The organism is Pseudomonas sp. LBUM1646 (assembly GCF_059716165.1).
On the sequence record NZ_CP166810.1, the window covers coordinates 4,389,199 to 4,504,541 of the forward strand.

98 protein-coding genes and 2 pseudogenes (2 of these 100 only partly in view) are annotated in these 115,343 nt (G+C 60.2%); 63 read left to right on the forward strand and 37 right to left on the reverse strand.

The features are described from left to right. The 6 genes from cysG to ftsK form a co-directional block, all read right to left on the reverse strand. Positions 1-1,339 carry the 5' portion of a siroheme synthase CysG gene (cysG, locus tag ACA071_RS20115; protein WP_497640775.1) on the reverse strand. The gene continues 56 nt to the left of window position 1, outside the view, so the window shows 1,339 of its 1,395 coding nt (coding positions 1-1,339); it begins with the start codon at positions 1,337-1,339; its stop codon lies beyond the left edge, outside the window. Next, the gene (gene serS / locus ACA071_RS20120) at positions 1,340-2,620 is read right to left on the reverse strand and encodes a serine--tRNA ligase (protein WP_497640776.1); all 1,281 of its coding nucleotides are present in this window, start codon (positions 2,618-2,620) and stop codon (positions 1,340-1,342) included. It lies immediately after the preceding gene. Positions 2,621-2,635: 15 nt separating this feature from the next. Further along, positions 2,636-3,010: a fluoride efflux transporter CrcB gene (crcB, locus tag ACA071_RS20125; RefSeq protein ID WP_054053639.1), complete on the reverse strand. Its 375-nt coding sequence runs from the start codon at positions 3,008-3,010 to the stop codon at positions 2,636-2,638. Further along, positions 3,010-4,332 carry a replication-associated recombination protein A gene (locus tag ACA071_RS20130; protein WP_497645359.1) on the reverse strand — a complete coding sequence of 441 codons (1,323 nt, stop codon included), beginning with the start codon at positions 4,330-4,332 and terminating at the stop codon, positions 3,010-3,012. The genes crcB and ACA071_RS20130 overlap by 1 nt, the downstream gene beginning before the upstream one ends. Positions 4,333-4,351: 19 nt before the next feature. Further along, positions 4,352-4,975 carry an outer membrane lipoprotein periplasmic chaperone LolA gene (gene lolA, locus ACA071_RS20135; RefSeq protein ID WP_213940380.1) on the reverse strand — a complete coding sequence of 208 codons (624 nt, stop codon included), beginning with the start codon at positions 4,973-4,975 and terminating at the stop codon, positions 4,352-4,354. 66 nt (positions 4,976-5,041) lie between these two features. Beyond that, the gene (ftsK, locus tag ACA071_RS20140) at positions 5,042-7,450 is read right to left on the reverse strand and encodes a DNA translocase FtsK (RefSeq protein WP_497640777.1); all 2,409 of its coding nucleotides are present in this window, start codon (positions 7,448-7,450) and stop codon (positions 5,042-5,044) included. Between the two features lie 306 nt (positions 7,451-7,756). Here ftsK and trxB point away from each other — a divergent pair, with 306 nt between their 5' ends. The 4 genes from trxB to infA all read left to right on the forward strand — a co-directional run bounded on the left by trxB (position 7,757) and on the right by infA (position 10,555). Next, complete coding sequence (gene trxB / locus ACA071_RS20145; RefSeq protein WP_497640778.1) at positions 7,757-8,716, forward strand: thioredoxin-disulfide reductase; 960 nt, start codon at positions 7,757-7,759, stop codon at positions 8,714-8,716. Positions 8,717-8,780: 64 nt separating this feature from the next. Then, on the forward strand, positions 8,781-9,461 hold the full coding sequence (aat, locus tag ACA071_RS20150) for a leucyl/phenylalanyl-tRNA--protein transferase (RefSeq protein WP_497640779.1): 681 nt from the start codon (positions 8,781-8,783) through the stop codon (positions 9,459-9,461). Between the two features lie 56 nt (positions 9,462-9,517). Then, complete coding sequence (locus ACA071_RS20155; protein ID WP_497640780.1) at positions 9,518-10,225, forward strand: arginyltransferase; 708 nt, start codon at positions 9,518-9,520, stop codon at positions 10,223-10,225. 111 nt (positions 10,226-10,336) lie between these two features. Next, positions 10,337-10,555 (forward strand): translation initiation factor IF-1, encoded by a 219-nt coding sequence (infA, locus tag ACA071_RS20160; protein WP_002553999.1) that lies wholly within the window; start codon positions 10,337-10,339, stop codon positions 10,553-10,555. A 243-nt stretch (positions 10,556-10,798) separates the two neighbouring features. Here the strand turns inward: infA and clpA are convergent, their stop codons facing one another. Both clpA and clpS read right to left on the reverse strand, forming a co-directional pair. Further along, positions 10,799-13,069, reverse strand: a complete 2,271-nt coding sequence (gene clpA / locus ACA071_RS20165) for an ATP-dependent Clp protease ATP-binding subunit ClpA (RefSeq protein ID WP_497640781.1) — start codon at positions 13,067-13,069, stop codon at positions 10,799-10,801. Positions 13,070-13,099: 30 nt separating this feature from the next. Continuing rightward, positions 13,100-13,483, reverse strand: a complete 384-nt coding sequence (clpS, locus tag ACA071_RS20170; RefSeq protein ID WP_034146919.1) for an ATP-dependent Clp protease adapter ClpS — start codon at positions 13,481-13,483, stop codon at positions 13,100-13,102. Positions 13,484-13,708: 225 nt separating this feature from the next. On the opposite strand from clpS, the gene ACA071_RS20175 reads away from it, so the two are divergent. After that, the gene (locus tag ACA071_RS20175; RefSeq protein ID WP_497640782.1) at positions 13,709-13,990 is read left to right on the forward strand and encodes a cold shock domain-containing protein; all 282 of its coding nucleotides are present in this window, start codon (positions 13,709-13,711) and stop codon (positions 13,988-13,990) included. Positions 13,991-14,064: 74 nt separating this feature from the next. Here the strand turns inward: ACA071_RS20175 and icd are convergent, their stop codons facing one another. Beyond that, positions 14,065-15,321: an NADP-dependent isocitrate dehydrogenase gene (icd, locus tag ACA071_RS20180; protein ID WP_010458895.1), complete on the reverse strand. Its 1,257-nt coding sequence runs from the start codon at positions 15,319-15,321 to the stop codon at positions 14,065-14,067. Positions 15,322-15,814: 493 nt separating this feature from the next. On the opposite strand from icd, the gene ACA071_RS20185 reads away from it, so the two are divergent. From ACA071_RS20185 to ACA071_RS20300, 24 genes are all read left to right on the forward strand, one after another. Further along, a complete protein-coding gene (locus ACA071_RS20185) occupies positions 15,815-18,040 on the forward strand; it encodes an NADP-dependent isocitrate dehydrogenase (protein ID WP_497640783.1) in 2,226 nt (741 codons plus the stop codon). Between the two features lie 233 nt (positions 18,041-18,273). Continuing rightward, positions 18,274-18,720, forward strand: a complete 447-nt coding sequence (locus ACA071_RS20190; protein WP_497640784.1) for an NUDIX hydrolase — start codon at positions 18,274-18,276, stop codon at positions 18,718-18,720. Positions 18,721-18,779: 59 nt separating this feature from the next. Next, positions 18,780-19,925 carry a tRNA 2-thiouridine(34) synthase MnmA gene (gene mnmA, locus ACA071_RS20195; RefSeq protein ID WP_497640785.1) on the forward strand — a complete coding sequence of 382 codons (1,146 nt, stop codon included), beginning with the start codon at positions 18,780-18,782 and terminating at the stop codon, positions 19,923-19,925. After that, positions 19,922-20,545 (forward strand): high frequency lysogenization protein HflD, encoded by a 624-nt coding sequence (hflD, locus tag ACA071_RS20200; RefSeq protein ID WP_131062367.1) that lies wholly within the window; start codon positions 19,922-19,924, stop codon positions 20,543-20,545. The genes mnmA and hflD overlap by 4 nt, the downstream gene beginning before the upstream one ends. A 127-nt stretch (positions 20,546-20,672) precedes the next feature. Then, on the forward strand, positions 20,673-22,043 hold the full coding sequence (gene purB, locus ACA071_RS20205) for an adenylosuccinate lyase (protein ID WP_497640786.1): 1,371 nt from the start codon (positions 20,673-20,675) through the stop codon (positions 22,041-22,043). Between the two features lie 86 nt (positions 22,044-22,129). Further along, positions 22,130-23,299 (forward strand): ribosomal protein uL16 3-hydroxylase, encoded by a 1,170-nt coding sequence (locus ACA071_RS20210; RefSeq protein ID WP_497640787.1) that lies wholly within the window; start codon positions 22,130-22,132, stop codon positions 23,297-23,299. Beyond that, the gene (locus tag ACA071_RS20215; RefSeq protein WP_497640788.1) at positions 23,292-23,720 is read left to right on the forward strand and encodes a GNAT family N-acetyltransferase; all 429 of its coding nucleotides are present in this window, start codon (positions 23,292-23,294) and stop codon (positions 23,718-23,720) included. The genes ACA071_RS20210 and ACA071_RS20215 overlap by 8 nt, the downstream gene beginning before the upstream one ends. A gap of 226 nt (positions 23,721-23,946) precedes the next feature. Further along, the gene (locus ACA071_RS20220) at positions 23,947-24,708 is read left to right on the forward strand and encodes a secretin N-terminal domain-containing protein (RefSeq protein ID WP_497640789.1); all 762 of its coding nucleotides are present in this window, start codon (positions 23,947-23,949) and stop codon (positions 24,706-24,708) included. Between the two features lie 495 nt (positions 24,709-25,203). Then, positions 25,204-26,529: an isocitrate lyase gene (aceA, locus tag ACA071_RS20225; RefSeq protein ID WP_045062291.1), complete on the forward strand. Its 1,326-nt coding sequence runs from the start codon at positions 25,204-25,206 to the stop codon at positions 26,527-26,529. Between the two features lie 536 nt (positions 26,530-27,065). Then, on the forward strand, positions 27,066-27,479 hold the full coding sequence (locus ACA071_RS20230) for an NADH-quinone oxidoreductase subunit A (protein ID WP_003223812.1): 414 nt from the start codon (positions 27,066-27,068) through the stop codon (positions 27,477-27,479). Between the two features lie 10 nt (positions 27,480-27,489). Then, entirely contained in the window at positions 27,490-28,164 is a 675-nt protein-coding gene (locus ACA071_RS20235) for a NuoB/complex I 20 kDa subunit family protein (protein WP_008146035.1), read from the forward strand. A gap of 72 nt (positions 28,165-28,236) precedes the next feature. Then, complete coding sequence (nuoC, locus tag ACA071_RS20240) at positions 28,237-30,021, forward strand: NADH-quinone oxidoreductase subunit C/D (RefSeq protein WP_497640790.1); 1,785 nt, start codon at positions 28,237-28,239, stop codon at positions 30,019-30,021. A gap of 2 nt (positions 30,022-30,023) precedes the next feature. Continuing rightward, entirely contained in the window at positions 30,024-30,521 is a 498-nt protein-coding gene (nuoE, locus tag ACA071_RS20245) for an NADH-quinone oxidoreductase subunit NuoE (protein ID WP_457363340.1), read from the forward strand. Next, the gene (gene nuoF, locus ACA071_RS20250) at positions 30,518-31,873 is read left to right on the forward strand and encodes an NADH-quinone oxidoreductase subunit NuoF (protein ID WP_497640791.1); all 1,356 of its coding nucleotides are present in this window, start codon (positions 30,518-30,520) and stop codon (positions 31,871-31,873) included. The genes nuoE and nuoF overlap by 4 nt, the downstream gene beginning before the upstream one ends. A 138-nt stretch (positions 31,874-32,011) precedes the next feature. Further along, complete coding sequence (gene nuoG / locus ACA071_RS20255; RefSeq protein ID WP_497640792.1) at positions 32,012-34,726, forward strand: NADH-quinone oxidoreductase subunit NuoG; 2,715 nt, start codon at positions 32,012-32,014, stop codon at positions 34,724-34,726. After that, complete coding sequence (gene nuoH, locus ACA071_RS20260; protein WP_497640793.1) at positions 34,723-35,730, forward strand: NADH-quinone oxidoreductase subunit NuoH; 1,008 nt, start codon at positions 34,723-34,725, stop codon at positions 35,728-35,730. The genes nuoG and nuoH overlap by 4 nt, the downstream gene beginning before the upstream one ends. A 12-nt stretch (positions 35,731-35,742) precedes the next feature. After that, positions 35,743-36,288 (forward strand): NADH-quinone oxidoreductase subunit NuoI, encoded by a 546-nt coding sequence (gene nuoI / locus ACA071_RS20265; protein ID WP_177331423.1) that lies wholly within the window; start codon positions 35,743-35,745, stop codon positions 36,286-36,288. A 9-nt stretch (positions 36,289-36,297) separates the two neighbouring features. Next, positions 36,298-36,798 carry an NADH-quinone oxidoreductase subunit J gene (gene nuoJ / locus ACA071_RS20270; RefSeq protein ID WP_169374027.1) on the forward strand — a complete coding sequence of 167 codons (501 nt, stop codon included), beginning with the start codon at positions 36,298-36,300 and terminating at the stop codon, positions 36,796-36,798. Between the two features lie 3 nt (positions 36,799-36,801). Next, complete coding sequence (gene nuoK / locus ACA071_RS20275) at positions 36,802-37,110, forward strand: NADH-quinone oxidoreductase subunit NuoK (RefSeq protein ID WP_133838688.1); 309 nt, start codon at positions 36,802-36,804, stop codon at positions 37,108-37,110. Next, a complete protein-coding gene (gene nuoL / locus ACA071_RS20280) occupies positions 37,107-38,960 on the forward strand; it encodes an NADH-quinone oxidoreductase subunit L (RefSeq protein WP_497640794.1) in 1,854 nt (617 codons plus the stop codon). Before nuoK ends, nuoL begins: the two co-directional genes overlap by 4 nt. 40 nt (positions 38,961-39,000) lie before the next feature. Next, complete coding sequence (nuoM, locus tag ACA071_RS20285; RefSeq protein ID WP_123403083.1) at positions 39,001-40,533, forward strand: NADH-quinone oxidoreductase subunit M; 1,533 nt, start codon at positions 39,001-39,003, stop codon at positions 40,531-40,533. Between the two features lie 7 nt (positions 40,534-40,540). Next, the gene (gene nuoN, locus ACA071_RS20290) at positions 40,541-42,004 is read left to right on the forward strand and encodes an NADH-quinone oxidoreductase subunit NuoN (RefSeq protein WP_123403085.1); all 1,464 of its coding nucleotides are present in this window, start codon (positions 40,541-40,543) and stop codon (positions 42,002-42,004) included. Positions 42,005-42,330: 326 nt separating this feature from the next. Further along, a complete protein-coding gene (locus tag ACA071_RS20295; RefSeq protein ID WP_497645360.1) occupies positions 42,331-42,681 on the forward strand; it encodes a toxin in 351 nt (116 codons plus the stop codon). Next, positions 42,671-42,985 (forward strand): helix-turn-helix domain-containing protein, encoded by a 315-nt coding sequence (locus ACA071_RS20300; protein ID WP_497640795.1) that lies wholly within the window; start codon positions 42,671-42,673, stop codon positions 42,983-42,985. The genes ACA071_RS20295 and ACA071_RS20300 overlap by 11 nt, the downstream gene beginning before the upstream one ends. Positions 42,986-43,167: 182 nt before the next feature. Here ACA071_RS20300 and ACA071_RS20305 read toward each other — a convergent pair whose 3' ends face one another. The 6 genes from ACA071_RS20305 to ACA071_RS20330 are packed head-to-tail and all read right to left on the reverse strand — an operon-like array spanning position 43,168 to position 49,104. Further along, entirely contained in the window at positions 43,168-44,910 is a 1,743-nt protein-coding gene (locus ACA071_RS20305) for an ABC transporter substrate-binding protein (protein ID WP_497640796.1), read from the reverse strand. Positions 44,911-44,957: 47 nt separating this feature from the next. After that, a complete protein-coding gene (locus ACA071_RS20310; protein ID WP_054053694.1) occupies positions 44,958-45,230 on the reverse strand; it encodes a DUF2160 domain-containing protein in 273 nt (90 codons plus the stop codon). A gap of 10 nt (positions 45,231-45,240) precedes the next feature. Next, positions 45,241-46,041, reverse strand: a complete 801-nt coding sequence (locus ACA071_RS20315) for a carbohydrate ABC transporter permease (protein ID WP_497640797.1) — start codon at positions 46,039-46,041, stop codon at positions 45,241-45,243. A gap of 8 nt (positions 46,042-46,049) precedes the next feature. Next, positions 46,050-46,916 carry a carbohydrate ABC transporter permease gene (locus tag ACA071_RS20320; protein WP_475269218.1) on the reverse strand — a complete coding sequence of 289 codons (867 nt, stop codon included), beginning with the start codon at positions 46,914-46,916 and terminating at the stop codon, positions 46,050-46,052. Next, positions 46,913-48,010, reverse strand: a complete 1,098-nt coding sequence (locus tag ACA071_RS20325) for an ABC transporter ATP-binding protein (protein ID WP_497640798.1) — start codon at positions 48,008-48,010, stop codon at positions 46,913-46,915. The genes ACA071_RS20320 and ACA071_RS20325 overlap by 4 nt, the downstream gene beginning before the upstream one ends. Beyond that, the gene (locus ACA071_RS20330) at positions 48,010-49,104 is read right to left on the reverse strand and encodes an ABC transporter ATP-binding protein (protein WP_123508906.1); all 1,095 of its coding nucleotides are present in this window, start codon (positions 49,102-49,104) and stop codon (positions 48,010-48,012) included. Before ACA071_RS20330 ends, ACA071_RS20325 begins: the two co-directional genes overlap by 1 nt. A 468-nt stretch (positions 49,105-49,572) precedes the next feature. Here ACA071_RS20330 and ACA071_RS20335 point away from each other — a divergent pair, with 468 nt between their 5' ends. Continuing rightward, on the forward strand, positions 49,573-51,399 hold the full coding sequence (locus tag ACA071_RS20335) for a sigma-54-dependent Fis family transcriptional regulator (RefSeq protein WP_497640799.1): 1,827 nt from the start codon (positions 49,573-49,575) through the stop codon (positions 51,397-51,399). Positions 51,400-51,549: 150 nt separating this feature from the next. Beyond that, the gene (locus ACA071_RS20340) at positions 51,550-51,606 is read left to right on the forward strand and encodes a helix-turn-helix domain-containing protein (RefSeq protein ID WP_497645361.1); all 57 of its coding nucleotides are present in this window, start codon (positions 51,550-51,552) and stop codon (positions 51,604-51,606) included. Positions 51,607-51,780: 174 nt separating this feature from the next. Here the strand turns inward: ACA071_RS20340 and cysS are convergent, their stop codons facing one another. Next, complete coding sequence (cysS, locus tag ACA071_RS20345) at positions 51,781-53,163, reverse strand: cysteine--tRNA ligase (RefSeq protein WP_497640800.1); 1,383 nt, start codon at positions 53,161-53,163, stop codon at positions 51,781-51,783. An 18-nt stretch (positions 53,164-53,181) separates the two neighbouring features. Beyond that, on the reverse strand, positions 53,182-54,882 hold the full coding sequence (locus ACA071_RS20350; RefSeq protein ID WP_497640801.1) for a glutamine--tRNA ligase/YqeY domain fusion protein: 1,701 nt from the start codon (positions 54,880-54,882) through the stop codon (positions 53,182-53,184). A 251-nt stretch (positions 54,883-55,133) separates the two neighbouring features. Here ACA071_RS20350 and ACA071_RS20355 point away from each other — a divergent pair, with 251 nt between their 5' ends. The 4 genes and pseudogenes from ACA071_RS20355 to ACA071_RS20370 all read left to right on the forward strand — a co-directional run. Then, entirely contained in the window at positions 55,134-55,640 is a 507-nt protein-coding gene (locus ACA071_RS20355; RefSeq protein ID WP_497640802.1) for a peptidylprolyl isomerase, read from the forward strand. Next, positions 55,637-56,389 (forward strand): UDP-2,3-diacylglucosamine diphosphatase, encoded by a 753-nt coding sequence (gene lpxH, locus ACA071_RS20360; RefSeq protein ID WP_497640803.1) that lies wholly within the window; start codon positions 55,637-55,639, stop codon positions 56,387-56,389. The genes ACA071_RS20355 and lpxH overlap by 4 nt, the downstream gene beginning before the upstream one ends. A gap of 355 nt (positions 56,390-56,744) precedes the next feature. Beyond that, positions 56,745-56,840: pseudogene (locus tag ACA071_RS20365) on the forward strand (UDP-2,3-diacylglucosamine diphosphatase); the annotation flags it as partial. A 139-nt stretch (positions 56,841-56,979) separates the two neighbouring features. Beyond that, positions 56,980-57,066, forward strand: a pseudogene (locus ACA071_RS20370) (UDP-2,3-diacylglucosamine diphosphatase); the annotation flags it as partial. Positions 57,067-57,207: 141 nt separating this feature from the next. On the opposite strand, the gene ACA071_RS20375 reads toward ACA071_RS20370, so the two are convergent. The 7 genes from ACA071_RS20375 to ACA071_RS20405 form a co-directional block, all read right to left on the reverse strand. Further along, on the reverse strand, positions 57,208-58,737 hold the full coding sequence (locus ACA071_RS20375; protein WP_169374017.1) for a DHA2 family efflux MFS transporter permease subunit: 1,530 nt from the start codon (positions 58,735-58,737) through the stop codon (positions 57,208-57,210). A gap of 65 nt (positions 58,738-58,802) precedes the next feature. Beyond that, positions 58,803-60,005, reverse strand: a complete 1,203-nt coding sequence (locus ACA071_RS20380) for an HlyD family secretion protein (RefSeq protein ID WP_497640804.1) — start codon at positions 60,003-60,005, stop codon at positions 58,803-58,805. Between the two features lie 15 nt (positions 60,006-60,020). Continuing rightward, the gene (locus ACA071_RS20385) at positions 60,021-61,490 is read right to left on the reverse strand and encodes an efflux transporter outer membrane subunit (protein WP_497640805.1); all 1,470 of its coding nucleotides are present in this window, start codon (positions 61,488-61,490) and stop codon (positions 60,021-60,023) included. Next, on the reverse strand, positions 61,487-61,960 hold the full coding sequence (locus tag ACA071_RS20390; RefSeq protein WP_497640806.1) for a MarR family winged helix-turn-helix transcriptional regulator: 474 nt from the start codon (positions 61,958-61,960) through the stop codon (positions 61,487-61,489). Before ACA071_RS20390 ends, ACA071_RS20385 begins: the two co-directional genes overlap by 4 nt. Positions 61,961-62,740: 780 nt before the next feature. Beyond that, a complete protein-coding gene (locus ACA071_RS20395) occupies positions 62,741-66,409 on the reverse strand; it encodes a translocation/assembly module TamB domain-containing protein (protein WP_497640807.1) in 3,669 nt (1,222 codons plus the stop codon). Beyond that, positions 66,406-68,133 carry an autotransporter assembly complex protein TamA gene (locus ACA071_RS20400; protein WP_497640808.1) on the reverse strand — a complete coding sequence of 576 codons (1,728 nt, stop codon included), beginning with the start codon at positions 68,131-68,133 and terminating at the stop codon, positions 66,406-66,408. Before ACA071_RS20400 ends, ACA071_RS20395 begins: the two co-directional genes overlap by 4 nt. Before the next feature lie 65 nt (positions 68,134-68,198). After that, the gene (locus ACA071_RS20405; RefSeq protein ID WP_497640809.1) at positions 68,199-68,849 is read right to left on the reverse strand and encodes a GNAT family N-acetyltransferase; all 651 of its coding nucleotides are present in this window, start codon (positions 68,847-68,849) and stop codon (positions 68,199-68,201) included. A gap of 230 nt (positions 68,850-69,079) precedes the next feature. On the opposite strand from ACA071_RS20405, the gene xthA reads away from it, so the two are divergent. Together xthA and ACA071_RS20415 are read left to right on the forward strand one after the other, a co-directional pair. Further along, complete coding sequence (xthA, locus tag ACA071_RS20410; protein WP_497640810.1) at positions 69,080-69,892, forward strand: exodeoxyribonuclease III; 813 nt, start codon at positions 69,080-69,082, stop codon at positions 69,890-69,892. Positions 69,893-70,091: 199 nt separating this feature from the next. Further along, the gene (locus ACA071_RS20415; protein ID WP_497640811.1) at positions 70,092-71,432 is read left to right on the forward strand and encodes a substrate-binding domain-containing protein; all 1,341 of its coding nucleotides are present in this window, start codon (positions 70,092-70,094) and stop codon (positions 71,430-71,432) included. A 125-nt stretch (positions 71,433-71,557) separates the two neighbouring features. Here ACA071_RS20415 and ACA071_RS20420 read toward each other — a convergent pair whose 3' ends face one another. Next, positions 71,558-72,787, reverse strand: a complete 1,230-nt coding sequence (locus ACA071_RS20420; RefSeq protein WP_497640812.1) for an acyl-CoA dehydrogenase — start codon at positions 72,785-72,787, stop codon at positions 71,558-71,560. A 153-nt stretch (positions 72,788-72,940) separates the two neighbouring features. On the opposite strand from ACA071_RS20420, the gene ACA071_RS20425 reads away from it, so the two are divergent. From ACA071_RS20425 to ACA071_RS20435, 3 genes are all read left to right on the forward strand, one after another. Continuing rightward, positions 72,941-73,876: a LysR family transcriptional regulator gene (locus tag ACA071_RS20425; RefSeq protein WP_497640813.1), complete on the forward strand. Its 936-nt coding sequence runs from the start codon at positions 72,941-72,943 to the stop codon at positions 73,874-73,876. A gap of 149 nt (positions 73,877-74,025) precedes the next feature. Further along, positions 74,026-74,427 (forward strand): MerR family transcriptional regulator, encoded by a 402-nt coding sequence (locus ACA071_RS20430; protein ID WP_497640814.1) that lies wholly within the window; start codon positions 74,026-74,028, stop codon positions 74,425-74,427. A 136-nt stretch (positions 74,428-74,563) separates the two neighbouring features. Next, complete coding sequence (locus ACA071_RS20435) at positions 74,564-75,463, forward strand: hydroxymethylglutaryl-CoA lyase (RefSeq protein WP_497640815.1); 900 nt, start codon at positions 74,564-74,566, stop codon at positions 75,461-75,463. A 658-nt stretch (positions 75,464-76,121) separates the two neighbouring features. Here ACA071_RS20435 and ACA071_RS20440 read toward each other — a convergent pair. After that, complete coding sequence (locus tag ACA071_RS20440) at positions 76,122-77,816, reverse strand: AMP-binding protein (protein ID WP_497640816.1); 1,695 nt, start codon at positions 77,814-77,816, stop codon at positions 76,122-76,124. Positions 77,817-77,993: 177 nt separating this feature from the next. On the opposite strand from ACA071_RS20440, the gene ACA071_RS20445 reads away from it, so the two are divergent. The 4 genes from ACA071_RS20445 to ACA071_RS20460 all read left to right on the forward strand — a co-directional run bounded on the left by ACA071_RS20445 (position 77,994) and on the right by ACA071_RS20460 (position 83,641). After that, on the forward strand, positions 77,994-79,157 hold the full coding sequence (locus ACA071_RS20445) for an isovaleryl-CoA dehydrogenase (protein WP_497640817.1): 1,164 nt from the start codon (positions 77,994-77,996) through the stop codon (positions 79,155-79,157). A gap of 104 nt (positions 79,158-79,261) precedes the next feature. Then, positions 79,262-80,866 (forward strand): carboxyl transferase domain-containing protein, encoded by a 1,605-nt coding sequence (locus ACA071_RS20450; protein ID WP_497640818.1) that lies wholly within the window; start codon positions 79,262-79,264, stop codon positions 80,864-80,866. A gap of 13 nt (positions 80,867-80,879) precedes the next feature. Continuing rightward, complete coding sequence (locus tag ACA071_RS20455; RefSeq protein ID WP_497640819.1) at positions 80,880-81,692, forward strand: gamma-carboxygeranoyl-CoA hydratase; 813 nt, start codon at positions 80,880-80,882, stop codon at positions 81,690-81,692. Next, positions 81,692-83,641, forward strand: a complete 1,950-nt coding sequence (locus ACA071_RS20460; RefSeq protein WP_497640820.1) for an acetyl/propionyl/methylcrotonyl-CoA carboxylase subunit alpha — start codon at positions 81,692-81,694, stop codon at positions 83,639-83,641. Before ACA071_RS20455 ends, ACA071_RS20460 begins: the two co-directional genes overlap by 1 nt. A 39-nt stretch (positions 83,642-83,680) precedes the next feature. Here the strand turns inward: ACA071_RS20460 and ACA071_RS20465 are convergent, their stop codons facing one another. Then, positions 83,681-84,331, reverse strand: a complete 651-nt coding sequence (locus ACA071_RS20465) for a LexA family protein (protein WP_497640821.1) — start codon at positions 84,329-84,331, stop codon at positions 83,681-83,683. A 129-nt stretch (positions 84,332-84,460) separates the two neighbouring features. On the opposite strand from ACA071_RS20465, the gene ACA071_RS20470 reads away from it, so the two are divergent. Then, positions 84,461-84,802, forward strand: a complete 342-nt coding sequence (locus ACA071_RS20470) for a DUF6124 family protein (protein ID WP_497640822.1) — start codon at positions 84,461-84,463, stop codon at positions 84,800-84,802. Positions 84,803-85,284: 482 nt separating this feature from the next. Then, positions 85,285-86,436 (forward strand): M14 family metallopeptidase, encoded by a 1,152-nt coding sequence (locus tag ACA071_RS20475; protein WP_497640823.1) that lies wholly within the window; start codon positions 85,285-85,287, stop codon positions 86,434-86,436. 55 nt (positions 86,437-86,491) lie between these two features. Here the strand turns inward: ACA071_RS20475 and ACA071_RS20480 are convergent, their stop codons facing one another. Continuing rightward, positions 86,492-86,938: a winged helix-turn-helix transcriptional regulator gene (locus ACA071_RS20480; RefSeq protein WP_497640824.1), complete on the reverse strand. Its 447-nt coding sequence runs from the start codon at positions 86,936-86,938 to the stop codon at positions 86,492-86,494. 92 nt (positions 86,939-87,030) lie between these two features. Here ACA071_RS20480 and ACA071_RS20485 point away from each other — a divergent pair, with 92 nt between their 5' ends. Then, entirely contained in the window at positions 87,031-88,227 is a 1,197-nt protein-coding gene (locus ACA071_RS20485) for an MFS transporter (protein ID WP_497640825.1), read from the forward strand. Positions 88,228-88,390: 163 nt separating this feature from the next. Here the strand turns inward: ACA071_RS20485 and ACA071_RS20490 are convergent, their stop codons facing one another. Both ACA071_RS20490 and ACA071_RS20495 read right to left on the reverse strand, forming a co-directional pair. Next, positions 88,391-88,936: a cytochrome b gene (locus ACA071_RS20490; RefSeq protein WP_497640826.1), complete on the reverse strand. Its 546-nt coding sequence runs from the start codon at positions 88,934-88,936 to the stop codon at positions 88,391-88,393. After that, complete coding sequence (locus ACA071_RS20495; RefSeq protein ID WP_497640827.1) at positions 88,933-90,018, reverse strand: catalase family peroxidase; 1,086 nt, start codon at positions 90,016-90,018, stop codon at positions 88,933-88,935. Before ACA071_RS20495 ends, ACA071_RS20490 begins: the two co-directional genes overlap by 4 nt. A 158-nt stretch (positions 90,019-90,176) precedes the next feature. Between ACA071_RS20495 and ACA071_RS20500 the strand changes: the two genes are divergently transcribed. Both ACA071_RS20500 and ACA071_RS20505 read left to right on the forward strand, forming a co-directional pair. Next, positions 90,177-90,683 carry a sigma-70 family RNA polymerase sigma factor gene (locus ACA071_RS20500; RefSeq protein WP_123410032.1) on the forward strand — a complete coding sequence of 169 codons (507 nt, stop codon included), beginning with the start codon at positions 90,177-90,179 and terminating at the stop codon, positions 90,681-90,683. Further along, on the forward strand, positions 90,680-91,432 hold the full coding sequence (locus tag ACA071_RS20505; RefSeq protein ID WP_497640828.1) for an anti-sigma factor family protein: 753 nt from the start codon (positions 90,680-90,682) through the stop codon (positions 91,430-91,432). The genes ACA071_RS20500 and ACA071_RS20505 overlap by 4 nt, the downstream gene beginning before the upstream one ends. Positions 91,433-91,586: 154 nt before the next feature. Here ACA071_RS20505 and ACA071_RS20510 read toward each other — a convergent pair whose 3' ends face one another. Then, a complete protein-coding gene (locus ACA071_RS20510) occupies positions 91,587-92,423 on the reverse strand; it encodes an IclR family transcriptional regulator (RefSeq protein WP_497640829.1) in 837 nt (278 codons plus the stop codon). A 245-nt stretch (positions 92,424-92,668) separates the two neighbouring features. On the opposite strand from ACA071_RS20510, the gene ACA071_RS20515 reads away from it, so the two are divergent. From ACA071_RS20515 to ACA071_RS20555, 9 genes are all read left to right on the forward strand, one after another. Beyond that, entirely contained in the window at positions 92,669-93,688 is a 1,020-nt protein-coding gene (locus tag ACA071_RS20515) for an ABC transporter ATP-binding protein (protein WP_497640830.1), read from the forward strand. Next, positions 93,685-94,554: an ABC transporter permease gene (locus tag ACA071_RS20520; RefSeq protein ID WP_497640831.1), complete on the forward strand. Its 870-nt coding sequence runs from the start codon at positions 93,685-93,687 to the stop codon at positions 94,552-94,554. Before ACA071_RS20515 ends, ACA071_RS20520 begins: the two co-directional genes overlap by 4 nt. 6 nt (positions 94,555-94,560) lie before the next feature. Then, on the forward strand, positions 94,561-95,355 hold the full coding sequence (locus tag ACA071_RS20525; RefSeq protein WP_054053788.1) for an ABC transporter permease: 795 nt from the start codon (positions 94,561-94,563) through the stop codon (positions 95,353-95,355). A 7-nt stretch (positions 95,356-95,362) separates the two neighbouring features. Continuing rightward, entirely contained in the window at positions 95,363-95,653 is a 291-nt protein-coding gene (locus ACA071_RS20530) for a (2Fe-2S)-binding protein (protein ID WP_497640832.1), read from the forward strand. Further along, a complete protein-coding gene (locus ACA071_RS20535; RefSeq protein WP_497640833.1) occupies positions 95,650-97,005 on the forward strand; it encodes an FAD/NAD(P)-dependent oxidoreductase in 1,356 nt (451 codons plus the stop codon). Before ACA071_RS20530 ends, ACA071_RS20535 begins: the two co-directional genes overlap by 4 nt. Next, a complete protein-coding gene (locus ACA071_RS20540) occupies positions 97,002-98,117 on the forward strand; it encodes an NAD(P)/FAD-dependent oxidoreductase (protein WP_497640834.1) in 1,116 nt (371 codons plus the stop codon). Before ACA071_RS20535 ends, ACA071_RS20540 begins: the two co-directional genes overlap by 4 nt. A gap of 18 nt (positions 98,118-98,135) precedes the next feature. Further along, positions 98,136-99,182, forward strand: coding sequence for an ABC transporter substrate-binding protein (locus ACA071_RS20545; RefSeq protein ID WP_497640835.1), 1,047 nt, complete (start codon positions 98,136-98,138; stop codon positions 99,180-99,182). A gap of 278 nt (positions 99,183-99,460) precedes the next feature. Continuing rightward, positions 99,461-100,573, forward strand: a complete 1,113-nt coding sequence (zapE, locus tag ACA071_RS20550) for a cell division protein ZapE (protein WP_497640836.1) — start codon at positions 99,461-99,463, stop codon at positions 100,571-100,573. 133 nt (positions 100,574-100,706) lie between these two features. Further along, positions 100,707-102,032 carry a leucine-rich repeat-containing protein kinase family protein gene (locus ACA071_RS20555; RefSeq protein ID WP_497640837.1) on the forward strand — a complete coding sequence of 442 codons (1,326 nt, stop codon included), beginning with the start codon at positions 100,707-100,709 and terminating at the stop codon, positions 102,030-102,032. Positions 102,033-102,128: 96 nt separating this feature from the next. On the opposite strand, the gene ACA071_RS20560 is transcribed toward ACA071_RS20555, so the two are convergent. Then, complete coding sequence (locus ACA071_RS20560) at positions 102,129-102,836, reverse strand: YebC/PmpR family DNA-binding transcriptional regulator (protein ID WP_497640838.1); 708 nt, start codon at positions 102,834-102,836, stop codon at positions 102,129-102,131. A gap of 233 nt (positions 102,837-103,069) precedes the next feature. Here ACA071_RS20560 and ACA071_RS20565 point away from each other — a divergent pair, with 233 nt between their 5' ends. Further along, positions 103,070-104,464, forward strand: coding sequence for a type VI secretion system Vgr family protein (locus ACA071_RS20565; RefSeq protein ID WP_497640839.1), 1,395 nt, complete (start codon positions 103,070-103,072; stop codon positions 104,462-104,464). A 65-nt stretch (positions 104,465-104,529) separates the two neighbouring features. On the opposite strand, the gene ACA071_RS20570 is transcribed toward ACA071_RS20565, so the two are convergent. Next, complete coding sequence (locus tag ACA071_RS20570; protein WP_497640840.1) at positions 104,530-105,921, reverse strand: FAD-dependent oxidoreductase; 1,392 nt, start codon at positions 105,919-105,921, stop codon at positions 104,530-104,532. A 10-nt stretch (positions 105,922-105,931) separates the two neighbouring features. Further along, a complete protein-coding gene (locus ACA071_RS20575; protein WP_497640841.1) occupies positions 105,932-107,257 on the reverse strand; it encodes an MFS transporter in 1,326 nt (441 codons plus the stop codon). A gap of 268 nt (positions 107,258-107,525) precedes the next feature. On the opposite strand from ACA071_RS20575, the gene ACA071_RS20580 reads away from it, so the two are divergent. Next, on the forward strand, positions 107,526-108,401 hold the full coding sequence (locus ACA071_RS20580; RefSeq protein ID WP_497640842.1) for a LysR family transcriptional regulator: 876 nt from the start codon (positions 107,526-107,528) through the stop codon (positions 108,399-108,401). 108 nt (positions 108,402-108,509) lie between these two features. Here the strand turns inward: ACA071_RS20580 and ACA071_RS20585 are convergent, their stop codons facing one another. Beyond that, positions 108,510-109,373 (reverse strand): LysR substrate-binding domain-containing protein, encoded by an 864-nt coding sequence (locus tag ACA071_RS20585; RefSeq protein ID WP_497640843.1) that lies wholly within the window; start codon positions 109,371-109,373, stop codon positions 108,510-108,512. Between the two features lie 109 nt (positions 109,374-109,482). Here ACA071_RS20585 and ACA071_RS20590 point away from each other — a divergent pair, with 109 nt between their 5' ends. The 3 genes from ACA071_RS20590 (at position 109,483) to ACA071_RS20600 (ending at position 112,401) form a co-directional block, all read left to right on the forward strand. Next, on the forward strand, positions 109,483-110,592 hold the full coding sequence (locus ACA071_RS20590; protein ID WP_497640844.1) for a 2-aminoethylphosphonate--pyruvate transaminase: 1,110 nt from the start codon (positions 109,483-109,485) through the stop codon (positions 110,590-110,592). A 197-nt stretch (positions 110,593-110,789) separates the two neighbouring features. Further along, on the forward strand, positions 110,790-111,617 hold the full coding sequence (gene phnX, locus ACA071_RS20595) for a phosphonoacetaldehyde hydrolase (protein ID WP_497640845.1): 828 nt from the start codon (positions 110,790-110,792) through the stop codon (positions 111,615-111,617). A gap of 223 nt (positions 111,618-111,840) precedes the next feature. Then, complete coding sequence (locus ACA071_RS20600; RefSeq protein ID WP_497640846.1) at positions 111,841-112,401, forward strand: cytochrome b; 561 nt, start codon at positions 111,841-111,843, stop codon at positions 112,399-112,401. Between the two features lie 120 nt (positions 112,402-112,521). Here ACA071_RS20600 and ACA071_RS20605 read toward each other — a convergent pair whose 3' ends face one another. Then, complete coding sequence (locus ACA071_RS20605) at positions 112,522-113,445, reverse strand: 1-aminocyclopropane-1-carboxylate deaminase/D-cysteine desulfhydrase (RefSeq protein ID WP_497640847.1); 924 nt, start codon at positions 113,443-113,445, stop codon at positions 112,522-112,524. Between the two features lie 215 nt (positions 113,446-113,660). Then, on the reverse strand, positions 113,661-115,343 hold the 3' portion of the coding sequence (locus ACA071_RS20610; RefSeq protein ID WP_497640848.1) for an oxidoreductase. The gene runs 357 nt beyond the window's last position; the window shows 1,683 of its 2,040 coding nt (coding positions 358-2,040); the start codon falls outside the window, past its right edge; its stop codon occupies positions 113,661-113,663.

The window sequence follows — 115,343 nt, forward strand, 5'->3', positions numbered from 1 at the left end:
CTTCCCCAACAATCACCAGCGTCGGCGCATGCACTTCATGCTCCGCCACCAGCCGTGGAAGATCGGCCAAGGTGCCGGTAAACACCCGCTGATTGACCGTGGTGCCCTGCTGAATCAACGCTGCCGGGGTATCTGCGCCGCGACCATACTTGATCAACTGCTCGCAGATGATCGGCAAGCCCACCAGCCCCATGTAAAACACCAGGGTTTGCGCTGGCGCGACGAGGTCGGCCCACGGTAGATCGGTGGAACCGTCCTTCAGGTGCCCGGTGACAAACCGCACCGACTGCGCATAGTCACGGTGAGTCAGCGGAATCCCGGCATACGCCGCACAACCACTGGCCGCGGTGATGCCCGGCACGACCTGGAACGGGATGCCATGGGCCGCCAGTTCTTCGATCTCTTCGCCGCCACGGCCGAAGATGAACGGATCACCGCCCTTCAACCGCACCACGCGTTTGCCAGCCTTGGCCAGATCCACCAATTGCTTGTTGATCTGGTCCTGCGGTACGGCGTGATCGGCGCGACGTTTACCGACATAAACACGCCCGGCATCACGACGACACAGATCCAGAATCGCTGGCGCCACCAAGCGGTCGTACAACACCACATCGGCTTGCTGCATCAGGCGCAAGGCGCGGAAAGTCAGCAGGTCCGGATCACCGGGGCCTGCGCCGACCAAATACACCTCGCCAGTTTTTGTCGGCGGCTCACCCGCGATTTTCGCCAGCAGCAAGCGCTCGGCTTCAGCGCCCTGCCCGGCCAGTTGCCGGTCGGCAATCGGGCCCTGGAACACATCTTCCCAGAACGCCCGACGCTGCTGCACATCCGGCAGCATGTTTTTGACCTGCGTGCGAAAACGCGCCGCCAGACCGGCCAGTTGCCCGTAGGTGGAAGGAATCCAGGTTTCGATTTTGGCCCGGATCAGCCGCGCCAGCACCGGCGCATCGCCGCCGCTGGAGATGGCAACGATCAGCGGGGAACGGTCGACAATCGCCGGGAAGATCACGCTGCACAGGGCCGGCGCATCCACCACGTTGACCGGCACGCAGCGCCGATGGGCATCGGCGGACACTTGCGCGTTCAGCGGTTGATCGTCGGTGGCGGCAATGATCAGCCCGCAACCGTCCAGATCCGCCTCGACGTAGCCACGCAATAGGCACTCGCCACCGCTACCGACCACCAATTCACGCAGTTGCGCTTCGATTTCAGGTGCGACCACCCGCAGCAGCGCACCGGCTTCGGCCAGCAGGCGGGACTTGCGCAAGGCAATCTCCCCGCCGCCGACGACCAACACACGACTGCCGCGAAGGTTATGAAACAGCGGCAGATAATCCATTTAGCCGATGACCTCGAGGCCACCCATGTACGGCTTCAGTACCGCAGGCACACGGATCGAACCGTCGGCCTGCTGGTAGTTTTCCAGCACGGCGACCAAAGTACGACCTACGGCCAGGCCGGAACCGTTCAGGGTGTGAACCAGTTCAGGCTTGCCGGTTTCCGGGTTACGGAAACGCGCTTGCATCCGACGGGCCTGGAAATCGCCGCAGTTGGAGCACGACGAAATCTCGCGGTACTTGTCCTGGCTCGGGATCCACACTTCCAGGTCGTAAGTCTTCACGGCGCTGAAGCCCATGTCGCCGGTGCAGAGCGCCAGGGTGCGATACGGCAATTCCAGCAATTGCAGGACTTTTTCAGCGTTGGCGGTCAGGCCTTCCAGCGCGTCCATCGACGTCGACGGCTCAACGATCTGCACCATTTCAACTTTGTCGAACTGGTGCTGGCGAATCATGCCGCGAGTGTCACGGCCCGACGCGCCGGCCTCGCTACGGAAGCACGGCGTGTGAGCAACGAACTTGATCGGCAGCAGTTTCGAATCGACGATTTCGCCAGCGACGATGTTGGTCAGCGACACTTCGGCGGTCGGGATCAGGTACAGATCGGCTTCGCCTTCGCGGGTGATCTTGAACAGGTCTTCTTCGAACTTTGGCAACTGGCCAGTGCCTTGCAGGGCCGGCGCTTGAACCAGATAAGGCGTGTAGGCCTCTTCATAGCCGTGTTCGGTGGTGTGCAGGTTGATCATGAACTGCGCAAGGGCGCGGTGCAGGCGAGCGATCGGGCCACGCAGCAGGGCGAAACGGGCGCCGGACAGCTTGGCGGCGGTTTCGAAGTCCAGCCAGCCGAACTTCTCGCCCAGGGCCACGTGGTCCTGGATCGGGAAATCAAACGCGGTCGGGGTGCCCCAGCGGCGCACTTCGACGTTGCCGTCTTCATCCGCTCCGATCGGCACGGACTCGTGTGGCAGGTTCGGGATGCCGAGCAGGATCGAGTCCAGGTCGGTCTGGATCTGGTCCAGTTCTACCTTGCCGGCACTCAATTCATTCGCCATGCGCTCGACATCAGCCATCAGCGGTGCGATGTCTTCGCCGCGCTGCTTGGCCTGGCCGATGGATTTGGAGCGCGCATTACGTTCAGCCTGCAGTGCTTCGGTGCGGGTCTGGACGGTCTTGCGCTGTTCTTCCAGCGCTTCGATGCGCGCAACATCCAGCACAAAGCCACGGGATGCCAGGCGGTCCGCTACGTCCTGAAGGTTGCTACGTAACAGTTTGGAATCGAGCATGTCGGTCTCTCGTTATCAAAGTTTGGTCAAAGACAGGCCGGCCCAGGTGGCGAGCAGCCCGCCGAATACGCTGATGGCAGCATAGCCCAGGGCCAGCGGCACCTGCCCGCTTTCCAGCAGGCGCACCGTATCCAGTGAAAAGGAAGAAAAAGTCGTCAGCCCCCCGAGGAAGCCGACCATCAACCCGGCGCGCACCTCGATCGGCACCTCCGGGCGTATCAAAAACAGACCGTATAAAACGCCGATCAGCAAACAGCCGACGATATTAACGGCCAGCGTCGCGGTATAGAAGTGCCGCGGCCAATTAGCGTTGATCCAGTTGCCCGTGGCAAAGCGCAACAGCGTGCCGGCGATCCCGCCGACGGAAACCGCAACGATCAATGGAAGCACTATTTTCTCCGCTGCCGAGGGCTGAGTCGGTCAAGTTGGGCCAGGTGGTTGAGCTTCTCGCCGATCTTCAGCTCCAGGCCACGGGGCACCGGCTGATAGAAGGGTTGTGGCTCGAGCTCTTCCGGGAAGTAGTCTTCGCCAGCGGCGTACGCGTCCGGTTCGTCATGGGCATAGCGATATTCATCGCCATAACCCAATTGCTTCATCAGCTTGGTCGGCGCATTGCGCAGGTGCAGCGGCACTTCCAGCGAACCGTGTTCAGTGGCGCTGCGCATCGCCGCTTTGAAGCCCATGTACACCGCGTTGCTTTTCGGCGCGCAGGCCAAGTAGGTGATGGCCTGGGCCACCGCCAATTCGCCTTCGGGGCTGCCGAGGCGTTCCTGCACTTCCCACGCCGCCAGGCACAGGCTCAGGGCGCGCGGGTCGGCGTTGCCGATGTCTTCGCTGGCCATGCGCACCACGCGCCGGGCCAGGTACAGCGGATCGCAACCGCCGTCGATCATGCGCGCGAACCAGTACAGCGCGCCGTCGGGGTTGGAGCCGCGCACGGATTTATGCAGCGCGGAAATCTGGTCGTAGAACGCTTCGCCGCCCTTGTCGAAACGCCGACGGGTATCGCCGAGCAGACTTTGCAGCAGATCGATGCCGATCTCGCTGTTGTCTTCGGCGAGGTCCGAGGCATTTTCCAGCAGGTTGAGCAAACGCCGGCCATCGCCATCGGCGGCGGACAGCAGCATCTGGAAGCTTTCGTCGCTGAGGGTCAGTTGCCGCTTGCCCAGGCCACGCTCCTCGGTCAGCGCGCGATGCACCAGTTTGCGCAGGGCCGCTTCGTCGAGGCTTTTAAGCACGTAGACGCGCGCCCGGGAGAGCAAGGCGTTGTTGAGTTCAAACGATGGATTTTCGGTGGTCGCGCCGATGAAAATCAGCGTGCCGTCTTCAACGTAGGGCAGAAACGCATCCTGCTGGGATTTGTTGAAACGGTGCACTTCGTCAACAAACAGGATGGTCCGGCGGCCGTACTGCCCGGCCTGTTGCTTGGCGATTTCCACCGCCTGACGGATTTCCTTCACCCCGGCCAGCACCGCCGACACCGTTTCGAAATGCGCATCCGAGACTTCCGCCAGCAGCCGCGCCAGGGTGGTCTTACCCACGCCCGGCGGCCCCCAGAAAATCATCGAATGCAGGGCACCCTGCTCCAGGGCTTCGCGCAAAGGCTTGCCGCGAGCGAGCAGGTGTTCCTGACCGACGTACTCATCCAGATTGGCCGCACGCAAGCGGGCGGCCAAGGGCTGAGCGATCGGGGCACTGCGAAACAGGTCCATCACGTACGGTTAAAACCTCTTATTCCTGGATCACATCGGCACCCTTCGGGATGTCGAACTTGAACTTGGACGCCGGGATCGGCTCGTTGGCTTTCACACCGGTGAACAGGAGGTTGGTGCGCTGACCCACGCTGTCGATCATTTGCATGTCATTAAGCAAGCCGTTGCGGAACGACAGGCGCAGGCTATCGAACAGGGTGTCCTTGGTTTTCGGCTTCAGGGTGAAGTCGATCACGCCACCCGCTTCCTTGGCGCTGATGTCGAAGCTCTCTTTGATCTTGGACACGTCACCGGACAGCAACAGGGCCGGGGTTTGGGTCAGGCGCTCATCGAGCTTCTTGATCGTGACCTGCTCCAGATCCGGGTCCCACAGGGTCACTTTCTTGCCGTCGGAAACCATGGTTTGTTCGGCCGGCGCGTCGGTGTGCCAGTAAAACAGGCCCGGGCGCTGCAACGACATTTCACCGGCGGTTTCCTGCAACTGGGTGCCGCCGCCATCGAGGGTCAGCTGCGAGAAACGCGCAGTCAGGGTTTTGGATGTTTCCAGCAATTGGGTCAGGCGCGCCACGTCCTTGTCGTCGGCGTGGGCGGAAAGTGTGGTCAAAGCCAGTACCGGCAGCAACAGCATGCGGATAAGACGCATGGGAGTCCTCTTGAATATTCGTGGGGTTCGGGTGGCGCGTCACTGCACCACCCTTTTTACTTCAACTCAGTCGCGTACCGGGCCTGGGGCCAGGACTTCACGCGAACCGTTGGTGTTCATGGACGTCACGACCCCGGCCATTTCCATGGCTTCGATCATGCGTGCGGCACGGTTGTAGCCGATTTTCAGCTTGCGCTGCACCGCTGAAATGGACGCGCGACGGCTTTCCAGTACGAACTGCACGGCTTCGTCGTAAAGCGCGTCGGACTCGCTGTCTTCATCGCCACCAGCACTGCCGCCGTCGAAACCGCTACCGGCCTCTTCAACACCGGCGAGGATGTCGTCGTTGTATTCCGGCGCGCCGCGCAGTTTCCAGGCTTCAACCACCCGGTGAACTTCGTCATCGGACACGAACGCACCGTGAACCCGGATCGGCAGGCTGGTCCCCGGCGGCATGTAGAGCATGTCACCGTGGCCCAGCAGTTGTTCAGCGCCGCCCTGGTCGATGATGGTCCGGGAGTCGATCTTGCTCGACACCTGGAACGCCATGCGGGTCGGAATGTTGGCCTTGATCAGGCCGGTGATCACGTCAACCGACGGACGCTGGGTCGCGAGGATCAAGTGGATACCGGCGGCACGAGCCTTCTGGGCGATACGGGCGATCAGTTCTTCAACCTTCTTGCCGACGATCATCATCATGTCGGCGAATTCGTCGACGACCACGACGATGGTCGGCAGCTTGGTCAACAGCGGTGCTTCGTCGTGGATGCTTTCGCGCTTGTACAACGGATCGGTCAACGGCGTACCGGCGTCCTGGGCTTCCTTGACCTTGGCATTGAAGCCCGACAGGTTACGCACGCCCATCTTCGCCATCAGTTTGTAGCGACGCTCCATCTCCGCCACGCTCCAGCGCAGGGCGTTGGCAGCGTCCTTCATGTCGGTGACCACTGGGCACAGCAAATGCGGAATGCCTTCGTAGATCGACAGTTCAAGCATTTTCGGGTCGATCATGATCAGCTTGGCGTCTTCCGGGCCAGACTTGAACAGGATCGACAGGATCATCGCGTTCACACCCACCGACTTACCGGAACCGGTCGTACCGGCCACCAGCAAGTGCGGCATTTTCGCCAGGTCGGTGATGACCGGTTTGCCGCCGATGTCGTGGCCCAGGGCCAGGGTCACCGGGGACTTGAAGTTATCGTATTCCGGGGTCGACAGCACTTCGGAGAAGCGCACGATCTGGCGGTCTTCGTTAGGAATCTCGATACCGACGGTGGTCTTGCCCGGAATCACTTCCACCACCCGCACGCTGGTCACGGCCAGGGAACGTGCGAGGTCTTTGGCCAAGTTGGAGATGCGGCTGACCTTGACGCCTGCGGCCGGCTGGATTTCGTAACGGGTAATTACCGGACCCGGGTGAATCGAATCCACCGAGACTTCGACGCCGAATTCCTTCAGCTTGATTTCCAGCAAATGGCCGACGGCTGCCAGTGACTCCGGGGAATAGTTGAGTTGCTTCTTCTCGGCCGGGTCGAGAATCGAGATCGGCGGCAAGGTGCCTTCGACGGCGCTGTCGACGAACAATGGCGCCTGTTTTTCTTTTTCCACGCGCTTGCTTGGCGCTGCCGGTTTCGGCGGCGCTGGCGCTATCACTGGCGGCACCTGCTTCTCGCGGTCCGACATGTGCTTGCTCAGGGCCTGCTCGCGCTCGATCAGGCGTTCCTTGACCTTCGCCTGCTCACGTTTGTCGGTGACCGTCGGGGCGACCACGTCATGCACGCGGTCGTCGACTTCACGCAACTGCGCAACCAGCTGCTTGCGCTCAACCCGTGCCGCCCACCAGCGATTGGCGGCGCCCTGGATCAGTTCGAACAGGTCGAGGGTGATCTTGCCGGTGACGTCCATCACCTTGAACCACGACAGGTCGGTGAACACCGTCAGGCCGAACAGGAACAAGGCGATGAACAACAGGGTGCTGCCCTGGATGTTCAGGGCATTGCGGGCCAGGTCGCCCAGGCTTTCGCCCAACGCGCCGCCAGCACCGGCCGGCAGACCGGTCGCCGCATGGAAATGGATGTGGGCCAGCGCCGCGCCCGACAACACCAGAAACACCAGACCGATCAGACGCCAGGAAAACAGCCAGCCGCTCCACTGCCACTGTTCGTGGCGTTGACGGAAGATCTGGTAGGCCTTGATCGCCAGCAATAACGGGAAGATGTAGGCAAAGTAACCCAGTACCATGAACAGGATATCGGCGCTGTAGGAGCCGGCCGGCCCGCCGAAGTTCTGCACATCGTCGATCTTGCTGTTGTGGCTCCAGCCCGGATCGTCCTTGCCATAGGTCAGCAAGGCCATCATCAGGAACAGGCACAAGGCGCCGATGGCGATCAGCGCACCTTCCTTGAGTCGGTAGTGCAATTGCTGGCGCCAGAGCGGAACGACGGCTGGTTTAGGTGCTGCGGTGGATTTCTTCAAAACGCTACTTTTCCTGCGCCTATGGCGCGTCCATCTGTTGAATGACTATAAAAACTGCCTAATCCAGGCAGGTAAAAAAGTTAACCGGTACAACTGGGACTACTTTTAACACTGCACCCCGGTGTTTCAAAACAGGGCGGGCACTGCTTTTTTAATACAAGCGCTGTTACAAGCAGGCATTGTACGGGTTTGTTCGCCCGATGCCATGCTTGCGGCCCTTGGGTGTAGCATAGCCAAAAGCCCATGACACACGGTTCAATTTGAGCACGCATTCTCTTTTGTGACAAAGGCTTATGAGGTGTTTTTATGAGCGAAGCTAAGCATTCACGCCTGATCATTCTGGGTTCCGGCCCTGCCGGTTACAGCGCCGCCGTTTATGCCGCCCGCGCCAACCTCAAACCCGTGGTCATTACCGGGATACAGGCAGGTGGCCAGCTCACCACCACCGTCGAAGTCGACAACTGGCCCGGCGATGTCGAAGGCCTCACTGGTCCGGTGCTGATGGAACGCATGCAAAAACACGCCGAGCGCTTTGACACAGAGATCGTTTACGACCACATCCACACCGCCAAGTTGCAGCAGCGCCCTTTCGAACTCATCGGTGACAGCGGCACCTACACCTGCGACGCCCTGATAATCGCTACTGGTGCCTCGGCGCAATACCTGGGGCTGCCCTCGGAAGAAGCCTTTGCCGGCAAAGGGGTTTCGGCCTGCGCGACGTGCGACGGCTTCTTCTACCGCAATCAAGTTGTCGCGGTGGTTGGTGGCGGCAACACAGCGGTTGAGGAAGCGCTGTACCTGTCGAACATCGCCAAGGAAGTTCACTTGGTACACCGGCGCGACAAGCTGCGCTCGGAGAAGATCCTTCAGGACAAGTTGTTCGAAAAAGCCGCCAACGGCAATATTCGCCTGCATTGGAACCAGAATCTCGACGAGGTGCTGGGCGATGCCAGCGGCGTCACCGGCGCCCGCCTGCGCGACAGCCTTACCGGCGAAACCAGCAAATTGCCGCTGGCCGGTGTGTTCATTGCCATCGGTCACAAGCCCAACACCGACCTGTTCCAGGGCCAACTGGCCATGCGGGACGGTTATCTGCTGGTCAAGGGCGGCAACGAAGGCGACGCCACCGCCACCGAGATTGAAGGCGTATTCGCCGCCGGCGATGTGGCCGATCATGTTTACCGCCAGGCAGTAACATCCGCCGGGGCCGGCTGCATGGCCGCGCTGGACGCCGAGAAATACCTCGACGATATTCCTGTGGTTTGACGCTCCATTTCACGGCGGGACCAGTTGCCCGCCACCGCCCTCCCCCACTGCAAGCCCGGATACCATGCTGACTTGGTTACAACGCAACACCCTGACTTTTCCGCCCCTGGAAAAAGCCATGCGCGATCCCAACGGGTTGTTGGCGGCGGGCGGTGATCTGTCCGCCGACCGGCTGGTCCAGGCCTATCGCCACGGCTGTTTTCCGTGGTTTTCCGAAGGGCAGCCGATTCTTTGGTGGTCGCCGGACCCGCGCACGGTTTTGTTTCCCGACGAACTGCACGTGTCCCGCAGCCTGAACAAGTTGCTGCGCCAACAACGTTATCAAGTGACCTTCGATCAGGATTTTGCCGCAGTCATTGGCGCCTGCGCCGCACCGCGGGATTACGCTGACGGCACCTGGATCACCGAAGCCATGCAGGACGCGTATCTGGAGCTGCATCGGCGCGGTTACGCCCATTCGGTCGAGGTCTGGGACCAGGGCGAGCTGGTCGGCGGACTGTACGGCCTGGCCATGGGTCAGCTGTTTTTCGGCGAATCGATGTTCAGCCGTGCCGACAACGCCTCCAAATATGGCTTTGCCACATTGGTGCGACATCTGAAAGACTCAGGCTTTGTGCTGATCGACTGCCAGATGCCCACCGACCATTTGCACAGTCTTGGCGCCCGGGCAATTCCCCGTAGCGAATTCGCTACTTACCTTGCGCAGCATCTGGACCAATCCAGCCGTGCCACCTGGGTTTGCTGAGCGACTTTTGCGCGCGTGGCTTACACTTATTCAAAAGCTTATCCCGAGGGTTGATCATGACCGAGTTGGCGCGCTTGAAGTTTTATGCCACTCAGCCCCACTCTTGCAGTTATCTGCCCGAGGAGCAGGCCACTACCCTGTTTCTCGATCCTAGTCAGCCCATGGATGTGCATGTCTACGCAGACCTGTCGGAAATGGGTTTTCGTCGCAGCGGCGATCATCTCTACCGGCCCCATTGCCAGAATTGCAATGCGTGCGTACCGGCGCGCATCCCCGTGGCGCAGTTTTCGCCCAACCGTCAGCAAAAACGCATTTTCAAGCGCAATGCTGACTTGCAGGTGCGCCCGGCCAGGCCCAAGTTCAGCGAAGAGTATTTCGACCTCTATCAGCGCTACATCGAACAGCGTCACGCCGACGGCGACATGTACCCGCCAAGTCGTGATCAGTTCTCGACGTTCCTGGTGCGTGACCTGCCGTTTTCCCGGTTCTACGAATTTCGTCTCGACGGCCGGCTGGTGGCCGTGGCCGTAACCGACTTGCTGCCCAACGGCCTGTCGGCGGTCTACACCTTCTATGAGCCCGCCGAGGACCATCGCAGCCTTGGACGCTACGCCATCCTCTGGCAAATCGCCGAAGCCCAGCGGCTGGGACTGGAAGCGGTCTACCTTGGCTACTGGATCAAAAACTGCAAAAAGATGAACTACAAAACCCAGTATCGCCCCATCGAACTGCTGATTAATCAGCGCTGGGTCATCCTGAACTAAGGCAATCCGTAAACCGCTTGGCGTAAACCCCATTTTTCGGGCACAATGCACGCCGCTTTTGCCTGGCGCAGTTGCACCGGGCCATTCATTGGATACCGAGGGCTTTACTGCATGTCGAAAGAAGACAGCTTCGAAATGGAAGGCACTGTCGTCGACACCCTGCCCAACACCATGTTTCGTGTGGAGTTGGAAAATGGGCACGTCGTAACCGCGCATATTTCCGGCAAGATGCGCAAGAACTACATTCGTATTCTTACCGGTGACAAAGTGCGCGTCGAGCTGACGCCCTATGACTTGAGCAAAGGGCGCATCACTTACCGCGCTCGTTAATCAAGTCAATACAAAACGCCCGGTTATGCCGGGCGTTTTTGTGTGCGGATCGTTCCCACGCTCTGCGTGGGAATGCCTCTACTGACGCTACGCGTTTGACGCTACGCGTTCGGCCTTTGGGACGCCGAGCGTCCCGGGCTGCATTCCCACGGGGAGCGTGGGAACGATCACCGGGAGTGCACGGCGTATAGGCAGACAGCAAAAAGGCGCCTTTCGGCGCCTTTTGCTTTGTTGCGGTTAACGTCAGGCCATTTCTGCCGTGGTCTCGAACTCGAAGGTCAGCTCGCCGTCCTTCAGGTCGATGTGAACCACACCACCATGGTCGGCCAGTTCGCCAAAGAGGATCTCTTCGGCCAGTGGACGCTTGATCTTGTCCTGGATCAAACGTGCCATTGGTCGAGCGCCCATGGCCGAGTCGTAGCCACCCGCTGCCAGCCAGCTGCGCGCAGCGTCGGTCACTTCCAGCTGCACGCGCTTGTCTTCCAGCTGCGCCTGAAGCTCGGTAAGGAACTTGTCCACCACGCTTTTGATGACCTCATGACTGAGGCGACCAAACTGGATAATGGTGTCCAGACGGTTGCGGAACTCTGGCGTGAAGCTCTTCTTGATCACTTCCATCGCATCGGACGAGTGGTCCTGATGGGTGAAACCGATCGAAGCGCGAGCTGCGGTTTCGGCGCCGGCGTTGGTCGTCATGATGACGATCACGTTACGGAAATCCGCCTTGCGCCCGTTGTTATCGGTGAGCGTACCGTGGTCCATGACCTGCAACAGCAGGTTGAAGACTTCCGGATGCGCCTTCTCGATTTCATCGAGCAACAGCACGCAGTGAGGCTGCTTGGTGATGGCTTCGGTCAGCAGACCGCCCTGATCGAACCCGACATAGCCTGGAGGTGCACCGATCAGACGCGATACGGTGTGGCGCTCCATGTACTCGGACATGTCGAAGCGAACCAGTTCGATGCCCAACGCCTTGGCCAACTGACGTGCCGCTTCGGTTTTACCGACACCGGTAGGCCCGGCGAACAGGAACGAACCGACTGGCTTGTCAGGCGACTTGAGGCCGGCACGGGACAGTTTGATTGCGGTCGACAGTGAGTCAATCGCGGCATCCTGGCCAAATACCGTCAGCTTCAGGTCACGCTCAAGGTTACGCAGCAACTCTCTATCAGAGCTGTTGACGTGCTTAGGCGGAATCCGCGCGATTTTCGCCACGATGTCCTCGACCTGAGGCACTTCGATGCGTTTCACGCGTTTCTCGATTGGCTGCAGGCGCTGGTAGGCACCCGCTTCGTCGATGACGTCGATGGCCTTGTCCGGCATATGCCGGTCATTGATGTAGCGCGAGGCCAGTTCAGCTGCCGCACGCAGGGCTTCATCGCTGTACTCAATGCCGTGGTGCGCTTCGAAACGCCCTTTCAGGCCGCGCAGGATGCTGATGGTGTCTTCTACCGACGGCTCCGACACATCGACCTTCTGGAAGCGGCGCGCCAAGGCACGGTCCTTCTCGAAGATCCCGCGGAACTCCTGGAACGTGGTCGAGCCTATGCAGCGGATATCGCCGGACGACAGCAACGGCTTGAGCAGGTTCGAGGCATCCATGACGCCACCGGACGCGGCACCCGCACCAATGATGGTGTGGATTTCGTCGATGAACAGGATCGCCTGCGGACGTTTTTTCAGTTCATTGAGTAACGCTTTGAAGCGCTTCTCGAAATCACCGCGGTATTTGGTCCCGGCCAGCAAGGCGCCCAAGTCGAGGGAATACACCACGCTGTTGGCCAGCAGATCCGGCACCTGGTTGTCGACAATGCGCTTGGCCAGGCCTTCGGCAATCGCGGTTTTACCCACGCCTGCCTCGCCCACCAGCAGCGGATTGTTTTTGCGACGCCGCGCGAGGATCTGCGCGACACGCTCGACTTCCAGCTCACGGCCTACCAATGGATCGATTCGACCCTGGCGCGCGAGTTCGTTGAGGTTGCTGGCATAAGCATCCAGGGGATTGCCTGAAGAAGAAGACTCACCGCCCTCGTCGTCCTGCATATCTTGCTCACCTTCAGAGTGATCGCCGTGCCCCGGTACTTTGGAAATGCCATGGGCGATGTAGTTGACGACATCAATGCGTGCAACGCTCTGCTGTTTCAGCAGGAACACTGCCTGGCTTTCTTGCTCACTGAAGATGGCGACCAGCACGTTGGCGCCAGTCACTTCGCGTTTGCCCGAGCTCTGTACGTGAAAGACAGCACGCTGCAGAACACGCTGGAAGCCCAGGGTGGGTTGGGTCTCGCGATCCTCGTCATGGACGGGGATCAACGGCGTGGTGGAGTCGATGAACTCCTGCAGGTCATGCTTGAGTTTGTCGAGGTTTGCGCCGCAGGCACGCAAAACGGTGGCGGCAGCCTCATTGTCCAATAGGGCCAACAGGAGATGTTCGACGGTCATGAATTCATGACGTTTCGAACGAGCCTCCTTGAAGGCTAAATTGAGGGTGACTTCGAGCTCGCGGTTTAACATAGCTTCACCTCATACCCAAGTGGTCGGCGATTAACCGTCCTTCTCGATTTCACAGAGTAGCGGATGCTGGCTTTCCCTGGCGTACTGGTTGACCTGCATGGCCTTAGTCTCGGCGATGTCGCGGGTAAACACTCCACATACTGCCCGTCCTTCTGTGTGGACGGCCAGCATGACCTTGGTCGCCAGCTCGCGATTCAGGTTAAAAAACACCTCGAGCACTTCGACGACGAAATCCATCGGTGTGTAGTCATCATTAAACAAAACCACCTTGTACATCGGCGGCGCCTGTAAAGCAGGCTTAGCCTCCTGAACAGCAATGCCTGCGGAATCGTCGTCGTGTTCCTCCGGGTGATCTTTCTGGAGAGTCGGGCGATCCTGATTGAATGTTAGTCGAATCTGGCTGATTGCATGCATGGAAAGAAAGGTTCGTCAGTTGTGCAAATACAGTGGTGGGGGCGGCTATCAACGATTTCAACTCCGACTGCCCGGTCACCTTGACTATCGGGAAAACGGTGTTACAACCAATAGAGCCCACAGTGGGTAAAAAAGGTCCGCGGAGTCAATCTTATTTGTGAGATTCGACTGCGGATGTACTGGATGATACTCCAGTGATGGAGTCTGTTGCAGAGGGATATGAGCATGGCAGTCGGCAAGGTCAAGTGGTTCAACAATGCCAAGGGGTTCGGCTTCATCAACACCGAAGCCAGAGAAGGCAAGGACGAGGATGGTAAAGACATCGACTTCTTTGCCCACTTTTCGGCCATCGATATGGACGGATACAAGACCCTCAAGGCCGGTCAAGCGGTAAACTTCGAGATCGTCCAGGGCCCCAAAGGCCTGCACGCCGTGAAGATTACGTTTGCAACTGTTGAGAATGCACAGGCCGCGCCCGCCACTCAATCAGACACGGTGCCGAGCTGACGAAACCGGTCATCCAGTCATGAAAAAACCGCCCGAAGGCGGTTTTTTTATGCCGGCTCGCTTACATAAGCGACTTACATATGCGAGATAAGCGCATCACCAAACGCCGAAGAAGACAGCAGTTTCGCGCCTTCCATCAAACGGTGGAAGTCATAGGTCACGGTCTTGGCGGAAATCGCGCCGTTGGTGCCCTTGATAATCAGATCAGCCGCTTCGGTCCAGCCCATGTGACGCAGCATCATCTCGGCGGACAGGATCAAGGAACCCGGATTGACCTGGTCCTTGCCGGCGTACTTCGGTGCAGTACCGTGGGTCGCTTCGAACATCGCGATGGTGTCGGACAGGTTGGCGCCCGGTGCAATACCGATACCGCCCACTTCCGCCGCCAGGGCGTCGGAGAGGTAGTCGCCGTTCAGGTTCAGGGTCGCGATCACATCGTACTCGGCCGGGCGCAGCAGGATCTGCTGGAGCATGGCGTCGGCGATGGCATCTTTGACGATAACGTTCTTGCCGGTTTTCGGGTTCTTGAACTGCATCCACGGACCGCCGTCGAGCAGGGTCGCGCCGAACTCTTCAGCCGCCACTTCGTAGGCCCACTCCTTGAAGGCACCTTCGGTGAACTTCATGATGTTGCCTTTGTGCACGATGGTCAGCGAATCGCGATCGTTATCGACCACATATTGCAGTGCCTTGCGCGCCAGACGCTTGGTGCCTTGCAGCGAAACCGGCTTGATGCCGATACCGCAGTTTTCGTCGAAACGGATCTTGGTAACGCCCATTTCATCTTTAAGGAACTTGATGACCTTGGTCGCTTCTGGCGAACCGGCTTTCCACTCGATACCGGCGTAGATGTCTTCCGAGTTCTCACGGAAGATCGTCATGTCGACGTCGCCGGGCTTCTTGACCGGGCTAGGCACGCCTTCGAACCAGCGCACAGGGCGCAGGCAGACATAAAGGTCGAGTTGTTGACGCAGGGCCACGTTCAGCGAACGGATGCCGCCGCCGACCGGAGTGGTCAGAGGGCCCTTGATGGAAACCACGTAATCCTTGACTGCGTCCAGGGTTTCCTGAGGTAGCCAGGTGTCCTGATCGTAAACCTGAGTCGCTTTTTCCCCGGCGTAGACTTCCATCCAGGAAATTTTGCGCTCGCCGCCGTAAGCCTTCTTAACAGCAGCATCGACAACCTTGATCATGACCGGGCTGATATCAACGCCAATACCATCGCCTTCAATGAAGGGGATGATCGGGTTGTTAGGAACATTGAGAGAATGGTCCGCGTTGACGGTGATTTTGTCGCCGACTGCTGGAACCTGAATCTTCTTGTATCCCATGCTGAACTCCATTGTTTGGATTGAACATCTGGCTTCGTTCGAGCGTACCCCAGTTAAATCGGCGCGCAAACCCTATGTTCCACCCATCTGCCGCAAAGCTGTGCAGTTCGCGATCTACAAGCCTGAAAGCAAAGGGAAAAGCGCCAAACTCAAGCACGGTGCAAGACTCTACGCCGCCCACTGCCCTGCGACCTTTAGACCAATGGACGAGAATCGTTGCATATGAACCATCGGCAGATTGCCAGCTACCTATGTATAATGCCGCCGCTGACCGAAGGGTCACAAAGGCCAAGCTCTCTATTACGAGACTTTCAGCCAGATTGAAGCCGGGTTGTTACCGCAACCCACCCGCTTGACGCTCGACTGATGCACCCAACATCACCGCGAAGAAACCTCGACATTCGGCTCATGGATGACTTTGAACGAACGCGCTTACCCGGCGCCCCTCGAGTTTTCTGCGCATGCTTTAGCAAAGAAGAGAGTTAATCCGAATATGCCCACCCGCTCGAAGATCATCTATACCTTCACCGACGAAGCCCCAGCCCTCGCCACCTATTCACTGTTGCCTATCGTAGAGGCCTTCACCGCCTCCGCTGATATCGCCGTGGAAACCCGCGATATCTCTCTTGCAGGGCGCATCCTGGCCAGCTTCCCCGAGCAATTGGGTGACAAAGCCGTAGCCGACCACCTCGCCGAACTGGGCGACCTGGCCGTTACGCCTGAAGCCAACATCATCAAGTTGCCGAACATCAGCGCCTCGGTTCCGCAACTGCAAGCAGCCATCAAAGAGCTGCAAGCCCAGGGCTTCGCCCTGCCGGACTACCCGGAAACCGTGACCACTGACGCCGACAAAGAAGCCAAGTCGCGTTACGACAAGATCAAGGGCAGCGCCGTAAACCCGGTCCTGCGCGAAGGCAACTCCGATCGTCGTGCCCCGCTGTCGGTCAAGAACTATGCGCGCAAGCACCCGCACAAAATGGGCGCCTGGGCTGCGGACTCCAAGTCCCACGTCGCGCACATGAGCACCGGCGATTTCTACGGCAGCGAAAAAGCCGCCCTGATCGACGCCGCTGACGCCGTTAAAATCGAACTGATCGCTCAAGACGGCACCACCACCGTCCTGAAAGCAAAAACCACCGTGCAAGCCGGTGAGATCCTCGATTGCGCGGTACTGAGCAAAAACGCCCTGCGCAGCTTCATTGCGGCCGAGATCGAAGACGCCAAGCAAAAAGGCGTGCTGCTGTCGGTTCACTTGAAAGCCACCATGATGAAGGTCTCCGACCCGATCATGTTCGGCCAGATCGTTGCCGAGTTCTATAAAGACGCACTGGCCAAGCACGCTGACGTGCTGGCGCAGATCGGCTTCAACCTGAACAACGGCATCGGCGACCTGTACGCTCGCATCAAAGCCCTGCCGGCTGAACAGCAAGCACAGATCGAAGCGGACATTCAGGCGGTCTACGCCGTTCGTCCGTCGTTGGCCATGGTCAACTCCGACAAAGGCATCACCAACCTGCACGTGCCGAGCGACGTTATCGTCGACGCCTCGATGCCGGCGATGATCCGTGACTCCGGCAAGATGTGGGGCACTGACGGTCAGCTGCACGACACCAAGGCTGTGATCCCGGATCGCTGCTACGCCACCATCTACCAGGCGGTCATCGAAGACTGCAAGGTCAACGGCGCTTTCGATCCAACCACCATGGGCAGCGTGCCAAACGTTGGCCTGATGGCGAAAAAAGCCGAAGAGTACGGCTCCCACGACAAGACTTTCCAAATCAAGAGCAACGGCGTGGTTCGGGTTTCCGACGGCGCTGGCCGCACTCTGCTGGAACAGTCGGTTGAAGCCGGCGACATCTTCCGCATGTGCCAGACCAAAGACGCGCCGATCCAGGACTGGGTCAAACTGGCCGTCAACCGTGCTCGTGCAAGCGCCACACCAGCGATCTTCTGGCTGGACCCAATGCGCGCCCACGACGGCGTGGTGATCGAGAAAGTTCAGGCTTACCTGAAGGATCACGACACTTCCGGCCTGGACATCCGCATCATGTCCCCGGTTGACGCCATGGCGTTCACCCTGGGCCGCACCCGCGAAGGCAAGGACACCATTTCGGTGACCGGCAACGTATTGCGCGACTACCTGACTGACCTGTTCCCGATCATGGAACTGGGCACCAGCGCCAAGATGCTGTCGATCGTACCGCTGATGAATGGCGGCGGCCTGTTCGAAACCGGCGCTGGCGGTTCGGCACCGAAGCACGTGCAACAGCTGCTGGAAGAAAACTTCCTGCGCTGGGATTCCCTGGGTGAGTTCCTGGCCCTGGCCGCTTCCCTTGAGCATTTGGGTGTGACTTACAACAACCCTAAAGCCCTGGTGCTGGCCAAGACCCTGGACCAGGCCACCGGCCAGTTCCTGGACAACAACAAGTCGCCATCGCGCAAAGTCGGCAACATCGACAACCGCGGCAGCCACTTCTACCTGGCGCTGTACTGGGCTCAAGCCCTGGCTGCCCAGTCCGAAGACACGGCACTGCAAGCGCAGTTTGGCCAACTGGCAAAAACCCTGGCCGAGAACGAAGCGACCATCGTCGCCGAGCTCAACGCCGTCCAGGGCAAGCCAGTGGACATCGGCGGTTACTACCACGCCAATGCCGAACTGATCAGCAAGGCCATGCGCCCGAGCAACACCTTCAACGCCGCGATCGCCGCGCTGGTTTAAGGTTGTAAGGGAACATCACAAACCCCGGCCCCGTGCCGGGGTTTGTGTTTCTGTCATGCGCAACACTTGTAGCAGCTGCCGAGCCTGCGAGGCTGTGTTCGGCGACGAAGCCGTCGTAGAATCAGGCCCTGCGGTGTTTCAGACTGACCGCGGGCACAGGGTTTACGACTGCTGCGCAGCCGAACGCAGCCTCGCAGGCTCGGCAGCTGCTACAGACCACACGAGGTATTTTCATGACCTGGCTACCCCACATCACCGTCGCCACTATCGTCGAAGACAATGGCCGCTTCCTGATGGTCGAAGAATCCAAGGGTGGACGAGCGGTACTCAACCAGCCCGCCGGCCACCTCGACCCGAACGAAACCCTGGTTGAAGCCGCCGTGCGCGAAACCCTTGAGGAAACCGGCTGGGACGTCGAGCCAACCGGCGTGGTGGGCATTTACCTCTACACCGCCCCGAGCAACGGCGTGACTTACCAACGGGTCTGCTTCATCGCCAAACCGATCAAACACCACCCCGACTATCAGCTGGACGACGGCATCCTCGGCGCCAAATGGCTGACCCGTGGCGAACTCATCGAACAGCGCGCAAACTGGCGCAGTGAGCTGATCATCCGCTGTATCGATGATTATCTGGACGGCAAACGCTTCAGTCTCGAACTGATCCGCCCTTCTCTTTAGCCTTGCGGGCTTCGGCCTGTTAGAATCGCGTCCTTTTTCAAGACACTCATTGAATCCCTATGCGTGATCCAGCCCCTTCTGACATACAAAAGAAGCGCGTCATTGTCGGCATGTCCGGCGGCGTGGACTCTTCCGTTTCCGCTCTCCTGCTGATCGAGCAGGGTTATGAGGTGGAAGGCCTGTTCATGAAGAACTGGGAAGAAGACGATGGAACGGAATACTGCACCGCCATGGACGACCTGGCGGATGCTCAGGCCGTGTGCGACAAGATTGGCATCAAGCTGCACACCGCCAACTTTGCTGCCGAGTACTGGGACAACGTGTTCGAGCACTTCCTGGCCGAATACAAGGCCGGCCGCACGCCGAACCCGGACATCCTGTGCAACCGCGAGATCAAGTTCAAGGCGTTTCTCGACTACGCCATGATCCTCGGCGCCGACCTGATTGCCACCGGCCACTACGTGCGCCGCCGCGACATCGATGGCCGCACCGAGCTGCTCAAGGGCCTGGACCCGAACAAGGACCAGAGCTACTTCCTGCACGCCGTGGGCGGTGAACAGATCGCCAAGACCCTGTTCCCGGTCGGTGAGTTGGAAAAACCCGAAGTGCGCGCGATTGCCGAGAAACACGAGCTGGCCACCGCGAAGAAAAAGGATTCCACCGGGATCTGCTTTATCGGCGAACGCCGCTTCAGCGATTTCCTCAAGCAATACCTGCCAGCGCAGCCGGGCGAGATCAAGACCACCGAAGGCGAAGTCATCGGCCGCCACCACGGCTTGATGTACCACACCATCGGTCAGCGCCAGGGCCTGGGCATCGGCGGTTTGAAAGACGCCAGTGACGAGCCGTGGTACGTGCTGATCAAGGATCTGGTCAACAACGAACTGATCGTTGGCCAGGGCAATGACCACCCGTACCTGTTCTCCCGCGCCCTGCTCGCTTCAGACATCTATTGGGTCAACCCGATTGATTTGAGCGAACCGCGCCGCTTGACCGCCAAGGTCCGTTATCGCCAAGGCGACCAGCCGTGCACGCTGGAAAAGACTGCCACCGGCTACCGCGCTACCTTCGATGATCCGCAACGCGCGGTCACCCCAGGCCAGTCCGTGGTGTTCTACGACGGTGAAATTTGCCTCGGCGGCGGCGTGATCGAAATTGCCGAACCGTGGACCAGCAAAGGCACTCCTCAAGGCGAGCAACAATGAGCCCGACTCAGGAGCAACTGACGGCCCTCGGCGGCGTGTTTCTCGCTGCCGTACTGGTGGACAAGATCGCCAAGACCGGCCAGACCACCGAGGCGGGCCTGACCTGCATGCTCGGCAGCCTGCTGATCCGCGACCCCAAGGACACCCTGGAAGTCTACGGCGGCGACGACATCAACCTGCGAGAAGGCTATCGCGCGTTGATCGGCGCCCTGGAACGCGACCCGAGCACCCTGCAGCGCGAACCATTGCGTTACGCCCTGGCGATGCTGGGCCTGGAGCGGCAACTGGCCAAGCGCGACGACATGCTCGATGTGATCGGCAAACGCTTGCCGCAGATTCAATCCCAGGTCGAGCACTTTGGCCCGGCCCACGAAAACGTGATCGCCGCCTGCGGTGCACTGTACCAGGACACCCTGAGCACCCTGCGCCAACGGATCCAGGTCCACGGCGACATGCGCAACCTGCAGCAACCGAGCAACGCCTCGAAGATCCGCGCCCTGTTGTTGGCCGGGATTCGTTCGGCGCGCCTGTGGCGGCAGTTGGGTGGTCATCGTTGGCAGTTGGTGATCAGCCGTCGCAAGTTGCTAAAAGAGCTTTACCCGCTGATGCGCAGCAGCTGAACCGCGCCCGCAACACCGCTTTGTAATCAGTAACGCGTAGTACGCCGGTCAGTTGGCAACGGACCGGCGGATTTATTCATGTATGATACGCGCCCCATTTCGTTGCCCGACTGTCCGAGAACACCCCATGCAGCTTTCTTCGCTCACTGCGGTTTCCCCTGTTGACGGCCGCTACGCCGGCAAAACCCAGGCCCTGCGCCCAATTTTCAGCGAATACGGTCTGATCCGTGCTCGCGTTCTGGTTGAAGTGCGCTGGCTCCAGCGCCTGGCCGCCCACCCAGGCATCAGCGAAGTGCCGGCGTTCTCCGCCGAAGCCAACGCGATGCTGAACACCCTGGCGGACAACTTCGCTCTGGAGCACGCCGAGCGTGTCAAAGAGATCGAGCGCACCACCAACCACGACGTCAAAGCCATCGAGTACCTGCTCAAAGAGCAAGCGGCCAAGCTGCCGGAATTGGCCAAGGTCAGCGAGTTCATCCACTTTGCCTGCACCAGCGAGGACATCAACAACCTGTCCCACGCCCTGATGCTGCGCGAAGGCCGTGATGACGTGATGCTGCCGCTGATGCGCCAGACTGCCGAAGCTATCCGCGAACTGGCGATCCGTTTCGCTGACGTGCCAATGCTGTCGCGCACCCACGGTCAACCGGCTTCGCCGACCACCCTGGGCAAAGAGCTGGCGAACGTGGTTTACCGTCTGGAGCGTCAAATCGCCCAGGTCGCTGCCGTTCCGCTGCTGGGCAAGATCAATGGCGCTGTCGGCAACTACAACGCACACATCTCTGCCTACCCGGAAATCGACTGGGAAGAAAACGCCCGCGCCTTCATCGAAGACGAACTGGGCCTGGGCTTCAACCCGTACACCACGCAGATCGAACCGCACGACTACATCGCCGAGCTGTTTGACGCGATTGCGCGTTTCAACACCATCCTGATCGACTTCGACCGCGACATCTGGGGCTACATCTCCCTGGGTTATTTCAAACAGCGCACCATCGCTGGCGAAATCGGTTCGTCGACCATGCCGCACAAGGTCAACCCGATCGACTTCGAAAACTCCGAAGGCAACCTGGGCATCGCCAACGCACTGTTCCAGCACCTGGCGAGCAAACTGCCGATCTCCCGCTGGCAGCGCGACCTGACCGACTCCACCGTGCTGCGTAACCTCGGTGTCGGCTTCGCCCACAGCGTGATCGCATACGAAGCGAGCCTCAAAGGCATCAGCAAACTGGAGCTCAACGCCCAGAAAATCGCTGCTGACCTCGACGCATGCTGGGAAGTACTGGCCGAGCCGATCCAGACCGTCATGCGCCGCTACAACATCGAAAATCCGTACGAGAAGCTGAAAGAGTTGACGCGTGGCAAGGGCATCAGCCCTGAAGCACTGCAAACTTTCATCGACAGCCTGGACATGCCAGCCGCGGCCAAGGCCGAGCTGAAATTGCTCACCCCGGCGAACTACATCGGCAACGCTGTAGAGCAAGCCAAACGCATCTGATCGACCGCTTGACCCTTTTGAGACGCCCGGCAGCGCCGGGCGTTTTTATTCCCGTCTGAAAAGTGCATTTTTTCAATAGGTTACGCATGAATCCTGATATTCCTCTTCAACTTCTGGGCGGCATCACGGCGCGCGAATTCCTGCGTGACTACTGGCAGAAAAAGCCGCTGCTGATCCGCCAGGCGATCCCTGATTTCGAAAGCCCGATCGACCCCGACGAATTGGCCGGCCTGGCGCTGGAAGAAGAAGTTGAATCGCGCCTGGTGATCGAGCACGGCGAGCGTCCTTGGGAAATGCGCCGCGGCCCGTTCGCCGAAGACGAATTCAGCAAGCTGCCAGAAACCGAGTGGACCCTGCTGGTGCAAGCAGTCGACCAGTTCGTGCCAGAAGTCGGCGAGCTGCTGGAAAACTTCCGCTTCCTGCCGAGCTGGCGCGTCGACGACGTGATGATCAGCTTCGCCGCCCCGGGTGGCAGCGTCGGCCCGCATTTCGATAACTACGATGTGTTCCTGCTGCAAGGTCACGGCAAGCGCAATTGGAAGATCGGCCAGATGTGCGATTCCGAGAGCAAGCTGCTGCCGCATGCGGACCTGCGCATCCTCGCCGACTTCGAAGCCACCGAAGAGTGGGTTCTGGAACCGGGCGACATGCTCTACCTGCCGCCGCGCCTGGCCCATTGTGGCGTTGCGGTTGATGACTGCATGACCTACTCGGTCGGCTTCCGCGCCCCGAGCGCCTCTGAAGTGCTGACTCACTTCACCGACTTCCTCAGCCAGTTCCTGACTGACGAAGAGCGCTACACCGATGCCGACGCCCTGCCGGCGGTCGATCCGCACCAGATTCAGCACGACGCCCTTGATCGCCTGAAAGCGTTGCTGGCCGAGCACATGAGCGACGAGCGCCTGCTGCTGACCTGGTTCGGCCAGTACATGACCGAGCCGCGCTACCCGGAACTGGTGGTCGGCCCGGAAGAAGTCGAAGAAGAAGACTTCCTCGCCAGCCTGGAACAAGGCGCTGTGCTGATTCGCAACCCGAGCGCGCGCATGGCCTGGTCCGAAGTCGATGACGACCTGCTGCTGTTCGCCAGCGGCCAGAGCCGTTACCTGCCGGGCAAACTGCGCGAGCTGCTGAAATTGATCTGCGCCGCCGACGCCCTGCACACCGACAACCTCGGTGACTGGCTGAGCGACGAAGACGGCCGCGGCCTGCTGTGCGAGCTGGTCAAGCAGGGCAGCCTGGGGTTTGCTGATGAATAAAATCCACGTTCGTGTCGCAGACTGGCAGAAGGACATCGCCGAGATCCGGCGCATTCGTGAGACGGTATTCATCGCCGAGCAATCCGTTCCGCCTGAGCTGGAATGGGATGCTGATGACGCGACGGCCGTGCATTTTCTGGCCTTCGAAGGCGACTTTCCGATTGGCACCGCTCGCTTGCTGCCCGACGGCCACGTCGGCCGGGTGTCGGTGCTGAAAGACTGGCGTGGTTTGAAAGTCGGCGATGCACTGATGCAAGCGGTGATCGGTGAAGCCGAAAAGCGCGGACTGAAGCAGCAGATGCTGAGCGCACAGGTACAGGCCACGGCGTTCTATGAGCGCCTGGGCTTCAGCCTGGTCAGTGAGGAGTTCCTGGAAGCAGGGATTCCGCATGTGGACATGGTGCGGCATTCAGTTTCGTAACCGATCGTTCCCATGCTCTGCGTGGGAATGCCTCTCGGGACGCTCCGTGTCCCATCGCGGCAAGTGACGCAGAGCGTCACAGGCTGCATTCCCACGCGGAGCGTGGGAACGATCACGCCCCGCCATCCACCGATGCCGGGGCGTTTTGCTGTCTACGATTCAACTTGCCCCACCCCGGGCCGACAAACTGGCAATATCAAGCCTTTCGAAAGCGGAGATAACGGACATGTCCCTACGCACCCTGCTCACCACGCTGCTGCTGACCTGCAGTTTTTCGGTCATGGCGGCCACCGAGATCGTGCCCCTGAACTACCGCACCAGCGCCGACATGCTGCCGGTGGCGCAGAACTTCATCGGCAAGGATGGCCAGGTCAGCGCCTATGGCAACCAGCTGATCGTCAATGCGGAACAACGCAAGATCGACGAACTTAAGGCCTTGATCACTCAACTCGACGTGGCCGCCAAGCGCCTGTTGATCACCGTCGACACCAATGAAAACAACTTCCAGGGTGATCAGGGCTATTCGGTGAACGGCGCCGCGCCGAGCCAGACGCGCATCATCAATCGCAGCACCGATAGCCGCGACGGCGGCATCCAGCAGGTTCAGGCCAGCGAAGGCACACCGGCGCTGATCCAGGTTGGCCAGAGCGTGCCGTTGACCAGCACTCAAACCGATACGTACGGTCGCCTGCAAAGCCAGACGGAGTATCGCAATGTCACACAGGGGTTCTACGTCACCGCCAGCGTCACCGGCGACATCGTTCACCTGGCGATCAGCACCAATCGTGACCGCATGAGCCAGGAACGTCCCGATGTAGTGAATGTGCAAAGTACCGACACAACTGTCACGGGGCGTCTGGGCGAGTGGATCACCCTGGCCGGCGTGAATCGCCAGACTCAGGCCGACAAACAGGGCCAGACCCGCAGCTACTCTACTCAGGGCCGGGATGACATGACCTTGCGGGTGAAAGTCGACACGCTGGACTAAAGCACCAAAAACTGACTGATTAGTCGTATTAGACTAAAGATGTAGTGCTTGAAAAAAAGCACTACAAAACGTTTGACGAGCCAAAAAAGCAAAGGCATGATGGCCTCGCTCCCGCTAATCAGGGGCCCTGGCAAGGGCCTTCGAGTCGCCGCCTGCATCTACCCCGCAAGCCGATTCGTGTCTGTACCGCCCACAAGGTGTGTTTGACGAGGTTGCCGACTGGAACGAAGTTGTCCCGAGGGACGGAAGCGTAATTAGGTAACCCGGCATCACACTGAAGTTCGTACCAAGGCCCACGACGCCCGAATGCGCTCGCCAGTTCGCCCTTACCTGCTCACTTCCCCTCGAGCCCATCGTTCATCCCGTCGCCTTCCCCGCCGAACCCGACTTGACCACCTAAGCTTCTGGTCAGCGAGCAGCCTTTTACGCCTTCAATGCGTACTTGGCAGGAGCAGGAATTTTCCACCCCAGACCTATGCGACGAGGTTTATCTCCATGGCACTGACACGCGAACAGCAAATTGCAGCCCTCGAAAAAGATTGGGCTGAAAACCCACGCTGGAAAGGCGTGACACGCGCTTACTCCGCTGCTGACGTCGTCCGCCTGCGCGGCTCGGTTCAACCTGAGCACACCTTTGCAAGACTGGGCGCCGAGAAGCTGTGGAACCTGGTCACCCAGGGTGCCAAGCCGTCCTTCCGTCCTGAGAAAGATTTCGTCAACTGCATGGGCGCCCTGACCGGCGGCCAGGCTGTACAACAAGTCAAAGCCGGTATCCAGGCGATCTACCTGTCGGGCTGGCAAGTGGCTGCGGACAACAACTCCGCCGAATCGATGTACCCGGACCAGTCGCTGTACCCGGTGGACTCGGTTCCAACCGTGGTCAAGCGCATCAACAACTCGTTCCGCCGTGCTGACCAGATCCAGTGGAAAGCCGGTAAAGGTCCGGGAGACGAAGGCTACATCGACTACTTCGCACCGATCGTGGCTGATGCTGAAGCCGGTTTCGGCGGCGTACTGAACGCTTACGAGCTGATGAAAAGCATGATCGAAGCAGGTGCCGCCGGCGTTCACTTCGAAGACCAACTGGCTTCCGTGAAAAAATGCGGCCACATGGGCGGCAAGGTACTGGTTCCTACCCAGGAAGCGGTACAGAAGCTGACCGCTGCTCGCCTGGCTGCAGACGTTGCCGGTACACCGACCATCATCCTGGCCCGTACCGATGCGAACGCCGCTGACCTACTGACCTCCGATTGCGACCCGTACGACCAGCCGTTCGTCACTGGCGAACGTACCCAGGAAGGCTTCTACAAAGTGCGCGCCGGTCTCGACCAAGCCATCGCTCGCGGCTTGGCTTACGCTCCGTACGCCGACCTGATCTGGTGCGAAACCGCCAAGCCGGATCTGGACGAGGCTCGTCGCTTCGCTGAAGCGATCAAAAAGGAATACCCGGACCAACTGCTGTCGTACAACTGCTCGCCTTCCTTCAACTGGAAGAAAAACCTGGACGACGCGACCATCGCCAAGTTCCAGCGCGAACTGTCCGCCATGGGTTACAAGCACCAGTTCATCACCCTGGCCGGCATTCACAACATGTGGCACAGCATGTTCAACCTGGCGCACGACTACGCCCGCAACGACATGACTGCCTACGTGAAACTGCAAGAGCAAGAGTTCGCTGACGCTGCCAAGGGTTACACCTTCGTGGCTCACCAGCAGGAAGTGGGCACCGGCTACTTCGACGACATGACCACTGTGATTCAAGGTGGCTCGTCTTCGGTAACCGCACTGACCGGTTCGACTGAAGAAGAACAGTTCCACTGATACTGAGCAAACGGCCGTTGCGGACCGAGTAAAAAGCTAACCGCAACGTCGCACATCTGACGCCCCGACTGGTTCGGGGCGTTTTTTTGCCCGGGATTTCACCAACCACCACAGGGGACGATGGCGCCCGAGGCAAAACATTGATCCAGAGGGGTACCGCGATCAGAAAAAAGCGGTAAAACGACCTCGGCTGCTACTTGCAGTAACGGCTATATAAGACAACTTCCCGACCGCTCACCCGTTAAACAGTTTAAAAACCAACCCAAACAATATTGATTATCATTTAGCGGCAACTATGTTCGTTACATTTCCTACAAAACATAATTGATGAAAAGCCTGCTAATGCCCGCACCGCATGGGCTACAGGGCTTTGGAGGTACGCTATGTCCTTATTCCTATAAATAATTTCGCTATAGGAATTTTACTTGCACGGTGTTGTGCCATAAAATCACCGCGATTGATTGCTGCGACATATCGTCACTGCTTTGTTTCTTTTCAAGCTCAGAGACCTTTGCTCTCTGTTAAGGATTACCAGCATGCCCGAAGCGACAGGACTCATGGCCCACAACTGGGGCTTTGCCATTTTCCTTCTGGGCGTTGTCGGCCTCTGCGCCTTCATGCTCGGCGTCTCCAGCCTCCTCGGGTCAAAAGCCTGGGGCCGCAGCAAAAACGAACCGTTCGAGTCCGGCATGCTACCTACAGGTGGCGCCCGCTTGCGGCTCTCAGCCAAATTCTATCTGGTCGCGATGCTCTTCGTGATCTTCGATATCGAAGCCCTCTTTCTCTTTGCCTGGTCTGTGTCCGTCCGCGAAAGCGGCTGGACCGGATTCGTCGAAGCTCTCGTTTTCATAGCAATTCTGTTGGCAGGTCTTGTCTACCTGTTCCGAGTGGGCGCCCTTGACTGGGCTCCGGAAGCTCGTCGCAAGCGGCAGGCGAAGCTGAAACAATGAGGCTTTGGCAATGCAATACAATCTCACCAGGATCGACCCCGATGCTCCTAACGAGCAGTATCCGATTGGCGAGCGGGAAACCGTTTCCGATCCGTTAGAAGATCAAGTCCACAAAAACATCTTCATGGGCAAGCTCGAAGACGTGCTTAACGGCACGATCAACTGGGGGCGCAAGAACTCCCTGTGGCCGTATAACTTCGGTCTTTCGTGCTGCTACGTGGAAATGACCACCGCCTTCACGGCGCCCCACGACATCGCGCGCTTTGGCGCCGAAGTTATCCGGGCATCGCCGCGCCAGGCGGATTTCATGGTTATCGCCGGTACCTGCTTCATCAAGATGGCGCCGATCATCCAGCGTCTCTACGAGCAAATGCTCGAACCTAAATGGGTTATCTCCATGGGTTCGTGCGCCAACTCCGGTGGCATGTACGACATCTACTCTGTCGTTCAAGGGGTGGACAAGTTCCTGCCCGTGGACGTCTACGTGCCTGGCTGCCCGCCCCGTCCTGAAGCTTTTCTGCAAGGCTTGATGCTCTTGCAAGAGTCGATTGGACAGGAGCGTCGTCCGCTTTCCTGGGTCGTCGGCGATCAAGGCGTGTACCGCGCCGAGATGCCTTCGCAAAAGGAACAGCGCCGCGAACAGCGAATCGCAGTCACCAACCTGCGCAGCCCCGACGAAGTCTGATCCAGCTCTGCTTCTTTTATAGAACGAGACACTGGATTCATTCTTTACGTTGACCGAAAGCGATAAATAACCATGACTACAGGCAGTGCTCTGTACATCCCGCCTTATAAGGCAGACGACCAGGATGTGGTCGTCGAACTGAATAACCGTTTTGGCCCCGAGGCGTTCACCGCCCAGCCTACCCGCACCGGCATGCCGGTGCTTTGGGTTGCCCGTGCCAAACTCGTCGAAGTCCTGACCTTCCTGCGCAACCTGCCCAAGCCGTACGTCATGCTCTATGACCTGCACGGCGTGGACGAGCGTCTGCGCACCAAGCGACAAGGGCTGCCAAGCGGCGCCGACTTCACTGTGTTCTATCACTTGATGTCGATCGAACGTAATAGTGACGTGATGATCAAGGTCGCCTTGTCCGAGAGCGACCTCAGCCTGCCGACCGTCACCAGCATTTGGCCGAACGCCAACTGGTACGAGCGCGAAGTCTGGGACATGTACGGGATCGACTTCAAAGGTCACCCGCACCTGACCCGCATCATGATGCCGCCGACCTGGGAAGGTCACCCGCTGCGCAAGGACTTCCCGGCCCGTGCCACCGAGTTCGACCCGTTCACCCTGAACCTGGCCAAGCAACAGCTTGAGGAAGAAGCCGCGCGCTTCAAGCCTGAAGACTGGGGCATGAAGCGTTCCGGGGCGAACGAGGACTACATGTTCCTCAACCTCGGCCCTAACCACCCTTCCGCGCACGGTGCGTTCCGCATCATCCTGCAACTGGACGGTGAAGAGATCGTCGATTGCGTGCCGGACGTTGGCTACCACCACCGTGGTGCCGAGAAGATGGCCGAGCGTCAGTCCTGGCACAGCTTCATTCCGTACACCGACCGTATCGACTACCTCGGCGGCGTGATGAACAACCTGCCGTACGTGCTCGCGGTCGAGAAACTCGCCGGGATCAAGGTTCCGGAAAAGGTCGACACCATCCGCATCATGATGGCCGAGTTCTTCCGCATCACCAGCCATCTGCTGTTCCTGGGGACTTACATCCAGGACGTCGGCGCCATGACTCCGGTGTTCTTCACCTTCACCGACCGCCAGAAGGCGTACACGGTGATTGAAGCCATTACCGGTTTCCGTCTGCACCCGGCCTGGTATCGCATCGGTGGCGTTGCTCACGACCTGCCGCGCGGCTGGGAAAAACTGGTTAAAGACTTCATCGAGTGGATGCCAAAGCGTCTGGACGAATACCAGAAAGCCGCGCTGGACAACAGCATCCTCAAGGGCCGAACCATCGGCGTCGCCGCCTACAACACCAAAGAGGCCCTGGAATGGGGCGTCACCGGTGCCGGCCTGCGTTCGACCGGTTGCGACTTCGACTTGCGCAAGGCGCGTCCATACTCCGGCTACGAGAACTTCGAATTCGAAGTCCCGCTGGCGGCCAATGGCGATGCCTATGACCGTTGCATCGTGCGCGTCGAAGAAATGCGCCAGAGCCTGAAGATCATCGAGCAGTGCATGCGCAATATGCCGGCCGGTGCGTACAAGGCGGATCACCCGCTGACCACGCCGCCACCGAAAGAACGCACGCTGCAACACATCGAGACCTTGATCACGCACTTCCTGCAAGTTTCGTGGGGCCCGGTGATGCCGGCCAACGAATCCTTCCAGATGATCGAAGCGACCAAGGGCATCAACAGTTATTACCTGACGAGCGATGGCGGCACCATGAGCTACCGCACCCGGATTCGTACCCCAAGCTTCCCGCACCTGCAGCAGATCCCTTCGGTGATCAAAGGCAGCATGGTCGCGGACTTGATCGCGTACCTGGGTAGTATCGATTTCGTTATGGCCGACGTGGACCGCTAAGCATGAACAGCACGCTTATCCAGACAGACCGTTTCGCCCTGAGCGAAACCGAGCGCTCGGCCATCGAGCACGAGCTGCATCACTACGAAGACCCGCGCGCGGCGTCGATCGAAGCCCTGAAGATCGTCCAGAAGGAACGTGGCTGGGTGCCTGACGGCGCGCTCTACGCCATCGGCGAGATCCTCGGCATCCCGGCCAGCGACGTTGAAGGGGTGGCGACGTTCTATAGCCAGATCTTCCGCCAGCCGGTCGGCCGTCACATCATTCGCGTCTGCGACAGCATGGTCTGCTATATCGGTGGCCACGAGTCCGTGGTCAGCGAAATCCAGAGCAAGCTCGGCATCGGCCTGGGTCAGACCACCGCCGACGGTCGTTTCACCCTGCTGCCGGTTTGCTGCCTCGGCAACTGCGACAAGGCGCCGGCGTTGATGATCGACGACGACACATTCGGTGATGTGCAGCCTGCTGGCGTCGCCACATTGCTCGAGGGCTACGTATGACCCTGACTTCCTTCGGTCCTGCCAACCGCATCAAGCGTTCGGCCGAGACTCACCCGCTGACCTGGCGTTTGCGTGACGACGGCGAGGCTGTGTGGCTCGATGAGTACCAGGCCAAGAACGGTTACGCCGCTGCGCGTAAAGCCTTCGCCGACATGGCCCAGGACGACATCGTCCAGACCGTGAAAGACGCCGGCCTTAAAGGTCGCGGCGGTGCAGGCTTCCCCACTGGCGTGAAGTGGGGCCTGATGCCGAAAGACGAATCCATCAACATCCGCTACCTGCTGTGCAACGCGGACGAGATGGAACCGAACACCTGGAAAGACCGCATGCTGATGGAGCAACTGCCCCATCTGCTGATCGAAGGCATGCTGATCAGTGCTCGCGCGCTGAAAACCTACCGTGGCTACATCTTCCTGCGTGGCGAATACACCACCGCCGCCAAGCACCTCAACCGTGCCGTGGAAGAAGCCAAGGCAGCGGGCCTGCTGGGCAAGAACATCCTGGGCAGCGGCTTCGATTTCGAGCTGTTCGTCCACACCGGCGCCGGGCGTTACATCTGCGGTGAAGAAACCGCACTGATCAACTCCCTCGAAGGCCGCCGCGCCAACCCGCGCTCCAAGCCGCCCTTCCCTGCCGCCGTTGGCGTGTGGGGCAAGCCGACTTGCGTGAACAACGTTGAAACCCTGTGCAACGTGCCGGCGATCATTGCCGACGGCGTGGACTGGTACAAATCGTTGGCCCGCGAAGGCAGTGAAGACATGGGCACCAAGCTCATGGGCTTCTCCGGCAAGGTCAAGAACCCGGGCCTGTGGGAATTGCCATTCGGCGTCACCGGTCGCGAGTTGTTCGAAGACTACGCCGGCGGCATGCGCGACGGCTTCAAGCTCAAGTGCTGGCAGCCAGGCGGCGCCGGTACCGGTTTCCTGTTGCCAGAACACCTGGACGCACAAATGTACGCCGGCGGCATCGCCAAAGTGGGCACCCGGATGGGTACCGGCCTGGCCATGGCGGTGGATGACAGCGTCAACATGGTGTCCCTGCTGCGCAACATGGAAGAGTTCTTCTCCCGCGAGTCGTGCGGTTTCTGCACCCCTTGCCGTGACGGTTTGCCGTGGAGCGTCAAGCTGCTGCGCGCGATCGAGAACGGTGAAGGGCAAGCCGGCGATATCGAGACCCTGCTGGGTCTGGTCGGTTTCCTCGGCCCGGGCAAGACCTTCTGTGCTCACGCACCGGGCGCCGTGGAGCCATTGGGCAGCGCAATCAAATACTTCCGTCCAGAGTTCGAAGCCGGCATCGCGCCTACCAGCGCCGCCGTCCCGCCTCTGGCAAGGCCGATCGTAGTCGGCGCGTAAACGCTTAAAAAGGCGAAGGGTCCGTGCCCTTCGCCTTCTCGTTCGATGACGCCTTTCAAGGGCTGTTTGGATTCGGACGAATAACAAGATTCCATTAGCCACGCCCGCTGACACCGGGCCAACGAAGAACTTTGAACCATGGCCACTATCCACGTAGACGGCAAAGAGCTCGAAGTCGATGGGGCAGACAACCTGTTACAGGCATGTCTGTCGCTAGGCCTCGATATCCCTTATTTCTGCTGGCACCCCGCCCTTGGCAGCGTTGGCGCTTGCCGCCAGTGCGCGGTCAAGCAGTACACCGACGCCAACGACACCCGTGGTCGGATCGTCATGTCCTGCATGACCCCCGCCACCGACGGCAGCTGGATCTCCATCGAAGACGAAGAGGCGAAAGTGTTTCGCGCCAGCGTCGTCGAATGGCTGATGACCAACCACCCTCACGACTGCCCTGTCTGTGAAGAAGGCGGTCACTGCCACCTGCAAGACATGACGGTAATGACCGGCCACAACGAGCGCCGTTACCGCTTCACCAAGCGTACCCACCAGAACCAGGATCTCGGCCCGTTCATCGGTCACGAAATGAACCGCTGCATCGCCTGCTACCGTTGCGTGCGCTTCTATAAGGATTACGCGGGCGGCACCGACCTCGGTGTGTTCGGCGCCCACGACAACGTGTACTTCGGTCGCGTTGAAGACGGCACCCTCGAAAGCGAGTTCTCCGGCAACCTCACCGAGGTCTGCCCGACCGGTGTGTTCACCGACAAGACTCACTCCGAGCGCTACAACCGTAAGTGGGACATGCAGTTCTCGCCGAGCATCTGCCATGGCTGCTCCAGCGGTTGCAACATCTCCCCGGGCGAGCGCTACGGTGAACTGCGTCGGATCGAAAACCGCTTCAACGGTTCGGTCAACCAGTACTTCCTGTGCGACCGTGGCCGTTTCGGCTACGGCTACGTCAACCGCGAAGATCGCCCGCGTCAGCCATTGCTGGCCAACGGCGCCAAGCTGAGCCTCGACGAAGCGCTGGATAAAGCCGCTGACCTGCTGCGCGGTCGCAACATCGTTGGTATCGGTTCGCCGCGCGCCAGCCTTGAAAGCAACTTCGCGTTGCGCGAACTGGTCGGTGCCGAGCACTTCTACTCCGGTATCGAAGCCGCCGAGCTGGATCGCATCCGTCTGGTCATGCAGGTTCTGAAAGACAGCCCGCTGCCAATCCCGAACATGCGCGACATCGAAGACCACGACGCGATCTTCGTCCTCGGTGAAGATCTCACCCAGACCGCTGCGCGCATGGCCCTGTCCCTGCGCCAATCGGTCAAGGGCAAAGCCGAAGACATGGCCGACGCCATGCGCGTACAGCCTTGGCTCGACGCTGCGGTGAAGAACATCGGTCAGAAAGAACTGAACCCGCTGTTCATCGCCAGCCTGGCTGAAACCAAGCTCGACGACATCGCTGAAGAATGCGTACACGCCGCTCCAGACGACCTGGCCCGCATCGGTTTCGCCGTGGCTCACGCCCTTGACGCCAGCGCACCCGCCGTTGAAGGCCTGGATGCTGAAGCCGTTGAATTGGCCCAACGCATCGCCAACGCCCTGCTGGCCGCCAAGCGTCCGCTGATCATTGCCGGTACTTCGCTGGGCTCCAAAGCCTTGATCGAAGCCGCCGCCAACATCGCCAAAGCCTTGAAGCTGCGCGAGAAGAACGGTTCCATCAGCCTGATCGTGCCAGAGGCCAACAGCCTCGGCCTGGCCATGCTCGGTGGCAACTCGGTCGACGACGCGCTGCAAGCGGTGATCGACGGTAAGGCCGACGCTATCGTCGTGCTGGAAAACGATCTGTACACCCGCACCGACAAAGCCAAGGTCGATGCTGCCCTGAACGCCGCGAAAGTAGTGATCGTTGCAGACCATCAAAAGACCGCCACCAGCGATCGCGCACACTTGGTTCTGCCAGCCGCGAGCTTCGCTGAAGGCGACGGTACGTTGGTCAGCCAGGAAGGTCGCGCCCAGCGCTTCTTCCAGGTGTTCGATCCGACTTACCTCGACGCGAGCATCCTGGTTCACGAAGGCTGGCGCTGGCTGCATGCCCTGCGCGCGACCCTGTTGAACCAGCCGATCGACTGGACCCAACTGGACCATGTCACCGCTGCCTGCGCCGCGAGCACCCCGCAACTGGCGCGCATCATCGATGCCGCACCGTCCGCCGCGTTCCGCATCAAAGGCCTGAAACTGGCTCGCGAGCCGCTGCGTTACTCGGGTCGTACCGCCATGCGCGCCGACATCAGCGTGCACGAACCGCGTACTTCCCAGGACAACGACACTGCGTTCTCGTTCTCCATGGAAGGTTACTCGGGCTCGGTCGAACCGCGTCAGCAAGTGCCATTCGCGTGGTCTCCGGGCTGGAACTCGCCGCAAGCCTGGAACAAGTTCCAGGACGAAGTCGGTGGTCACATCCGCGCTGGCGACCCGGGCACCCGCCTGATCGAAAGCACTGGTGATGCACTGAACTGGTTCGCCAGTGTTCCGCGCGCATTCAACCCGGCGCCAGGTACCTGGCAGGTTGTGCCGTTCTTCCACCTGCTCGGCAGTGAAGAGACCTCTTCCAAAGCCGCACCAGTTCAGGAACGCATCCCGGCCGCCTACGTCGCGTTGGCCAAATCCGAAGCTGATCGTCTGGGTGTCAACGATGGCGCCCTGCTCAGCGTGAACGTCGATGGCCAGACCCTGCGTCTGCCACTGCGGATCAATGAAGAGTTGGGCGCTGGCCTGGTGGCATTGCCTGCGGGTATCGCCGGCATTCCAGCGGCGATCTTTGGCAAAACCGTTGACGGTCTGCAGGAGGCAGCTCAATGACCTGGTTCACGCCTGAAGTGATTGACGTGATCATCGCGGTCGTCAAGGCCATCGTGATTCTGCTCGCCGTGGTGGTGTGCGGCGCGCTGCTGAGCTGGGTCGAGCGTCGTTTGCTCGCCCTCTGGCAGGACCGTTACGGTCCGAACCGCGTCGGCCCGTTCGGCGCGTTCCAGATCGCCGCCGACATGATCAAGATGTTCTTCAAGGAAGACTGGACCCCGCCGTTCGCCGACAAGATGATCTTCACGTTGGCACCGGTCGTGGCCATGAGCGCCCTGCTGATTGCCTTCGCGATCATCCCGATCACCCCGACCTGGGGCGTCGCGGACATCAACATCGGCATCCTGTTCTTCTTCGCCATGGCCGGTCTGTCGGTCTACGCGGTGTTGTTCGCCGGCTGGTCGAGTAACAACAAGTTCGCCCTGCTGGGCAGCTTGCGGGCCTCGGCACAAACCGTGTCGTACGAAGTGTTCATGGGCCTGTCGCTGATGGGCATCGTGATCCAGGTCGGCTCGTTCAACATGCGCGACATCGTTGAATATCAAGCGCAGAACCTGTGGTTCATCATTCCGCAGATCTTCGGTTTCCTGACCTTCTTCATCGCTGGCGTCGCCGTGACTCACCGTCACCCGTTCGACCAGCCGGAAGCGGAACAGGAACTGGCCGACGGTTACCACATTGAATACGCCGGCATGAAATGGGGCATGTTCTTCGTCGGCGAGTACATCGGCATCGTGTTGATTTCGGCGCTGCTGGTGACCTTGTTCTTCGGTGGCTGGCACGGTCCGTTCGGCATTCTGCCGCAGATCCCGTTCATCTGGTTCGCGCTGAAAACCGCGTTCTTCATCATGATTTTCATCCTGCTGCGCGCCTCGATCCCGCGCCCACGGTATGACCAAGTGATGGATTTCAGCTGGAAGTTCTGCCTGCCGCTGACCCTCGTCAACATGCTGGTGACCGCTGCGATCGTGTTGCTCAACACGCCCGCCGTCGCGGCTCAGTGAGGATAGAGAATCATGAAGTACATATTTGACATCGTGCATGGCTTCTTCACCCAGCTTCGCAGCCTGGTGATGATCTTCGGCCATGCCTTCCGCAAGCGCGACACGCTGCAGTACCCGGAAGAAGCCGTGTACCTGCCGCCGCGCTACCGTGGCCGTATCGTCCTGACCCGCGACCCTGATGGCGAAGAGCGTTGTGTAGCCTGCAACCTGTGCGCCGTGGCGTGCCCGGTCGGTTGCATCTCGCTGCAGAAAGCCGAAACCGAAGACGGTCGCTGGTACCCGGACTTCTTCCGCATCAACTTCTCGCGCTGCATCTTTTGCGGCCTCTGCGAGGAAGCCTGCCCGACCACCGCGATCCAGCTGACACCGGATTTCGAGATGGCCGAGTTCAAACGTCAGGACCTGGTTTACGAGAAAGAAGATCTGCTGATCTCCGGCCCCGGCAAAAACCCTGATTACAACTTCTATCGTGTTGCAGGTATGGCGATTGCCGGGAAGCCGAAAGGCGCCGCGCAGAATGAAGCCGAACCGATCAACGTGAAGAGCTTGCTGCCTTAAGGAAGAAAGATGGAATTCGCTTTCTATTTCGCATCGGGTATCGCTGTTGTGGCCACGCTTCGCGTGATCACCAACACCAACCCTGTGCACGCCCTGCTCTACCTGATCATTTCGCTGATTGCCGTGGCGATGACGTTTTTCGCCCTCGGCGCACCGTTCGCCGGTGTGCTGGAAGTGATCGCCTACGCTGGCGCCATCATGGTGCTGTTCGTGTTCGTGGTGATGATGCTCAACCTTGGCCCGGCCTCGGTTCAGCAAGAGCGCGTCTGGCTCAAGCCCGGCATCTGGCTCGGCCCGGTCGTTCTCGGCGCCCTGCTGCTGGCTGAACTGCTGTACGTGTTGTTCAGCCACTCCAGCGGTCAGGCCGTCGGCCACACCACCGTAGACGCGAAGGCCGTAGGCATCAGCCTGTTCGGTCCGTATCTGCTGGTGGTTGAACTCGCCTCGATGTTGCTGCTCGCCGCAGCCGTCACGGCGTTCCATCTCGGCCGTAACGAGGCGAAGGAGTAAGTCATGCCTGCTATCCCAATGGAACATGGCCTGGCGGTTGCCGGCATCCTGTTCTGCCTCGGTCTGGTCGGCCTGATGGTCCGCCGCAACATTCTCTTCGTGCTGATGAGCCTGGAGGTCATGATGAATGCCTCCGCTTTGGCCTTCATCGTCGCCGGTAGCCGCTGGGGTCAGCCGGATGGACAGATCATGTTCATCCTGGTGATCAGCCTGGCAGCCGCCGAGGCCAGTATTGGCCTGGCGATTCTGTTGCAGCTGTATCGCCGCTTCCACACTCTCGATATCGACGCTGCCAGCGAGATGCGCGGATGAATCTTCTCTATCTGACTTTCGTATTCCCTCTTATAGGTTTCCTGCTGCTGTCGTTCTCTCGCGGCCGCTTCTCGGAAAACCTGTCGGCGCTGATTGGCGTCGGTTCCATCGGCCTGTCTGCCATCGTCGCGGCTTACGTGATCTGGCAATTCAACGTCGCCCCGCCGGAAGGCGGCCACTACACCCAGGTGTTGTGGCAGTGGATGGCCGTTGAAGGCTTCACGCCGAACTTCGCGCTGTACCTGGATGGCCTGTCCGTGACCATGCTCGGTGTGGTGGTCGGCGTCGGCTTCCTGATCCACCTGTTCGCGTCCTGGTACATGCGCGGTGAAGACGGTTACTCGCGCTTCTTCGCCTACACCAACCTGTTTATCGCCAGCATGCTGTTCCTGATCCTGGGCGATAACCTGTTGTTCCTGTACTTCGGCTGGGAAGGCGTGGGCCTGTGCTCGTACCTGTTGATCGGTTTCTACTACAGCAACCGCAACAACGGTAACGCCGCACTCAAGGCCTTTATCGTTACCCGGATCGGCGACGTGTTCATGGCCATCGGCCTGTTCATCCTGTTCCAGCAACTGGGCACGTTGAACGTCCAGGAGCTGCTGGTGCTGGCGCCGCAGAAGTTCCAGGTCGGCGATTTCTGGATCGTTCTGGCGACCCTGATGCTGCTGGGCGGCGCTGTCGGTAAATCCGCGCAACTGCCGCTGCAAACCTGGCTGGCGGATGCGATGGCCGGTCCTACCCCGGTTTCGGCATTGATCCACGCCGCAACCATGGTGACCGCTGGCGTTTACTTGATTGCCCGTACCCACGGCTTGTTCGCCCTGGCGCCGGATATCCTGCACCTGGTCGGCGTCGTCGGCGGTGTGACCCTGGTCCTCGCCGGTTTTGCCGCACTGGTCCAGACCGACATCAAACGTATCCTCGCCTATTCGACCATGAGCCAGATCGGTTACATGTTCCTGGCCTTGGGCGTTGGCGCATGGGATGGCGCGATCTTCCACTTGATGACCCACGCCTTCTTCAAGGCGCTGCTGTTCCTTGCGTCCGGTGCGGTGATCGTTGCCTGCCACCACGAGCAGAACATCTTCAAGATGGGCGGCCTGTGGAAGAAACTGCCGCTGGCCTACACCAGCTTCATCGTCGGCGGCGCGGCCTTGTCGGCCCTGCCACTGGTGACCGCAGGCTTCTACTCCAAGGACGAAATCCTCTGGGAAGCGTTCGCCAGCGGCAACCACGGTCTGCTCTACGCAGGTCTGGTCGGCGCGTTCATGACTTCGCTGTACACCTTCCGCCTGATCTTCATCGCGTTCCACGGTGAAGCGAAGACCGAAGCCCACGCCGGTCACGGCATCGCTCACTGGCTGCCACTGTCGGTGCTGATCGTGCTGTCGACCTTCGTCGGCGCCATGATCGTGCCACCGCTGCACGGCGTGTTGCCAGAGAGCGTCGGCCATGCCGGCGGCGAAGCCAAGCACAGTCTGGAAATCGCCTCGGGCGCCATCGCCCTGGCCGGTATCCTGCTGGCCGCGCTGCTGTTCCTCGGCAAGCGTCGTTTCGTCACTGCTATCGCCAACAGCGGCATCGGCCGCTTCCTTTCGGCCTGGTGGTTCGCTGCCTGGGGCTTCGACTGGATCTACGACAAACTGTTCGTCAAGCCATACCTTGCGATCAGCCACGCACTGCGCAGAGACCCGCTCGATCAGACCATCGGTTTGATCCCGCGTATGGCCAAAGGCGGCCACACCGCCCTGAGCCGTACCGAAACCGGTCAACTGCGTTGGTACGCGGCCTCGATGGCAGCCGGCTCCGTGCTGGTCATCGGCGCCATCGTGCTGGTAGCGGTCTGAATATGAACCTTGCGAACTTGCGAAAGGAATTGAGCCCGTCATGATTCTGCCTTGGCTAATCCTGATCCCCTTCATCGGCGGCCTGCTGTGCTGGATGGGTGAGCGCTTCGGCGCTACCCTCCCCCGCTGGATTGCGCTGTTGACCATGACCCTGGAACTTGCACTCGGCCTCTGGCTGTGGGCCCACGGTAACTATTCATTTGCTCCGGCGCCTGGCGCCGATCCGGTCTGGGCGCTTGAGTTCAAGCACATCTGGATCCAGCGCTTTGGCATCAGCGTGCACCTGGCCCTCGACGGCCTGTCGCTGCTGATGATCCTGCTGACCGGCCTGTTGGGTATCCTCTCGGTACTCTGCTCGTGGAAAGAGATCCAGCGTCACGTTGGCTTCTTCCACTTGAACTTGATGTGGATCCTGGGCGGTGTCGTCGGCGTGTTCCTCGCCCTCGACCTGTTCATGTTCTTCTTCTTCTGGGAAATGATGCTGGTGCCGATGTACTTCCTCATCGCGCTCTGGGGTCACAGTTCTTCGGACGGCAAGAAAACCCGGATCTACGCGGCGACCAAGTTCTTCATCTTCACTCAGGCTTCCGGCCTGATCATGTTGGTGGCGATCCTCGGTCTGGTGCTGGTCAACTTCAACAGCACTGGCGTAATCACGTTCAACTACGCCGACCTGTTGAAAACCAAGATGTCGCTCACTACCGAGTACATCCTGATGCTCGGCTTCTTTATCGCCTTCGCGGTGAAGCTGCCGGTCGTACCGTTCCACTCCTGGTTGCCTGATGCTCACGCCCAGGCGCCAACTGCAGGTTCGGTCGATCTGGCCGGTATCTTGTTGAAGACGGCGGCTTACGGTCTGCTGCGTTTCGCCCTGCCGCTGTTCCCGAATGCCTCGGCCGAGTTTGCGCCGATCGCCATGACCCTCGGTCTGGTCGGGATCTTCTACGGTGCGTTCCTGGCCTTCGCCCAAACCGACATCAAGCGTCTGATCGCCTACTCCTCCGTTTCCCACATGGGTTTCGTACTGATCGGCATCTACTCCGGCAGCCAACTGGCGCTGCAGGGCGCCGTAATGCAGATGTTGGCGCACGGTGTGTCGGCCGCTGCACTGTTTATCCTCAGTGGTCAGTTGTACGAACGCACCCACACCCGCGACATGCGTGAAATGGGCGGCCTGTGGTCGAAGATCGCTTACCTGCCGGCCATCAGCCTGTTCTTCGCTGCGGCTTCGCTGGGCTTGCCGGGTACCGGTAACTTCGTCGGTGAGTTCCTGATCCTGATCGGCACCTTCGCCGCTGCGCCGTGGATCACCGCGATCGCGACGTCGGGCCTGGTGTTCGGTTCGGTCTACTCGCTGATCATGATCCACCGTGCCTACTTCGGCCCGTCCAAGTCGGACGCGGTGTTGCATGGCATGGATGGTCGCGAACTGATCATGGTGGTCGGTCTGGCGGTACTGCTGATTTACATCGGCGTGTACCCACAACCGTTCCTCGACACTTCTGCCGCGACGATGCATGGCGTGCAGCAGTGGCTCGGTACCGCCTTCACTCAACTCGCTTCGGCCCGGTAAGAGCGCTATGGAATTCACGACTCAACACTTTATCGCGCTCGCGCCGTTGTTGATCACCACCGCCACGATCATCGTGGTGATGCTGGCCATCGCCTGGCGCCGCAACCACTCGCAGACCTTCCTGATTTCCGTGGCGGGTTTGAACCTGGCATTGCTGTCGATCCTGCCAGCCTTGAAGGTCGCGCCCCTGGCCGTGACCCCACTGCTGCAGATTGATAACTTCGCCTGTCTGTACATGGCGCTGATCCTGGTCGCCACCCTCGCTTGTGTAACCCTCGCCCACGCCTACCTCGGCGATGGCGGCACGGGTTACCCGGGCAACCGCGAAGAACTGTACCTGCTGATCCTCATGGCCGCCGCCGGTGGTCTGGTTCTGGTTAGCGCGCAGCACTTGGCCGGGTTGTTCATCGGTCTGGAACTGTTGTCGGTGCCGGTCTACGGCCTGGTGGCTTACGCCTTCTTCAACAAGCGTTCGCTGGAAGCCGGTATCAAGTACATGGTGCTGTCGGCTGCCGGTTCTGCGTTCCTGTTGTTCGGTATGGCTCTGCTTTATGCCGACTCCGGCAGCCTGAGCTTCGTCGGTATCGGTCAAGCATTGGCCGCTACTGGCCTGCCAAGCTCGCTGGCGCAAATGGGCCTGGGCATGATGCTGATCGGCCTGGCGTTCAAGCTGTCGCTGGTACCGTTCCACCTCTGGACCCCGGACGTTTACGAAGGGGCTCCGGCACCGGTTGCCGCGTTCCTCGCTACTGCTTCGAAAGTCGCGGTGTTCGCGGTGATGGTGCGTCTGTTCCAGATCTCCCCTGCCGCCAGCAGCGGTGTCCTGAGCGACGTGCTGACCATCATCGCCATCGCGTCGATCCTGTTCGGTAACCTGCTGGCACTGACCCAGAGCAACCTCAAGCGTCTGCTGGGTTACTCGTCCATCGCCCACTTCGGTTACCTGCTGATCGCCCTGGTGGCGAGCAAGGGTCTGGCCGTGGAAGCCATCGGCGTTTACCTGGTCACCTACGTGATCACCAGCCTCGGCGCGTTCGGCGTGATCACCCTGATGTCCTCGCCTTACAAAGGCCGGGACGCCGATGCCCTGTACGAATACCGCGGCCTGTTCTGGCGCCGTCCGTACCTGACCGCCGTACTGACCGTGATGATGCTGTCCCTGGCCGGTATCCCGCTGACTGCGGGCTTCATCGGCAAGTTCTACATCATTGCTACCGGTGTCGAATCGCACCAATGGTGGCTGGTGGGTTCCCTGGTACTGGGCAGCGCCATCGGCGTCTTCTACTACTTGCGCGTGATGGTCACCCTGTACCTGATCGAGCCGAACCTGCGTCGCCACGATGCGCAACTGCACTGGGAACAAAAGGCAGGCGGCGTGATGCTGCTGGCCATCGCCGCACTGGCGTTCTTCCTTGGGCTGTATCCGCAACCGTTGCTGGTCCTGGTTCAACAGGCCGGGTTGGCGGGTTGATCGCTTAAGCGATACTCGGTAGAAAAAAAACGGCACCTTCGGGTGCCGTTTTTGCGTTTAGGGGTTTGGGGGGACAAGATCAAAAGATCGCAGCCTTCAGCAGCTCCTACGCACCTGTGGGCGCTGCCGAAGGCTGCGATCTTTTGATCTTCAGTGCTCTCCCCTTCCCGTCTATATACAGAATTCCCTCGCGGGCAAATCCGCCTCGTCCTACATCCTTATCTGCACCCTCAAATTACTGTAATGACTTGACCGAATTGGCAAGAACAGATGCCTTGACCAATTCGATTCTTGTGATAGAAATATACGCAGGTAACGTACAAAACATGGACGCTCTCTTTATCGAATTACCCGTATTTCAGAAGCACAGAAATGACTACCTGGACGATGACCTGTTTCGCAGCTTTCAACTCGAGCTGCTAAAAAATCCAGAAGCGGGCGATCTAGTGGAAGGTATGGGCGGGTTGCGCAAAATCCGTTTCTGCGACCGGCGACGGGGCAAAGGCAAGCGCAGCGGATTACGGGTGATTTATTACTGGTGGTCCGGTTTTGATCAATTCTGGCTGTTCACCGTATATAGCAAAAACGAACAAGACGACCTGTCGCCTTCTCAGAAGAAACTTTTCAGGCAAGCGCTAGATAGAGAAATCAATACGAGATCCCACTATGAAACGTGACATTTTTACCGAACTGATGGAAGGCCTCGAAGCCTTGGCCGACGAGCGCCAAGGCAAAATCACGCTGCGAACTCACAAGGTCAAGTTGCCAAAACTGGTGCCAATCACTGCTGAGGAGGTGGTAGCCATCCGCCAACAGCTCAATCTTTCCCGGTCGGTATTCGCGATGTATTTGCGTACAAATACCCGGACTCTGGAAAACTGGGAGCAAGGACGTGCACAACCGAATGCGCAGGCAACGACACTGATCCGGCTTGTTGAGCGGTTTCCCGAAACGGTGGAGCAACTGGCGGCGTTGACCTGAATGACTGATGTCGCTATCAAAGATGCCTTCGCGAGCAAGCCCCCTCCCACAGTGGACCTGCTGTGAGCACATTATTTGTGAACAGCTCCGAACTACAAGCGAGCTTGCTCGCGATAGCGGCGCAACAGCTACAAACGAAAACGGCACCTTCCGGTGCCGTTCGCGTTTCACATCACAGCCTCTTACTTCCGCGCATCCGCCCACGATTTCAGCAGCTCGGTGTAGCTCACGGTTTCGCCCTTAGGCTTCTCGTTCGCCAGTTTCGGCTTCGGCGCACCCGGCTGATCAAACCAGTACTGCGCGTCTCGTTCCGGATTCATCTTCGGACCACACACCGGTTGTACCTTGGAGCGTTCGAGCCGCGCCATGATCGCGTCCTGGTCCTTGGCCAGGCCATCGAGCGCCTGTTGTGGGGTTTTCTCGCCGCTGGCGGCTTCGGCGATGTGGCTCCACCACAGTTGTGCCAGTCGTGGATAGTCCGGCACGTTGGTCCCGGTCGGGGTCCATTGCACGCGGGCCGGGCTGCGGTAGAACTCGACGAGGCCACCGAGCTTCGGCGCCAGGTCGGTCATGGCTTGCGAGTTGATGTCCGACTCGCGGATGGGGGTCAGGCCGACAATGGTTTTCTTCAGGGAGACGGTTTTCGAGGTCACGAACTGCGCGTACAGCCAGGCCGCGAGTTTCTGTTTCTCAGGCGTGGATTTGAGGAAGGTCCAGGAACCCACGTCCTGATACCCCAGCTTCATGCCCTCTTCCCAGTACGGGCCGCGCGGCGACGGCGCCATACGCCACTTCGGCGTGCCGTCGGTGTTCATCACCGGCAGGCCAGGCTTGGTCATGTCGGCAGTAAACGCGGTGTACCAGAAGATCTGTTGGGCGATGTTGCCTTGGGACGGCACCGGGCCGGATTCGGAGAAGGTCATGCCCGCCGCTTCCGGGGGGGCGTAGGCCTTGAGCCAGTCGACGTATTTCTGCGTCGCGAAGACCGCCGCCGGGCCGTTGGTGTCGCCGCCGCGGGTCACGCTGGAACCGACTGGGTGGCAGTCTTCAACGCGGATACCCCACTCGTCCACCGGCAAGCCGTTGGGAATGCCCTTGTCGCCGCCACCGGCCATGGAGAACCAGGCATCGGTGAAGCGCCAGCCCAGGGACGGGTCTTTCTTGCCGTAGTCCATGTGCCCGTAGATGCGCTTGCCGTCGATTTCCTTGACGTCTTCGCTGAAGAACTTGGCGATGTCTTCATAGGCCGACCAGTTCACCGGCACGCCCAATTCGTAACCGTACTTTTCCTTGAACTTGGCTTTCAGCTCCGGCCGTTCAAACCAGTCGGCGCGGAACCAGTAGAGGTTGGCGAATTGCTGGTCGGGCAGTTGATAGATCTTGCCGTCCGGCGCGGTGGTGAAGGAAATGCCGATGAAGTCCTTGATGTCCAGGGTCGGCGAGGTGTAGTCCTTGCCTTCGTTGGCCATCAGGTCGGTGATCGACTCGGTCTTGCCATAGCGAAAGTGTGTACCGATCAGGTCCGAGTCGTTGACCCAGCCGTCATAGATGCTCTTGTCCGATTGCATCACGGTCTGCAGCTTTTCCACCACGTCGCCTTCTTGCAGCAGGTCGTGGGTCAGCTTGATCCCGGTGATCTCGGTAAAGGCCTTGGCCAGCACCTTGGACTCATATTCGTGAGTGGTCAGGGTTTCCGAGACGACCTTGATGTTCATCCCGCGAAACGGCTCGGCCGCTTTGATGAACCATTTCAATTCCGCGAGCTGCTGATCGGCCGTCAGGGTGGACGGTTTGAATTCGCTGCCAATCCACTTTTTTGCCGCGTCTTCGTAGGCATCGGCCCAGGCCGTCGCGCTCAAACCGCTGAGTGCCAGCATGGCTGCCAATGAAATGCTATGTCGCAGCTTATTGTTTTTGTCGAACATAGAGACCTCCTGTTTAAGTTTCGGAGCAACTTTGCCGAGCGATTCGACTAGCCCCAACGCATCACAGCCAACAGCCACACCAGGGACAACGCGGACGCGACCCAGATGCTCCAGTCGGTGACGCCGATTACCAGCAGATGCAGGTAGGCGCTGCCGAGAAGACCGATAAACAAACGATCGCCACGGGTAGTGGCAATCGGCAACAAACCACGCCGAAGGATGCTCGGCGAACGCAATTCCCAGGTCGTCATGCCCACCAGAATCAGGCCAATGGCGATAAAGAATGCTGCGGTCGGGGTGGTCCAACTCATCCATTCCATCATCAGCTCCTCAGACCCGGCCCAGGGCAAAGCCCTTGGCCACGTGGTTGCGAACAAACCAGATCACCAACATGCCCGGCAGGATGGTCAACACCCCCGCCGCCGCCAGCACGCCCCAGTCGATGCCGGACGCCGAGACCGTGCGGGTCATCACCGCAGCAATGGGCTTGGCGTTGACCGACGTCAGGGTCCGCGCCAGCAGCAATTCAACCCAGGAAAACATGAAGCAGAAGAACGCCGTTACACCGATGCCGGAGCCAATCAGCGGGACGAAGATCTTCACGAAGAACTTCGGAAAACTGTAGCCATCGATGTAGGCCGTTTCGTCGATTTCCTTCGGCACCCCAGACATGAAACCTTCCAGAATCCACACCGCCAACGGCACGTTAAACAGGCAGTGCGCCAGGGCCACGGCAATGTGGGTATCGAACAAGCCAATCGAGGAATACAACTGGAAGAACGGCAGCAGGAATACCGCCGGCGGTGCCATGCGGTTGGTCAGCAGCCAGAAGAACAGGTGCTTGTCGCCGAGGAAGCGATAACGCGAGAACGCATACGCCGCTGGCAGCGCCACGCTCAGGGAGATCACCGTGTTCAGGCTCACGTAGTACAGCGAGTTCAGGTAACCGTTGTACCAACTCGGGTCGGTGAAAATCACCTTGTAGTTGGCGAAGGTGAAATTCTGGGGAAACAGCGTCAAACCGCCGAGGATTTCGGTGTTGCTCTTGAAGGACATGTTCAGCAGCCAGTAGATCGGCACCAGCAGGAACAGGATGTAGATCAGCAGCGGGATGAGCTTTCTTTTACTCATGGCAGACCTCAGCGGTTGGCGTCAGAGTGAGTCATGGCCGTATAGAACAGCCAGGACACCAACAGGATGATCAGGAAGTACACCAGCGAGAAAGCCGCCGCCGGGCCGAGGTCGAATTGCCCTACGGCCATCTGAGTCAATGTCTGACTGAGGAAGGTCGTGGCATTCCCCGGACCACCGCCGGTCAGCACGAACGGCTCGGTGTAGATCATGAAACTGTCCATGAAGCGCAACATCACCGCGATCAACAGCACGCTCTTGAGCTTGGGCAACTGGATGTGTCGGAAAACCGCCCAGGCCGATGCCCGATCAATCCGCGCGGCCTGGTAGTACACATCCGGAATCGCCCGCAGACCGGAAAAGCACAACAGCGCCACTAACGAGGTCCAGTGCCAGACGTCCATCACCAGCACCGTGACCCAGGCGTCCAAAGTGTTGGCCGCATAGTTGTAGTTCAGGCCCATGGCCTTGAGGCTGGCGCCGAGCAGACCAATGTCCGCGCGGCCGAAAATCTGCCAAATGGTCCCGACCACGTTCCACGGGATCAGCAGCGGAATCGCCAGAATGATCAGCACCAGCGACGACCAGCGGCCCTTGGTCGGCATGGTCAGGGCGATGGCGATGCCCAGCGGGATTTCGATCAGCAACACGCAGCCGGAGTAGATGAACTGGCGCAGCAGCGAATCGTGCAACCGAGGATCGAGCAGCACCTGTTTGTACCAGTCGGCGCCGACGAAGTAGCGGCTGGATTGGTCGAAGATATCCTGCACCGAGTAGTTGACCACGGTCATCATCGGGATCACCGCACTGAACGCCACCAGCAGGAACACCGGCAGTACCAACCACCAGGCCTTGTTGTTCTGCACCTTGTTCATGGCTGCATCTCCAGGAGGTAATCGTCGGCATAGACCATCAACCACTGCGCCGGGAAGCTGATGTACGCCGTGCCTTCGGGCACCGGCTTGTCTTCGGCCAGGCGTACTTTCAGCGGTGCGCCATCGAGGTTGAGGGTCATGATCTTGTAGGTGCCGAGATCTTCGATGTGTACGACCTGTGCCTGCATCGCGTCATCAAATGGCTCGTCCCACACATGGACGAACTCCGGGCGGATGCCGACCTTCAGGGTTTTCCACTGTTTCTCGGCGATTTGTTGCTGCATCGCGTCAGACAAAGGCAAGTGCGTCGAAGCGAAACCGACCCCACCGGGCTGCGGCTGCACCTCAATCAGGTTCATCCCCGGGCTGCCGATGAAATAACCGACAAAGGTATGGCTCGGCCGCTCGAACAATTCCCGTGGCGTGCCGAACTGCACGATCTGCCCGCCGTACATCACCGCGATCTTGTCGGCGAAGGTCGAGGCTTCGAGCTGATCGTGGGTGACGTAGACCATGGTGATGTTGAACTGCTCGTGGATCTGCTTGAGCTTGCGCCGCAGTTTCCACTTCAGGTGCGGGTCGATCACGGTCAATGGTTCATCGAACAGGATCGCTGACACGTCATCGCGCACCAGCCCACGGCCCATGGAAACCTTCTGTTTTTCGTCGGCGGTGAGGTTGCGGGCTTTTTTGCTCAGCAGTGCCTGGAGGTCGAGCACCTCGGCGATTTCCTGCACCTTGCTGTGAATTTTCGCCTCGTTCATGCCCTGGTTTCGCAGGGGGAAGGCCAGGTTGTCGAACACCGTCATGGTGTCGTAGACCACTGGAAACTGGAAAACCTGGGCAATGTTGCGCTTTTCCGGGGTCAGGTCATTAACGACTTTGCTGTCGAACAACACCTGGCCCTGAGACGGGCTGAGCAACCCGGAAATGATGTTGAGCAAGGTCGACTTGCCGCAGCCCGACGGCCCGAGCAAGGCATAGGCACCACCCTGCTCCCAGACGTGGTCCATCTCGCGAATCGCGTAATCCTCAGGGCCACTCGGGGTGCGGGTGTAGCTGTGGGCGAGGTTCTGCAATCGAATTTCGGCCATCAGGCAACCCTCGCGATACGGCGACCGGGCGCCTGGACCAGCCGCCCCTGCATATCGAACACAAACAGTTTATGGGTCGGGATATAGATGCGAATCGGCGCATCGACGTCGTATTCATGGACACCCGGCAGGTGCAGCACCAGCAGGAAATGCTCGTTGCGCACATGCAGGAAGGTTTCCGAACCGCTGATCTCGGCCACTTCGACGGTTACCGCCAGTTCCAGGTCGTCGTCGTTGCTTGGCACCAGCGAGATATGGCTGGGCCGCACACCAAAGCGGAACTCGCCCTCGCCCACCGGCCGCAGATCGACGTTCAACGGGAAGTGGACGAAATTGGCGAAACTCACTTCGTTGCCGGCAATCCGCCCCGGCATCAGGTTAATCGGCGGCTCGGAGAACAGCTCCGCCGCCAGCACCGTTTGCGGCTGGTGATACACCTCGGAGGACTTGCCGCTCTGGATCACCCGGCCTTCGTGAAGAATGGTCGTGGTGCCGCCCAGGGCCAGGGCTTCGTTGGGTTCGGTGGTGGCGTAGATGGCGATGGTGTGCCGGGCCTTGAACAGCTCGCGCATTTCCTGGCGCAGTTCTTCGCGCAGTTTGTAGTCGAGGTTGACCAGCGGCTCATCGAACAGGATCAGTTCCGCATCCTTGACCAGCGCCCGGGCCATGGCCGTGCGTTGCTGCTGGCCACCGGACAGTTCGAGCGGATGGCGCTGGAGAAACTTCTCGATGCGCAGCATCTTCGCCGTTTCCAGCACTTTGCTCTGGATCAGTTCGTTGGAAACACCGCCCTGGCGCAACGGAGAGGCGATGTTCTCGAACACCGTCATGGTCGGGTAGTTAATGAACTGTTGATAGACCATCGATACGTTGCGCAGCCGCACCGGGCGCTGGGTGACGTCGACGCCGTTCATCAGGATGCGCCCGCTGTCGGGCTTGTCCAGGCCGGCCATCAGGCGCATGAGGCTGGTTTTGCCGGACAGCGTGCGGCCGAGCAAAACGTTGAAGGATCCGGGTTCGAAAACAAGGCACGCATCGTCGATCCAGGTCTGGCCCTCGACGGTACGGCTGACGTGCTCCAGGGTTAATGACATGGCTCGGCCTTTTTTATTATTTGGAGTCAAGCGACCGAAGCGATAGAGCGACATTCGTGCCAGAAATCACAAGCCTTTGATCCAGCTTGAAAATCCTGCAAAAGAGGGGAAAACCGCGTTCGTTGCTGAACAGAAATGAACAATCGCGGCTGAACAATTGAACAGTTCGACGGTTGACAATGAACAATAGTGAACAACACTCTACGGATGCTTTTACTGCCGGAAATCCCGAATTTCACACGCACTTGTAGCAGCTGCCGAAGGCTGCGTCCGGCGACGCAGTCGTCGTAAAATCAGGCGTCACGGTGCGTCAGGATGACCGCAAGTACAGGATTACGACGACTGCGTCGCCGAACGCAGGCTTCGCCAGCTGCTACGGGATCGCATCAGGCCGTAGAAACCAGTAAAAACGAACAATGCGTTTACCCATAACAAAAACAATAAAAGCTTGCTCAGAGATCGACTGCCATGGCCGTACCCGCCTCGCCGCTCTCCCATGACGCCATCATTCAGGACTCCTGGTCCCGTTGCCGCGCGTTCGGTCTCAACCATCACAGCGTCCCGACCTTCGACCAGCTACCGGCCGACGGCATCGCGCAATTGCTGGAGAGCCAGCATTCCCTGGTGCAAACCACCCATCAGGAAGTCCTGCCGTATTACGAGAACATCCTGAGCAATTCCAACTGCCTGATCATGCTGGCCGACAGTCAGGGCCAAGTGTTGACGTCCTGGGGCACCCAGCGCTTTATCGAGCCGAGCCTGACCCGCGGCTTCAGCGCCGGCGCCAGCTGGATGGAGCGCTGCAGTGGCACCAATGCCATCGGCACCGCCCTGGCCTGCGAGCAGGCGGTGCATATAGAGCACGATGAACACTTCCTCAAGGCTAACCGCTTCATGACCGGCTCCGCCGCGCCGATTTTCGATGCCGAGCGCAAAGTGATCGCGGTACTGGACGTGTCCAGCGACAGCTATCTGCCGCCATCCCACACCTTGGGCATGGTCAAGATGATGAGCCAGACCGTGGAAAACCGGCTGATCCTCAACCTGTTCCATGGCCAGCATTTTCAACTGACGTTCAACACTGGGTTGAACAACCTCGACAGCCAGTGGGCCGGGTTGCTGATTTTCGATGAAACCGGGCAAGTGCTGTCCGCCAATCGCCGCGCTGACAACCTGCTGGGTATCAGCCTGTCGCGGGTCAGCGTCGAGAGTTTGTTCAAGGTTTCGCTGCTGGAGTTGTTGAACCAGCCCGATGGCCTGCCGTTTGCCCTGCAAGCCTCCGGGCGCAATCGGTTCCAGTGTTTGTTGAAGCGACCGAAACAGGTGCCGATTCAGGCGCGAGTGTTCGCTGAACCCACCGTCACAACGCCCGCCACGATTAGCCTGAACACCTTGCACTTCGGCGACAGCCGCGTGGAAAAAGCCGTGCGCCAGGCCGAGCGTTTATTGGAGAAAGACATTCCGCTGCTGATCCACGGCGAAACCGGAGTCGGCAAGGAAGTCTTCGTCAAAGCCTTGCACCAGGCCAGCTCCCGCAGCAAACAACCGTTTATCGCCGTCAACTGTGCAGCGATCCCCGCCGAACTGGTGGAGTCCGAGCTGTTTGGCTACGAAAAAGGCGCGTTCACCGGCGCCAACCAGAAAGGCAGCATCGGCCTGATCCGCAAGGCCGACAAAGGCACCCTCTTCCTTGATGAAATCGGCGACATGCCACTGCCGACTCAGGCACGGTTACTCAGGGTTTTGCAGGAGCGTTGCGTGCAACCGGTGGGCAGCAGTGAGTTGTTTCCGGTGGATATCCGCATTATTTCGGCGACCAACCGTTCGTTGCGCGAACAGGTGCAGCTCGGACGGTTCAGGGAAGATCTGTATTACCGGATCGGTGGGCTAACGCTAGAGCTGCCGCCATTAAGGGAACGCAGCGACAAGCAGGCGTTGTTCAAACGCTTGTGGGAGCAACACCGGGAGCCCTCGCAATGGGCCGGGTTAAGCCGGGAGGTGATGGAGTTGTTCAGCCGTCATCCGTGGCCGGGGAATCTGAGGCAGGTCAGCAGTGTGATGCAGGTGGCGTTGGCCATGGCCGAGGAGCAACCGGTACGGCCGGAGCATTTGCCGGATGATTTTTTTGTCGATCTGGAAATGGAGCCGGTGGAACCAGCGGAGCCGCTGGCGGTGGATTTGAATGATGCCGAAGATTTGAATCGGTTGTTGCAGGCGGCGGGGGGGAATATTTCGCATTTGGCGCGTAGGTTAGGCGTTAGCCGAAACACTTTGTACAAACGTCTGCGGCAGTGATCGTTCCCACGCTCCGCGTGGGAATGCAGCCCGGGACGCTCCGCATCCCTTCCAAAGCCGAATGCAGAGCGTCCGTTGAGGCATTCCCACGCAGAGCGTGGGAACGATCATCATCGGCTGTTGCAGGCCGCAGGGGGAAACATTTCGCATTTGGCGCGTAGGTTAGGCGTTAGCCGAAACACTTTGTACAAACGTCTGCGGCAATGATCGTTCCCACGCTCCGCGTGGGAATGCAGCCCGGGTCGCTCCGCGTCCCTTCCAAAGCCGAACGCAGAGCGTCCGTTGAGGCATTCCCACGCAGAGCGTGGGAACGATCATCACACCCTGTGCATAAACAAAAACCCGCACAAGGCGGGTTTTGTTTTGTAGCAAGCGCAGCTATCAGTCAGCCAAACGCCAGGTCGTGCCGCCCTTGCCGTCTTCCAGCACCACGCCCATGGCGGTGAGCTGGTCGCGGATACGGTCGGATTCGGCCCAGTCTTTACCTGCCCGCGCCGCCAGACGCGCAGCAATCAGCGCATCCACTTCAGCCGCATCAACCCGGCCTTCAGCGCCGGCCTGCAAGAAGTCATCGGCCTCAAGCTGCAACACACCCAGCACACTGGCCAATTCCTTCAAGCGAGCCGCCAAACCGGCCGCCGCATTGAGATCGCTCTCGCGCAGACGGTTGATCTCGCGAACCATTTCAAACAGCACCGCGCAGGCTTCCGGCGTGCCGAAGTCGTCGTTCATCACCTGGGTGAAGCGCTCGACAAAGGCTTCGCCACCGGCCGGCGCCACGCTCGGCAGGCCTTTCAACGCGTGGTAGAAACGCTCGAGTGCGCCCTTGGCGTCCTTGAGGTTGTCTTCCGAGTAGTTGATCGCGCTGCGGTAGTGGCTCGACACCAGCAGATAACGCACGACTTCCGGGTGGTACTTTTCCAGCACATCGCGAATGGTGAAGAAGTTGTTCAAGGACTTGGACATCTTCTCGCCATTGATGCGAATCATGCCGCAATGCATCCACGCGTTGGCGTAGGTCTTGCCGGTGGCCGCTTCGCTCTGGGCGATTTCGTTTTCATGGTGCGGGAACTCAAGGTCACTGCCGCCGCCATGAATGTCGAAGGTCTCGCCCAGGCAGCAGGTCGACATCACCGAGCACTCGATGTGCCAGCCCGGACGACCGTCACCCCACGGCGACGGCCAGCTCGGCTCGCCCGGCTTGGCGCCCTTCCACAGCACGAAGTCCAGCGGGTCCTGTTTCGACTCGTCGACTTCGATCCGCGCGCCGATGCGCAGGTCTTCGATTTTCTTGCGCGACAGCTTGCCGTAGCCCATGAACTTGGCGACGCGGTAGTACACGTCGCCATTGCCCGGGGCATAGGCGTAACCCTTGTCGATCAGGGTCTGGATCATGTTCTGCATGCCCGCGATATGATCGGTGGCCCGCGGTTCCATGTCCGGCTTGAGGATATTGAGGCGCGCCTCGTCCTCGTGCATCGCGGTGATCATGCGCTCAGTCAGCACGTCGAACGGCTCGCCGTTCTCCTTGGCCCGATTGATGATCTTGTCTTCAATGTCGGTGATGTTGCGCACATACGTCAGGTTATAACCGCTGAACCGCAACCAGCGGGTCACCAGGTCAAACGCGACCATGCTGCGGCCGTGGCCAATGTGGCAGTAGTCGTACACGGTCATCCCGCAGACGTACATGCGCACATTGTTGCCATCCAGCGGCTTGAACACTTCTTTGCTCTTGGTGAGCGTGTTGTAGATCGTTAGCACTTTAGTTGTTTCCTTGAATCACTGGCCCCACGAATCACGCAAGGTCACGGTACGGTTGAATACCGGAGCGCCCGGTTTCGAGTCCTTGATATCCGCGCAGAAGTAACCTTCGCGCTCGAACTGGAAACGGTCTTCCGGCTGTGCGTTGCCCAGCGAGGGTTCAGCACGACAACCGGTGAGAACTTGCAGCGAGTCAGGGTTGATGTTGTCCAGGAAACTGGCGCTGTCTTCGGCCTTCTCAGGGTTGGCCGAACGGAACAGACGATCGTACAGACGCACTTCGCACTCGACGCTGGCAGCCGCCGGCACCCAGTGCACCACACCTTTGACCTTGCGGCCTTCAGGGTTCTTGCCCAGTGTTTCCGGATCGTAGGAGCAACGCAGTTCTACGATGTTGCCATCGGCGTCCTTGATCGCTTCGTCGGCGCGGATCACGTAGCTGCCGCGCAGACGCACTTCGCCGTTCGGCTCCAGGCGCTTGTAGCCTTTTGGCGGCTCTTCCATGAAGTCATCGTGGTCGATGTAGATTTCACGGGCGAACGGCAGCTTGCGCACGCCCAGTTCTTCTTTCTGCGGATGCCGCGGCAGTTCGAGGTTCTCGACCTGGTCTTCCGGGTAGTTGGTGATCACCACCTTCAACGGACGCAGCACGCACATGGCGCGCGGAGCGTTCTGGTCCAGATCCTGACGGATGCTGAACTCGAGCATGCCGAAATCGACGACGCCGTCAGAACGGTTGGTGCCGACCATGTCGCAGAAATTGCGGATCGACGCAGGCGTATAGCCACGGCGGCGGAAGCCCGACAGCGTGGACATGCGCGGATCGTCCCAGCCGAACACGTGCTTTTCATCGACCAGTTGCTTGAGCTTGCGCTTGCTGGTGATGGTGTAGTTCAGGTTCAGGCGGCTGAACTCGTACTGGCGCGGGTGCGCCGGTACTGGCAGAGCGTCCAGGAACCAGTCGTACAGCGGACGATGGCTTTCGAACTCCAGGGTGCAGATCGAGTGGGTGATGCCTTCGATGGCGTCCGACTGACCGTGGGTGAAGTCGTAGTTCGGGTAGATGCACCACTTGTCGCCGGTCTGGTGGTGGTGCGCGTGACGGATGCGATACATGATCGGGTCGCGCAGGTTCATGTTCGGCGAAGCCATGTCGATCTTGGCGCGCAACACGCGTGCGCCGTCCTGGAACTCGCCGGCCTTCATGCGGGCGAACCAGTCGAGGTTTTCTTCCACGGAGCGGTCACGGAAGGGGCTGTTCTTGCCCGGCTCGGTCAGGTTGCCACGGTATTCCTTGGCTTGCTCCGGGCTCAGGTCATCGACGTAGGCCTTGCCGGCCTTGATCAGCTCGACGGCCCAGTCGTGCAACTGGTCGAAATACTGCGAGGCGTAGCGCACTTCACCGGACCATTCGAAGCCCAGCCATTTGATGTCGCTTTCGATCGCGTCGATGTATTCCTGGTCTTCCTTGGCCGGGTTGGTGTCGTCGAAACGCAGGTGCGTGACGCCGCCAAATTCCTGGGCCAGGCCGAAGTTCACGCAAATAGACTTGGCGTGACCGATGTGCAGGTAGCCGTTGGGCTCAGGCGGGAAACGGGTGACGATCTGCGTGTGCTTACCCGAGTCCAGGTCCGCCTGGATGATCGGGCGCAGGAAATTGACCGGCACGGCAGGGCCAGTCTTGGAATTCGAGGTAGGGTCGACAGTGGGCTTGCTCATAGGATCCTTGAACGTACGAGTGCGCGGCCGGAACTAAAGGCCTGACAAAACAAAGCCGCTATCATAGCCGATGCTGTCAAGCCGCTGACAGAGCAGGCCTGCAAACGGCAGCATTTAATCGCCTGCAAATGAAAAACAGCCTCGAAATTGGCGCACGTCGCGCTAAACTGCGCACCTTGGTTGAGACAGACCAGACCGGTTGCGGGCTCTGATGCCCCGAAACCCACGAATTCATAGAAAGAGTACCGATCATGACCCAAGTCAAACTGACCACCAACCATGGCGACATCGTCCTGGAACTGAACGCTGAAAAGGCACCGGTGACCGTTGCCAACTTCATCGAGTACGTCAAAGCCGGCCACTACGAAAACACCGTTTTCCACCGTGTAATCGGTAACTTCATGATCCAGGGCGGCGGTTTCGAGCCAGGCATGAAAGAAAAGAAAGACAAGCGCCCAAGCATCCAGAACGAAGCCGACAACGGCCTACCGAACGAGAAGTACACCGTGGCCATGGCGCGCACCATGGAGCCGCATTCGGCTTCCGCCCAGTTCTTCATCAACGTGGCTGACAACAGCTTCCTGAACCACAGCGCCAAGACCACCCAGGGCTGGGGCTACGCAGTCTTCGCCAAAGTGGTTTCCGGTACTGAAGTCGTGGACAAGATCAAAGGTGTTTCCACCACCATGAAATCCGGCCATCAAGACGTACCAGCAGACGACGTGATCATCGAGAAAGCCGAGATCATCGAAGCGTGATACTGCTGATTTCAGACTTGCATCTGGAAGAGGAGCGCCCGGACATTACCCGGGCGTTTCTGGATTTGCTCGCCGGACGCGCCCGCTCGGCGAGTGCGTTGTACATTTTGGGTGACTTCTTCGAAGCGTGGATTGGCGACGATGCCATGACGCCCTTCCAGCGTTCCATCTGCCAGGCCCTGCGCAATCTTAGCGACAGCGGCACGGCCATTTTTCTGATGCACGGCAATCGCGACTTCATGCTCGGCAAGGCCTTTTGCAAACAGGCCGGCTGCACGCTATTGAAGGACCCGAGTGTCGTGCAGTTTTACGGCGAGCCGGTGCTGTTGATGCACGGCGACAGCCTCTGCACCCGCGATGTCGGCTATATGAAGCTGCGTCGCTACCTGCGTAATCCCGTCACGCTATTTATCCTGCGGCACCTGCCCCTGAGCACCCGGCACAAACTGGCGCGCAAGCTACGCAGTGAAAGTCGGGCGCAGACGCGGATGAAGGCCAATGACATCGTTGATGTCACGCCGGAAGAAGTGCCGCGGGTCATGCAGGCATTTGGCGTGAAAACGTTGATTCATGGGCACACCCACCGTCCCGCGATCCACAAGTTGCAGATTGGCGAGCAGGCGGCCAAACGCATTGTGTTGGGGGATTGGGATCGTCAGGGCTGGGCGTTGCAGGTGGATGAGCAAGGGTTTGCACTTGCCCCGTTCAACTTCGCCCCGCCACCACAACTCGCAGCCCCTTCTGCCTGATCGTTCCCACGCTCCGCGTGGGAATGCAGCCCGGGACGCTCCGCGTCCCTTCCAAAGCCGAACGCAGAGCGTCCGTTGAGGCATTCCCACGCAGAGCGTGGGAACGATCAGCCCTCTAGTGGCCGGAGGCCGCTGGCCCGCGCGTTACAGGTGGATGGGAACGGGTTTGCACTTGCCCCGTTCAACCTCGCCCCGCCACCACAACTCGCAGCCCCTTCTGCCTGATCGTTCCCACGCTCCGCGTGGGAATGCAGCCCGGGACGCTCCGCGTCCCTTCCAAAGCCGAACGCAGAGCGTCCGTTGAGGCATTCCCACGCAGAGCGTGGGAACGATCAGCCCTCTAGTGGCCGGAGGCCGCAGGCCCTGGGCGTTGCAGGTGGATGAGCAAGGGTTTGCACTTGCCCCGTTCAACCTCGCCCCGCCACCACAACTCGCAGCCCCTTCTGTCTGATCGTTCCCACGCTCTGGGTGGGAATGCAGCCCGGGACGCTCCGCGTCCCTTCCAAAGCCGAACGCAGAGCGTCCGTTGAGGCATTCCCACGCAGAGCGTGGGAACGATCAGCCCTCTAGTGGCCGGAGGCAGCAGGCCCTGGGCGTTGCAGGTGGATGAGCAAGGGTTTGCACTTGCCCCGTTCAACTTCGCCCCGCCACCACAACTCGCAGCCCCTTCTGCCTGATCGTTCCCACGCTCCGCGTGGGAATGCAGCCCGGGACGCTCCGCGTCCCTTCCAAAGCCGAACGCAGAGCGTCCGTTGAGGCATTCCCACGCAGAGCGTGGGAACGATCAGCCCTCTAGTGGCCGGAGGCCGCAGGCCCGGCTAGTGGCCGGAAGCCGCAGGCCCCGCCTTCGCCGCAAACGGCGGCTTGGCCAGCCACACAATCAGCATCAAGCCCAAAAACCCCCACCCGAGCAACGTGAAGTAATCCACGGTGGAGAGCATGTACGCCTGGCTGGTCAGCACTTGATCGAGTTGCGCATACGCTGGGGTACTCGCCCCGCCCAGGGTGTTCAAGGCATCCCGTGTCGGTTGGTCATAAGTGGTGATGCTTTCGCTCAAGTACGCATGATGCTGATCCGCCCGGCGAATCCAGATCCAGGTGGTCAGCGACGCCGCGAAACTACCGCCCAAGGTCCGCAGGAACGTCGCCAGGCCCGCGCCATCGGCAATCTGGCTTGGCGGCAGGTCCGACATCAAAATGCTCAAGGTCGGCATAAAGAACAGCGCCACGCCAATCCCCATGAACAGTTGCACCAGGGCGATGTGCTGGAAGTCCACTTCGTTGGTAAACCCGGCGCGCATAAAGCAGCTCAGGCCAATCGCCAGGAACGCCAGTCCGGCCAGCAAGCGCAGGTCGAACTTGTGCGCGTACTTACCGACAAACGGCGACATCAGCACCGGCAGAATCCCGATCGGCGCCACCGCCAGCCCGGCCCACGTCGCGGTGTAGCCCATCTGGGTTTGCAGCCATTGCGGCAGGATCAGGTTGATGCCAAAGAACCCGGCATACCCCAGCACCAACACAATGGTGCCGATGCGGAAGTTGCGATAAGCAAACAGCCGCAAGTTCACCACCGGGTGCTTGTCGGTCATTTCCCAGATGATGAACACCGCCAGGGCAATCACCGAAATCGCCGCGCCAATGATGATGAAGTTCGATTCGAACCAGTCCAGGTCGTTGCCTTTATCGAGGATTACCTGCAACGCGCCGACGCCAATGATCAGCGTGATCAACCCCACGTAATCCATCGGCTGGCGACTGGTTTCCACCGGACGCGCCTTGAGCTGGGAGCGCACCACCATCACCGCGAAAATCCCGATCGGCACGTTGATAAAGAAAATCCAAGGCCAGCTGTAGCTGTCAGTAATCCAGCCACCGAGAATCGGTCCGGCAATCGGCGCCACCACCGTGACCATCGCCAGCAACGCCAGGGCCATGCCGCGCCTGGCCGGGGGATACACCGCGATCAGCAGCGTCTGGGTCATCGGGTACAACGGACCGGCCACCAAGCCTTGCAGCACACGGAAACCGATCAGTTCCGGCATCGACGTCGAGATGCCGCAAAGAAACGAAGCCAACACAAACAGAATTGTCGCCCAGAGAAACAGTTTCACCTCACCGAAACGCCGACTGAGCCAACCGGTCAGCGGCAGCGCGATGGCGTTGCTCACGGCAAACGAAGTGATCACCCAGGTGCCCTGCTCCGAACTCACGCCCAAGTTGCCGGAAATCGTCGGCAAGGCCACGTTGGCGATGGTGGTGTCGAGCACTTGCATGAAGGTCGCCAGCGACAGGCCGATGGTGCTGAGCACCAGGCTGGGCGGCGTGAAAGACGCGTTATTGCTCATCGCTAATCCTATGAACCTTGGCGTGCGCGGCGCCGTTCAACCGGCGCCGCTGAGGGATTGGCGAATCAGCGTTGCGCGGTCTTGCTGACCGCAGCGCTGTTGTCATGGATCAACTGCGTGATCATCGCGTCGGCTTCGGCCAACTGACGGTCATAGACGTTGGTGCTGAACGAAGCCTTTTGTGGTGGCTGTTGCGCCAGTACCGGGCCGCTCTGGTCGTGCAGGTTCACATCGACCTGAGTCGACAGGCCCACCCGCAGTGGGTGCTTGGCCAGCTCTTCGGCGTTGACGTGAATCCGCACCGGTACGCGCTGGACGATCTTGATCCAGTTACCGGTGGCGTTCTGCGCCGGCAGTAAGGCAAACGCGCTGCCGGTCCCGGCGCCAAGGCTGTCGATGGTGCCACTGAATTTCACGTCGCTGCCGTACAGGTCGGCTTCGATGTCCACTGGCTGGCCGATCCGCATGTCACGCAGTTGGGTTTCCTTGAAGTTGGCGTCGATCCACAGTTGATCCAGCGGAATCACCGCCATCAGCGCGGTGCCTGGTTGAACCCGTTGGCCCAGTTGTACCGAGCGTTTGGCCACGTAACCGGTGACAGGCGCAATCAGGGTGCTGCGGGAATTGTTCAGATAGGCCTGACGCAGATTCGCAGCAGCGGACATCACGTCCGGGTGCGACGACACGACCGTGTCATCGACCAAAGCGCTGGTGGTCTTGAGTTGTTGCTTGGCGTTGGCCAGGGCGTTTTGCGCCGAGGTCAGGTCGTCGCGGGCGTGGGACAGTTCTTCCTGGGAAATCGCGCCACCGGCAGCGAGATTTTTCCTCCGGTTGAAGTTGTCCTGGGCTTTTTGCACTTCGGCCTGCTGGGCGTTGACCTGGGCTTTCATGCCGTCGACGTTGCTGTACAAGCCGCGCACCTGGCGCACGGTGCGGGCCAGGTTGGCCTGGGCACTTTGCAGCCCGACTTCGGCGTCGTTCGGGTCGAAGTTGACCAGCACCTGGCCTTCATGGACCAGGTCGCCATCGTCAGCACCAATGCTCACCACGGTGCCGGTGACCAACGGAGTGATTTCCACCACGTTGCCGTTCACATAGGCATCGTCGGTGCTTTCATTCCAACGACCGTAGAGTTCGTGATAGGCCCACACGCCGACGCCGGCGAGGATCACCAGAATCGCCAGCACGGTCAGCATGACTTTGCGTTTGCGCGGGTTGCTGGTGTCTTGAGCGTTTTCAGGGGCTTTAGTAGTTTCGGCAGTGGCCATGACAAATACCTTGAATTAGTTGATCAGCTTGGCTGGGGCTGGATTGGCCGAGGCGATGGTTTCGGCCTGGAAGCCGCCGCCGAGCGCCTGCATCAGTTGGATCGACAAGTCGATCTGCTCGGCATTCAGGTCCGCCAGTTGACGCTGGGCCTGGAGCAATTGCTGTTCGATGCTGAGCACGTCCAGGTAATTGCCGATGCCGGAACCGTAGCGCTGGACCACGGTGTTGTAAGAGTCCTGGGCAATCTCGGTGGCGTGCTGCTGGGCACCAATCTGCCGGCCGATATCGCGCAACTGGTTGATGGTGTCGCTGACATCCCCCAGCGCTTTAACCAAGCTCTTGTTGTACTGCGCCACCGCCAGGTCATAGTCGGCGTCGCGGGCATCGAGGTTGGCGCGCAAGCGGCCACCGTCGAAAATCGGCACCGAAATGGTTGGGGCGATGTTGAAGAAGCGACTGGCCGAACCGAACATCGCGTCACCCAGTAAGGATTCGGCACCGGCCGCGGCGGTAAGGTTCAGGTTGGGATAGAACTGGGTCTTGCTCGCGGCAATGTCCTTGCTCGCGGCTTCAACCCGCCAGCGTGCGGCCACCAGATCCGGGCGACGGCCAAGCAATTCCGCTGGCAACACCGACGGCAAAGCCACGGCGCTGGCCTGGAGGATTTTTGGCCGGGCGATTTCGTTACCGCGATCCGGGCCTTTGCCGAGCAGCACGGCCAAGGCGATTTTCGCGCTGTTCAGGCGCTTTTCCGCATCGATCAAGCTGGCTTCGGAGCTGGCTTCCAGGCTTTCGGTTTGCTGGAACTGGTACTGACTGTCGATCCCGGAACTCAAACGGCGCTGGCTCAGATCGAGCATTTGCTTGGTGCGCTTGAGGTCATCATTCGACAGGTCATAAACGATGTGCGCCTGACCCAGGTCGCTGTAGGCGCGAGCGACGTCGGCGGACAAGGTCAACTGCGCGGCCTGTTGATCGACTTCGGCGGCGCGAGCCTGGCCCAACGCGGCTTCCCAGGCGTCACGCTGACCGCCCCAGAGGTCGAAGTTGTAGTTGAAGCTGGCGCTGATGTTACGCACGGTGGCGTAGGCATCGCCCTTCCCGAGCGGGTCCTGATCCTTGGCCAGGCGCGAACGGCTGATGCCGGCGCTGGCATCGAGGGTCGGCATCCGCGCGGCATCGGCGGCATACGCGGCGGCGCTGGCCTGGTGGGCGCGGGCTTCGGCGATTTGCATGTCCGGGCTGTCGTGCAGGGCCTCGCGGATCAGACCGTCGAGTTGTGGGTCACCGAGGCTTTTCCACCAGTCGCTTTTCGGCCAGGCTGCCGGGGACAGGGTCACGCCGCTCAGGGATTGCCCGGCTTTGAGGGTTTTCGCATCGACGCTTTTGCCTTCGGTGTTCAGGCCGCTGTAGCTGGCGCAACCGGCCAGAATCATCGATACCAGCACCAGGCTCAGGCCAGTACGCAAGGTTTTACTGCTCATTTGTCACCTACCCGCAGCAAGGTGATCGAGTCACCGGCTGCCACCAAGATTTTCTTCAGGATCTGTTCCAGGGTTTGCAACTCGTCCGGGGTGATGGCGCCGGCCAGTTCGTTCATGGCGTCGGCGCCGATGTCCGGCAGACGGTCAGTCAATTGCTGGCCTTGTTCGGTCAGCACCAGTTGCACCTGACGGCGGTCGGCTTCGGAGCGTTGGCGGGCGAGGAAACCTTTCTGTTCCAGGCGATCAAGCATGCGGGTCATCGACCCGCTGTCCAGGGACAGGTGCCGGCAGAGTTCGGCCGGGGTATCGACGCCGAACTGGGCCATGATGATCAACACTTTGAACTGCGCGGCAGTGATGCCGTGGGGTTCCATGTGCGTGTCGATGATCCGGTCCTTGAGCAGCGCCGCGCGCCCGAGCAGGAGGCCGAGGTGGCAATGCTTGAATTGTTCCGGGGTGAAATGTTTCATCTGACCACCAATTAGCTGCCTAGGCAGAGAATGTATGTCGAGATGTTACTGCCTAGGCAGCGAATGTCAACGTAATAGTTAGGATGCTTTGTAATTGGCGGATAAATGGCGACGTGACTGATCGTTCCCACGCTCTGCGTGGGAATGCAGCCAGTGACGCTCTGCGTCACGATTCAAGAGCGGAACGCGGAGCGTCCCAAGAGGCATTCCCACGCAGAGCGTGGGAACGATCAGATGAGGGGGTTTAGAAATCCCGTTTGTAGAAGATATCCAGCGAACTCGCCACGCCACCGACGGCTTCGAGATACACCTGGGCCGCACCCAAAAAGTTGGACGATTGTGGCTCTAGGCATGAGCGGATTGAGTCCTGTATTCCACAGGGCTCATTGATCGTTCCCACGCTCTGCGTGGGAATGCAGCCAGTGACGCTCTGCGTCACGATTCAAGAGCGGAACGCGGAGCGTCCCGGGAGGCATTCCCACGCAGAGCGTGGGAACGATCGGTGCGGGGTTTAGAAATCCCGTTTGTAGAAGATATCCAGCGAACTCGCCACGCCACCGACGGCTTCGAGATACACCTGGGCTGCACCCAAAAAGTTGGACGATTGTGGCTCTAGGCATGAGCGGATTGAGTCCTGTATTCCACAGGGCTCATTGATCGTTCCCACGCTCTGCGTGGGAATGCAGCCAGTGACGCTCTGCGTCACGATTCAAGAGCGGAACGCGGAGCGTCCCGGGAGGCATTCCCACGCAGAGCGTGGGAACGATCAGATGAGGGGGTTTAGAAATCCCGTTTGTAGAAGATATCCAGCGAACTCGCCACGCCGCTCGCAGCTTCGAGGTAAACCTTCTTGCTCAGCTTGTAGCGCAGGGCAATGGTGTTCGCCGGTTCAAACACCCCGACGCCATAGCGCAAACTGAGCTTCTCGGAGATGTTGCCGCTGGCCACCACGCTGGTGCTGTCGCCGCTGCCCTGGGTGTCGAGCTGGAAGTCTTGAATACCCAGGTCCTTGGCCAAACCGCTGGTTACCCCGGAACTGCCCATCAACCCCAACCCGAGCGCCGCCTGCGCGAGCATGTTGTTGTCTTCGCCAGTAGTGCTTAACGGACGCCCGAGCACCAAATAGGACAACGCCTGCTCCTGGCTCATGGCCGGTTCCGAGAAGATCTGCGTGGTCGGTTGCTCGGCGCTGCCGCTCAAGCGAATGCCGGCGATTACGTCGTCGGTCTGGCGAATCGCTTCGATGTCCAGATACGGCTGATCGAGCGGGCCGGCAAACAGCAGACGCGCACGCCGCACGGTCAGTCGCTGGCCGTAGGCGCGATAACGACCGTCGTTGAGCCACAGTTCGCCGCGCGTATCCATGTTGTCGCCGATGTGCACATGCCCTTGCAGATTGGCGGTCAGGCCAAACCCGGCAAAGCTGAGTTTGTCCTCGCCGACCACCACATCGATGTCCATCTTCATGGCCAGTGGCGGTTTGCCTTCCTCGGTCTGCGCGCCAACGATGACCGTGTCGTCGGAGACCTTGACCGTCGATGGCGGCAATTCACGCACGGTGATTTCACCCTTGGGCACCAGCACTTTGCCGGCAATGGCCAGTTCGTCGCCCTTCATCGAGATTTTCAGGTCCGGCGCCATCTCGAGCTTGGCATAGGGCTCGACGGTGACCGGCAATTGCGTGCCTTTGAGCGCCAGGTCGACGACCAGCGCCTGACCCCAGGCGATGTTACCGTTCAAGCTGCCCTGCCCGCTCTTGCCGCTTTTCCAGCCGCCGTTCAATTGCACGGTTTCACCGGCAATCACCGCTTGCAGCTGCAAGGCTTCAAGGTCCATTGGCAATTCAGCGCCGGAGATCTCGCCGTCACTGAGCACCAGGTTGCCGTTGACCAACGGCGCCAACAGTCCGCCGGACAAGGTGCCGCTACCGTTCAAGCGACCGGTGAGTTTCTCGACCATCGGCACAAACGGCCGCGCCACCGACAGGTCCAGGCCATTGAGGCGGAACGAACCGGTCAACGGTTTGTTCTTCGGCAACGGGTTGATCTGCGCCTGCACCATCAATTCGCCGAGCTTGCCACCGACGAAGTTAAGGTCGGTGTCGATGCGCTTGGGCGTGAGTTTGCTGGTGAGTTTCAGGGTCTGGTACGGGAAGTCCAGCCACTGATCCTTCTCTTTCATGCGCAAGGTGCCGCCGCTGGCATCGATGCTGATCTGGCCATTCGGGCCACTGGCTGGCAGGTCCAGTTGCAGGTCGGCGTTGAGCTTGCCCTTCCAGGCAAAGTCCTTCGGCAACCACTGGGCGAGGCTGTCGATCGGAAATTGCTTGAGGTGATAACGCAGCTTCGGTTCCGGCATCAGGCGCTGGTCTTCGCCGCACAAACTGGCCGGGCCGGACATCCAGCAATGGGCGCCAAAATTGATTTTGCCGTCCGCCAGCCGCTCCAGCTTCGCCGGGCCTTGCAGTTTCCAGTCCTGACCACCGGCCTGGATATCGCCGCTGGCCAGGCGTCCGCGCCAGTTGCCCTTGTCCAGTGCGCCGTCGAGGCCGAGGGCCAGTTTCAGCTGCGGGCCTTGCAGGTCGAGGCTGAGTTTCTGGTTTTTGATGTCGCCCTGACCGCTGGCAGTCAGCGCACCCAAGGATGTTTCACCGGCCTGAATGCCGCTGCCCTTGAGGTCGATCTTCGCCCGCTGGGCGCTGTCGAGGGTCGCGTCGAGGTTGAGGCTTTGCAGGCGATTGTCTTCGAAGGCCAGTTGCGAGCCTTGCAGACCGAGCTTGCCTTGCGGCGCTTTCAGCGTACCGGCGACATCGACCCGACCGTTAAGCTGACCGCGCAGTTGCGGCCAGAGCTGGGCCAGGCGCGGCAGCTTGATGTCGATTTGGCCAGCGAGCTTCTGTTGCAGGCTGCCCTTGCCGTTGATGCTGTTGTCGCCCAAGCGAATCTGCAAGGCGTTGAGGTTCCATTGCTCGCCAGCACCATCGGCCTTGGCCTGGATCACTGCCGGTTGGCCGCGCAGTTTGCCTTTCAAATCGAGGTCGGCAGTCAGGCTGAGCTTTTCATTCTTCATCTCGCCTTTACTGCGCAACGGCCCGGCCAAAGTGCCCGGCAATTCCGCCATCCAGTACGCCGGGTTGATCGCCGACAGGTCCAGCGCAGTGTCCCAGGCAATGCCGTCGGCGAATTGCAGATTGAGGTGACCTTTGGCCTTGCCCTGCCCGGCTTCGAGTTGGAATTGTTGCAGGTAGATTTTCGTCAGGTCGCCGGCGAACGGGCTGCTCAGGCTGAACGCGCCGGCCGGGCCATCGAGTGCGGCTTTGAAGTTGCCGAGGTATTTGCCGTCGGTGTAGGAGACTTCGCCGTTGAAGCTGCGCAACGCGACTTGCGGCTCGTCGATCAGCGGATAGAGGCGATGCCACGGAAAGTCCAGCCAGTCGATGTTCGCCTGGGCGCTAAGGCCTTTGCTCCAGTCGAGGTTGCCGGTGAGCTTGAGGCTTTGCTTGTCATTGGCGGTCAGGTCGAGCCCGGCAATCTGCGCACCCTTGGCGTCGACCTTGCCTTGCAGCAACAGCGCGACCGGGCCTTGTTCTGCGGGCAGCGTGGCTTTGCCGAGCAATTGGTAACCGTTTTTCAGGTCGCCTTCGCCGGTGAGTTCCAGTTGATTGAGTTGCAGGGTGTCCGGCAGGTCAGCGGCAGGTTTGAAGCCGTCGGCGGTGATCCGCACTTTGGCCGGCAGGTTTTCCACCAGCGGTTGCAGTTCGCCAGTCAGTTGCCCGTCCAGATAACCGCTGCTGTCGGCTTTCAGGTTCAGGGTTTTCAGCAGGTCGCCATCAACTTTCAAGGCCAGCACCCAAGGCGCGGGCGTCGACATCGTCAGTTTGCCTTCAGCGGTCAACGGCCAGTTACCACCGGGTTGCAGCTGGCCGGAGAGGTTCAGGCTCAGGTCGTCGCGCTGCAACTGCACCGAGTCGATCTGCAAACCCTTTTCGGTCCAGTGCGCAGCCAGTTGCAGACCCCTGAGTTCTTCGCTGCCGTTGAACAGCAGACTGCCTACCTTGACGTCGCCCAGTTCAATGGCCAGCGGCAGCTTTAAGTCCGGAAGTTTGATCGGGCCGCTGCTTTCTTCCTCGGTACTCGGCGGGAATTGCAGGCTGACCTGATCGGCCTGCAACTGCTCGATGCACAGGGTCATGCGTGTCAGGCACAGCGGCGACCAGGCGAAAATCACTTTATTCAGTTCAACCCGGCTGCTGTCCTGTTGCCACAGCAGATGATCGGCGCTCCACTGCCCGCCCAAGCGGCCCTGGAAATTGTCCACGGTCAAACCCGGCACAAACCCCAGCGCCCAGCGACTGCCCGTCGCCGTGCCCAGCACCGTGGCCAATGCCAATACGATGAGCATCAGCAACGCCAGAATCGCCAGCAGCGATATTTTCAAACCACGCTTCACAGCTCAGGCCCCATGGAAAAGTGCAGTCGAATGCCGCCGTCGTCGTCCATCGCGTGGGCCAGGTCGAGGCGGATCGGCCCCACCGGGGAGACCCAGCGCACGCCGATACCGACGCCGGTCTTGAGGTTCGGCAGTTCGAGTGTGTTGAAGGAGTTGCCCTGGTCGATGAAGGTCGCGACTCGCCATTTTTCGGCGATGGAATATTGATACTCGACACTGCCGGCAATCATGTAGCGGCCACCGATGCGGTCGCCCTCGGAGTTTTCCGGGGACAGGCTTTGATAGTCGTAACCGCGCACGCTCTGATCGCCACCGGCGAAGAAGCGCAGGGACGGCGGCACGGATTTGTAGCCGTTGGTGGCGCTGCCGCCGACCTGCACCCGCCCGAGGAAACGGTGTTTGTCGAAGACCGTGGTCAGGCCTTTGACCAGCGCCGTGCCGTAAAGCAGGTTGGTGTCCGAACCCAGTCCTTCCTTGGCGACTTTGGTTTCGAAGGTCAGGCGATAGCCGTTGTGCGGGTCGATGCGGTTGTCGCTTTTGAGGTACGAATAGCTGACGCCCGGCATCAGCAACGTGCTTAACCCCGAGTCATCGCCGAGGGTGTATTCCTCGCGTTGCCATTTCAGCGACACGACCCGTTGCCAACCGCTGGGCAGCTTGCTGTGCCATTCCGGGCCTAGGGTGAGCAGCTTGCTCAGGCTGTCGGTGTCGGCGATTTCTTCATATTGATAACCGGCGGCCCAGCGCAGTTTGTCAGTGAGCGGCGGGTCCAGGGGGATGTCGTAGAACACCCCGACGTTCTGCCGCGGCGCCGACAGTTCGGCTTCCCAGCCATAGCTGTCGCCCTGCGGGTTGACCCAGTGCCGGGTCCAGTTGGCTTTGATCCGGGGGCCAACGTCGGTGGAATAACCCAAACCGAGGCCCATGGTGCGCGGCTTGCGGGTGTCGAGTTTGACCGCTACCGGGATCACATCGTCCTTGGACGCGGTCGGTGCCGCGTCCACGCGCACGCCCTCGAAGTAGCCGCTCGATTGCAGTGCCTGGTTGAGTTCGGCGATCAGTTCGGAGTCGTATGGCGCGCCAGCCTTGAACGGCACCATGCGTTGCAGCAGGTCTTCATCGAACGGCGTGTCGCCTTCAAAAGTAACTTTACCCAGGGCGTAGCGCGGGCCGCTGTCGTAGATCAGTTCGACGTCCGCCACACCGGCGCGCGGGTCCACCAGCAATTTTTGGCTGGTGAAGCGTCCGCTGAAAAAGCCGAAGCGCGAGGCCTGGTTCTGGATCAAGCGCTTGGCGTCTTCGTAATGACCGTGATTGAGCACTGCGCCAGGCTTGAGCAGCTCCGGGGGCGGTGCACGAAAGGATTTGAGCGAGGCGGCGGGCCCGTCGATGCGCACGGTGACGTTGCGCAAATGGATCGGTTCGCCGGGGTCAATGTTCAGGGTCAGGCGCGGCGTCTTGCCGCCCTTCACTTCACTGTCGATCTGTGGCTGGTAATAACCCAAGGCCTGGGCGGCCTTGTGCGCCTGTTCTTCGGCGCCGCGACTGAAGCGCAGCAAAGCTTCTTCATCACGATCGCCGAGGCTGCCGATATAGCCCTCTATATTGGCTTTCAGTTCATCGTTGGACGGTTTGATCCGCACAGCCAATTCACTTTGCGCCAGCGCCGTGCAGCTGGATAACAGCATGAGCACGCCACTGGTAAATCTTCCTGGAAACTTCATAGGCGCGGATGCTATCACGAGCTTGGGAGCGTGATAGAGCCTGGCGTGCGGTGAAAGTTCTACCTTTATGCCGTTGCTGTTTGTAACACCTGAGGATTGGCGTGGAAAAACACGTGCTCGCGGATCGGTCCTACCGCCACTTCGCCGATTTCCTCATAGCCCTGACGCTTATAGAACTCCAGATAACGTGGATTCCCGGTGTCGAGGATCACGCCTTGAGAGTTTTCATCCACGGCGCACCAGTTGTGGACGGCTTGCAGCAGTTGTTCACCGAAGTGTTTGCCCTGGAATTGCGGGTGAATCCCCAACAAGGGCAGTACGTGCACCGCATCGGATGGCGCGCAGGCGGTGACAGCTTCGTGGTATTCGAGATAGCGCCGGGTGCAGCGAAAACCGGTACTGAGCACCATGCGCAGGCGCCAGGCCCAGCTCTCGGTGATGCCCAGGCGACGTTGCGGCGGCGCGATCAGGGCGATGCCGATCAAGCGGTCGTTGACCAGCAGGCCAATGGCCGGCAAGTCCTGAAGGAAATGCTGTTTGACCAGTTCGCGCACTGTCGCCCGCACCCGCTGTTCGTATCCGGGGCGCTCGGCTTCGAACAGGTAGCCGAACGTCGGCTCGTGCCGGTAAGCCTGATACAGCAAGGAGCGCGCTTCGCGGGAGTAGCCGCTGTCGAGCATGTGAATATCGGCGATGGCGGTCGAGGTTTCAGGCATATCGGTAATTCTCCCCGGGGCACCGTTCAAATGACGGCACTCTTCTGGTTACGAGCCTATAGCGCTGGCACAGTTCCTTTCTGATCCGAATCAGTATTGCCGCTTAGAGCAGAGCCGCTCCCACACAGGTATAGACCAAAACCTACCGCCAAACACGAATCCCCTCACCCCAAGACTGGCCCCATTCCTACATGTCAGCTAGCATCGCCCTTTTGCCAGGACTGCCGACCATGAAGATCGTCTCCTTCAACATCAACGGGCTGCGCGCTCGCCCGCATCAGCTGGCGGCGCTGATTGAAAAGCATCAACCGGACGTCATCGGCCTGCAGGAAACCAAGGTCCACGACGACCAATTCCCGCTGGCCGAGGTCCAGGCCCTGGGCTATCACGTGTATTTCCACGGGCAAAAGGGCCATTACGGTGTCGCCCTGCTCTCGCGCCAGGAACCGATTGCCCTGCACAAAGGCTTTGCCACCGATGAAGAAGACGCTCAGCGGCGCTTCATCTGGGGCACCTTCGCCGACGCCAATGGCGTGCCGGTGACAATCATGAACGGCTATTTCCCACAGGGCGAAAGCCGCGACCACCCGACCAAATTCCCGGCCAAGCAACGTTTCTACAACGATTTGCAGCACCTGCTGGAAAGCCAGTTCACCAACGAGCAGCCGCTGGTGGTGATGGGCGATGTGAACATTTCCCCGGAAGACTGCGACATCGGCATCGGCCCGGACAACATGAAACGCTGGCTGAAAACCGGCAAGTGCAGCTTCCTGCCGGAAGAACGCGAGTGGATGGCGCGCCTGAAGAATTGGGGCCTGGTGGACAGCTTCCGCCACCTGAACCCGGACGTGATCGACCGTTTCAGCTGGTTCGACTACCGCAGCCGCGGGTTTGAAGACGAACCCAAGCGTGGGCTGCGGATTGACGTGATCATGGCCTCTCACGGGTTGATGCCGCGGGTGAAGGATGCGGGGGTGGATTACGACTTGCGGTCGATGGAAAAACCTTCGGATCATGCGCCGATCTGGCTTGAATTGAGCTGATCTCGCACGACCGATGATGATCGTTCCCACGCTCTACGTGGGAATGCCGCCAGGGACGCTCCGCGTTCCGCTGTTGAATGTGACGCAGAGCGTCACGGGATGCATTCCCACGCGGAGCGTGGGAATAATCGGTGTCATCTTTCGGAAACCTTACTGACTTATTCTCCCGGCACTTCCTTTGGCTTATTAAGGTGCCGGCATGACGCTGCGCGTAGTGTTCCTGTTAATGGTGTGTCTCGGCTTGCCGTTAACGGCCACCGCCGGCGATTTGCCGACACCCGAACACGGCCCCGTTTTGCGAATCCAGGGGTCCAACACCATTGGCGCGGATCTGGGCCCGGCACTGGTTGAAGGACTGATGCAGGAACAGGGCTTACTCAAGGTGCACAGCGAAACCCCGGACAAGGCCAACGAACAAAGGATCGTCGGGCAAACGGCCCAAGGTCGCCGGGTAATGATCGAAGTCGCAGCCCACGGTTCCAGCACCGGCTTCACCGCACTGAAAAACGCCTCCGCCGACCTGGCCGCTTCTTCGCGCCCGATCAAGGACAGCGAACTGGCGGATCTCAAATCCCTGGGCGACCTGAAAAGCCCCGCTGCCGAGCAAGTCATCGCCATCGACGGACTGGCAATCATCCTGCACCCGCAAAATCCGCTGAATCAGCTCAACACCGAACAACTGGCGCGCATCTTCAGTGGCGAGGCCAGTACGTGGGAAGAACTCGGTGGTGTCGGTGGGACAATTCATCTGTATGCGCGGGATGATCAGTCGGGCACTTACGATACGTTCAAGGAGTTGGTCCTCAGCCGGCGTGGGAAAACTCTGAGCAGCGCGGCGAAACGTTTCGAGTCCAGCGAGCAATTGTCCGACGCAGTCAGCCTCGACCCACAAGGCATCGGCTTCATCGGCCTGCCCTACGTGCGCCAAGCCAAAGCCGTGGCCATCGTCGATGGCCAGTCCCAGGCGATGTTGCCACTCAATAGCCTGATTGCGACCGAGGACTATCCGCTGTCCCGTCGGCTGTTCTTTTATCTGCCGCCGAACGGGAAAAATCCCTGGGCCGAGGCGCTGGTGGCCTTCGCTCAGAGCAGCAAGGGCCAGGCGATTGTCGCGGCCAATGGGTTTATCGCCCAGACCGTCCAGGCCATGGCCGTTACGCCCAACTCGCTGATGCCCGAGGGCTATCAGGCCCTGAGCCGTCATGCCCAGCGCTTGACGGTGAATTTTCGCTTCGCAGAAGGCAGCGCGAGCCTGGATAACAAGGCTCGGCAGGACCTGTCCCGGGTACTCGACTATATAAAGCAGCACGACAAGAGCAACCGCGAGGTGACACTGGTGGGGTTTGGCGATGCCAAGAGTGATCCGGCGCGAGCCGACCTGTTGTCGAAACTGCGGGCGATGGCGGTACGGCGGGAATTGGTGAAAAGCGGCGTGGTGTTTCGCGAGATTCGCGGCTTTGGTGCGGAGATGCCGGTGGCGGCCAATAGCGCGGATGAGGGGCGGATCAAGAATCGACGAGTTGAGGTTTGGGTGTATTGACCAAGCCGATCGTTCCCACGCTCTGTGTGGGAATGCATCCCGTGACGCTCCGCGTCACATCCCAAGCGGACGCCGAGCGTCCATGGCGGCATTCCCACGCAGAGCGTGGGAACGATCTGTAGGACTTAGTGACTGCTACGCATCATCTCTTTCGGCACATATTTACCGATCTCGAATTTGCCAATCGCCGCGCGGTGCACTTCGTCCGGGCCGTCGGCCAGGCGCAGGGTGCGTTGCATGGCGTACATGTAGGCCAGCGGGAAGTCGTTGGAGACCCCTGCCCCGCCATGGATCTGGATCGCCCGGTCGATCACCCGCAAGGCGACGTTCGGCGCAACAACCTTGATCTGGGCGATTTCGCTCTTCGCAATCTTGTTGCCCACGGTGTCCATCATGTACGCCGCTTTCAGCGTCAACAGCCGCGCCATGTCGATTTCCATCCGCGAGTCGGCGATCTTGTCGATGTTGCCGCCCAGTCGCGCCAATGGTTTGCCGAACGCAGTACGGCTTACCGCACGCTTGCACATCAGTTCCAGCGCGCGCTCAGCCATGCCGATCGACCGCATGCAGTGGTGAATCCGGCCAGGGCCAAGGCGACCCTGAGCAATTTCGAAGCCGCGTCCTTCGCCCAACAGGACGTTTTCGTACGGCACCCGGACATTTTCGAACAGCACTTCGGCGTGACCGTGGGGTGCGTCGTCGTAGCCGAACACTGGCAACGGACGCACGATTTTCACGCCCGGGGTATCCACCGGCACCAGAATCATCGAGTGCTGGGCATGGCGCGGCGCATCGGGGTCGCTCAGGCCCATGAAGATCAGGATCTTGCAGCGCGGATCACACGCGCCTGAGGTCCACCATTTCTTGCCGTTGATCACCCACTCGTCGCCATCACGCACGGCGCGGGCGGCCATGTTGGTGGCGTCGGACGAGGCCACGTCCGGCTCGGTCATGGCGAACGCCGAACGAATCTCGCCGCGCAGCAGCGGTTCGAGGTAACGCTGCTTCTGTTCTTCGTTGGCGTAGCGCACCAGCACTTCCATGTTGCCGGTGTCTGGCGCCGAGCAGTTGAACGGCTCGGGACCGAGCAGCGAGCGACCCATTATTTCGGCCAGGGGCGCGTATTCAAGGTTGGTCAGGCCAGCACCGAGCTCGGACTCCGGCAGAAACAAATTCCACAACCCTTCGGCCTTGGCCTTGAGTTTGAGTTCTTCCATGATCGCCGTCGGCTGCCAGCGATCGCCTTCGGCGACCTGACGCTCGAACACGGCTTCAGCGGGATAAACGTAGGTGTCCATGAACGCGGTCACGCGCTCACGCAGTTCTTGCACCTTGGGCGAATAAGCGAAATCCATGGGCAGCTACCTTCTTTTGGGAGGTTGTTCAGGGCATGCAATCGATGCTAGAACAGCGTTGATAATTTACCTAGCCTATTCTCGGCGTGTATTAACATTCATCACCGATATATGATCGGCTGATCGAGAGCCCCACAATAAGAGTGCAGCGCAATGAATCTGAGCAAGGTCGACCTCAACCTTTTCATCGTCTTCGACGCGATCTACACCGAAGCCAACCTGACCCGCGCCGGGCAGATTGTCGGCATTACTCAGCCTGCGGTCTCGAACGCTCTGGCCCGCCTGCGCGAGACGTTTAACGACCCATTGTTCGTGCGCACCGCCCAAGGCATGGTGCCGACGCCGATGGCCCAGAACATCATCGGCCCGGTGCGCAACGCCCTCTCCCTGCTGCGGGTGTCGGTGCAGGAAAGCCGCATCTTCAACCCGTTGCAGGCGGTCAAGACCTACCGCATCAGCATGACCGACCTCACCGAAGCGGTGATCCTGCCGGCGCTGTTCCAGCGCCTGCGTCGTCTGGCGCCGGCGGTGATCATCGAGAGTTTCCTGTCCAAGCGCCGCGAGACCACCAAGGAACTGGCGGCCGGTCGCCTCGACTTTGCGGTGGATGCGCCGCTCAACACCGACCCGCAAGTGCGACACGTCAAGTTGATGGAAGACCGCTACGTGTGCGCCATGCGCAAGGGCCATCCAATGGCAGGCAAAGAGAAGTTCACCCTTGATGATTACCTGTCACTGACCCACATTCACATTTCCAGTCGTCGCAGCGGTTTAGGGCATGTCGACCTGGCACTGGGGAAAATGGGGATTCAGCGCAAAATCGCCCTGCGCTCCCAGCATTATTTGATGGCGTCCCAGGTGTTGCAGCAGACCGACATGGTCATGACCGTGCCGGAGCGTTTTGCCCGGCGCCATGATCTGCACGCGTTTAACCTGCCGGTCAATGATGTGCCGCCGGTGGAAACGCACCTTTACTGGCACGAAAGCACCGACCAGGACCCGGCCAACCGCTGGATGCGCGAGCAGATGATCGAGTTGTGCCAGCAAGTGACGGCGCATGAGAAGAAGCTCGATAAGCAGCCCGGTTGAACAAAGATCAAAAGATCGCAGCCTTCGGCAGCTCCTACCTGGAATTTGCGTTCCCCCTGTAGGAGCTGCCGAAGGCTGCGATCTTTTCGCCCTTGACGTAAACGTCAACCTGCCATTAGCTTAGCGCATGACCTTTTTCGAGCGCGCCCATGAGCAGCCAGACCTACAGCATTTCCGACCTCGCCCGCGAGCTCGATATCACCACCCGAGCCATTCGTTTTTATGAAGAGCAAGGCTTGCTCAGCCCCGAGCGTCGTGGCCAGGAACGCATCTATTCGCCCCGGGACAAGGTCAGCTTGAAGCTGATCCTGCGGGGCAAGCGCATCGGTTTTTCCCTGGCCGAATGCCGCGAGTTGATCGAACTCTACGACCCCACCGGCGGCAATCAGAAACAGCTGCAAACCATGCTGACCAAGATCGCCGAGCGGCGTGACCAACTGGAGCAACAGATGCTCGACATCGAGCAGATGAAGCTGGAACTGGACACCGCGCAAGAGCGCTGCACCCAGGCGCTGGAGCAGACGATCAAGAGCCAGCAGGTCATTCAGTAATTGATCGTTCCCACGCTCTGCGTGGGAATGCAGCCCGTGACGCTCCGCGTCACCTATCAAGAGCGGACGCAGAGCGTCCATTGAGGCATTCCTACGCAGAGTGTGGGAACGATCTCTAACAGACAGGTGAATTGTTATGTCCCTCCCCACCCACGTACGCCTGATCGAAGTCGGCCCCCGCGACGGTCTGCAAAACGAAGCCCAACCCATCAGCGTCGCGGACAAGGTGCGACTGGTCGACGCCTTGAGCGCTGCGGGCCTGGGCTATATAGAAGTCGGCAGTTTCGTCTCGCCCAAGTGGGTGCCACAAATGGCCGGTTCCGCCGAGGTCTTCGCGCAGATCCAGCGCAAGCCCGGCGTGACCTACGGTGCACTGGCGCCGAACCTGCGCGGGTTTGAAGACGCCATCGCTGCCGGGGTCAAGGAAGTCGCGGTGTTCGCCGCCGCCTCCGAAGCGTTTTCCCAGCGCAACATCAACTGCTCGATCAGCGAAAGCCTGGCGCGTTTCGTGCCGATCATGGACGCGGCCAAGCAGCACGGCGTGAGCGTGCGCGGTTATGTGTCGTGTGTGCTGGGCTGCCCTTACGAAGGTCACGTCGCGCCGGAGCAAGTCGCTCTGGTCGCCCGCGAGTTGTATGCGATGGGCTGCTACGAGGTTTCCCTGGGCGACACCATCGGCACTGGCACCGCTGGCGCTACTCGCCGGATGTTCGAAGTGGTTTCAGCCGATGTGCCGCGGGACAAACTGGCCGGGCACTTCCACGACACCTATGGCCAGGCCATGGCCAATATCTACGCCAGCCTGCTGGAAGGCATTGCGGTGTTTGACAGCTCTATCGCCGGCCTCGGCGGCTGCCCGTATGCCAAGGGCGCCAGCGGTAACGTCGCCACCGAAGACGTGGTGTACCTACTCAACGGCTTGGGTATTCAGACCGGTATCGACCTGGACGCCTTGATTCTGGCGGGCCAACAGATTTGTACCGTGCTGGGTCGCCCGACCGGTTCGCGCGTGGCCAAGGCTCGTAGCGCCCAGTGAGGGCGCGGATGTGTCCGGGTGTTACCGCTGTGTTTGGTATGCGGGTACAAAACGAGTAACACGGAAACAAACTGTGGGATTTGAGCAGAGGTTAAAATCCACAAAAAACTCAAGCCATTGAATTTAAAGGGTTTTATAAAGTTGGCACGGCTTCTGCTATCTCTTTGGTATAACAAAAATAAAAAGCGGCAAACCTAATAAAAATAAGACGTAACGACTCTGACATAACAAGAACAACACGGCAGAGACGCAGCTAACAGATTTTTTTGGAGAAGGTGTGCTTTTCAGGGTGCTTTTCGGAGTAACCCGCAACCGGGCAGAGAACAATAAAACTACCTTCAGGTAGCTCCCGAACTGGTTGGATCGCTTGGCGAAAAAGCAGATCAGCGCTCAAAAAAATACGTTTGCTCTTGATCCCGGATGGGGATCGACAATAACAGCGGTAAAGGGCCACGGTTGCCAAAAACAACAACAGACCGCCCCTCAATAATAAAAAAGAGCACGCGCAACGACAAATTAAAGGGGAGCTTCGGCTCCCCTTTGTGCTTTCTGCGTTTTACTAAAACCGGTTTCTGTAGGAGCAAGGCTTGCCCGCGAAGGGAACGCCTCGATCCAACAGGAAAACCGCGTCATCGTTCTTCGCGGGCAAGCCTCGCTCCTACGGTATCGCTTTGAGCTCCTCGATACTGATCTCACGCATCCGGAACTTCTGGATTTTGCCCGTCACCGTCATCGGAAACTCTTCCACGAACTTGAAATGCCGCGGTGTCTTGAAGTGCGCAATGCGCGATTTGCACCAGGTTTTCAGTTCTTCTTCGGTGGCGTTGTGGCCGGGGTGGAACTTGATCCAGGCGACAATCTCTTCGCCATAGCGCGAGCACGGAATGCCGATCACCTGAACATCCGCCACCGCAGGGTGGGTAAAGAAGAACTCTTCCAGCTCCCGCGGGTAAACATTCTCACCGCCACGGATGATCATGTCCTTGTTGCGCCCGGCGATGCACACGTAGCCCTCGTCATTCATGCTCGCCAGGTCGCCGGTGTGCATCCAGCCGGCCTGATCGATGGCTTGCGCCGTGCCCTGCGGGTTGTTCCAATAACCGAGCATCACGCTGTAGCCCCGGGTGCACAGCTCGCCAATGGTCCCGCGCGGCACCAGGTTGCCCGCCTCGTCGATGATCTTGCTTTCCAGTTGCGGCTGGGTGCGGCCGACGGTGGTAACGCGCAATTCCAGTTCGTCTGACGGACCGGTCTGCAAAGACACCGGACTTGTTTCCGTCATGCCGTAGGCAATTTGCACTTCGCTCATGTGCATTTCATTGATGACCCGGCGCATCACCTCGATCGGGCAAGTCGCCCCGGCCATGATCCCGGTGCGCAGGGTCGATAGGTCGAAGGACCCGCGTTGCGGTTGATCGAGCATGGCGATGAACATGGTTGGCACGCCGTAGAGCGCGGTGGCTTTTTCTTCGGCGACGGTGGTCAGGGTCAGCAGCGGATCGAAGGCATCGTTGGGGTAAATCATCGTGCTGCCGTGGGTGATGCAGCCGAGGTTGCCCATGACCATGCCGAAACAGTGATACAGCGGTACCGGAATCACCAGCCGATCATCGGCGCTCAGACCCAGGCTTTCGCCGACCATGTAACCGTTGTTGAGGATGTTGTAGTGACTGAGGGTCGCGCCCTTGGGAAAACCGGTGGTGCCGGAGGTGTACTGGATGTTGACCGGCTGGTCGAAATGCAGGCTGTGCTGGCGTTCGCTTAACTGCTCGACAGAGACGCTGGCCGCGAGATCGGCCAGTTGCGACCACGGCAGGAAGCCCGATGGCGGCTGGGCGTCCAGGCTGATGACGCCGCGCAAGTCCGGCAGGCGTTCGCTCTGCAATCGGCCGATAGATTGCTCTGCCAACTCTGGCGCCAGACCTTGCAGCATCCCGTGATAATCGGAGGTCTTGAAGGCGCCAGCACAGACCAGCCATTGGCAGCCGGACTGCTTCAACACGTATTCGAGTTCGGAACTGCGGTAGGCCGGGTTGATGTTGACCAGGATCACGCCGATTTTCGCGCTGGCGAACTGGCTGATGCACCACTGCGCGCAGTTCGGTGCCCAGATGCCGAGACGGTCGCCGGTCTTCAGTCCCAGTGCCAGCAGCGCCCGGGCGTGCAGGTCCACGGCGTCGGCCAGTTGCTGCCAGGTGTAGCGCAACTGTTGATGGCGCACGACCAGCGCCTCCCTGTCCGGGTACTGCGCGACCGTGTGATCGAACTTCTCGCCGATGGTCATCGCCAGCAAGGCTTTGTCCTGGGCACCACGGGTGTAGCTGCGCGGCGGTTTTGCACTGGGTTGATCCATGACGACCCCTATTGTCTTTATTAGTGGGTTGATACAGAAAACGTGGCCCTACTCTCGCTCAAGTTGACGTTAACGTAAAGGGTGATTGACAGCCATTCATCACAGGCTTACGTTAACGTAAAGGTGAGAGCCGAATCACTGCCCTCCCCACCCTACAAAAAAGCCAAAAGGTGACCCATGAGCTACCCATCCCTGAACTTCGCCCTCGGTGAAACCATCGACATGCTGCGCGATCAGGTTCAGTCCTTCGTTGCCAAAGAGATCGCCCCGCGCGCCGCTCAGATCGACATCGACAACCTGTTCCCCGCTGACCTGTGGCGCAAATTCGGTGACATGGGCCTGCTGGGCGTTACCGTGCCGGAAGAGTACGGCGGCGCTGGCCTGGGTTATCTGGCGCACGTAGTGATCATGGAAGAAATCAGCCGTGGCTCCGCTTCGGTTGCTTTGTCCTACGGCGCGCACTCCAATCTCTGCGTCAACCAGATCAACCGCAACGGCAACCACGAACAGAAAAGCAAATACCTGCCCAAACTGATCAGCGGCGAACACATCGGCGCCTTGGCCATGAGTGAGCCGAATGCCGGTTCCGACGTGGTGTCGATGAAGCTGCGCGCCGACAAACGCGGCGATCATTACGTGCTCAACGGCAGCAAGACCTGGATCACCAACGGCCCGGACGCCAACACCTACGTGATCTACGCCAAGACCGACCTGGAAAAGGGCCCCCACGGCATCACCGCGTTCATCGTCGAACGTGATTCGAAAGGCTTCAGCCGCAGCAACAAGTTCGACAAGCTCGGCATGCGCGGCTCCAACACCTGCGAGCTGTTCTTCGATGACGTCGAAGTGCCGGAAGAAAACATCCTCGGCGTGCTCAACGGCGGCGTGAAAGTGCTGATGAGCGGCCTCGACTACGAGCGCGTTGTCCTGTCCGGCGGACCGACCGGGATCATGCAGTCGTGCATGGACCTGATCGTGCCGTACATCCACGACCGCAAGCAGTTCGGCCAGAGCATTGGCGAATTCCAGCTGATCCAGGGCAAAGTCGCCGACATGTACACCCAACTCAACGCCAGCCGCGCCTACCTCTACGCGGTGGCCCAAGCCTGCGAGCGCGGCGAAACCACGCGCAAGGATGCGGCGGGCGTGATCCTCTACAGCGCCGAACGCGCCACGCAAATGGCCCTCGACGCGATCCAGATTCTTGGCGGCAATGGCTACATCAACGAATTCCCGGCCGGTCGTCTGCTGCGTGACGCCAAGCTGTACGAAATCGGCGCCGGTACCAGTGAGATCCGTCGCATGCTGATCGGTCGCGAACTGTTCAACGAAACGAAATAAATTTCGTCAGCGGCAAGCGGCAAGTTTCAAGCGGCAAGAGAACCGCGCTCTTGCTTCAACTTGTAGCTTGTAGCTTGCAACTCGAAGCTGCTACGGAGTAGCCCATGATTCTGCATACCCAGCTCAACCCCCGTTCGGCGGAGTTCGCCGCCAACAGCGCGGCGATGCTCACACAGGTTGACGCCCTGCACACCCTGCTCGCCCAAGTGCAGCAAGGTGGCGGTCCGAAGGCACAAGAACGCCACACCTCGCGGGGCAAATTACTGCCCCGCGAGCGGATCAATCGCCTGCTCGATCCGGGTTCGCCGTTCCTCGAAATCAGTCAATTGGCAGCTTACGCGGTGTACGGCGAAGACGTTCCGGCTGCCGGCGTAATTGCCGGAATTGGCCGGGTTGAAGGCGTCGAATGCATGATCGTCGCCAACGACGCCACGGTGAAAGGTGGTTCTTACTACCCGCTGACCGTGAAAAAACACCTGCGCGCCCAGACCATCGCCCAGCAGAACCGCTTGCCCTGCATCTATCTGGTGGACTCCGGCGGCGCCAACTTGCCGCGTCAGGATGAAGTGTTTCCGGATCGCGAGCACTTCGGACGGATCTTCTTCAACCAGGCCAATATGAGTGCCATGGGCATTCCGCAAATTGCCGTGGTCATGGGTTCGTGCACCGCCGGTGGTGCTTATGTACCGGCGATGGCCGACGAAGCGATCATGGTACGCAATCAGGCAACGATTTTCCTCGCCGGCCCGCCGCTGGTGAAAGCCGCGACCGGTGAAGTGGTCAGCGCCGAAGATCTTGGCGGGGCCGATGTGCACTGCAAGATTTCCGGTGTGGCGGACCACTACGCCGAGAGCGATGAACACGCCTTGGCCATTGCCCGACGCAGCATCGCTAACCTCAATTGGCGCAAGCTTGGCGAGCTGCAACAACGTACGCCGATTGCGCCGCTGTACAGCAGCGACGAGTTGTATGGCGTGGTCTCGGCGGACGCCAAGCAGCCGTTCGATGTGCGCGAAGTGATAGCGCGACTTGTCGACGGTTCGGTATTCGATGAATTCAAAGCGCTGTTCGGGACCACGCTGGTCTGCGGCTTTGCCCACTTGCACGGTTACCCGATCGCGATCCTCGCCAACAACGGCATCTTGTTCGCCGAAGCCGCGCAGAAAGGCGCGCACTTTATCGAACTGGCCTGCCAGCGCGGCATCCCGTTGCTGTTCCTGCAGAACATCACCGGTTTCATGGTCGGCCAGAAATACGAGGCCGGCGGCATCGCCAAGCACGGCGCCAAACTGGTGACCGCCGTGGCGTGTGCCAAGGTACCGAAATTTACCGTGATCATCGGCGGCAGCTTCGGCGCCGGTAACTATGGGATGTGCGGGCGAGCTTACGATCCGCGCTTCTTGTGGATGTGGCCGAACGCGCGTATCGGCGTGATGGGCGCTGAACAAGCAGCTGGCGTGTTGGTCCAGGTCAAGCGCGAGCAGGCTGAACGCAGTGGCCAGGCTTTCAGCACCGAACAGGAAGCCGAGATCAAGCAGCCGATCCTCGATCAATACGAAGAGCAGGGTCACCCCTACTACTCCAGCGCACGACTGTGGGACGACGGCGTCATCGACCCGGCCCAAACCCGGGATGTGCTGGCCCTGGCCTTGTCCGCGTCGCTGAACGCGCCAATCGAACCGAGCCGCTTCGGCGTGTTTCGGATGTGATCGGGAGAACATCATGAGCGACTTCAACACCCTTGAACTGCTGACCGACCCACGGGGTTTCGCGACCCTGTGGCTCAGCCGTGAAGCCAAGAACAATGCGTTCAACGCGGAAATGATCCGCGAGCTGATTCTCGCCCTGGACAAGGTCTCGGGCGATGCCAGCCTGCGATTTTTGCTGGTGCGTGGACGCGGCAAGCACTTCAGTGCCGGCGCCGACCTGGCCTGGATGCAGCAATCGGCCGAGCTCGATTACCACACCAACCTCGACGACGCCCGGGAACTGGCGGAGTTGATGTACAACCTGGCCAAGCTGAAAATCCCGACCCTGGCCGTGGTGCAAGGCGCGGCGTATGGCGGCGCGCTAGGCTTGATCAGTTGCTGCGACATGGCCATCGGTGCCGATGACGCGCAGTTCTGCCTGTCGGAAGTGCGCATCGGCCTGGCGCCAGCGGTGATCAGCCCGTTCGTGGTGCAAGCCATCGGCGAACGCGCGGCGCGGCGTTATGCCCTGACGGCCGAGCGTTTCGGCGGGCAACGGGCCCGGGAGATCGGTCTGCTGTCGGAGAGTTATCCGGTCGCGGAACTGGAGCAGATGGTCGAACAGTGGATCGACAACCTGCTGCTCAACAGCCCGGCAGCCATGCGTGCCAGCAAGGATTTGCTGCGAGAAGTCGGCCACGGCGCGTTGACCCCGGCCCTGCGCCGCTACACCGAAAACGCCATCGCCCGCATTCGTGTCAGCCCTGAAGGCCAGGAAGGCCTGCGCGCCTTTCTGCAAAAACGTCCGCCGAACTGGCAAGCCGCAACCACCAAGGAGCCGCGTTGATGAGCGCACCTGTTCTCACCACCCTGCTGGTGGCCAACCGTGGCGAGATTGCTTGCCGCGTGATGCGTACCGCCAAGGCCTTGGGCCTGACCACCGTCGCCGTGCACAGCGCCACCGACCGTGACGCCCGGCACAGTCGCGAAGCGGATATACGCGTGGACTTGGGCGGCAGCAAGGCCGCCGACAGTTACCTGCAAATCGACAAACTGATCGCTGCCGCCCAAGCCAGTGGCGCCCAGGCGATCCATCCGGGCTACGGTTTTCTCTCGGAAAACGCCGGGTTCGCCCGCGCGATCGAAGCGGCTGGCCTGATCTTCCTCGGCCCACCCGCCTCGGCCATCGACGCCATGGGCAGCAAATCCGCGGCCAAGGCCTTGATGGAAACCGCCGGCGTGCCGCTGGTGCCGGGTTATCACGGCGAAGCCCAGGACCTCGACACCTTCCGCGACGCCTGCGAACGCATCGGTTATCCGGTGCTGCTCAAGGCCACGGCCGGTGGCGGCGGTAAAGGCATGAAAGTGGTCGAGGACGTCAGCCAATTGGCCGAAGCCCTGGCCTCGGCCCAGCGTGAAGCGCAATCGTCGTTCGGCGATTCGCGGATGCTGGTGGAGAAGTACCTGCTCAAGCCGCGTCACGTGGAAATCCAGGTGTTTGCCGATCAACACGGTAACTGCCTGTATTTGAATGAACGGGATTGCTCGATCCAGCGCCGCCATCAGAAAGTCGTCGAAGAAGCGCCGGCCCCAGGCCTGAGCGCAGAACTACGTCGCGCCATGGGCGAAGCTGCTGTGCGTTCGGCCCAGGCGATTGGTTATGTCGGCGCCGGCACCGTGGAGTTTCTGCTGGATTCGCGCGGCGAGTTCTTCTTTATGGAAATGAACACGCGCCTGCAAGTTGAACACCCGGTCACTGAAGCCATTACTGGCCTTGACCTGGTGGCCTGGCAGATTCGTGTGGCACGCGGTGAAGCATTGCCAATGACCCAGGATCAGGTTCCGTTGATCGGCCATGCCATCGAAGTGCGGTTGTACGCTGAAGATCCGAGCAATGATTTTCTGCCGGCCACCGGGCGCCTGGAGTTGTATCGCGAATCGGCTGAAGGGCCGGGGCGGCGCGTAGACAGCGGCGTCGAGGAAGGTGACGAGATTTCGCCGTTCTACGACCCGATGCTCGGCAAGCTGATTGCCTGGGGCGAGGACCGTGAACAGGCGCGTCTGCGCTTGCTGAGCATGCTCGATGAGTTCGCTATCGGCGGGCTCAAGACCAATATCAACTTCCTGCGGCGGATCGTCGGCCATCCGGCTTTTGCCGCGGCGGAACTGGATACCGGATTCATTCCACGTTATCAGGAGCAACTGCTGCCAGCCCCCACTGACCTCAGCGATCAGTTCTGGCACGCGGCCGCACAGGCGTTTGCGCAGGGCTTACCGTCGTTGTCTCGTGCCGATGACCCGAGTTCGCCGTGGGCGAACAACAATGGGTTGCGCGTTGGGCTGCCAAAAGAAATCACCTTGCATTTGAGTTGTGAAGGCCAGGATCGCGCGCTGACGCTGGGTGCTGTAAGTACGGCGCAACTCAAGGGCGAACAGTTGCTGATCGAGCACAACGGTTTGCGCCGCCAGCATCGGGCCATTCGCCGTGGCGACAGTCTGTATCTGCAATGGGAAGGCGAATTGCGCCGCGTCGAGTCTTACGATCCGATCGCTGCCGTCGAATCCAGTCACAGCCATCAGGGCGGCCTGACGGCACCCATGAATGGCAGCATCGTGCGGGTGTTGGTGGAGGCCGGGCAAACGGTCGAAGCCGGGGCGCAATTGGTGGTGCTCGAAGCAATGAAGATGGAACACAGCATTCGTGCGCCCCATGCCGGGGTGATCAAGGCGCTGTATTGCCAGGAAGGCGAGATGGTCAGCGAAGGCAGTGCGTTGGTGGAGCTGGAAGAAGCGTGAAATGAAGATCGGTCCTACGCATTGCGAGGACCGATCTGATTAGAATTTGGCTGTCGCCTGAACCACCACGCCGATAATTCGGCACTCCTCGGTGAAAAGGGCTTTCGGATACGTCGGATTGAGCGGGACCAGGTAACGCTGCCCGCCCTCTTCGATCAGCTTGCGAAACGTCGCCTCGGTGCTGTCCGGCCACTGGGCGATCACCAGTTTTCCGGGCTCCGGCACAATGGCCGGGTCCACCAGGATCATCATGCCCTCAGCAATGCTGATGCCAGTGGGCGCGGTCATCCCATCGCCCACCACACTCAGCCAAAAGGCCGGGCCCTGGGCGTGGTAGTCGGTCAGCTCGAAGCGTTCCTCCTTGCGATACACCGTCAGCTCACCATCGCGCACCTGCGCCGGCTCCTTCCAGTCGCTGACCGGGTAGCGGAAGTACGGGTTGTACTTGAGCGCCAGGGGCATCTCCTCCTCTTCCAGAATGAGTGGTTCGCGGATCACCAGCGCCACTTCGAGAAAATCCATGCCCAGCGCCTTCAACACACGGTTCATGTTGACGACGCCAGGATCGCGGCGTTTGTTCAGCCAGTGGCCGACGCCGCCCTGGGACATCCCGAGGCGCTCTCCGAGTTCTTCTTGAGTGATTTTGAGTTCACTCATTTTGGCCTTGACCAATTCAATCCATTTATCCATGTGCGGCACGATACGTGGGGGACTCCGACCCTCAAAACACAAATTGTAGTATTTAAATTCTCGTCACAAATACAGTACGTACTAGGATGGATTCACGGATCTGAATCTATCACGGAGTTCACCATCATCATGACCATGCCCAGCCACGACACGCCCGACACGCATTTCGACACCACTTTCACCTCGCCCAAAGGCACTGCCGCCGCGCAGCGGGCGCTGGACTATTACTTGAAACCAGCTGTTTCAGAAGTGGAAGTCCAGGCGCGGTTTTTCGACGTCAACCGCAACATCAGCAGCGAAGAGGCGTTGGTTCATGCATCCGATCTATTGCGCTGTGCCGCCGCGACCGCACAAGAATCAGCGGACAACCTGCAAGGCGCAAATCGGGCGCTGGCATTTTCTGTGGTGCACATGATTGATATGGCGCAGGCGATGGTCGACCGATCCCTGGATGGCGATCAGAACGACTGAGACGGATTGATTTTCGAGGAGGAAAGGAAAGAATTTTCCAATCGCACAGATAAAAATGTTTGACTTGCAAACGAGAATGATTATTATTGCATGCAGCTGGTCGCGAGATCAGTCGATGGACCAGAGGACCTTAGGTCGGTCTCCTGGACTATCTCCTCATCAGGCTAATCACGGTTTTTGACCCGGCTTTTTGCCGGGTCTTTTTTTTGCCAGTTATTCTGGCTTTGGCTTCAGGCTAATGAAGACTGTAGGTGCTGCGAATTCGATGGCGGGCATGATATCAAAAGAATATCTATTGGCAAGAAACCCCGGCAGCATTGGGCCAAACTAATCCAAAATAGCGCTTGAGAATCAATCACACAGTCTCTAAGCTGCTTCGGCGTCAAGGAGGACGCCCCCCGTTCCACCCTGCAATTTTCCCCCGATTCATCCCCGCCTTGCGTGTAAAGTAGCAGCCATAAAATCATAATCAGGAATCGACTATGACCGTGGCTAAATCCTCTTTCGACATCAGCGCCAACTTCGACAGCGGCAACATTGAAGTGCTGGACATCAGCAATCCGCTGCAAGCCCTGTTGGCGATCAAGCCAGACACCCGCAGCCAACATTTCCAGTGGTTCCACTTCAAGGCCAGCGGTCTGCATGTCGGTCAAGAGCATTGGTTTCGCCTGAACAACGCCAGCAAATCCTCGTACCACAAAGCCTGGGATGGTTATCAAGCCGTGGCGTCCTACGACCACGTCAACTGGTTCCGCGTGCCAACCATCTTCGAAGGCGACTGCCTGCGCTTCAGCCTCGAAGCCACGGCCACCCACGCCTGGTTTGCCTATTTCGAACCCTACAGTCGCGGTCGTCATGACTGGCTGATCGAGCAGGCGCTAACCAAGGCCGGCACCGAACTGCTGGCCACCGGCAAAAGTGTCGAAGGCCGCGACATCCAGTTGCTGCGCAAAGGCACAGGCGCTGAAGGGCAACGCAAGATCTGGATCATCGCGCAACAGCATCCGGGCGAGCACATGGCCGAGTGGTTCATGGAAGGCGTGATCGAACGCCTGGAAAAGCACGACGATCCGGTGCTGCAAAAACTCCTGGCCAGCGCCGACCTGTACCTGGTGCCGAACATGAACCCGGATGGCGCTTTCCACGGTCACCTGCGCACCAACGCCATGGGCCAGGACTTGAACCGTGCCTGGCAGAGCGCCAGTCAGGAAGTCAGCCCGGAAGTCTTTTTCGTCCAGCAGCAGATGGAAAAGTATGGCGTCGATCTGTTCCTCGACATCCATGGCGATGAAGAAATCCCCTACGTGTTCACCGCCGGTTGCGAGGGTAACCCCGGCTATACGCCGCGCCTCGAGAAGCTCGAAACCCACTTCCGTGATCACTTGAAGCATCTGACCAAAGACTTCCAGATCAAGCATGGCTACACCCGCGACTTGCCGGGCAAAGCCAATATGACGCTGGCCTGCAACAGCATCGGGGAGAAATTCGATTGCCTGTCGCTGACGCTGGAAATGCCGTTCAAGGACAACAACGATGCGCCGAATGCGTTGACGGGTTGGTCGGGTAAGCGTTCGAAGCAGTTGGGTAAAGACGTGCTGACGACCGCTGCGGAGATGGTTGATACGTTGCGCTAAGATCAAAAAGATCGCAGCCTTCGGCAGCTCCTGCGAAGGCGTGATCTTTTGACATTTAGTCGGCCGCCACCCGCACACAATCCTCCGGCCCCAACAACCGCCCATCCTCGGCGCGCAATTCCAACGGCCGCACCGGCCGCCCTTGTTCACGATCAACCACCCGTGAATGCGCCTCCCCCGCCTCAAAGAAAAACGCCTCGCCCCACTGCCGCAAACCGATGATCAACGGGAACAGGCCTTTGCCCTTCTCCGTCAGCACGTATTCCTGGTACGCGCTGCCATCCGACGCCGGCACCAGATCGAAAATCCCGTGGGCCACCAACGTTCGCAACCGCGCCGAGAGGATGTTCTTGGCCATGCCCAAATTGCGCTGAAACTCGCCAAACCGGCGAATGCCATCAAACGCGTCGCGCACAATCAGCAACGACCACCAATCGCCAATGGCATCCAGTGAACGGGCAACCGGGCATTCGGCGCCTTCCATGCTTGTACGTTTGACCATGATCGCGCTCGCCAACAAATGTGGTTGCAATATAAAACCAGTCTCCTTACCGTACAACTGGTTTTATTTTGAAACCACATCAGGAGCTTGGCATGAAGCCTAATCATCCATTGAACAGCGGCGCGGTGCTGCTGTTCGCCGTCGCTTGCGGCCTGGCCGTCGGCAATGTGTATTACGCACAACCATTGCTCGATGCCATGGCCGAGGCCTTTGCCATAAACCCGGCAACCATCGGCATCGTCGTCACCCTCACTCAAGTCGGTTACGGCGTGGGCCTGTTGTTGCTGGTGCCACTCGGGGATCTGCTCAATCGTCGGCGCCTGATCGTCACGCAAACGCTGTTGTCAGCGCTGGCGTTGCTGATGATCGCCTTCGCGCAAAACAGCGCCTGGCTGCTGATCGGCATGGCGTTGACCGGGTTGTTGGCGGTCGTGACGCAGGTATTGGTGGCATATGCGGCGACCCTGGCAATTCCGGAACAGCGCGGACGCGTGGTGGGCGTGGTCACCAGCGGCATTGTCGTCGGTATTTTGCTTGCTCGCACCGTGGCGGGTGGCATGGCCGATCTGGCCGGCTGGCGTTCGATTTATCTGCTTTCGGCGGGGCTGACCTTGCTGATGGCGCTGCTGTTATTTCGCGTACTGCCCAAACAGGAAGCCCCGCAACCGCCCCACACTTACGCCGCGCTGATCGGCTCGGTCTTCACCTTGTTCAAGGAAGAACCGGTGCTGCGTCAACGGGCGATCCTCGCCCTGCTGACCTTCGCCAGCGCCATGGTGTTGTGGACGCCCATGGTGTTGCCGCTGAGCGCCCCGCCGCTGTCGTTGTCCCACACACAAATCGGATTATTCGGACTGGCCGGTGCGGCGGGTGCACTCGCGGCGGCACGCGCCGGACACCTGGCCGATCGTGGTCTCGGTCAATGGACCAGCGGCCTGTCGTTGTTGCTAATGCTGGCTTCGTGGCTGCCCATCGCCTTCACCCAGTCTTCGCTGTGGGCGTTGTTGCTTGGGGTGATCACGCTGGATCTGGGTTTGCAGGCGGTGCACGTCACCAGCCAGAGCATGATCTACAGCGTGCGCCCCGAAGCCCAAAGCCGACTGACGGCCGGGTACATGCTGTTTTATTCGATAGGGAGCGCGTTGGGCTCGATTGGCTCGACGGCGATGTATGCGTGGGGCGGGTGGATGGGCGTGTGCTTGTTGGGTGCCGGGATCAATGCTGTGGCGCTGGGTTATTGGTGGCTGACGCTGGCTACCAAGACCCAACGTCTCACACAACCTGTGTAGCAGCTGCCGAGCACCGCGAGGCAGCGTTCGGCGGCGAAGCCGTCGTCAATCCTGCCACCGTGGTACACCTGAAAAAACGCGGTGGCTGATTTTACGACGGCTTCGCCGCCGAACGCTGCCTCGCGGTGCTCGGCAGCTGCTACAGGGAGTCATCGAAGGATGATCAACCGCGATTCTTACCCCGCAACATGCTGTCCAGTACATCATCACGACGCACCCAGCCATGAAACAACGCCGCCGCCAGATGCAGCAGCACCGTCAGGAACAACAGATAAGCCAGATAGCCGTGGGCCTTGCGCAAAAAGGCAAACACCTGCGCATTCGCCGGCACTATCGACGGCAACTGCAACGAACTGCTGAGCATCACCGGGTCGCCGGCAGCGGAAATCATCGCCCAGCCCAGCAGCGGCAAAACCAGCATCAGCGCATACAGCAAGACATGGGATGCCTTGGCCGCCAGCGCCTGCCAACCCGGCAGGTCCGCCGGCAGCGGTGGTTGCTGCGTAGAAAAACGCACGGCCAGGCGCACGATCACCAGCAGCAGAATCGCAATACCCAAAGGTTTGTGCAGGTGAATCAGCCACTCATGACGCTCGGACACCGAGGCCACCATGCCCGCGCCGATAAACAGCATCGCGATGATCATCAGCGCCATCAGCCAGTGCAGCAGGCGCGCCAGCGGGGCGAAATGCTTGGGTTGGGCGCTCATTGTTGAGCCTCCTGTTTGGCGGCGGGCAACTGATTCACTTCACTGGTGCGACGCAGGTAGGAACTGGCGTAACCAGCCGAACGAGCAGCGAGCAACGGGTCGTCGGAACCTTCGATCCCGGCAGGCAATACCAGCGGGTCGTAGTTGATGTCACGGCACTCGCCATTGAGTTGCGGCTGGGTCGCTTCGAGCACCAGGGTCCCGGCATTCAAGACTTTGCGGCCATCGGGCCAGGCCTTGCTGGCGTCGTTCACCGGATCGCCCGGGTTGGCCAGGGTGATGTTCAACTGCCAACGCAACGGCCCTGCGGAAATCCGTTGCACCAGGTCTTTCTCAAGGAAGTCGCCGCCTTCAGGCGCCGTGGCACCCGCCGCGTCCTTGACCACAGGGACCATGCTCCAACGCACCGCCTGCTTCTGCCCGGACGCGTTTACCAAGTAGAACGCGTTGACGCTGTTGTAGGTTTCCGTCACGTAACTGGCCGACGGCTTGGCGGTTTTGATCCAGGCCAGGAACGGCCCGGCTTCCGGATGCGAACCAAAGAACGCCGGGACGGCGGCAGGGTTCGGTTTGCCCGTGGCCGGGTCCGGCGATTGAGCTTGCTGCAATTGGTAGAACGCCTCAGGCGTGCCCACCGGGAACACCGGCATGCTGTTCATCCCGGTGCGCCACTGTTGGCCATTGGCCTGGGTGAAACGCAGCGCCATGCTGCGGATCGGCACGGCAGAGTCCGGCGCGTAAGGATTGCCGGCCGGCAAGGCGAAACGTCCGACCACCGGGGTCTGTGGCTCATTGAACACCTGAGCGCTGGAATAGCTGCGAGCCTCGCCGCTGCTCTCGAAGTGCCCCATCACGCACACGCCTTTGGAGTGATTACGCCGGAATCCCGGGTGCACGCCGTTGTTGGTTTCCAGTACGTTGATCAGCTTTTTCGGGGTCAGGCGCTGTGGGTCAAAGGTGCCGTTGACGTAGGCAAAAGCCCCGGCCACTGCAGCGACGATGACCGCGATGCCGGCCAGGCGCATGATCAGGCTGGCGGTACTCAGCGGCGGCCGGGTGGGCGGTGATGAGCGATCTACCATGAAAGACTCCAGGGCCATCGGCCACAAGTGAGAAGAACCAAGCAGACGCACCCCGCGCAGGTTTATTCCATCGGTCGGTATTTATTTTTACAGGCGTGGAATAACCTTCAGTGCCGGGCGTCTTCCTAGTCCACAGCGTAGTGACTAGTCAGAACTTCATGAACGATATCGACGAACAACTGAGAGAAATCATTCCCAGATTGCGCCGGTTTGCCGTGTCGTTGACGCGCAACCCCAGCAGCGCCGACGATCTGGTCCAGGCCAGCCTTGAACGGGCGCTGTCGAGTTGGAGCGACAAACGCCCCGACGGCGACCTGCGCGCCTGGCTGTTTTCGATTCTGTATCGGCAGTTTCTCGACGCCCACCGACGCTCCCGGCGTTATGCGCGGATGCTCGAATTCTTTACCGGGCGTGACGATGCGCAACCATCGGCCGAGCGCACCGTGATAGCCCAAACCACCTTGCAAGCCTTCGACCAGCTCAACACCGAACAGCGCGCCCTGCTGCTGTGGGTGTCGGTGGAAGGCCTGACTTATAAAGAGGTCGCCGAGATTCTCGGCGTCCCGACTGGCACCGTGATGTCCCGCCTGTCCCGCGCGCGCCAGGCCTTGCGCGAACTCAGCGATGGCGAAATCAGCCGCCCTTCCCTGCGGAGACTCAAATGATCAGCATGCCCCCAAGCGAGCGTGACCTGCACGCCTACGTCGATCACCAACTTAACGAGGACGACCGACGTCTGGTGGAGACTTTTCTGGCCACTAATGCGGAAGTTTCCGAGCAGGTGCGCGCCTGGCAGCAGGATGCCCAACAGTTGCGCGCGGCGTTAAGCGGCGCATTGCAGCAAACGGCCAACCCGGACCTTGATCCAGTCGTGATTCGCCAGCGCCTGAAACGCCAGTCCCGGCGGCATCTGGCCAGCGCGGCGGTATTGCTGATCGCGGTCAGCATTGGCGGAATCAGTGGCTGGCAGGCGCGGGAGATGACCCTTCTCAGCACCCAGGCGCCGATGGCCGATGCGATGCAGGCCTACCGGTTGTTTGCCCAGCAAGGCATGTTGCCGGCGGATTACAAGGTCAGCGATGACGGCGACATGCAGAGCTGGCTCGACCGCTATTTCACCCAGGCCAATCGCTTGCCGGACCTGGCGAGTGCCGGTTTCAAACCGGTCAGCGGGCGTTTGCTCAGCACCGAGCAAGGGCCGGCAGCGATGGTGGTTTATGAAGACGCGGGCGGGCACAAAATCAGCTTCTACGTCCGCCCACCAGGCCCGAAAAATTACCTGCTGCCACGGGGCAGTCGCAGCGATGGCGAGTTGCAGGCCGAATATTGGTCGGGCGCCGGCTACAACTACGCAATGGTCAGCCCGAGCGACACGGCGGCGGCGCGGATGCTCAAGCAAACCGTGCAGTTTTAGCCGACCGATCGTGACCGATCGTTCCCACGCTCTGCGTGGGAATGCCTCAAGGGACGCTCCGCGTTCCAGCTCCGGGAAGAGACGCGGAGCGTCCCGGGCTGCATTCCCACGCGGAGCGTGGGAACGATCATCACGCAGAGCATGGGAACGATCATCAGTTCTGCCCGAACACCTGCGAAGGCCGCCGCAGTAAAGGATCAAACGGATTAATCCGCGGCCCGATCAGCGCCGCTTCACGCTTGAGCATCTCCACCACCGTCGGCAAGCGGTCCGGCCCCAATCGATCGCTGACAGTCGCCACACTCAACGCCGCCACCGCCCGACCATCACGATCCAGAATCGGCACCGCCACCCCCGCCATGCCTTGCAACACGCCAGTGTTACGCCCGGCATACCCCAACGCCCGCACGTTCTCGACTTCCGAACGCAGGAACACCTCGTCATACAAATGGAAATCCTTGAGTCGCGGCAAGTTGTAGTGAATCACCGTGTCCCGCTCTTCTTCCGGCAGAAACGCCAGGATCGCCAGACTGCCCTGCCCGACACCCAACGCCACGCGCCCGCCGATGTCCCCGGTAAAGGTGCGAATCGGAAACGGCCCTTCACTGCGATCCAGGCAGATCGCATCAAAGCCACTGCGCGCCAGCAGAAACAACGAATCCCCCAACGACGCCGACAGCCGCAACAACGCCGGCCGCGCCAGTTCTCGCAGGTTGCCGGTATTCCCCGCACGCGCCGCCAGGGCGAAAAAATCCAGGCTCAGGCGATAGCGTTTAGTGCGCGCATCCTGCTCGACCATGCCCTCGTCCATCAGGCTGCGCAGCAAGCGATGCGTCGTCGGTTGTGACAAACCAATGCGCTGGGCCAGTTGCGTCACGCGCTCGCCGCCCTCGACCGTATCACCGAGGCTGCGCAGCACTGCAAACAGCCGGGAGACCGCGCCAACACCGACTTCATTTTTATTTTCATTCCGCTCAATGGAATCAGACATGGATTTTCTCGACTAAAAATTTACTCACTGAATGAAACTGAAAATAGTCATCGTCTCAGTGAAATAGACCATTGAGCCCATCCTATTCTTCGTCCTACTCTGCGTCCATACAGGGGCGATTCGAACAACAGCGGCAGCCGACCCAAGTCGAGCGCCAACGCACCCCGCATCATCCTTTCGTATCTGCCCATACAAAAAAGCGCGACCCCAAGGCCGCGCATAACAATCTCAGGTGGAGCGCAGCTATGGCATTCGTGCAACTTGAAAACCTCGGTAAACGCTACGGCGCAATCGACGCGGTCGTCGCCACTAATCTTTCGGTAGAGAAAGGCGAGTTCGTGTCCCTGCTCGGTCCTTCCGGCTGCGGCAAAACCACCACGCTGCAAATGATCGCCGGCTTCGTTGACGTCAGCAGCGGGCGCATCGTGCTCGACGGTCGCGACATCACCCACGCCAAACCCGCCAGCCGTGGCCTGGGCGTGGTGTTCCAGAGTTACGCGTTGTTCCCGCACATGAGCGTGCAAGACAACGTCGCCTTCGGCCTGCGGATGCGCAAAGTGCCCAACACCGAGTTGCAGCAACGGGTGGCTCGGGTGTTGAAACTGGTGCGCCTCGACCAACATGCCGAGCGCTACCCACGGGAGTTGTCTGGCGGTCAGCGTCAGCGTGTGGCGCTGGCCCGGGCGCTGGTGATCGAGCCGCCGGTGCTGCTGCTCGACGAACCGCTGTCCAACCTCGACGCCAACCTGCGCGAAGAAATGCAATTCGAAATTCGCCGCATCCAGCGTGAAGTCGGCATTACCACGTTGATGGTCACCCATGACCAATCCGAAGCGCTGTCGATCAGCGACCGCGTGGTGGTGATGCAGGCTGGGCGCATCACCCAGATCGACGCGCCGTACACCCTTTACGAACACCCGCGCACCGAGTTCATCTCCGGGTTCGTCGGCAAGGCCAACCTGCTGCCTGGCGCGCGTGATGACGCGGGCGTAGTCCAAGTGCGCAGCGGCGGTGACCTGACCCTGAGCCTGCGCCCGGAAAAAATCGACCTTCGGGAAAAAGATCACGGCCGCTTGCAAGGTCAGATCGTCAGCCGTTTCTTCCTCGGCAGCCAATGGCTGTACGGCGTCTCGACCACCCTGGGCGAACTCAGTGTGGTGCGCCGCAACGACGGTTCGGCGCCGCTGGCCGAAGGCACGGCGGTGGGCCTGGACTGGGACGCGGCGCTATTGCGGGTGCTGAGTGTTGACGAGGTGTCGGCATGAGCCTGCTCGCCTCCCTCCGCCAGGGACGCCAAGGCTATTTATTGTCGGCACCGGCGCTGGCGTTGTATGTGTGCCTGCTGGTCATTCCTTTAGTGCTGACGCTGGTGCTGTCGTTCAACGTCTTCGACTACAGCTCGGGGATCAACAGCAACGCCTACACCCTCGACCACTACAGCAGCCTGTTGGGCGATCCGTACTTCTACGAAATTTTCCTGCGCACGTTCTGGATCAGCGGCCTGACCACGCTGCTGTGCGTGGTGATCGGTGTGCCCGAGGCTTACATCCTCAGCCGCATGGGCGCGCCGTGGCGTTCGATTTTCCTGATTCTGATCCTCACCCCGCTGCTGATTTCGGTGGTGGTACGCGCCTTCGGCTGGAGCCTGTTGCTCGGCGCCGACGGCTTGGTCAACCAGACCTTGCAGGCCTTCGGCGGCTCGCCGATGAAGTTGCTCTACACACCGTTCGCGGTGGTGATTGCGCTGGTCCACGTGATGCTGCCGTTCATGATCATTCCGGTCTGGACCTCGTTGCAGAAACTCGACCCGGCCGCCGAACAAGCCGCGCTCTCGCTGGGCGCCAGCCACCTCACGGTCATGCGCAAAGTGGTGCTGCCGCAAATCATGCCCGGTGTGTTGTCCGGCACCTTGATCGTGTTCGGCCTCGCCGCCAGCTCCTTCGCCATTCCGGGTTTGCTCGGCGGACGTCGCCTGAAAATGGTCGCGACACTGATCTATGACCAGTACCTGTCGGAGCTGAACTGGCCGATGGGCGCCGCGATTGCCGTGGCCCTGTTGCTGCTCAACCTGCTGATCATGTTGTCGTGGAACCGGATGATCGAAGGCCGCTACAAGAAGTCATTGGGATAACTCGACATGTCCAAGAACGGTCCTTTCGCCCTGCTGTTTCATGCCCTGGTGGTGCTGTTCATGCTCGCGCCGCTGGTGGTCGTGTGCCTGGTGGCTTTCACTCCGGAAAACACCTTGAGCCTGCCGACTACGAACTTCTCCCTGCGCTGGTTTCGCGCGGTGTTCGAGCGTGCCGATTTTGTCGATGCGTTCTACAACAGTCTGATTCTGGCGTTCTGCGCCGCGACATTGGCGACGCTGATTGCGGTGCCAGCGGCACTGGCCATCACCCGCTATGAGTTTCCCGGGCGCGGCTTTTTCAATGGGCTGTTCCTGTCGCCGATCATCATTCCGCACTTGGTTTTAGGCGTCGCACTGCTGCGCCTGTTTGCGCTGATGGGCGTGAATGGCAGCTTCGGCTGGCTGATCTTCGCCCATGTGCTGGTGATCACGCCGTATGTGCTGCGATTGGTGCTGGCGTCGGCGATTGGCCTGGACCGCAGTGCCGAGCACGCGGCGCAATCGTTGGGCGCCGGGCGCTTCACGCTGTTCAAGCAAATCACTTTGCCGATGATTCTGCCCGGTGTCGCCGGTGGTTGGTTGCTGGCGTTTATCAACAGTTTCGACGAGGTGACGTTGTCGATTTTTGTCACCTCGCCGGCCACGCAAACCTTGCCGGTGCGCATGTACGTGTACGCCACCGAATCCATCGATCCGATGATGGCGGCGGTCTCGGCTTTGGTAATCGGTCTGACGGCGCTGACGATGATTCTGCTCGACCGGGTCTATGGCCTGGATCGGGTTCTGGTGGGTAAACAATGAGGGCGCCATGGCTCTGCTGAAACGACTGGCTGAAGGCGACCGCCCGGCCCTGGACTTTGTCCTCGACGGCCAACCGGCCACCGCCCTGCTCGGCGACACCGTGCTAACCGCGGTGCTGACCTGCAGCGACCACCTGCGCGGCAGCGACTTCAGCGCCGAACCCCGCGCCGGGTTCTGCCTGATGGGCGCGTGCCAGGATTGCTGGGTGCGTTTAGGCGACGGCCGCCGGGTGCGAGCCTGCTCGACGTTGCTTGAAGCCGGGCAACAGATCAGCCGCGAACCGGGGCGTTTGGTATGAATCCCGTGATCATCATCGGCGCCGGCCCCGCGGGTATCCGTGCCGCACAAACCCTGGTCGCCCATGGCGTGCGCCCGATCCTGCTGGATGAAGCCGCACGCGGCGGCGGGCAGATTTATCGGCGGCAACCCGCAAACTTCACACGCTCAGCAAACAAGCTCTACGGCTTCGAAGCGCGCAAGGCCAATGCGATTCATCAAACCCTCGACGCCCTGCGCGAGCAACTCGACTACCGCCCCGAAACCCTGGTGTGGAACGCCGAGGCCGGTGCGCTCGACACTTTGCAGAATGGCCGCGCCACGCGCCTGGCCTTCTCCCGGGTGATCGTCGCCACTGGCGCCACCGACCGGATTCTGCCGGTGCCGGGCTGGACGTTGCCGGGGGTTTATAGCCTCGGCGCGGCGCAGATTGCGCTGAAGTTTCAGGGCTGCGCCATCGGTGAGCGAGTAGTGTTCGCTGGCAGCGGACCGTTGCTGTATCTGGTGGCCTATCAATACGCCAAGGCTGGGGCGAAGGTTGTCGCGGTGCTCGACAGCTCGCCCTTCAGCCAACAGGTCCGCGCCCTGCCCGGCCTGCTGGCACAACCGGCGACGTTGGCCAAAGGCATTTATTACCGCAGCTGGCTGACCGCCCACGGCATCCCGGTGCATCAGGGCGCCAGCCTGGTTCAGGTCAACGGCGAACAACGCGTGCAATCGCTGATCTGGCGCAACGCCAAAGGCTCACAGCAAATCGATTGCGATGCGGTCGCCTTCGCCCATGGCCTGCGTAGCGAAACCCAACTCGCCGATTTGCTCGGCTGTGAATTCGCCTGGAACCCGCTCAACCGCGCCTGGCTACCGCAACGAGACAGCGCCGGTCGCAGCAGTGTCGCCGAGGTTTACCTGGCCGGTGACGGCGCCGGGATCATGGGCGCTGACGCGGCGGAAATGGCCGGTGAGCGCGCCGCGTTGGCACTGCTCGAAGACAGCGGCTACCTGATCCCGACCGAGCGACCCATCGCCCTTGAGCAATCACTGGAGCGAGTCGGCACCTTTCGCAAAGGCCTGGAACAAGCCTTCGCCTTCCCCGAGGACTGGGCCGCCAACACCGCCGACAACCTGATCGTCTGCCGCTGTGAAGAAGTGCGGGCCGGCGATATCCGCCAGGTCGTGCGCGAAGGCCACTGGGAAATAAACCGGGTCAAGGCCCACTGCCGGGTTGGCATGGGGCGCTGTCAGGGCCGGATGTGCGGGGCCGCTGCGGCGGAAATCATTGCCTGTGAAAGTCAGCGTCCGGTGTCGGACATCGGCCGGTTGCGCGCGCAGTCGCCGATCAAACCGTTGCCGTTTGGCCTGGAGGTCGAGCCATGATTGAAGTCGATGCAATCATCATTGGCGGCGGCATTGTCGGCGCTTCGGCCGCACTGTTTCTCAGCAAGGCCGGTCGCCGCGTGGCGCTGCTGGAGCGAGACTTTTGCGGCTCCCACTCCAGTGGCGTGAACTACGGTGGCGTGCGGCGTCAGGGCCGTCCGTTGTCGCAACTGCCCTTGTCGCAACAGGCTCACGAGCTCTGGGCCCAACTGCCGCAACTGATCGGCATCGATGGCGAATACCAGCGCAGCGGTCACTTGAAACTGGCCCGCAGCCTCAACGACCTGCGCGCCTTGCAGGACTACGCCGCCAGCAGCCAGGGGTTCGGCCTCGACTTGCAGATCCTCGAACGCGATGAGCTGCGCGCACGGTTTCCGTGGGTCGGTGATGTAGCGGCCGGTGCGTCATTTTGCCCCGACGACGGCCACGCCAACCCGCGTCTGGTGTCCCCGGCGTTTGCCCAAACGGCGCGGCGCCATGGTGCGCAGATTCATGAGCAATGCGCCGTCACCCAGGTTGAACACGACGGCCAGCGCTTTAACGTCAGCACCGCGAGCGGCCTCAAACTCCGCGCACCGTGGTTGCTCAATTGTGCCGGAGCCTGGGCCGGAAAATTGGCCGAACAGTTTGGCGAAGCGGTGCCGATGCACGCTGGGCACCCGGCGATGCTGGTCACCGAACCCCTGCCGCTGGTGATGAACGCCAGCACCGGGGTCGAGGGTGGCGGCATTTACGCCCGCCAGGTCGCGCGCGGCAACTGCGTGTTGGGCGGCGGCCAGGGCTTTGCTCTCGACGATGCCCGCGCCCGGCCCGGCCAGAACGCCGTGCTTGAGATCCTCCGTCAAGCCGTCGAGCTCTATCCGTTTCTCGAAGGCGCCCAGGCGATTCGCACCTGGAGCGGCACCGAAGGTTATCTGCCTGATCGCCAACCGGTGATCGGGCACAGCGGCACCCAGCCCGGTCTGTTGCACGGGTTTGGCTTTGCCGGCGCCGGTTTTCAGATCGGCCCGGCGGTGGGCCAGGCGCTCACCGAGATCATCTGCAGCGGCGCCTCAAAAACGTCGCTGGATGCGTTTTCCATCACCCGGTTTCACTCCATCTCCGTTGCTTGATAGAGGAAGGTCGCGCCAATGAATAACGTCAAACGCACTGCACTGCTCGGTTTGTCCTGCATGGGCGCCCTGCTCACGGTCACTCAGGCCCAGGCCGAACCGACGCTTTACCTGGGCATGAACGGCGGGACCATGGAGCGGCTCTACGCCGACAAGGTGCTGCCGGTGTTCGAGAAAGCCAATAACGTCAAAGTCGTGATCGTGCCGGGGACCTCCGCCGACATCCTGGCCAAGGTCCAGGCCAGCAAGGGCAACCCGCAACTGCACGTGATGTTCCTCGACGACGGCATCATGTACCGCGCCATCTCCATGGGCTTGTGCGACAAACTCCAGGACAGCCCGACCCTGGCGCAGATTCCGGCCAAGGGTCGGATCAAGGATGAGGCCGTGGCCGTCAGCCTCGGCGTCACCGGGCTGGCCTACAACACGCGACTGTTCAAGGAAAAAGGCTGGGCCGCGCCGACCTCGTGGATGGACCTGGCCGACCCGCGCTTCAAGGACAAAGTGGTGTTCCAGTCCATGGCCTCCTCGACCTTCGGCCTGCACGGTTTCCTGATGTTCAACCGGATTCAGGGTGGCAGTGAAACCGATGTCGAACCGGGCTTCAAGGCCTGGCCGAACACTGTGGGCCGCAACGTGCTGGAGTACATCCCGAGCTCGGCGAAAATCTCGGAAATGCTGCAAACCGACGAAGCCGCGTTGTTCCCGCTCACGCCAACCCAAGTCACCGCACTTAAGCTCAAGGGCATGTCGGTGGAGTACGCGCAACCGAAGGAAGGCGCCGTGGTGCTCAACGTCGCCGAATGTGCGATCGCCAACAACACCCAACCGGAACTGGCGCAAAAACTCGCGGCGTTCCTGCTGACACCGGACGCACAAGCTGCGGCGCTGGAGGATGGCGACCAGATTCCGTCCAATCCCAACACCCCGACCACCGACAAGACTCGTGGTCAGGTTGAGGCGATGAAAAAGTATCTGGAGACAGCGATTGCTGTTGATTGGGACCAGGTGAACGAGCAGCGCCCGGCGTGGAATGCGCGGTGGAATCGGAGTATTGAGCGGTAGTCGGTAACAGCCGAAAACCCATGGTTTCACACCGCCCCTGTAGGAGCTGCCGAAGCCTGCGATCTTTTGACGTTGATCTTCAACAAGCCTCGTCGCACTGAAGATCAAGATCATAAGATCGCAGGCTTCGCCTGTTCCTACAGGTGTATGGCGTTTTCTGTGGCGAGGGGGCATGCCCCAACTGTATCGACACAAGTGGTAGGACAATTCCCCATCTGGTTAAACTACACCGCCGCTGCTCGGTGAGCCGGCCTGAAGAACCCGGGGGTGACATTATCGTGGCCGTTCGACCGCCAATCCGTTCGCGACTCACACCGCGCTGGCCCGCACTACGCCGCTTGCTCGGCAAGGCTGTTGCGCCCACCGCCAGCCATCGGGTGATCCACGATTACTTTCAGCACAAAGCCCTCGCCCAGGGCTATACCCTCAGCCACAGCCAGCAGCGGGTGATCGACTGCATGGCCCAACATGCAACGACGCTGCTCGGTACGTCAGCGAAAACCCTGCCCGGCCTGTACTTGCACGGCGCGGTCGGGCGCGGCAAGAGCTGGCTGCTGGACGGTTTTTTCCAGGCCATCCCCCTCGCGCAAAAACGGCGCCTGCACTTTCATGAGTTTTTTGCGCAACTGCATCAGGGCATGTTCAGCCATCGCGAACAACCCGATGCCTTGGCGACCACTCTGGATGAGCTGCTGCAGGATTGCCGGGTGTTGTGTTTCGATGAGTTTCACGTCCACGACATCGGCGATGCGATGCTCATCACCCGGCTGTTCAAGGCCTTGTTCCGCCGGGGCATCCTGCTGCTCGTCACCTCCAACTACCCGCCGGAAGGCTTGCTGCCCAACCCGCTCTACCACGCGCGTTTCAAACCGGTGATCGATCTGATCAACACGCGCATGCAAGTCATGGAAGTCGGCGGCCCCCACGACTACCGAAGCCAGGCGCGAACCCACGCCCAGCAAATGTTTACCCACGGCCACTACGTCTGGCCGGCGACGCGGGCCCAGCGCCAGGCGTTGAACCTGCCTGAAAGTGGCTCGGTCCTGGCGTTGCCGGTCGGGACCCGGCACCTGCCCGCGCGGTACTGCGAAGGGCGAACCGTCGGTTTCACCTTCAGCGATCTGTGCGACCACCCCACGGCGGTGATGGATTACCTGGAACTGTGCCGGCGTTTCGATCACTGGATCATCGATGAACTGCCCAGCTTGAGCGAGTGTTCGATTGCGGCGCAGCAGCGGTTTATCAACCTGATCGACGTTTTGTACGATCAGGACAAGCATCTGGTGTTGCTGGGGCAGCGGTCGTTGCGCGAAAACCTGGGCGGCGATGCTATTGACCTGGCGCGGACTCGCAGCCGGCTGGGACAGTTGGTGGAGGTGCGGGAGCCGTAAAGATCGCAGCCTTCGGTAGCGCCTACGCGGCGGTGGGCGCGGCCGAAGGCTGCGATCTTTTCAGCGCCGGCACTGCCTCATATCGTTATCATGTCGCCCGCGTTCTTCTTCACCTTCAATAGCGAATCCGTTCATGAATACCCTCGCACAACTGCAGGCCGGCGAGCTGGCAGGCATCACTCGTCTGGATCTTTCCTGCGGCCTCACCGAGTTCCCCCGGGAAATCTTTGACCTGGCGGACTCGCTGGAAGTGCTCAACCTCAGCGGCAATGCCTTGAGCAGCCTGCCGGACGACCTGCATCGCCTGACCCGTTTGCGGATTGTGTTTTGCTCCGATAACCAGTTCACCGAACTGCCGGCCTGCCTGGGCCAGTGCGCTGCGCTGAGCATGATCGGCTTCCGCGCCAACCGCATTGAACGGGTGCCGGGCACTGCGTTGCCGCCGCTGTTGCGCTGGCTGATCCTGACCGACAACTGCATCAGCGAACTGCCCAGCGAGCTGGGTGAACGTGCGCTCATGCAAAAACTGATGTTGTCCGGCAACCGCTTGCAGCAACTGCCCCAGAGCCTGGTGCAATGCCATCGACTGGAGCTGCTGCGCCTCTCAGCCAACCGATTTACCGAACTGCCCGAGTGGCTGCTGACCCTGCCGGCCCTGACCTGGCTGGCTTACGCCGGTAACCCGCTGGAAACCGAAGCCGACGCGGCCGCCCTTGACGCCACACCGAGCATCCCTTGGTCAGCGCTGCAGCTTGAGCAAAAACTCGGTGAAGGCGCGTCCGGCGTGATCCATCGCGCCACATGGGAACGCCCGCAACAGCCGACCACTCTGGTGGCGGTAAAACTCTACAAAGGCGAAATGACCAGCGATGGCTCGCCACTGCACGAAATGAACGCGTGCATCACTGCCGGACTGCACCCCAATCTGATCCGCGTCGAAGGGCGAATCGTCGAGCATCCGCTAGCGCAGGCAGGGCTGGTGATGCAACTGGTCGACCCGAGTTATCGCAATCTGGCCGGGTTACCGAGCCTGGCGTCCTGCAGCCGCGACGTCTACACCGACGACACCCGCTTCACAGCGGCTGTGGCTTTGCGCATCGCCCGTGGCATCGCGTCGGCGGCTGAACATTTGCACCAACAAGGCATTACCCACGGCGACCTCTACGCCCACAATATTTTGTGGAACGAGCACGGTGATTGCCTGCTGGGTGACTTCGGTGGTGCGTCGTTTCATGCGACCACGGACAACTTGGAAACTCGCGCGCTGCAACGGATCGAAGTGCGGGCGTTCGGGGTGCTGTTGGAGGAATTGCTGGAGCGGATTGATTCAGGCTTGAGCGATGAAGATCGGGTGGCGCTGGGGGATTTGCAGCGGCGCTGCTGCCAGGCGGATGTGCTGGCGCGGCCGGGGTTTAGCGAGGTTGTTGGTGTATTGCAGGGGATTGTTGCGGCGGCTTGAAGAAAAAGATCGCAGCCTTCGGCAGCTCCTACGCGCCTGTGGGCGCCGCCGAAGGCTGCGATCTTTTACAGACAACACCATTTTTGCTGAAAGAACTTAACCCGCCAACCCGACAAACATGTCCTGCACGTCATCGTGGTTATCGAGGCCTTCGAGGAAGGCTTCGACTTCAGCCATTTGCTCATCGCTCAAACCCGTGACCGGGTTCTTCGGCTGGTAGCCCAGTTTGGCCGACAGCACGGTGAAACCTTGCTCAGGCAGGGCTTTCTGTACCGAATCCAGGTCCGCAGGCTCGGTCAGGAACAGGGTCGTGCCCTCTTCTTCGCCCGGCTCGAAATCCTGGGCACCGGCTTCGATGGCGGCCATTTCCGGGTCGGCGTCAGGGCTGTCCGGGGACGCCTCGATCATGCCGACGTGGTTGAAGTCCCAGGCTACCGAACCGGAAGCGCCCAGTTGGCCCTTGCGAAACGCCACGCGGATTTCCGCCACGGTGCGGTTGATGTTGTCGGTCACGCATTCAACGATCAGTGGCACCTGATGCGGGGCAAAGCCTTCGTAGGTCACGCGATGGTATTGCACGGTCTCGCCCAACAGGCCCGCGCCTTTCTTGATCGCGCGATCCAGGGTTTCTTTGGGCATCGAGGCCTTCTTGGCCTGCTCGACCACCAGACGCAGATGTGCGTTAGTGGCGGTATCGGCACCGTTGCGCGCAGCAATGGTGATTTCTTTCACCAGTTTGCCGAAGATCTTGCCCTTGGCGTTGGATGCCGCTTCTTTGTGTTTAACCTTCCACTGTGCGCCCATTACTCACTCTCTTGATCTGTGGCGCCGAGACATCTATTGGCCGACGCATGGCGGCAAGTTTATACGGCCTAAAGTCGGCAATCGACCAAAAATTCCATCCTGTTTACCGACATGACGTCGACATTTTCAACAGCCCTTGTAGGGCAAATCTGAAAAGTCGATTTGCGATGACTATTCAGGCTCGTGGTTTCGTACCCTCTGCGCCCCCGTATTTCATGGCAGAAGCCCACGCGATGCACAACGACAAGGAAAGTCCCTTCACCCTGACCCTCGTCGAGGCTGATCTGAGTTTGCAGGTGTTGCAGTTCAACGGCCATGAAGGCCTGAACCAGCCCTATCGATTCGACATCGAAGTGATCGGCCTGGCCCCGGCGATGAACCTCGACCGGCTGCTGCAACAACCGGCCTTCCTGAGCCTGGGAGATGGCCAGGGCTTTCACGGCGTTCTGAGCAGCGCCAGTCGCGAGCATCGTGGCACGCACCGGATCGGCTACCGTTTGGTGCTGGTACCGCACCTGCAAAGCCTCGACCAACAGCCCATCCGGCGCGTCTTTCATCGCCTCAGCGTGCCGGCCATCCTGCGTCAGTTATTGGAGGAGCATGGCCTGCCTGAGCACAGTTACCGTTTTGAACTGGGCACCGGGCACTACCCCGCCCGGCCCTTTTGCATTCAATACGAAGAAAACGATCTGGGCTTGCTGCAACGGCTTTGCGAAGAGGAAGGCATCCACTATCACTTCGAACACCGACGCAACGGGCATGTGTTGGTGCTGGCCGATGACAGTTTGAATTTCCCCCAGGAACCGGTCATCACGCCTTTCCATGGCGATCCTTTCGAAGAGCCGGACTTTGCGGCGATCCGCGAAATGTTCCAGCGCCATGATTCGCCGCTGATCCTCCCGCAAACAGAGGCCCGCGACAGAAGCACTGCCGTCGTCAGCTTTGGCGCAGCCAATCATCCGCTGACTGGCATCACCCCGAACAATAAGCACCCCGCTTGCGCGCAACGGCACCGCGATCAACGCAGCCGTCGGACTTTGGAGCGATTGCGCTGCCAGCACCGGCAGGTCCATGGCCAAAGCGACCAGACCGGTTTGCTCAGCGGGCGGATCGTACAGGTGGAACAACACCCGGTGTCGAGTTTCAATGACCAATGGCTGCTCACCGACATTCGGCACCAAGGGCAACAACCTTCGATCCTCGCTGACGAACCCTCCGGTTCCGCCGGTTACTGCAACCGGTTCAGCGCCATTCCCTGGTCAACGGTGTTCCGGCCTGCGCTTAAACAACCCAGACCGAGCATTCCCGGCTATCAGCCCGCCCGGGTGTCAGGTGGGCCCGGACAACCGGCGACGCGCGATGAACAGGGCCGGATTCAAGTCAGTCTGTGGCCGGGATCCGCCGTTCAGGACCCGATGGGTCTCTGGCTGCCAGTGGCCGTGGGCGCATCCGGACTGCCCAATGCCGACAGTGACGTGTTTATCTGCTTTCTCGACAGCGATCCGGATCGGCCGGTCATTTGCACCGGCTCAAACGGGCAGAATCCACAACCGCCGCCTACCCCGCCAGCGTGCGGCGATACTCGCCTGTTGCTCGATTGGCTAGTGAATCGCCCGGATACACCCTGATGCCTGGAATGCAGGCCTGTGGCGAGGGAACTTGCACCCTCGCCACACATTTGGTGATACCACCATCAACCCTTGTCAGCCTTCCCGGCCGCCGCCGCGAACTTCGCCAGCCGCACGTCCAGATGCCGAGGTCGGTGCCCATGATCCTCGGCGCGCTCCTTGCGCCGGATCGCATTACGCACCATCAATGAGCCCAGGTAACGAATCGGCTCCGGCGGGAAGTAACCCAACGGTCCGTTGACCAGCGGCGAGCGGGTCCAGGTGTTGTCCAGGCCTTGCACCATCGAGGCAAGAATCTGCCCGCCCATATGACATGGCCCGACCCCACTGCCGGAGTAACCAAAGCCATAAAACACATTACCGCTGGCGCTCATCTGGCCGAAGAACGGCAACCCGGTGACCGAACGATCCGAAGGCCCGTTCCAGGTCGCCTCGACCTTGACCTCGGCAAACGCCGGAAAGAAATCCGCCAGGCTGTTGCGTAACAGACCGGCGTATGGCGACGGCTGGTCGAACACCGGCAACATCCGCCCGCCGTAGGCGAAGGTGTTGCCGCCCTTGCCGAGCATGATCCGGCCGTCCGGGGTGTTGTGGTAGTAGTGCACGAAAATCCGCGAATCGAGCACGGTGACACCGCTGGTCAAGCCGATTTCATTCAGCAAGTCCGGGCGCGGTTCGGTGATCAGCATGTCGCTGGAGACAATCGCCACGCTGCGCTCGAACTGCGGGAACGCCCGGGCCATCCAGGCGTTCATCGCCAGCACCACCCGATCCGCGCGGACCGTGCCGTTCGGGGTTTGAATGCCCGCAGGCTTGCCCTCCTCCAATCCGGTCATGGCGGTGTTTTCATGAATCCGCACACCGAGTTGCAACGCGACCCGGCGCAAACCACGCACCAGTTTTCCCGGCTGCACACTGGCCGCCGCCGGGGAAAACCAGCCTTCCAGATGCTTGCTGGAACCGGCCATGCGCTGCACATCCGCCACTGGCCGTTGAGTGAAAGAATTGATGCCGTTGCGCTCCAGCGCCGCGATCACCGCGTCGGTCGAACCGCATTGGGCGCGGTTGGTGGCGGTATAGAGCGTGCCATCGAGGCGGTAATCGGCGTCGACCCCGTACTGCTCGCAGAAGGTGCCGATCGCATAAATACTGCGCTCCGACTCCTTGACCAATCGCACCGCTTCTTCGGCGCCGAACAAGCGTTCCAGGGTGAAATACTTGGCCGACCACGACAACGCACATCCACCGTTGCGCCCACTGGCGCCGGCACCGCAGATATCGGCCTCGATCAGCAACACGTCGAGTTCGGGGTTTTGCTCCTTGAGCATGATCGCGGTCCACAGCCCGGTGTAGCCACCGCCGACAATGCACACGTCGGCGCGGGTGTCGCCCGCCAGTGGCTCGCACGGCGCGCAGGACTCGGCCGCCAGCGCTTGGTCCAGCCAGAAAGGTCTCATGGGGGTTTCCTCAGGTACGCAGGGGTTTGATGGTCATGGGTTGGTTGGGCACGAAGGCGCAATCGAGACTCAGACCGGCCGGACGGCTGTTCCAGTGCGGGATCAGGACGAAGGCCGAGAACATGGCGCAACCGGCGAAGATGATGAACACCGTGACCGAATCGAAATACCCCGGCAGCAAACCACCGAGAATCGCCCCGACCGAGCCGCAGCCGTTCACGAAACCCGCTGCCGTGGCGCCAGCCTTGGCGGTGCCGAAATCAATCGCCGCCGCACCACTGATCATCGAATCCGGCCCGTAAAGGGTCAGGCCCATGACGAACAACAGCGCCACCACCAGCATCACACTGCCGGTGTGCAAGGCGCCCATGAACAGCGCCAGGGAAACCGTCAGCGCCAACAGACTGATCACACAGGCCGGCATCCGCCGGGCGCCGAACAGTTTGTCCGAGGCCAGACCGAGCAGGATCGGCCCGAGCAACCCGGCCAGTTCGAACGAGGTCGGGATGATCGCCGCGCCGACCTTGCCCACCGAGGGCATTTGTTCGAAGACGATCACCGGGCCCCACAACAGAATCGCGTAGCGCGCCGGCTTCAACAGGAAGTACGAGAGCCCGAGTACCAGCACGGTACGGTTGCGCAGGATTTCCTTTAACGGCTCCAGAACGCTGATCTTGCTTTGTGCGTAAGCCTCTTCAGCGCTCAACTCCGGTTCCGGCTCCACGGCGGGCAAGCCAACGTCTTCGGGTTTGTTGCGTTGGAAAATAAAAAACAGCACGGCGACCAGCCCAACCACCGCCGCACTGGAAATGAACGCCGCGTGCCAAGTGCCCACCAGCGTGTAAGCCCACCAACCGGCGAACGGTGACGCCACCAGTCCGCCGAAGGCATAACAGGAACTCCACAACCCCAGCACCCGTCCGCGCTGCTCGGAGGGGAAAAAACTGCCGATGTTCTTGCACAGCCCCGACCATCCGGTGGACTGCGCCAGGCCTTGGATCAACATGCAGGTGGCGAAGATCGGCAACGTGGCGAAATTGCCCATCACCAGCGCCGCCGCCGCAGAAATCAACAACCCGCCGAGCACCACAACCCGTGGTCCGAAACGGTCAGCGAGGATGCCCCAGGTGAATTGGCCGATGGCGTAGGCCGCCAGGTAAATCGCGTCGAGGTTGGCCATGGCCATTTTGTCGAGCATGAAGGTGGGGTCTTCGGCGATCCCCAGTTTGGCGACTGAAAAGGCTTTGCGGGTGAAGTAGAAAGCGGCGTAAGCGAGCCAGGTGATGGCGAAGATCTGCACGCGCCAACGCTTGATGGTGCCGATGTGCTTGTTCATGGTGGTTCTGACCTCAGGGTGTGAGTGTGCCGGCAGAAATTGAGAAATAACGCCTGTTTTTTTATTGTTGAGCACTTCGATATCGCGGCTTCCCTGAAGCGATACCGGTCAGATGAGTCCTGCTGTTGCACCCGCAGGCTCATGGCACCCGACGCTGTTCGACTGACCAGTCACCGGGGCTGAGGCCGATAAAAACAATTACTGATTAATAAGTGAAATCGATTTATCGTATTTCCAATATAAGCTCAGCTTGTTACTGGAGGTTTCGATGTCGGTTTCCCACGCCCAACTCAAAGCCTTCCACGCCGTGGCGGTTCACGGAAGCTTCACCAGGGCCGCCGAGCGGCTTTTCCTCACGCAACCGGCGATTTCCGACCAAGTGCGCAAACTCGAAGAGCGCTTCGGTGTGTTGCTGTTCCATCGCAACAAACGCTCGGTGCGCCTGACGGATTTGGGCGAGCGCTTGTTGAGCATCACCCAGCGGCTGTTCGTCATCGAGGCCGAAGCCCAGGAGCTGTTGCAGGATTCCCAGGCGCTGCAAACCGGCAGCCTGATCCTCGCCGTCGATGCGCCAGTCCACGTGCTGCCGCAGATCGCCCGGTTTTGCGAGCGCTACCCCGGCATCAGCGTGAAAATTGAAACCGGTAACACTGATGAATCGCTGTTTCGGCTGTTCAACTATCAGGCTGATTTGGCGTTGCTCGGTCGGGACGTCAGCGATGAACGCTTGATTTCGTTGCCGCTGCGCAATGACCCGATGGTGGCGTTCGTCTCGCGCAATCATCCGTGGGCGGATCGCGAATCCATCTGCCTGGCGGATCTGGATGACACGCCGTTGGTGCTCCGGGAAATCGGCTCGGTGACGCGCCAGACCCTGGAAGAAGAAATGGCCGGGGCGGGGTTTCGGATTCGCCCGGCGATTCAGGTCGAAGGCCGGGAAGCGGCGCGGGAGGCGGTGGTGGTCGGGATTGGCGTCGGCGTGGTGTCGGCGGCGGAGTTTGGAGCTGATTCCAGGGTTTGCGCGTTGCCGATTACCGACTGCAAGCGGCGGCTGACGGAGACGTTGGTGTGCCTGCGCGAGCAGAGTTCGCGGCGGGTGGTGGCGACATTTTTGGAGATGGTGCGCGAGAGTTTGCCGCAATGATCGTTCCCACGCTCCGCGTGGGAATGCCTCAATGGACGCTCTGCGTCCGCTTGTGGGACGCGGAGCGTCCCGGGCTGCATTCCCACGCGGAGCGTGGGAACGATCAGGTTAGGTGGAAGGCGCCAAATCAAAAAATGCCTGAATCAAGCGCAAATCCCGCCGCCGTTCCATGCAGCCGATCATGTGCCGATTGATCAGTCCCTCACCAATAATCGGCACCGCCACCACCCGCGGGTCATGACTGACTTCCACCGACGACACCACCCCAACCCCCAATTCTGCGGCAACGGCTTCAGTCACCGCCTCACGACTGTCCAGCTCCAGCAACACCCGCGGATTGACCTTGGCCTGACTACAAGCATCATCAAACGTGCGCCGGGTAATCGAACTCGGTTCACGCAACACCATGATCACCTGATCCAGTTCTTTGAGCGGCACGCCTTTCGAACGCTGCGCCCAAGGATGCCCGGCCGGCACCAAGGCGCAGATCCGCGATTCACTCAACGCTTGCAGATGCAGGCCCTTACGCGGCTCGACTTCGGTCAGCACCGCCACGTCAGCATGCTCGGACAACAACGCCGCCAGGGTTTCCTGAGCATTGCCCAGACGCAGGTTCACCGTGATCCCCGGATAACGCGCACGCAAACTGGCGAGCATCGGCATGACCATGTGCGGCCCATCCGCCGCCACTTCCAGGCGCCCAGTGAGCAATTGCCGGTTGGCTTCCAGCATCACCTGCGCTTCTTCGGCCAGGCCGAACATCGCCCGGGTGATCGCCGCCAGTTTGGTGCCCTCCTCCGTCAGCTCTACCCGTCGTGCGGTGCGGCGCAACAGGGTGATCTGGTAATGCTCCTCCAGCGCCTTGATGTGCCCGGTGACCGCCGGTTGGCTGATGAATAGCCGCGCGGCGGCCCGGGTAAAGCTGCCTTCCCGGGCCACGGCATCGAACGCGCGGAGCTGGAACAGGTTCATGGATAACCCTCACTGATGGTTGGCATAACAACAAACAATTTGATTGATGCGACGGCAAATTGCAATTTAAGCCCCGTAACGTCATCCCATCGATTGCGAGGACATGAGAATGAGTACTGCCGAACCCATCCTGCTCACCCCCGGCCCGTTGACCACATCGGCCCGCACCCGTCAGGCGATGATGGTTGACTGGGGTTCATGGGACGACCGCTTCAATCAACTGACCGCCAGCCTCTGCGAGCAACTGCTGACGATCATCAACGGCGCCGACAGCCACCACTGCGTGCCCCTGCAAGGCAGCGGCACCTTCGCCGTCGAAGCGGCGATCGGCACGCTGGTGCCGCGGGATGGCAAAGTCCTGGTGCTGATCAACGGCGCCTACGGCAAACGCCTGGCGAAGATCTGCGAAGTGCTCGGCCGCCCGTTCAGCACCTTCGAAACCGCCGAAGACGAACCGACCACCGCCGCCGATGTGGATCGCCTGCTGCGGGCGGATCCGAGCATTACCCACATCGCACTGATTCATTGCGAAACCAGCACCGGCATCCTCAACCCACTGTCGGAAATCGCTCACGTTATCGCACAACACGGCAAACGCCTGATCATCGACGCCATGAGCTCCTTCGGCGCCCTGCCGATCGATGCGCAACAGGTGCCATTCGACGCGATGATCGCCGCTTCGGGCAAGTGCCTGGAAGGCGTACCGGGGATGGGCTTCGTGTTCGCTCGCAAGGAATCGCTGGCGAATGCCGGCGGCAACTCGCATTCGCTGGCAATGGATTTGTTCGACCAGCACACCTACATGGCCAAGACCGGCCAATGGCGCTTCACCCCGCCGACCCACGTAGTCGCGGCGCTGCACGAAGCGCTGCTGCAATACAACGAAGAAGGCGGTTTGCCGGCGCGGCATCAGCGCTACGCCGATAACTGCCGGGTGCTGCTGGATGACATGGCCAAGCTCGGTTTACGCAGCTTCCTGCCTGCCGCGATCCAGGCGCCGATCATCATCACCTTCCATGCGCCGAAAGATCCGCGTTATCAGTTCAAAGAGTTCTACGAACGGGTCAAGGCCAAGGGTTTCATCCTCTATCCCGGCAAATTGACCCAGGTCGAAACCTTCCGCGTCGGCTGCATCGGCCACGTCAACCCGCCCGAGATGCACGCGGCGGTGGCGGCGATTGCCGAGGTGTTGCGCGAGATGGAAGTCCTGGAAATTTAATTCACGACGCCTTGTAGCAGCTGCCGAACCTGCGAGGCTGCGTTCGTCTGCGAAGCGGACGTAAAAACATCCACCTCGGTGTTTCAGGTGGACCGCGTTGCCAGGGTTTACGACTGCTTCGCAGCCGAACGCAGCCTCGCTGGGGCTCGACAGCTGCTACAGAGATCACCATTCCCCAAATACAGGATCTGATCACCATGAACTACAACAACCCAACCCAACTCCAGGCCGCCATCCTCGACTGGGCCGGCACCGTGGTCGATTTCGGCTCGTTCGCGCCGACCCAGATTTTTGTCGAAGCCTTCGCCGAGTTCGACGTTCAGGTCTCCATCGAAGAAGCCCGCGGGCCGATGGGCATGGGCAAGTGGGACCACATCCGCACCCTGTGCGATCAGCCGCAAGTCGCCGAGCGCTATCGCAAGGCGTTCGGCCGTACGCCGACCGACGATGACGTCACTGCGATCTACAAACGTTTCATGCCGCTGCAAATCGAAAAAATCGCCGAGCATTCGGCACTGATCCCCGGTGCCCTGGAAACCATCGCCAATCTTCGCCAGCAAGGGATCAAGATCGGCTCGTGCTCCGGCTATCCGAAGCAGGTGATGGACAAAGTGGTGGAACTGGCTGCCACCAACGGTTACGTCGCCGACCATGTGGTCGCCACCGATGAAGTGCCCAATGGCCGCCCATGGCCGGCCCAGGCTCTGGCCAATGTGATCGCCCTGGGCATTGACGACGTCGCGGCCTGCGTGAAGATCGACGACACGGTACCGGGCATTCTGGAAGGTCGGCGTGCCGGCATGTGGACCGTGGCATTGATCTGCTCCGGTAACGCGTTGGGTCTGGACTACGCGGGTTATCAAGCCCTTGGCAGCGAAGAACTGGCCAGCGAGCGCAAGCGTATTCACGGGATGTTTGAAGGTTCGCGGCCGCACTACATGATCGACACCATCAGCGATTTGCCGCAGGTGATCGCCGATATCAACAAGCGCCTGGCCAATGGCGAGATGCCGCAAGCCAGCTGATTCACCGAATACCCTGTAGGGGCAACGCTTGCCCGCGATGATGATCTCAAGGACGCCATCGCGGGCAAGCCATGCTCCTACACGGTTTTTTGTTGTCAATTAGCTGAACCAGCGCATTGAACGGGCAAATCGTCTCAGGCAAATCCGGCAAAACAGGCTTACAGTTAAAGCACAGCGCCGCACAAGAACGGCACTTTGAGCATTGACCTGTGGAGAGCCCCGTATGCCCTGGAAGAACTCCGACTCACGTTACAGCACGGTGTCGATCGCGTTGCACTGGCTGATGCTGGTGCTGCTGGCACTGGTTTACGCCTGCATCGAATTTCGCGGGATCTTTCCCAAAGGCAGTGGTGGCCGGACGCTGATCACCGAATCGCACTTCATGCTGGGCCTGACGGTGTTTGTGCTGGTGTGGCTGCGGCTGTTCGCCCGTAGCCTCGGCCCGGCGCCGCAGATCTTCCCGGCTTCGCCGCATTGGCAAACCACGCTGGCCAAATTGATGCACTGGGCGTTGTACCTGTTCATGATCGCCATGCCGATCCTCGGCTGGCTGGTCACCAGCGCCAAGGGTCATCAGGTGATGTTCTACGGGTTTGACTTGCCGTTACTGGTCTCTGAAGACAAGCCGCTGGCCAAGCGGATCCAGGGCTGGCATGAACTCGGCGGCACTATCGGTTATTGGCTGATCGGCCTGCATGCCGTGGCCGGGCTGTATCACCATTATGTGGTGGGGGATAACACGTTGATGCGGATGATGCCGAAGCGGGTGAGTCGCAATACCTGAGCCAGTGAGCATTAGCTGACACAACACTTGCCCCTGTAGGCGCTGGCGAAGCCTGCGATCTTTTGATCTTGGCGAGGCGGAAATCGCTGAAAATCAAAAGATCGCAGGCTCCGCCAGCGCCTACTGGATATTAAAACCCCGTCGACCTTGCAAGCCACCGGTATGGATGAAGATCAACCGCGTGCCTTGAGGGAATCTTCTCGCTTCAATCTGCTGCTTAAGCGCCAACAACGCCTTGCCGGTGTACAACGGCTCAAGGGGAATACCGCTGGCCTGTTCGGTCTGCTCGATGAATTCAAGCAACAGCGAATCAACCTTGGCAAAACCGCCACGACTGGCCTCGAACAGTTCATACGCCGGATCCGACAATCCGCCCTCGCGCACAATCGATTCAACCTGCTGCGCCACGCCATGATCGTCGGGCACCGCCAATGCACCGTAAACCGGATGAGCGCCCGCCTCGGCCAACACCAGCCCGGCCAGAGTGGTGCCAGTTCCGCAGGCCAGCCACCAGCCGTCATAGTCGTTCCAACCCAAACCGTTCAATTGCTCCCGGACTTGATCCCTGAGCGGCATGCAGCCCCGCGCCCCGCGCAAACCGCCTCCCCCTTCCGGCACCGGGTGCAGGGTCGGGTATTGCGCCTGCCATGGCTGCCAGAAACCCGGTTCGTGCCGCGCGCGATAACCGCCGTAACCCAGCCAATGCAACTGCATGCCGAAGTCCTGTAGATCCTTTACGGTCGGGGTGTCTTGCGGATGGCCGCGCAGTAATCCCACCGTTTTGAAGCCGAAGCGTTTGCCCGCAGCGGCTAATGCATGCAGATGATTGGAGTGAGCGCCACCGAGACTGATGATGCCGTCGGCACCGGCCTGGTCAGCGGCGTGGAGGTGTTCGATGAGTTTGAACCACTTGTTGCCGCTGATCAGCGGGTCGATTTGGTCGAGACGCAGGATGGCGACTTCGATGCCGGCTGCGGTGAGCCAGTCGAGGTGAAGGGGGTTGAGCGGGGCTTGGGGGAGCCAGTCGTTGGGAGGGGAAAGCATAGGCGTTACGCATTCTGTCAAAAAACAGCAGTCTACAGTGAGCCCCGCCGTAGCAGCTGTCGAGCCCCAGCGAGACTGCGTTCGGCTGCGCAGCAGTCGTCAATTCGTTCACCGCGGTTTATCTGTAACACCGCGGTGATTGGTTTTACGACTGCTTCGCAGCCGAACGCAGCCTCGCTGGCGCTCGACAGCTGCTACAAGGATGTGGCGAGGCCTCAGAGTTCGGCTGCGAGACGCGACCCTTGATTGATCGCCCGCTTCGCATCCAGCTCCGCCGCCACGTCCGCGCCGCCAATCAGATGCACGTTCTGCCCCGCCGCGACCAGACCGTCCTGCAATTCACGCAGCGGGTCCTGCCCGGCGCAGATCACGATGTTGTCCACCGCCAGCACGTGCGGCTCACCGGTTTCGCCGATGCGGATGTGCAGGCCTTCGTCGTCGATTTTCAGGTATTCGACGCTATTGAGCATCTGCACCTGCTTGTTCTTCAATCCGGTGCGATGAATCCAGCCAGTGGTCTTGCCCAGGCCGTCGCCGACCTTGGACTTCTTGCGTTGCAACAGGAACACCTCACGAGCAGGCGCATGAGGCTGGGCCTTGATCCCCGCCACGCCGCCGCGCGCTTCCAGATGCGTATCGATGCCCCACTCTCTCCAGAACGCTGCGCGGTCGAGGCTGGTGGCCACACCTTCGTGCACCAGGAACTCCGAAACGTCGAAACCGATACCGCCGGCGCCAATCACCGCGACGCGTTTGCCCACCGGTTTGCGCTCAAGGATCACGTCCAGGTAGCTCAACACTTTGGCGTTCTCGACACCCGGAATCGCCGGGGTACGCGGCGCGATGCCGGTAGCGAGGATGATCTCGTCGTAACCGCCAGCCACCAGTTGCGCCACGTCGACGCGGGTGTTCAGGCACACCTCAACATTGGTGGTCTGCAACTTGCGGTTGAAGTAGCGCAGGGTTTCGAAGAACTCTTCCTTGCCCGGCACACGCTTGGCGATGTTGAACTGGCCGCCGATTTCGCTGGCCGAATCAAACAGCGTCACCTGATGGCCACGCTCGGCGGCCACGGTTGCCGCAGAAAGACCGGCAGGACCGGCACCGACCACCGCGATCTTCTTGATCTGCTGCACCGGCAGGTAATTGAGCTCGGTTTCGTGGCAGGCCCGTGGGTTGACCAGGCAACTGGTCAACTTGCCGCCGAAGGTGTGATCGAGGCAGGCCTGGTTGCAGCCGATGCAGGTGTTGATTTCATCGGCACGGCCAGCGGCAGCCTTGTTGACGAAATCGGCGTCGGCGAGGAACGGCCGCGCCATCGAAACCATGTCGGCATCGCCTTCCGCCAGAATCTGCTCGGCGACTTCCGGGGTGTTGATGCGGTTGGTGGTGATCAGCGGAATGCTCACCGAACCCCGCAGCTTGGCCGTGACCTTGCTGAACGCCCCGCGCGGCACTTTGGTGGCGATGGTCGGAATCCGCGCTTCGTGCCAGCCGATACCGGTGTTGATGATCGTCGCGCCGGCCTGCTCGATAGCCTTGGCCAGGGTGACGATTTCTTCCCAACTGCTGCCGCCTTCCACCAGGTCGAGCATCGACAGGCGGAAGATGATGATGAAATTCGGACCGACCGCTTCGCGCACCCGACGGACGATTTCCACCGGCAGGCGCATGCGGTTTTCGTAGCTGCCGCCCCAACGGTCGGTGCGGTGGTTGGTGTGGGCCGCGAGGAACTGGTTAATGAAATAACCTTCGGACCCCATGATTTCGACACCGTCGTACTCAGCTACTTGTGCCAGTGTCGAGCAGGTGACGAAATCGCTGATCTGCTTCTCGATGCCTTCCTCGTCCAGCTCTTTAGGCTTGAACGGGTTGATCGGCGCCTGGATCGCGCTCGG

What these genes read in the sequence shown, in the direction of transcription:
- ACA071_RS20530 (WP_497640832.1), top strand. Translation starts at nt 95,363, where the DNA reads ATGGCTCTGCTGAAACGACTGGCTGAAGGCGACCGCCCGGCCCTGGAC.
- ACA071_RS20175 (WP_497640782.1), top strand. Translation starts at nt 13,709, where the DNA reads ATGGCAGTCGGCAAGGTCAAGTGGTTCAACAATGCCAAGGGGTTCGGC.
- clpA (WP_497640781.1), bottom strand. Translation starts at nt 13,069, where the DNA reads ATGTTAAACCGCGAGCTCGAAGTCACCCTCAATTTAGCCTTCAAGGAG.
- ACA071_RS20355 (WP_497640802.1), top strand. Translation starts at nt 55,134, where the DNA reads ATGACCCAAGTCAAACTGACCACCAACCATGGCGACATCGTCCTGGAA.
- icd (WP_010458895.1), bottom strand. Translation starts at nt 15,321, where the DNA reads ATGGGATACAAGAAGATTCAGGTTCCAGCAGTCGGCGACAAAATCACC.
- ACA071_RS20210 (WP_497640787.1), top strand. Translation starts at nt 22,130, where the DNA reads ATGAATCCTGATATTCCTCTTCAACTTCTGGGCGGCATCACGGCGCGC.
- ACA071_RS20220 (WP_497640789.1), top strand. Translation starts at nt 23,947, where the DNA reads ATGTCCCTACGCACCCTGCTCACCACGCTGCTGCTGACCTGCAGTTTT.
- ACA071_RS20405 (WP_497640809.1), bottom strand. Translation starts at nt 68,849, where the DNA reads ATGCCTGAAACCTCGACCGCCATCGCCGATATTCACATGCTCGACAGC.
- ACA071_RS20555 (WP_497640837.1), top strand. Translation starts at nt 100,707, where the DNA reads ATGAATACCCTCGCACAACTGCAGGCCGGCGAGCTGGCAGGCATCACT.
- nuoE (WP_457363340.1), top strand. Translation starts at nt 30,024, where the DNA reads ATGAACAGCACGCTTATCCAGACAGACCGTTTCGCCCTGAGCGAAACC.
- ACA071_RS20500 (WP_123410032.1), top strand. Translation starts at nt 90,177, where the DNA reads ATGAACGATATCGACGAACAACTGAGAGAAATCATTCCCAGATTGCGC.
- phnX (WP_497640845.1), top strand. Translation starts at nt 110,790, where the DNA reads ATGAACTACAACAACCCAACCCAACTCCAGGCCGCCATCCTCGACTGG.
- ACA071_RS20495 (WP_497640827.1), bottom strand. Translation starts at nt 90,018, where the DNA reads ATGGTAGATCGCTCATCACCGCCCACCCGGCCGCCGCTGAGTACCGCC.
- ACA071_RS20350 (WP_497640801.1), bottom strand. Translation starts at nt 54,882, where the DNA reads ATGAGCAAGCCCACTGTCGACCCTACCTCGAATTCCAAGACTGGCCCT.
- ACA071_RS20185 (WP_497640783.1), top strand. Translation starts at nt 15,815, where the DNA reads ATGCCCACCCGCTCGAAGATCATCTATACCTTCACCGACGAAGCCCCA.
- mnmA (WP_497640785.1), top strand. Translation starts at nt 18,780, where the DNA reads ATGCGTGATCCAGCCCCTTCTGACATACAAAAGAAGCGCGTCATTGTC.
- nuoH (WP_497640793.1), top strand. Translation starts at nt 34,723, where the DNA reads ATGACCTGGTTCACGCCTGAAGTGATTGACGTGATCATCGCGGTCGTC.
- serS (WP_497640776.1), bottom strand. Translation starts at nt 2,620, where the DNA reads ATGCTCGATTCCAAACTGTTACGTAGCAACCTTCAGGACGTAGCGGAC.
- nuoG (WP_497640792.1), top strand. Translation starts at nt 32,012, where the DNA reads ATGGCCACTATCCACGTAGACGGCAAAGAGCTCGAAGTCGATGGGGCA.
- ACA071_RS20480 (WP_497640824.1), bottom strand. Translation starts at nt 86,938, where the DNA reads ATGGTCAAACGTACAAGCATGGAAGGCGCCGAATGCCCGGTTGCCCGT.
- ACA071_RS20385 (WP_497640805.1), bottom strand. Translation starts at nt 61,490, where the DNA reads ATGAGCAGTAAAACCTTGCGTACTGGCCTGAGCCTGGTGCTGGTATCG.
- ACA071_RS20190 (WP_497640784.1), top strand. Translation starts at nt 18,274, where the DNA reads ATGACCTGGCTACCCCACATCACCGTCGCCACTATCGTCGAAGACAAT.
- ACA071_RS20155 (WP_497640780.1), top strand. Translation starts at nt 9,518, where the DNA reads ATGACCGAGTTGGCGCGCTTGAAGTTTTATGCCACTCAGCCCCACTCT.
- ACA071_RS20295 (WP_497645360.1), top strand. Translation starts at nt 42,331, where the DNA reads ATGGACGCTCTCTTTATCGAATTACCCGTATTTCAGAAGCACAGAAAT.
- ACA071_RS20485 (WP_497640825.1), top strand. Translation starts at nt 87,031, where the DNA reads ATGAAGCCTAATCATCCATTGAACAGCGGCGCGGTGCTGCTGTTCGCC.
- lolA (WP_213940380.1), bottom strand. Translation starts at nt 4,975, where the DNA reads ATGCGTCTTATCCGCATGCTGTTGCTGCCGGTACTGGCTTTGACCACA.
- ACA071_RS20445 (WP_497640817.1), top strand. Translation starts at nt 77,994, where the DNA reads ATGAGCTACCCATCCCTGAACTTCGCCCTCGGTGAAACCATCGACATG.
- ACA071_RS20510 (WP_497640829.1), bottom strand. Translation starts at nt 92,423, where the DNA reads ATGTCTGATTCCATTGAGCGGAATGAAAATAAAAATGAAGTCGGTGTT.
- nuoK (WP_133838688.1), top strand. Translation starts at nt 36,802, where the DNA reads ATGCCTGCTATCCCAATGGAACATGGCCTGGCGGTTGCCGGCATCCTG.
- ACA071_RS20400 (WP_497640808.1), bottom strand. Translation starts at nt 68,133, where the DNA reads ATGAAGTTTCCAGGAAGATTTACCAGTGGCGTGCTCATGCTGTTATCC.
- ACA071_RS20505 (WP_497640828.1), top strand. Translation starts at nt 90,680, where the DNA reads ATGATCAGCATGCCCCCAAGCGAGCGTGACCTGCACGCCTACGTCGAT.
- ACA071_RS20520 (WP_497640831.1), top strand. Translation starts at nt 93,685, where the DNA reads ATGAGCCTGCTCGCCTCCCTCCGCCAGGGACGCCAAGGCTATTTATTG.
- ACA071_RS20560 (WP_497640838.1), bottom strand. Translation starts at nt 102,836, where the DNA reads ATGGGCGCACAGTGGAAGGTTAAACACAAAGAAGCGGCATCCAACGCC.
- trxB (WP_497640778.1), top strand. Translation starts at nt 7,757, where the DNA reads ATGAGCGAAGCTAAGCATTCACGCCTGATCATTCTGGGTTCCGGCCCT.
- aat (WP_497640779.1), top strand. Translation starts at nt 8,781, where the DNA reads ATGCTGACTTGGTTACAACGCAACACCCTGACTTTTCCGCCCCTGGAA.
- nuoF (WP_497640791.1), top strand. Translation starts at nt 30,518, where the DNA reads ATGACCCTGACTTCCTTCGGTCCTGCCAACCGCATCAAGCGTTCGGCC.
- ACA071_RS20475 (WP_497640823.1), top strand. Translation starts at nt 85,285, where the DNA reads ATGACCGTGGCTAAATCCTCTTTCGACATCAGCGCCAACTTCGACAGC.
- nuoL (WP_497640794.1), top strand. Translation starts at nt 37,107, where the DNA reads ATGAATCTTCTCTATCTGACTTTCGTATTCCCTCTTATAGGTTTCCTG.
- nuoM (WP_123403083.1), top strand. Translation starts at nt 39,001, where the DNA reads ATGATTCTGCCTTGGCTAATCCTGATCCCCTTCATCGGCGGCCTGCTG.
- ACA071_RS20515 (WP_497640830.1), top strand. Translation starts at nt 92,669, where the DNA reads ATGGCATTCGTGCAACTTGAAAACCTCGGTAAACGCTACGGCGCAATC.
- ACA071_RS20325 (WP_497640798.1), bottom strand. Translation starts at nt 48,010, where the DNA reads ATGGCCGAAATTCGATTGCAGAACCTCGCCCACAGCTACACCCGCACC.
- xthA (WP_497640810.1), top strand. Translation starts at nt 69,080, where the DNA reads ATGAAGATCGTCTCCTTCAACATCAACGGGCTGCGCGCTCGCCCGCAT.
- ACA071_RS20425 (WP_497640813.1), top strand. Translation starts at nt 72,941, where the DNA reads ATGAATCTGAGCAAGGTCGACCTCAACCTTTTCATCGTCTTCGACGCG.
- infA (WP_002553999.1), top strand. Translation starts at nt 10,337, where the DNA reads ATGTCGAAAGAAGACAGCTTCGAAATGGAAGGCACTGTCGTCGACACC.
- ACA071_RS20390 (WP_497640806.1), bottom strand. Translation starts at nt 61,960, where the DNA reads ATGAAACATTTCACCCCGGAACAATTCAAGCATTGCCACCTCGGCCTC.
- ACA071_RS20605 (WP_497640847.1), bottom strand. Translation starts at nt 113,445, where the DNA reads ATGCTTTCCCCTCCCAACGACTGGCTCCCCCAAGCCCCGCTCAACCCC.
- ACA071_RS20470 (WP_497640822.1), top strand. Translation starts at nt 84,461, where the DNA reads ATGACCATGCCCAGCCACGACACGCCCGACACGCATTTCGACACCACT.
- ACA071_RS20300 (WP_497640795.1), top strand. Translation starts at nt 42,671, where the DNA reads ATGAAACGTGACATTTTTACCGAACTGATGGAAGGCCTCGAAGCCTTG.
- ACA071_RS20435 (WP_497640815.1), top strand. Translation starts at nt 74,564, where the DNA reads ATGTCCCTCCCCACCCACGTACGCCTGATCGAAGTCGGCCCCCGCGAC.
- ACA071_RS20305 (WP_497640796.1), bottom strand. Translation starts at nt 44,910, where the DNA reads ATGTTCGACAAAAACAATAAGCTGCGACATAGCATTTCATTGGCAGCC.
- ACA071_RS20540 (WP_497640834.1), top strand. Translation starts at nt 97,002, where the DNA reads ATGATTGAAGTCGATGCAATCATCATTGGCGGCGGCATTGTCGGCGCT.
- ACA071_RS20310 (WP_054053694.1), bottom strand. Translation starts at nt 45,230, where the DNA reads ATGGAATGGATGAGTTGGACCACCCCGACCGCAGCATTCTTTATCGCC.
- ACA071_RS20525 (WP_054053788.1), top strand. Translation starts at nt 94,561, where the DNA reads ATGTCCAAGAACGGTCCTTTCGCCCTGCTGTTTCATGCCCTGGTGGTG.
- ACA071_RS20545 (WP_497640835.1), top strand. Translation starts at nt 98,136, where the DNA reads ATGAATAACGTCAAACGCACTGCACTGCTCGGTTTGTCCTGCATGGGC.
- ACA071_RS20580 (WP_497640842.1), top strand. Translation starts at nt 107,526, where the DNA reads ATGTCGGTTTCCCACGCCCAACTCAAAGCCTTCCACGCCGTGGCGGTT.
- nuoN (WP_123403085.1), top strand. Translation starts at nt 40,541, where the DNA reads ATGGAATTCACGACTCAACACTTTATCGCGCTCGCGCCGTTGTTGATC.
- ACA071_RS20575 (WP_497640841.1), bottom strand. Translation starts at nt 107,257, where the DNA reads ATGAACAAGCACATCGGCACCATCAAGCGTTGGCGCGTGCAGATCTTC.
- ACA071_RS20420 (WP_497640812.1), bottom strand. Translation starts at nt 72,787, where the DNA reads ATGGATTTCGCTTATTCGCCCAAGGTGCAAGAACTGCGTGAGCGCGTG.
- ACA071_RS20315 (WP_497640797.1), bottom strand. Translation starts at nt 46,041, where the DNA reads ATGAGTAAAAGAAAGCTCATCCCGCTGCTGATCTACATCCTGTTCCTG.
- ACA071_RS20415 (WP_497640811.1), top strand. Translation starts at nt 70,092, where the DNA reads ATGACGCTGCGCGTAGTGTTCCTGTTAATGGTGTGTCTCGGCTTGCCG.
- ACA071_RS20585 (WP_497640843.1), bottom strand. Translation starts at nt 109,373, where the DNA reads ATGAACCTGTTCCAGCTCCGCGCGTTCGATGCCGTGGCCCGGGAAGGC.
- ACA071_RS20215 (WP_497640788.1), top strand. Translation starts at nt 23,292, where the DNA reads ATGAATAAAATCCACGTTCGTGTCGCAGACTGGCAGAAGGACATCGCC.
- nuoI (WP_177331423.1), top strand. Translation starts at nt 35,743, where the DNA reads ATGAAGTACATATTTGACATCGTGCATGGCTTCTTCACCCAGCTTCGC.
- hflD (WP_131062367.1), top strand. Translation starts at nt 19,922, where the DNA reads ATGAGCCCGACTCAGGAGCAACTGACGGCCCTCGGCGGCGTGTTTCTC.
- ACA071_RS20335 (WP_497640799.1), top strand. Translation starts at nt 49,573, where the DNA reads ATGGCCGTACCCGCCTCGCCGCTCTCCCATGACGCCATCATTCAGGAC.
- aceA (WP_045062291.1), top strand. Translation starts at nt 25,204, where the DNA reads ATGGCACTGACACGCGAACAGCAAATTGCAGCCCTCGAAAAAGATTGG.
- ACA071_RS20490 (WP_497640826.1), bottom strand. Translation starts at nt 88,936, where the DNA reads ATGAGCGCCCAACCCAAGCATTTCGCCCCGCTGGCGCGCCTGCTGCAC.
- ACA071_RS20330 (WP_123508906.1), bottom strand. Translation starts at nt 49,104, where the DNA reads ATGTCATTAACCCTGGAGCACGTCAGCCGTACCGTCGAGGGCCAGACC.
- nuoJ (WP_169374027.1), top strand. Translation starts at nt 36,298, where the DNA reads ATGGAATTCGCTTTCTATTTCGCATCGGGTATCGCTGTTGTGGCCACG.
- ACA071_RS20430 (WP_497640814.1), top strand. Translation starts at nt 74,026, where the DNA reads ATGAGCAGCCAGACCTACAGCATTTCCGACCTCGCCCGCGAGCTCGAT.
- ACA071_RS20375 (WP_169374017.1), bottom strand. Translation starts at nt 58,737, where the DNA reads ATGAGCAATAACGCGTCTTTCACGCCGCCCAGCCTGGTGCTCAGCACC.
- ACA071_RS20440 (WP_497640816.1), bottom strand. Translation starts at nt 77,816, where the DNA reads ATGGATCAACCCAGTGCAAAACCGCCGCGCAGCTACACCCGTGGTGCC.
- ACA071_RS20380 (WP_497640804.1), bottom strand. Translation starts at nt 60,005, where the DNA reads ATGGCCACTGCCGAAACTACTAAAGCCCCTGAAAACGCTCAAGACACC.
- ACA071_RS20565 (WP_497640839.1), top strand. Translation starts at nt 103,070, where the DNA reads ATGCACAACGACAAGGAAAGTCCCTTCACCCTGACCCTCGTCGAGGCT.
- ACA071_RS20460 (WP_497640820.1), top strand. Translation starts at nt 81,692, where the DNA reads ATGAGCGCACCTGTTCTCACCACCCTGCTGGTGGCCAACCGTGGCGAG.
- ACA071_RS20235 (WP_008146035.1), top strand. Translation starts at nt 27,490, where the DNA reads ATGCAATACAATCTCACCAGGATCGACCCCGATGCTCCTAACGAGCAG.
- clpS (WP_034146919.1), bottom strand. Translation starts at nt 13,483, where the DNA reads ATGCATGCAATCAGCCAGATTCGACTAACATTCAATCAGGATCGCCCG.
- ACA071_RS20230 (WP_003223812.1), top strand. Translation starts at nt 27,066, where the DNA reads ATGCCCGAAGCGACAGGACTCATGGCCCACAACTGGGGCTTTGCCATT.
- ACA071_RS20600 (WP_497640846.1), top strand. Translation starts at nt 111,841, where the DNA reads ATGCCCTGGAAGAACTCCGACTCACGTTACAGCACGGTGTCGATCGCG.
- purB (WP_497640786.1), top strand. Translation starts at nt 20,673, where the DNA reads ATGCAGCTTTCTTCGCTCACTGCGGTTTCCCCTGTTGACGGCCGCTAC.
- ACA071_RS20535 (WP_497640833.1), top strand. Translation starts at nt 95,650, where the DNA reads ATGAATCCCGTGATCATCATCGGCGCCGGCCCCGCGGGTATCCGTGCC.
- ACA071_RS20450 (WP_497640818.1), top strand. Translation starts at nt 79,262, where the DNA reads ATGATTCTGCATACCCAGCTCAACCCCCGTTCGGCGGAGTTCGCCGCC.
- ACA071_RS20590 (WP_497640844.1), top strand. Translation starts at nt 109,483, where the DNA reads ATGAGTACTGCCGAACCCATCCTGCTCACCCCCGGCCCGTTGACCACA.
- ACA071_RS20455 (WP_497640819.1), top strand. Translation starts at nt 80,880, where the DNA reads ATGAGCGACTTCAACACCCTTGAACTGCTGACCGACCCACGGGGTTTC.
- ACA071_RS20570 (WP_497640840.1), bottom strand. Translation starts at nt 105,921, where the DNA reads ATGAGACCTTTCTGGCTGGACCAAGCGCTGGCGGCCGAGTCCTGCGCG.
- ACA071_RS20320 (WP_475269218.1), bottom strand. Translation starts at nt 46,916, where the DNA reads ATGAACAAGGTGCAGAACAACAAGGCCTGGTGGTTGGTACTGCCGGTG.
- nuoC (WP_497640790.1), top strand. Translation starts at nt 28,237, where the DNA reads ATGACTACAGGCAGTGCTCTGTACATCCCGCCTTATAAGGCAGACGAC.
- ACA071_RS20465 (WP_497640821.1), bottom strand. Translation starts at nt 84,331, where the DNA reads ATGGATAAATGGATTGAATTGGTCAAGGCCAAAATGAGTGAACTCAAA.
- ACA071_RS20130 (WP_497645359.1), bottom strand. Translation starts at nt 4,332, where the DNA reads ATGGACCTGTTTCGCAGTGCCCCGATCGCTCAGCCCTTGGCCGCCCGC.